The sequence below is a fragment of the Streptomyces sp. NPDC046122 genome (assembly GCF_056429965.1).
This window is the reverse complement of sequence record NZ_JBWKLQ010000017.1, coordinates 25899-118654: the sequence shown is the minus strand read 5'-3', so window position 1 is coordinate 118654 and position 92756 is coordinate 25899. Positions and strand designations below refer to the sequence as shown.

Sequence of the window (92756 nt, the reverse complement as noted above, 5' to 3'; positions counted from 1 at the left end):
TGTCGAAGACCTCGGCGTCAGGACGCTCAAGCTCCTCTGACTGGTCAGTGACGTGGATATCAGACACGGTGGGTCTGCTCCCTCTGTCGAGTGGGACTGGAAGGGGCCCGGACGGCGCTTTCGTCGGCCGACCGTCCGGGCCCCGCTGCGCGTTCAGGCAGCGATTTGGGGTGCGTCGGTGCAGGCCACGCACATGCCGAGTGAGGTCGGGATGCGGTATCCGGCATCGCGCCGGCACTCGGGGCAGACCTGCTGTGCGGCGTTCGCCTTGGCCAGTGCCGCCCACTTCGCGGGGGTCATCGGTCGTACCGGTTTGGCGTGGTCGATGCGGTACAGGTAGGCGACCCGGATCGGGCTCTTGCCCTTGCGCCAGTAGCGGCGCGAGTACCACAGGACCTGTGCGGCGACGTCCTGGCCGCCCGGGCGTAAGCCGCGGGCGCGGAGCTGGCGGCGGGTGGCGTAGTCCTCGGGAGCCATCCGCCAGGGGAAGGTAGGGATGCCGTAGCGGTTGCCGTCCGGGTCGTGGAGACGGCTGGCCATCACGCGGCCGTCGCTTCAGTGCCGCCGCCCTCGGCGCGTTCAGCCTTGAGCGTGTCGCGGAGCATCCGGCCGTTGGCGGACGACGTACGAACCGCCTTACGGATCGCGTCGGCCGTCAGCTCGCTATCCGACCAGTCCGCCGTAGCCTCGCGGGCCTCGCTCAGCAGTTGGTCGGCGGTCCGGGTCGGCCGGGACGTGCGAGCCGACTGCGGTACCCGACCGGTCGCCCGACGCGGTGCGTGCGCCACAGCGGCGACCGCCTTCACCGGAACCGACTCAGTCGGCTCCGCGACCGCTACCGGCTCGCCCGCCTCGACAGCGGCCGGAGTCGGGGCAACCGGCTCGGGGTCCGGCTCCACGTCGGCCGACTGGAGCACGGGCACCTCAGCCATGGCGGGCACCTGTGCGGGGGCCAACCCTTGCAGGTCAGACCCCAACCGATTTGCGGTGACCTCCTGCGTTTCATCCTGGTTTGCGATCTGGCTTGGTCGGTGGTGCAGCACCTTCGCCACGAGGTCGGAGCCGAAGAAGATGGCCCCGACTGGCAGCGAGGTCGCCAGCAGCACGAGCACCCAGTGGGCGGGTGCCCAGTCGGCCAGCCGCAGCCGCCCTCCCCCGACGTGCAAGGCGGGCACCAGCCCGTGCACGTAGTTGAGAACTAGGGAAGCGACCGTGTAACCGGCCAGCACCATCAGCGCGAAGTTCTTGTCCTTGCCGGTGAGCGTCAGGGTGGCGATCAGCGCCAGTGCCATCAGCCCATCGACCACGAACGGGTAGAGCAAGGCGGCGGTTGCGTCGGCGCCGACTGCCTTGGCTACGTCGTGCTGGGCGTTCCACGAGACGCGGAACGCCATGGCGACCACGGCGACCAGAGCGGCTACCAGCAGCTTCTGGGGAGTGGTGAAGCGGTTCATCACGCCACCTCCCAGCCGGTGCCCGAACGGCCCTCGCGGCGGTTGTTGACCGTGTTGCGCATGGGGGTGAGTCCTTCAGCGACGTACCAGCCGCCCCCGGATACCTTCGCCGTGTACATCGCCTCATCCGCCCGGCGCATGAGCGCGGGCAGAGTGCCGGCCAAGTCACCGTCGTTGCGGATGGCGCCGATGGAAGCGCCCAGCTCCACCCGCTTACCGTCGAAGGTGAACGGCTCGCACAGCGTCTCGTGCAGGTCCTCCAGAGCCGACATCAGATCCACGTGGTGCGCGGCCATGACCACGGCGGCGAACTCGTCCCCGCCCAGCCTTGCCGCGCATCCACCCATGCGGATCGCCCAGTCGTTCAGGCGCGCGGCGACAATGACCAGCCCGACATCACCGGCCGCGTGACCGTGGGCGTCGTTCAGGGCCTTGAAGCCGTCGAGGTCGATGACCACCACAGACGTGAGGCCCTTGCGCAGATCGCGCCCGGCGCGGGCCTCGAACGCCTCACGGCGCATCAGGCTCGTCAGCGGATCGCGGCGCGCCTGCTCGATCCGGCGACGCAGCCGCAGGCTGTGCACGGACCATCCGGCCGCGAGCGGCAAGGCGGCGGCCACAGCGGTCAGGGTCTGGCTCATGCCGCCACCTCCCCGGCCTGGGCGGTGCGGCCGGCGGCGCGGGCGGCGCGCAGGAACGGCACCGTGCGGGTCAGCGCGTCGGCGTAGAGCGCGTCCCACGCAGCGATCTCGTCACCGCCCTCGCCCTGGGCGGCCAACTCCGCAATGACCTCCCGGGCCACCGCTTCACGGGCCGCCCGATCCTCGGGCGATTCGGGGGTGAGCGGGCCACGGAACAGGTCACGGTCCAGGCCCAGCGGCAGCTCGTCGAAGCCAAGCGCCAGCTCCTCGAACTCGATCGCATTCAGCACCTGGTGATTGCCGATGTACGTACGCATGGTGATTGCTCTCCTCGAAAGCGAAGGGAGCCGGGGCGGCCTCGGTCTTTGGCGAGAGGCAGCCGCCCCGGCGGGGAGGGAAATACGGGGTGGTTCAGCGGGTGCGCACCCGGCCCGAGACGCTGCGGGCGTCGACCCGCAGCAGGCCCGAACCGCTCACGCTCACGTCCCCGGACACGCTGTGAGCGCGCAGATCGCCCGACGCCCGGCCCTGGGCCCTCACGTCGATGTCGCCGGACGTGGTGGTCAGGTCCGCCTCGGCCCCGGCGTACCCGTAGAGGGTGATGTCGCCGGACACCGAGCGGACCGTCAGCCGCTCGGTCAGGCTGCCCACGGCCACGTCACCGGAGGTGGTGGACGCCTTCAGCTCGCGGGCCCCGTCGATTGCCAGATCACCGGAGACGGACCGGAACTCCATACGTTCGACGTGCCCGTACACCCGGGCGTCGGAGGACATGGAGACCACGGCGAGGTCGGACCCCACCGGAAGCATCACGCGGGCCTCAATCGGGCTCACCGTGACCATGCCCGCGTTGCCGCCTCCGGTGACGACGCGGCTGTTGATGATCGTGACGCCCGTGACCGATCCGTTGACGGTGCCCGCGTGCTGGACGACCCGCCGACCGCTGACGCTCTGCGTCATCACGTTGCCGGGGATCTCGGGGACCTTCACGGCCAGGGCCTGGCCGTCCTGGTTGCTGCGGCTCCCGTTCACCGCGTCAGCGGCCGGCCCCGACTCGTCGTCCGTGCGCAGCACCACGCTGGCGGTGCTGATGTTGCTCAGGACCTGAACGGTGACGCTGCCCATCGGCAGGTCCAGCCCGAGAACGATCGGGCCGGTGGACAGGGAAAGGAAGGTGCGCTCAGTCATTGCTGATCTCCTGTTTCGCGAGGGACGGAGCCGGGCGGTTGCGGTCTTCTTGGCGAGAGGCCAACCGCCCGGCAGGTACGTGCTTGAGCGAGCCGCGCCCCAGAAACCGGGCCACGGCGACCGCTCGTCGAAGACGAGTGGTCATCGCTGCTGGTGTCTCCGACGACGGAGACACCAGCAGCCAAAATCACTCGTTCTCAGCACTCTGTTCAGTTCTCAAGGAGCAAGCCCTCCCAGCCCGTCGGCGAGCGACAACGTCGCCTTCCCGGGGCTTCCGGCTGGTGCAGGCACTACGGGTTTGTGCAGCTCCGCCGGTGCAGGCGGGCATAAAGTGAGAGACAGAAGCACTCCATAAGAGGTCCTGTCCTCAACTCCTCTTGAGGAGTTGCCATGACTATGGCGGACTCGGGAGCGCTCGTCAACTCCTCTTGAGGACTTATGCTGAGACGGTCAACAACCAGGGATGGTGAGCTCCACATGGCGAAGCAATACGAGCGGATCGCAGACGACCTTCGGGCGCGGATCCGTGCAGGTGAGCTCCAGCCTGGGCAGCGTCTGCCTGCCGAGACCTTGCTCGCCAAGGAGTACAAGACGAGTCTGCCGACCATGCGCGATGCGCTTGCGCTCCTGCTCACCGAGGGGCTGATCGACAAGAAGCACGGAGTGGGCAACTTCGTACGGAAGCCGCGCCAGCTCGTACAGCGGGACAACGGCCGGCATCAGTGGGAGAAGGACCGTGCACGGCTGTCGGCACAAGAGCGAATGGAGACGGGGGCCACGGAGCACGACACGGGGCTGACCATCTCGGACCTGGTATTTCGTGCCGACTACCGTGAGACAGAGGCAAGCGAGGGTCTGGCGGAGTGCTTCGGCGTTCCTGTTGGCACTCGTCTACTGGAACGCGTCTACCGCACGCACCACCGAGATGAAGAAGCGCCCTTCAACGTTGCGCACTCCTACCTCGTCTACGACAGGATCGCGAGCAATCCGGATCTGCTCGATCCCTCGAAGGAGCCGTGGCCCGGCGGAACGCAAAACCAGTTGCACACCATCGGCATCGAGCTGGACCGGATCGTGGAGCACGTCACCGCGCGCCCTCCCACCTTTGAAGAGACCGAGGAACTTGGCCTCCAAGGCGGTGTGGCGGTGCTGGTACTGCGTAAGACTTCGATCGATACGGATGATCGCGTAGTGGAGGTATCCGAAGTGACCTTGCCCGGCGACCGTACGGAATTGATCTTTACCACCCCACTGGAAAGGTGGTGACCATGTCCAAGCTCGTCACCGTCATCACGGCAGTTCACGGCCCTGGCGCGCAGTACCTGCCCGATGCCTACAAGTCCCTGCTCGCGCAAGACCTCCCAGAGGGCTGGGAGTGGGAGTGGGTGATCCAGCAGGACGGGGAAACAGACGACGTTTTGCCGTACGTCCCCAATGACCCCCGCGTGAAGTTCGACCAAGGGCGCGCCGGCCGCGCTGCCATGGCGCGCACTATCGGGCTTTCGCGCGCGCAGGGCGACTACGTGAAGGTTCTTGATGCTGACGACATGTTGACCCCAGGCTCTCTCGCGAGAGATCTGATGGCACTGCTCAGCAATCCGGGCGTGAGCTGGGCAACGTCCCGCGTTCTCGACTACTTGCCGGATGGCTCCACGCTCGGGTTCGATCAGGACCCTCCGGAAGGAGTCATCGACCGAGGGGCGGTGCTGGACCACTGGAAGGCTCATGACTACCGCGCACAGGTCCACCCGGCGACGCTGTTCATGCGGAGAGACCTCCTACTTGCACTGGGCGGATGGATGGCTCTTCCGGCCTCGGAAGACACCGGACTATTGCTCGCCCTGAATGCCGTGAGCCGTGGCTGGTTCACGGCTGAGACGGGGTTGCTGTACCGGAAGTGGCCCGGCCAGGTGACGAATCAGGCGGCACACGTGAGCCAGGGTGAGCGCGACGCGAGAATGACCGTCATCGAAGCGCGCGCGTCGGTTTTGGCGAGCCTTGAAGGCTGGCGTTTCTACATGGGCTGATCACGACTCGGCCTCACGCCGAGTGCGCGGGAGGATGAGATCCCGCGCACCGTGATCTTCCCCGTGGAAGTTTCCACTTACCCCGAGGTCGTCACGCGCTGCCTCATGGAAGTTGTTGATCGCCTGAAACGCGGTCTTGTGCAGCTCACGCCACTCATCCAGCGTCCCCACGGTCGTCCCCCTAGCCCGCCAGTCGATGGCGTGGGCCGCAGCGTTCAGCCGGTGGGCTGCGTCAATGACGCCATCCTCCGCGAGCAGCATGACCCGCTCGAAGGCGCGCCCGCGGCTTCCCTCGGCGTCGGCCAGCGCCACAGCTAGGTCTCGTTCGCTTCGGTCCATGCTGCGCATGTCGTTCCTGACCTCGTAGAGGAGCACCGAGGCGTAAATGCAGGTCCGCACCCGGTCGATGTAATCCGCGTAGGCGTCAAGTTTCCGCTCATCCCACCTGGTCAGCATGGTGTACTGCGTTCGCTGACGCTCCATCCGATGGTTCGTGAAATGCGTCGCTAACCCACCCAGCAACACAGCGGCGATAGTGACGAGTTGGCCCAAGATGTCCATCGATCCCCCAGGTACGACACCAGTCCAGCGGAGATCATAGAGGGGATCGCGAAGGCGCTCGGGCCAGACCAGCAAGCGGGTTCCTTCCACGCAGCCTCTCTCGGCTCCGAATCAGGAGCACTCACCATCTGACGGTAAGTCAGTTTCCCAGCTAGGCTCGATGCACCTACTCGTCGTTTGAGGAGTCCGCCATGGGGTCAGGTCTGCGTATGTCGACACCGCCTGAGGGGCGGCCACGGTACGTGGCGGCTTTCTATCGGGCCGACGGGGAGTGGAAAGTCGCCGCCGAAGCACCCTCCCGAGAGCCAGTCGACCGCGCCGCTGCTGAGATGATCGCGACGGTACAAGCTCGCGGGGACGCTCCGCTGGTGGAGATCTGGGGTCCATCGACCGATGGCAACGATTGGGAACACCTCGACTCACGTGCCCCCGGTCCTGGGGCGATCCTCTCCCGCGAGGCACCGGCCGAGGCGCGGCAGCGCAGCGCGCGCGAAGAGCGCCTCTTGGACCGCCGGCACCAGGTGCTGACTTCCGCTCTCGCAGGCGCGGGCGTAGCAATCACCGGACCGGAGGATGCCGCTGCTGTCACCTGCTTGATCGAGGACGCGGATGAGGAGACGATCCGCCGCTTGGCCAGTTGGCTCTCGCAGGCAAACAGGTAGCGCATCCCTCTTGCCCCTCCCTCAGGGCTGCTCCGTCTCAGTTTCCGTCTCATTCATCTCCGTACGTCGGCGTTCAGGGCAGTACGCGCTACACATGTCCTGCGTTCGGAGAACGGCCCTGAACTCAGGTGAACGCTCGCGAATACGGCTCTGACCTGCGCCAACAGACTTGGAAAGCGTGTTGGCGGCCTATCGCGACGGGGTAGCCGGCCCGCCCGGGCCCGAGCGCGGTAGAACTTTCGCTACTTCATCAAGCCCCCCGCACGGCGGGGGTGCACCGCTCCTCGGCGTGGTCAGCCGCCCGGTCTTCGCCAGCGGCCGGCCACGCCAAGCGGCGCTCGGCGTACTCGGGTGATGGATGGGAGACCCTCTGGGGCTGGGGTGGCCGGCTCCCCGGCTGCAAGGCGGCCACGGGCGGCCTTGAGGATGCTGGCCCCGATGCGGGCTATTGCGGGCAAGCTGGGAGCCTGCCCGAATCGCGGCTAGCGTAACGGGCCGTGATCACTCGCTCCACCACAAGTGACTTGCCGCATCGGATCGTACGCACCAGTTGCCGGTGCGCGCCGTGGAACGCGCCTAGGTCTCACGACTTTCGTCAAGCAAAAGAGCTAGCGATGAAGACGCTTCCTCTTCCCTTCCTTCCGTCAAACCAATATAGGCGAGCCCAGCCAGTGCATAATCCCGAATCCAGGTGCTGGTGGTTCCACTCAAGGCTTGGTCGTAGACCTTCTTCGCCTCCTCCAGGCGTTTTGCTTGGCTCAGGATTTGCCCAAGTTCGATCAGTGTGTAATCGGACTCGCCCGGTTCAGATACCGCATGCTCTCGCAGAATGCGTACAGCTTCGTCCACTGCTCCCATGGCTACTAGAGCCCTTGCCCAGCTACCGACCACGTCGGAATGTTTATCTTTAGCGTACGCGTCCTGACAGATTCGTGTGCCGCCTCCTTCGGAAGGCCGAGCATGCAAAAAACATCAACGGCCGGATATATGTACGCCGAAATGGGCTCTATCTCGAAGGCTCGACGAAAGAAGAACGCCGACTTTTCGAGGTCGTGTTCATTTTCGTAATAGCTGCCAAGCGCACAAAGTGCGCGCGCATTATTGGGCGCCATGCGCAACGCCGCCATTAGGAAGAACAGGTACCTAGACTTATTTCCTCTCCTTTCACACTGGAAGGCGAGCCACATTGCTGCTCCAGGAGTCTCGGGGTCATCGTCCTCGATGGCCGCTTCGAGTAGATCGCCATACCTGCCCCTTTCAATCTCCTCAATCCCAACGAGTCGTGCTAGTTCTAAAAGGACAGCCGAGCTGGCGGGGCTTTTGGCCTGCCATGCCTCAAGGAGTGAAACGGCCTCTTTTTTCCCGTGTTCCTTCTCTGTTAGCCGCGCCCTATTAATGACTGCGGCTACATGGGAGTAAATCGCCCCGCTCGGGGCAACGAACCGACTATTTTCTTTTGCTGCGCCTGTCGGAGGGCCTTCGCGGTTCTCTTGTGCGTCCCTCGCCGCAATCCACAGCGCTCTGAACTCTTCCCTGTCGCCCTGTAGCGCAGTCGCGACCAATTCCACTGAGCGCCATGAGGGCAGCTGTTCGCCTCGCAAGGTCTGGCTGACAGTGGTGTGACTCAAGGCTCCGTGTGTGCGCCGAGAAATCTCCCGCGTGCTGGGCTCCCCGCTCAACCGGTGGAGGCGTTGCAGGGCCTTCACGAGACCGACCTGATGATGCATGTCTCTCCTCGCCGCCGTAAGGAATTGGCAAGAACTGTAAGGCACTGTCATGCCGGGCGCAACGGCTGTACGCCTGCGTCATGAATTGGACTCGAACGAATTTCTTACGCCTTCTGCCAGAAGAGCGAGGCATGCTGACCGAGCGTCGATGCACTTGATTTGACGCGAGCGCTTGTGTTCAAAAAACTTTCTGGCGCGTCGGACGGCCCGTGGGCCCAGCCGACCTCTCATGAAAAGGTGTCGAACGGGTGGAGTCTCAAGTTATTCTTTGGCTGCTGGCAGCGTCCGGAGTGCTGACCATTTTCCTTTTTGTGGTACGTGGACTTCTTGAACAGCTTCCAGAGATCTTCGCCGCTTGGCATCGAGCAAAGCGGGCCTACATGAATGGCGATCGCCGCGCCGAAGGGGAGTCGTCTGCTGGCGAAAAAAAGGCCACCCTGCGGGAATGACGTGGCCGCGCTGAAGCGGCTTATGTCACCGCTTTACCAGCCTGATAGGGCAGACCGCCTAGTTGCTGCCTGCTAAACACATCGGCCGGCCCTGCCGACATGCAGGGTAGGCGCGACCGGAGATAGCGTGGAATCACGGCTTGAACGCTACAGCGGACGTGAGGTGCCCCCCATGGTTGACTGTTCTGTTGGCAGGTGGGATCCGAGCGAGAGCGGAGCCGATCGAGTGCACGCAGCTGCACAGCGATCAGGCTCGGCCATCAGAATCGGAATCACTAGCAGGGCCGATCAGCGTGTTCTGACGGTGTTCACCCAGGAATGCGCCCAGAAAGTAGAAGGCCTCCTCGAGTCAACAGGCCAAATGCCCGGCACAGGCGCGCCCGTGCAGAGCTTCGCCAGCGCAGTTGTTGACGAGGAGCGCGACCCAGACAGCCTGTTGATCTCCGGAGAACAGGGGGGCTCCGCGCTCGTGATCGAGGTAGGCCCCGCGATTGACGAACGCCTGCTAGAGGTTCTTTCCCCCGGTGCTGAGGAGAGTGTCAGGAGAGTGCTGCACCGATCATGACCCGAACATTCTGTTAAGGAGCCCGTGTCACCCACCAGCTTGCTCCGTGGGTCTCGCCCCGGCGAGGGCTGTGGGCCATGTATGGGCCACGATTGGGAGTTGAGCTGCCTGGCCGCATATCACTACAGGTCAAAGCGCTGCGGAGGCTAAGGGCGTGACGGTCTTGAAAACCGTCGTGGCAGCGATGTCACCGTGGGTTCAAATCCCACACCCACCGCCCAGCTCAACGTGGTCACAGGTCAGAAGGGGTGTCTCCTACCGAGAGACACCCCTTCTGCGTTCGCCAGGGTTGTGCACGACCGTGCTGATGTCGGCGGGCCGGGCGGTGGGGCGCGCTCACCTCGTTCGGTTCCTCCACGCCGTCCCTAGCATCAAGGCATGACTCTTCCCATCACACCCGGCCTCGGCCGTGCACGTTCCTCACTCCGCGCCTGCGAAGAGCTTCCGGGATGGGAAGTGCTCTACGACGGGGACGTGCACAAGCGGCACGGGTACCTCTACCTGCGGCACAAGGACGTCAACGCCTATGCGATGTTCTGCGCCACCCACAAGCGAGCTCTCTTGCTGAACCACTTCAAGGAAGATGTGGACCTTCGCCAAGCAGGTGACTGGTGTGCCTGGTGCGTTGCTGAACGGGTGGCGTGAGCCTGTGCCGGAAGGAGCCGCCTGAATCCGGGAGTTCGTACGAGCCGTCCGTGTCCATGGGGGCGGGGGTTCACCTGCTGCGGGTGCCGAGGCCCGAGAGGCGGGCCGCGGAGGCGATGGTGGTGCGGGCTTCCCGTTCGGAGAGCCCGGCCTGGACCGCTGCCGCTGCCAGGGCGTCCGCGAGGGAGTCGCCGATTCCGTTCTCGTACGCGCGGCAAGCCGCCCAGAACAGGCGGGTGTTGCGCTGACCCTCGTGCGCCGCCCGTACGAACTGGACCAGCCCGTGACCGCTTCCGCGTCCGTCCGCGGAGTGCCCGTCCGCGGAACGCCCGTGCTGGGCCTGGGCGCGGGCGTGGGGTGCGAGGAGGCGGAGCAGCGCGCCCGGGCACGGGGCCGGCGCGAGGTGGGCGGTGCCGGGCGCGGTGCGGTAGACGCCGTGGGCGGTGAGCGAGCCGGGGCCCACGAGGTACCCGCCGGCGCCCCGGATGTCGATGCCCGGCGCGAGGCGGCTCGCGGAATTGGGGACGGTGACGCCGGGCGGGCCGGTCAGCCAGAGGTGGCGGCCACCGCTCGGGGTCAGTACGACGACGGTCTCCGGGATCGTGAAGAGGTGCCGCAGGGCCAGGTGCGTGAGGGCCGCTGTGGAGTCCGTATCGCCCTTCGTGTCCAGGTCCACGCCGATGAGGTGGTGCGGGGGCCGGCCGCACGCGATGCCGTAACCGGTGGCCCAGGGCGCGGCGGCGAAGAGCGCGCGGACGGCGGCGGGATCGCTCGTGGCGTCGTGAACGCCGTGCCCCGGGCGCCCGCACTCGCCCCGGCACAGGAACGGTTCGTACGTGTGCCGGTGCGGCGAGGGCAGGGCGGGGAGCTTGGTGCGGGACAGGGGGATCACGGGGAGCCCGCGCTCGGCGGCCGACAGCGCGTGCGCGAGGGCCAGGGTGGCGGAGCGCCGGTCGATGGTGGCCATGGTTCTATTTTCGTACGTATGTTCGATGAAGGGAAGGGGGGCGGGCGGAGAGGGGTGTGCGCCCGGAACGCTCCTTCCCTTGGGGCGGCTGCGGTGTGGTGGTACGGAAGGGGGGTCTGGGGCTTTGGGGGCGTGAAGGGTGTTTATCGACATGTCCTCACGCTTGAGGGGGAATGGGGCCGTCATGGGTGGTTCGCCGGGGATTCGGTGGGCAATTCTGATCTCGCGACGTCGTGAACAACGCTGAGGCAGTCGGCCAACTGCCCGGGGATCAGCCGTACTTACCGCTACTGGAGGAATCCGAATGGCAAGCATCCGTACCGCTCGTGTCATCGCAGCCGTCGCCGCCCTGCCCTTCGCGGCCGCCCTTCTCTCGGGGGTCGCCGTCGCGGACAACGGTTCTTTCGCGAACAACGGGTCGAACGCGGCCGTTGCCACCATCAGCGGCAGCGGTGTGGCCGGCCACAACGGAGGCAACTCGACCACCACGCAGCAGGTGGCGACGGGTTCCGGGGCGGCGAACCAGAACAACACGGCGAGCGTCAACGGCTCCGGCTTCACGGCGATCGACCAGGACAACGAGACCATCGCGGTCAACTTCGCGCAGCTCTGGTGAGCCGTGGCGGGACCGGGGTCTGTGTTGCGGGGTGAATGACTGCCTGCGCGACGGCGACGCTTGTCGCCCGTCGCGCAGGCCGTTCCCGTTTCCGGGGTGTCGCCGCTTCTCCCGGCCGCGGGCTGTGGGCGGGCAGGCCGTGCCCCGGGGTCGTGAGCCTTGACAGTGCGGGCAGAGCTGACGGACAGTCAGAAACTGTCGTCGCGTGACACCGCCTGCCCCGGAGGACGCCGCCGTGCACCTAGCTCCCACCGCGCGCCAGCGGCGATTGCGCGCCGAACTCCGTGCGTACTTCCGGGAGGCGGTACGGGGCGCCGACCCGCACGACGCCGGTGCGCAGCGCGCGCTGCTGCGGCGGATCGGCGGTGACGGCATGCTCGGGATCGGCTGGCCCGTCGAGTACGGCGGACAGGGGCGCGGCGCCGACGAGCAGTTCGTCTTCTTCGACGAGGCGTACCGGGCCGGCGCACCGGTCTCCATGGTCACGCTCAACACGGTCGGGCCGACCCTGATGAAGTACGGGACGCCCGCGCAGAAGGAGTTCTTCCTCCCCCGCATCCTGCGCGGCGAGACCGTCTTCGCGATCGGCTACACCGAGCCGTCGGCCGGTACGGACCTCGCCTCCCTCCGCACGCGTGCGGTGCGTGAGGGCGACGAGTGGGTCGTCGACGGCCAGAAGATCTTCACCAGCAACGCCCAGAACGCGGACTGGATCTGGCTCGCCTGCCGTACGGGCCCGGACGCCCCGAAGCACAGGGGCATCTCGATCGTCCTGGTCCCGACGGACGCGCCGGGCTTCTCCTGGACGCCGATCGAGACGGTCGGCGGACTGACCACCACCGCGACGTACTACGACGGCGTACGCGTCCCGGCGGGAAATCTCGTCGGGGCGGAGAACGCCGGCTGGCGACTGATCACCAACCAGCTCAACCACGAACGGGTGGCGCTCGCCGCGATCGGCATGCAGGCCGAGGACTGCTACGACCAGGTGCGGGCGTACGCCGCGACCCCCGACCCGGCGACGGGCGAGAGGCCCGCCGACCGGCCGTGGGTACGGGCCCGGCTGGCCGAGGCGCACGCCAGGCTGGCGGCGGTCCGGCTGCTGAACTGGCGGCTGGTGGGGGACGTGGGGGCGGGGACGCTCGCGCCGGGGGACGCGAGCGGCGTCAAGTTCATGGGCACCGAATCGGCCGTCGCGGTGTACCGCATCTGCCAGGAGATCGCGGGCGCGGCCGGAATGGTGCGGTCCGGCTCCGCGGGGGCCTGGGGGGACGGTGAGCTGGAGCGCATGAACAGGGCCGCGCAGATCAACACCTTCGGGGGCGGTGTGAGCGAGGTGCAGCGCGAGCTCGTGGCGACGATGCGGCTCGGGATGCCGAGGGGGCGGCGATGAGCGCGGGTGCGGGTGAGGATGTGGATGCGGGGGCGGCCGGTGCGGATCCGGCCGGTCTCCGTGGGGCGCTGAAGGAGTTCGAGGGGCGTGCCGCCGTGGTGGCGGGCGTCGGCAAGGACCCCGTCAACGAGCCGATGATCAGGCACTGGTGCGAGGCGATGGGCGACACCGGTGCGGCGTACTCGGGCCCCGGGGCGATCGCCCCGCCGACCATGCTCCAGGCCTGGACGATGGGCGGCCTGTCGGGGCACACGGGCAGGTCACAGGCGTACGACGAACTCCTCGCGCTGCTGGACGCCGCCGGCTGCACGTCGGTGGTGGCGACCGACTGCGAGCAGGAGTACGTGCGCGACCTGCGGCCGGGGGACCGGATCACGTTCGACGCGGTGATCGAGTCGGTCTCGGAGCGGAAGACCACCAAGCTCGGCACGGGGTACTTCGTCACGACGCGGATGGATGTCCGCGCGGACGGGGAGTTGGCCGGGACGCATCGGTTCCGCGTCCTCAAGTACGCGCCGGCCGCGCGGGCCGCACGGGACGGCGGGGGCGGGGGCGAGCGCCCCCGGCCCGTCGTCAACCGGGACAACGCCGGTTTCTGGGACGGGGTCAGCCGGCACAAGCTGCTGATCCAGCGGTGCGGGGGGTGCGGGGCGCTGCGGTTCCCCTGGCTGCCGGGGTGCGGCGACTGCGGCGGGCAGGAGTGGGACACCGTCGAGGCGAGCGGGGAGGGCACGGTGTTCTCGTACGTCGTCCTGCACCATCCGGCGTTTCCCGCCTTCGACCCGCCGTACGCCGTGGGGCTCGTCGAGCTCGCGGAGGGGGTGCGGATGGTCAGCAACGTGGTGGGGGTGCCGCACGGGGAGGTGCGCATCGGGATGCCGGTGCGGGTGGAGTTCCTGCGGGTGGAAGCGGACGTGGTCCTTCCGGTCTTCCGGCCGGTCGGCGACGGCGCTCGTGACGGCGACGGTGCGAGAGGAGGGCTCGTCTGATGGATTTCACACCCACGGAGGAGCAGCGGGCGGCCCGGGACCTGGCCGAGCGGATCTTCACTGACCTGTCGACGCACGACCGCCTGGCAACAGCGGGGACGGGCACGGACGGCGAGCTGTGGAAGGCGCTGTGCGCGGCCGGGCTGGTCGCCGCGGTGGAGGAGACCGGCCTGCTGGGGCTGGTGCTGCTGCTGGAGGAGCAGGGGCGTACTACGGCGCAGGTGCCGTTCGCCGTGACGTGCGTGTACGGGACGCTCGCGGTCACCGCACTGGGCACGCGGGAGCAGCGGGCCCGGCTGCTCCCGGCGATCGGTGACGGCACGGTGGTGGTGGCGGGGGCGTTTCCGTCGACCGGGACGATACGGGCGGACGCGTCCGGTGCGATGAGCGGCGTCGCGGGCATCGTGCCGTGGCTGCGCGATGCCACGCACGTCCTGGTCGCGGACGCGTCACCGGGACGGGCGCTGTGGCTGGTGGACACCGGGGGTGCGGGCGTGACGGTCGAGGCGGTCGAGACCACCGCGCCGTGGGCGGCGGGCCGGCTGACGCTGGAGGGTGCGCGGGGGGAGCGGCTGGGCGGGGACGGCACGCGCCGGGCCCTGCGAAGCCAGTCCCCCGCCCGCCCTTCCCCGAACCGTAGCTCCGCCCCGGCCCCCGGCCCCCAAGCGCCGGACGGGCCGGAAGGAGGCGCCTACGCGTTCGTGCTCGCCGTGGGGCGGGTCGCGTTCGCCGGGCTTCAGGCCGGGGTGTGCGCCGGATCGCTCGCCCGGGCCGTGGCTCACACGTCGCAGCGCGAGCAGTTCGGGCGGCCGTTGTCGGCCAACCAGGGCGTACTGCTGCGGGCCGCCGACGCGTACATGGACACCGAGGCGATACGGGTCACCGCGTACGAGGCCGCCTGGCGCCACGACGAGGGCCTGCCCTTCGCCACCCACGCCCTGACCGCCGCCTGGTGGGCGTCCGAGGCCGGGCAGCGCGTCGTGCACGCCGGGCAGCACCTGCACGGCGGGATGGGCGCGGACCTGGACCACCCCGTCCACCGGCACTTCCTGTGGGGACGGCAGCTCGACTCCTGCCTCGGGGCCGGCAGCGAAGCGCTGGAGGAACTCGGCCACTTGCTCAGCCGGGACGAGCAACCGGAGCAGAGGTGGAAGGAGGAGGGATGAAGGTCGGGGACGAGTTGCCGGTGCTGGAGATCCCGGTCACCCGCACACTGATCGTCGCGGGCGCCGTGGCCTCCCGCGACTACCAGGACGTTCACCACGACGCCGAGGCCGCCCGGGCGAAGGGCTCGCCCGACATCTTCATGAACATCCTGACGACCAACGGGCTCGTCGGCCGGTACGTCACCGACCACTTCGGCCCCGCCGCCCGGCTGCGCGCCGTCAGGATCCGCCTCGGGGCGCCCAACCACCCCGGCGACACCATGGTGCTGACCGGCACCGTCACCGCGGTCGGACCGGACGGCACGGCCGAGGTGCGGATCGTCGGCGCCAACGGGCTCGGCCGTCACGTCACCGGCAGGGTGACCGTCACGGTCGCGGAGCAGGACGCATGAGCGTACGCGGTGCCGACACCCTCGGCGGAAAGGCGGCGATCGCCGGCATCGGGGCGACCGAGTTCTCCAAGGACTCCGGCCGCAGCGAGCTCAAGCTGGCCGTCGAGGCGGTACGGGCCGCCGTCGAGGACGCCGGGCTCACCCCCGCCGACGTCGACGGCATGGTCACCTTCACCATGGACACCAGCCCCGAGATCACCGTCGCCCAGGCGGCCGGCATCGGGGAGCTGTCGTTCTTCTCCCGCGTCCATTACGGCGGCGGCGCGGCCTGCGCCACCGTCCAGCAGGCCGCCCTCGCCGTGGCGAGCGGCGTCGCCGAAGTCGTCGTCTGCTACCGGGCGTTCAACGAACGGTCCGGCCGCCGGTTCGGGTCGGGCGTGCAGCGCCGCGAGCCCTCCGCCGAGGGGGCGGCCCTCGGCTGGAACCTGCCGTTCGGGCTGCTCACCCCCGCGTCCTGGGTCGCCATGGCCGCCCGGCGCTACCTCCACGCGTACGGCCTGACGCCCGACGTGTTCGGCCACGTCGCCGTCACCGACCGCCGTCACGCCGCCCGGAACCCCGCCGCGTACTTCTACGGCAGGCCCATCACCCTCGCCGACCACGCCGCCTCGCGCTGGATCGCCGAACCGCTGCGGCTGCTCGACTGCTGCCAGGAGACGGACGGCGGCCAGGCGGTCGTCGTCACCACGGCCGAGCGGGCCAGGGACCTGCCGCACCCGCCCGCGGTGGTCGTCGCCGCCGCGCAGGGTGCCGGGCGCCGCCAGGAGCAGATGACCAGCTTCTACCGCGACGGTCTGACGGGACTGCCCGAGATGAGCGTGGTCGCCCGGCAGTTGTGGCGCACCTCGGGACTGCGCCCGGCCGACATCGACGTCGGCATCCTGTACGACCACTTCACGCCGTACGTGCTGATGCAGCTGGAGGAGTTCGGGTTCTGCGCTCCCGGCGAGGGCGCCGCGTTCGTCGCCGAGGACGCGCTGCCGCTGAACACGCACGGCGGGCAGCTCGGCGAGGCGTACCTGCACGGCATGAACGGCATCGCGGAGGCGGTCAGACAGTTGCGCGGCACCTCGGTCAACCAGATCCCCGGCGCGGCCAGGTCACTGGTGACGGCGGGCACCGGCGTTCCCACGTCCGGGTTGATCCTCGGCGCGGATGGCTGACTGCGGAGTGTGAAGCGCCTCGGCGCGCCGGGGGACCCGTTCACTCTCCTTCATGTACCCGTACCTAAAGAGGCTCATCGGACATGGACTCGCGCTGGCCGCCGTGATCGGCGTGCTGGCCCTTCCCCAGCGGACCGAGGCGAGGGAGGCCGTCGGGGCGCACCCGGGGCCGCCCGCCCCGCGGACCGAGGCGTCGGCGGCCCGCACCGTGACGTTCCGCGGCCGGGCGTTCGACACCTGCCAGGCCCCGCCGGTCTCGACGATGCGGGCCTGGCGCTCGTCGCCGTACCGCGCCGTCGGCGTGTACATCGGCGGCCGGGGCCGCGCCTGCCCCCGCCAGCACCACCTCAGCAAGCAGTGGGTGGCGGACGTGGACCGGATGGGCTGGCGCGTCCTGCCCGCCTTCGTCGGCTCGCAGTCCCCGTGCGTGCTCGCCAAGAACAAGCGGCACGTGCGGATCGGCCGGGCGCCGTGGCGCCAGGGCAGGAAGGAGGGGCGGCAGGCGGTCCGCGCCGCCAAGGCCCTCGGCATGCTCACGGGCAGCGCGCTCTACCTCGACATGGAGGCGTACGACGAGACGAAGCGGCGCTGCGCACGCACCACGCTCGACTTCGTGCGCGGCTGGAACCGTGAGGTGCGCAAGCACGACTACCTCCCCGGTTTCTACAGCAGCGCCGAGTCCGGCGTGCGGCACATGGAGCAGTCCCGCAAGGCGGGCGTCACCGACCTGCCGTCGGTGATGTGGTTCGCCCGCTGGGACGGCAAGCCGTCGCTGTACGGTGAGCGCGTCCTGGCGAAGTCGGCCTGGGCCCCGCACCGCCGCATCCACCAGTACGCGGGCAACGTCACCGAGAAGCACGGCGGCCGGCGCCTGACCATCGACCGGAACGCGGCCGACGCCCCGGTCGCCCGCATCGGCCGCTGACCGACCGGCCGTACCCACCGCACCGGCCGCTGACCAGCCACCCGTACCACCCGCGTCGGCCACTGACCGGCCACCCGGCACAGCCGCGCCGGCCCCGCCCCTGAGACGCGCCCCCTACCCGCGGCCGGGCGCCCTCCACCCTCAGGAGGTGGGGCCGGGGCCACCCCTACAACCTGAGGCGGACCCCCTTTCGGGACCTGGGGCCGATCCGCGGCGCCCGCCCCGCTCCTAGCGTGGAGCCATGACCACGCCTGTCTGCACCAGCGCGTCCAAGGCGGCGACCACGGGGGTGACCGCGGCGGCGGCTCCGGCGCCCTGCCCGTCGTTCTCCACCTACGTACGCGCCCGGGGACCCGTACTGCTGCGCACCGCCCGCTCGCTCACCGCCAATCCGTGCGACGCGGAGGACCTGCTGCAGACGGCGCTCACCAAGACGTACGTCGCCTGGGACCGCATCCAGGACCACCGGGCCCTCGACGGGTACGTGCGCCGTGCCCTGCTCAACACCCGCACCTCCCAGTGGCGCAAGCGCAAGGTCGACGAGTTCGCCACCGACGAACTGCCCGAGCCCGCTGCCGCCCTCGCCCCCGGCCCGGCGGCCGACCCGGCCGAGCAGCAGGTGCTGCGCGACGCGATGTGGCGCGCGATCACGCGGCTGCCGGACCGCCAGCGCGCGATGGTCGTCCTGCGCTACTACGAGGACCTCAGCGAGGTCCAGACGGCCGAGGTCCTCGGCGTCTCCGTCGGCACGGTCAAGAGCGCCGTCTCGCGCGCGCTCCGCAAGCTCCGGGAGGACCCGGAACTGGCCCCGGTGCGCTGACCGCTCCGAGGGGCGTGCGGATTCGTATCCTCGGAAGTAGTGACATACCGCTTGGTACGTGCGCAGAATCAGGCCATCCTTATTACTGCCGCGTAGCGCCCACCGGGAGGACGCCGTGCTGAGCACCATGCAGGACGTACCACTGACCGTGACCCGCATCCTGAAGCACGGGATGACGATCCACGGTCGCTCACAGGTCACCACATGGACCGGTGAGGAGGAGCCGCAGCGCCGCACCTTCGCCGAGACCGGCGAACGCGCGACACGGCTCGCGAACGCTCTGCGCGACGAGCTCGGCGTCGACGGCGACCAGCGTGTCGCCACGCTGATGTGGAACAACTGCGAACACGTCGAGGCGTACCTCGCGATCCCCTCCATGGGCGCCGTGCTCCACCCGCTCAACCTGCGGCTGCCCCCCGAGCAGCTGGTGTGGATCGTCAACCACGCCGCCGACCGCGTGGTCATCGCCAACGGCTCGCTGCTGCCGCTGCTCGCGCCGCTCCTCCCGCACCTGAAGACCGTCGAGCACGTGGTCGTCTCGGGCCCCGGCGACCGCTCGCTGCTCGACGGCTGCGCGCCGCAGGTGCACGAGTACGAGGAGCTGATCGCGGACCGCCCCACCACGTACGACTGGCCGGAGCTGGACGAACGCGCCGCCGCGGCCATGTGTTACACCTCCGGCACCACCGGCGACCCCAAGGGCGTCGTCTACTCGCACCGCTCCATCTACCTGCACTCCATGCAGGTCAACATGGCCGAGTCGATGGGGCTGAACGACAAGGACACCACCCTCGTGGTCGTCCCCCAGTTCCACGTCATGGCCTGGGGTCTGCCGCACGCCACCTTCATGACCGGCATCAACATGCTCATGCCGGACCGCTTCCTCCAGCCCGCCCCGCTCGCCGAGATGATCGAGCGCGAGAAGCCGACGCACGCGGCCGCCGTCCCCACCATCTGGCAGGGCCTGCTCGCCGAGGTGACCGCCAACCCGCGCGACCTCTCCTCCATGGCGAGCGTCACCATCGGCGGCGCCGCCTGCCCGCCGGCGCTCATGGAGGCGTACGACAAGCTCGGCGTGCGCCTGTGCCACGCCTGGGGCATGACCGAGACCTCCCCGCTCGGCACCATGGCCCACCCGCCCGCGGGGCTCACCCCCGAGGAGGAGTGGCCGTACCGCGTCACGCAGGGCCGCTTCCCGGCCGGTGTCGAGGCGCGCCTGATCGGCCCCGGCGGCGAGACCCTGCCCTGGGACGGCGAGTCGGCCGGTGAGCTGGAGGTGCGCGGCCCCTGGATCGCCGGGTCGTACTACGGCGGCGCGGCCGCTGAGGACTTCAGGCCCGACGACAAGTTCAGCGAGGACGGCTGGCTGAAGACCGGCGACATCGGCGTCATCAGCACCGACGGGTTCCTCACCCTCACCGACCGGGCGAAGGACGTCATCAAGTCGGGCGGGGAGTGGATTTCCAGCGTCGAGCTGGAGAACGCCCTGATGGCCCACCCGGACGTCGCCGAGGCGGCCGTCGTCGCCGTGCCCGACGACAGGTGGAGCGAACGCCCGCTGGCCACGGTGGTCCTGAAGGAGGGCGCGACCGCGGACTACGAGGAGCTGCGGGCGTTCCTCGCCGGGAAGATCGCGAAGTGGCAGTTGCCGGAGCGGTGGGCGCTGATTCCGGCCGTTCCCAAGACGAGCGTCGGCAAGTTCGACAAGAAGGTGATCCGCAAGCAGTACGCGGACGGCGAGCTGGACGTCACGAAGTTCTGACGCCGCTCCTCCCGCTCTCCCAGAACGGCCGAAGGGGCCCCGCAACGACGCGGGGCCCCTTCGGTGCGCTGTGCCGACGCCTCAGTTGGTGCCGATCTTCGCGAGCAGGTCCACGATCCTGCCCTGGACCTCGCCGCTCGTCGAGCGCTCCGCGAGGAACAGGACCGTCTCCCCCGAGGCGAGCCGGTGCAGTTCGCCCGCGTCCAGGCCGGCCGACGTGTAGACGACCAGCGGCGTGCGGTTCAACTGGCCGTTCGCGCGCAGCCAGTCGACGATTCCGGCGCGGCGGCGGCGCACCTGCATCAGGTCCATCACCACCAGGTTCGGCCGCATCTGCGTCGCCAGCGTGACCGCCTCGGTGTCCGTGCCGGCGCGCGCGACCTGCATGCCGCGCCGCTCCAGCGTCGCGGTGAGCGCGAGCGCGATCTCCTCGTGCTCCTCGATCAGCAGGACGCGCGACGGGTGCTGCTCGCTGTCGCGCGGCGCGAGCGCCTTCAGCAGTACGGCGGGATCCGCGCCGTACGCCGCCTCACGCGTCGCCTGTCCCAGCCCGGCCGTCACCAGCACGGGAACCTCGGCGGCCACCGCGGCTTGGCGCAGGGACTGGAGGGCGGTACGGGTGATGGGCCCGGTCAGCGGGTCCACGAACAACGCGGCGGGGAACGCCGCGATCTGCGCGTCGACCTCCTCCCGGGAGTGCACGATCACGGGCCGGTAGCCGCGGTCGCTCAGCGCCTGCTGCGTCGAGACGTCCGGGGCCGGCCACACCAGGAGGCGGCGCGGGTTGTCGAGCGGCTCCGGGGGCAGTTCGTCGTCCACGGGCAGCGGCTGGGGGCGGTTGGCCACCTCCACGGCCCCGTTGGGGCCGTCCAGCGGCTCGGGGCCCTCGCTGCCCTCGTCGGGTGCCCCTATGGCGTACGCCCGCCCCTCGGCCTGGGCCGACAGCCGCTGCTGGAGGGGGCCCTGGCCCTGGGGGTGCGGCCGGGCGCCGGGCTCGCCGGCGTCCTGCGTGGCGGTGCCCTGGGTGGCGGTGCCCTCGGCGGGCGTGGACGGCTCCGCGTCCGGCCGGCCGGCGGCGAGCTTGCGCCGCCGCCCGGAGCCCAGGGTCTGGTTCTGCTGCTGGGCGACCTGCTGCGCGAACGGCATGCCCTGGCCCAGGGTGCGCACGCTGAACGCGCGGCCCTGGGTGGAGTCGGCGGCCGGCGGGGGCGTGTGCGCCTCGGCGGGCAGCGGCTGCGCGGGCGGCAACGGCTGCGCGGCGCGGGGCTGCTGGGGCATGGGCGTGGGTGCGACGCCGTTCGGGCCGACCGCGCCCGCCGTACCGGCGGCGCCGCCTTGGCCGATCGCGGCGCCGGATCCGATGGAGCCGTCCGGTCCGGTCGCGGCGCCGGTACCGAGGGAGCCGCTCTGGTCCATGGCGTCGTGCGGTCCGGCCGCGGCGCTCGGGCCGGGTACGCCGCTGAGGCCGGCCGCGGCCCCGCCGTTTGGTCCGGCCGCGTCGTGACGGGCTGCGGCATGAGAAGCGCCGTGGGGCCCGACGGCACCGCTGGGGCCACCCACGCTGTGCGGACCGCCCGGGTCGGCGGCCACGGGCACACCGTCGGGACCCACAGGGGCGTTGTGACCGACCGGACCGTTGGTGCCGAGGGAGCCGTTCGAGCCGATGGATCCGTCCGGACCGACCGCGCCCATTCCACCGTTGGGGCTCATGGGGCTGTTGTGGCCGGCCGCCGGACCGGTTACGCCGTTGAGCCCGGCCAGACCCGCCGGACCGGTCGCACCGTTGAGCCCGATGGCGCCGTTGGTCCCGCCCGCGCTCTGCGGCCCCGCCGTACCCGTCGTACCCGGCGCACCGCTGAGACCGGTCGCGCCGTTCGGCCCGGCCGCACCCGACGCACCGCCCGCACCCGACGCACCGCCGGTGGCCACCCCGCCGCCGGGGCCCGTCGCACCGGCGCGGCCGGCTCCCGCGCCCCCGTGCCGCGCGGCCTCGGCCGCTTCTGCCTCGTTCTCACCGCTGCTCGTCGGTCCGTCGGCGAAGCCGGGGGCCGGCCATGTCTGGGTCGTGCCCGTCGTGGTCGCGGTCGCTCCGCCGGGGGCGGCCGACCAGTTCGGCGGTACGGAGACTGCGCCGCTGTCGTGCTCGGCGGTCTCCGGAAGTCCTGTCGGCACAGGTCCCGACGTGCCGTGCGCCGCCGCCCACTCCTGCGGGGCGTCGCCGCGCGCCCTCCGCCGACCCGTCGGGGCCGGCGCGGGGTGCGGCTGCGGCGGCGTGTGGTCCGCGTCCGGAGCGGTCCGTACGGCGTCGTGGCGGGCCGGCAGCGAGGCGTCCGCCGTGCCCGCCGCCGGCGGCACGCGGTCGGCGTCGGCCGGCGGCAGCGCGAACGGGCTGCGGGGGGGCGCCTCCGCCCGCTCCTGCGCCGGCGCGAGCGCCCGGCGCGCACGCCGCCCGGAAGGCTGCTGAGGCGCCTCGCCCCCGGCGGACGGCGCCGAAGGCAGCGCGGGAAGCGCGGGCACGTTCTCGTGCGCCCCGCCCTCACCGCGCCGCGCACGCCGACCGGACCCCGGTCCGTCGACGGGCACGCCCTGCGGCGGCACCGTCTCGCCGAGCGCCGCGCGCCCGGTTCCGTGCGCGCCCTCGGAGGCCGTGACGACAGAGCCCTCGGACACGGTGCCCGAAGCCCCGGACGCGGCGGCGGCCGGCAGCGCGGCCCGCAGCTCTCCGCCGCCACCGCCTCCCGCACCGCCCGCCTGGCCTTCGCCGCCCTCGCCGGGGCTCGGCCGCCCGCGCCTGCGCCCCGTACCGCCGGAGCCCGGACCGGACGGGGAACCGGCGGCGGAAGCCGTACCGGCCCCCGCGCCCTCCCCCGCCGCCTGCGCCGGAATCCGTTCCTGCGGCCCCGCGTCGTCCGGCCCGCGCCGCGCCCGGCGCCGCCCGGTGGGCACGGCGCTCGCGGCGGCGTCCGTGCCGGCCTGCTCGCCGGTCGCGGCGCGCTTGACGTCGGCGTCCAGGAAGGCGTCGGTGGACGACCGCCGTGCCCGCCGCCCGCCACCCTCCGTCACAGCCGCCTGCTGCGCCGGCACGGGGGCCGGGTCCGGAGCGGCGGCCTTGCCCTGCGGCGGGGCGACCGCGCCGGAGCCCGCGCCGAGCGGCACCTCCAGTACGTACGCGTTCCCGCCCATGCCCGGCACTTCGTGCGTCTGCAGCACGCCGCCGTGGGCCGCCACGATGCCGCGCACGATCGGCTCGTGCACGGGGTCCCCGCCGGCGTACGGCCCGCGCACCTCGATCCGTACGACCTCACCGCGCTGGGCCGCCGCGACCACGATCGTCGAGTCGGTGTAGCCGCCGCCCGGAGCGGCGGTCGGGGCCTTGCCCGTCGAGTCGATGCCCGCCACGTCGGCGACGAGGTGCGCGAGGGCCGTCGCCAGCCGTCCCGCGTCCACCTCGGCCTCGATCGGCGGCGCGTGCACCGCGAACTGCGCCCGTCCCGGGCCGATGAGCTCGATCGCGCCCTCGACCCCCGCCGCCACGACGCCGTCGAGCAGAACCTTCTGCTTGTCGAGCTGCTCCGTGCCCGCCGCCAGCCGCTGGAAGCCCAGGACATTGTCGACAAGAGTGGTCATACGGGCGTATCCGGCCGCCAGATGGTGCAGAATCTGGTTCGCCTCGGGCCACAGCTGTCCGGCGGGGTCGGAGGCCAGCGTCCCCAGCTCACCGCGCAGTTCCTCCAGCGGCCCGCGCAGCGAGTCGCCCAGTACGGCGGTCAGCTGGGCGTGCCGCCCCGCCATCTCCTCGTACCGCTTGGTCTCGCGGTCGAGCACCTCGGCCTGCTTCTCGACCAGTTCGTCGTACGGGCGGCGGTCGGTGAAGGTCATCACGGCGCCGACCAGCTGGTCGCCGTCCCGCACCGGAGCGGTCGTGAGGTCCACGGCGACCGGCTTGCCGTTCTTCGCCCACAGGACCTGCCCGCGCACCCGGTGCTTGCGCCCGGACTTGAGCGTGTCGGCGAGCGGCGAGTCCTCGTACGGGAAGGGCGTGCCGTCGGCCTTCGAGTGGATCGCGAGGGGGTGCAGCTCCTTGCCGCCGAGGTCGCTCGCGCGGTAACCCAGTATCTGGGCGGCGGCCGGGTTGACCAGGACGACGCGTCCGTCCGTGTCGGTCCCGACGACGCCCTCGGACGCGGCGCGCAGGATCATCTCGGTCTGGCGCTGGGAGCGGGCCAGTTCGGCCTCGGTGTCGACGGTCCCGGAAAGATCGCGCACGACGAGCATCAGCAGCTCGTCACCGGTGTAGCCGGACCGCTCGGTGTGGGAGGCGTAGGCGTCCCGGCCGTCCTCCAGGTTCGCGCTGGTCACCTCGACCGGGAACTCCGTCCCGTCCGTGCGCCGCGCGATCATCCGGGTCGGCTTCGTACGTCCTTGATCGTCCGCGCCGTCCGCCCGCCGCATCGATCCGGGGATCAGTTTGGAGTCGAACGTCGGGAGCAGGTCGAGCAGTCCGCGCCCGACGAGTCCGGTGCCGGGCGACTCGAAGGTCTCCAGGGCGATGGTGTTGGCGTTGACGACGGTGCCGTTGCAGTTGACGAGCAACAGCCCGTCAGGAAGTGCGTCGAGTATCGCTGCGAGGCGAGCAGCGCCTCGGGATGGCCTGCTGCTCACGACGACGGTTCCTCCCTGAACTACTGCACCTTGCCGACAGCCGGCCTCATTTTGCCCCTCGGGCCGCAAGCTGTCACTGGAGGGAGTCTAAAGGCAGGGGACATGCCCGCGACGGCGTATGAGGGGGAGCTCTCACCAAGGTTCTGTGCGCCCGGGCGCACATCGGACGGCGCGACGTACGCCCTGACCAGGCACGAGTGCCCCGCAGCGCCCCCTGGGGCGGACCGGCGCGCGGCGCTCAACGCACGCTGGGAAGCACCGGCTCCATCTGGCGCCAGCGGGAGATTTCGCAGCCATTGCCCTGATTGAACTTCGCGTCCACGCTTCGCCCGTTCCAGGTACCCGTGATCCGCGCGGTGGCCGGCCCGCCGTGCTGGTGGGTGCACATCCGGTCCTGCGCCACGGGTGCGAACGGGTCGCCGTCCTCCCCGGCCAGCTCCTCCAGCCGGTCGCAGGCGGCCTGCGCCTCGGGGTGGGTGCCGCCGGTGGGCCCGCATTTCAGTTCGTACGTCCCGTTGGCGGCCCGGTTGCCGGTCTCGGCCGTCGTCACGGTCAGCCGGTCCTGCGTGTCGTCCGCCGTGTCCTGCGCGCCCCCCAGAACTTCCTGGAGCACCGGGAGCGGGACGGGCGCGGCCCCGGCGTACGCGCCGGGGGCGGCGGCGGACAGCGCGGCGAAGGACGCGGCGGCGGTGAGGGTGAGACGGCGCAGCATGGAGGCTCCTGAGGTTCAAGAGGGGGCAGGGGCGCCCCGCACTCTCTAACGCTCCGCGGCCCCGGGCGTTGCGCAACCGGTAAGGCTTTGCTCTGGGCCCCGCCTGCCTAGTACCGTGGTCAGCGATTGGTGGCATGCCGCAAGGCTGTGTCATCATCTGCACGCACCCACTCGCGCAGGCGAGAGAGTGTGCTGGAGGCGTCGCCTAGTCCGGTCTATGGCGCCGCACTGCTAATGCGGTTTGGGTCTTAAAGCCCATCGAGGGTTCAAATCCCTCCGCCTCCGCGCATGATCACCGAAGCCCCGGTCCACGGACCGGGGCTTCGGTCGTTCAGTGCCCGTCCGGAGGTCGTTTCCGCAGCTCAGCACAGGTGCGGCCAATGGATTTCGCGTCACGGCGCAGGTCATGTAATGTTGTTCTCGCAACGCCGACGGGGCAGAAAAAACCCCGCCGGTGGAACCGGTGGCCAAGGCCGCAGGCAAGCACTCGTAGCTTAACGGATAGAGCATCTGACTACGGATCAGAAGGTTGCAGGTTCGAATCCTGCCGAGTGCACAGCAGACCAGAGGCCCTCAGGAGAAATCCTGAGGGCCTCTGGTGTTTCCCGTACAACGGCGAAGTACGGCACGGAGTGAGCTGCACGTGTGACGGGTGTTCCGCAGCGGGACGTCCCGGAGGCCGGCGCGGCGGGCACGCAGGGCGAACATCCGGGCGAGGGCCGCTCCGCCGACCTCGCGCTACAGTGCCGCCGGGAGGTGCCGATGACGAAGCGCAACGGCAGGTGGTCCGAGTCCGCGCAGGCCGCCGCCGCCACGGCGGTGATCGCAGGGGTGCTCCTGCTGGCGCTGCTGGCCTTTGTCCTCCGCTTCTTCAAGTCCTCACTCTGGTGAACCTGCGGCCCCCCGCTGCCCCTTCGGTCGGGGAGCAGCGAAGGCCGGTGCACAGACCGGAAGCCCCTCGGGATCATCCCGAGGGGCTTCCGGCGTACCGGTGGAATCGGCGGATCTGCCCCCGGGGAGTGTCATCCATGCGGTTGCCCCGGCAGTTCCTCACCGGCCGCCGGGCCGACGAGCAGGCCGCCCAGGCTGACACCGCCGGGAGGGCCGGTTGTCGGTGGGGGCCGTTAGCCTCCGGGTATGGGCTGGCTGTGCGGTGGGCTGCGGTGGACGGCGGGGCGGCCGGCGCTCGCCTGGTACGAAAGCGGGGGCGGGGGAGGCCGGGAGGAGGTCCGGCGCGTCAGCGAGCTCGCGTACGGGGGCGACGTCGGGTTCCGGGTCGCGGGCGCGGAGCGGCGGTGCGTGGGGGCGCGCCGGGGCGGGTGTCCGCTGCGCGCCGCGGTGCCGGGGCGCAGCAGTGGCGGCCGGTGTCCCGAGTGCGCGCGGCTCGACCGGTCGCGGTCGGTGGCGGCGGACACGATGGCCGACGACCCTCGCCCGTACGCCGTCTACCTGGCCTGGTTCGGTCCCGGGATGGTCAAGGTCGGCATCACGGCCGACGAGCGCGGTTCCGCCCGGCTGCTGGAGCAGGGGGCCGTGACGTTCACCTGGCTGGGGCGCGGTCCGCTGATGGCGGCGCGGCGGACCGAGGAGCTGCTGCGGGCGGCGCTGGGGGTCCCCGACCGGATCCCGTACAAGGAGAAGAGGACCGTGCGGGCCGCGTTGCCCCCGCCGGTGGAGCGGGCGCGGGAGATCGAGGAGTGGCACCGGCGGGCCGGGTCGCTGGCGGGGTGGCCGGAGTCCCTGGTGCGGGCGCCGTTCGCAGCGGTGGATCACGCAGGGGCGTACGGGCTCGAAGGGCTGCCGCCGATGACCGGCGTGGTGACCGAACTGGCGCCGGACGGGGTGGTGGCGGGGCGGCTGCTGGCCGCCGCCGGGCCCGACCTGCACCTGGGGACGCGGGACGGCGGAGTGGTGGTCCTGGACACCCGGCTGATGAGCGGCTGGGAGCTGGCCGGCGCGGGGGGCGCGGCGGCGGTCGCCGGAGTGCCGGTGAAAGCCGTGGAACGCGGGGTGCAGGGCGGGCTCTTCTGACGCCGCCGGGACCGGAAGGCAAAGAAATGGATCCCCTTCGGCTCCCGTAGGGCAAGGGGTATGGACGGGAGGCGCGCAGGCGGCGGAGGCTGATCGTCATGGACATCAAGCCGTTCGAAGCCCGCCAACCTCCCTACTACGCCGTCGTCTTCACCTCCGTGAGACGGGAGGAGGCGTCCGGCGGATACGGCGAGGCCGCCGCGCGCATGGACGAGCTCGTCCGGGGGGTGCCCGGTTTTCTCGGCTACGAGTCGGCTCGTACGCCCGATGGGCTCGGGATCACCGTGGGCTACTTCCGCGACGAGGAGGCGATCGCCGAGTGGCAGCGGAACGCCGAGCACCGGGAGGCACAGCGGCAGGGCAGGGAGCGGTGGTACGACAGCTACACCGTGCACGTGGCCAAGGTGGAACGGAGCTACGGCTTTGAGCGCGGCTGACCGACGCGGGACGGACGGGGCGGGCGGGGCGGCCTCGGACGGGATGACGGGCGAGGCGGTGGGCGGCGTGGCGCGGGCGCGGGAGGCGGCGGGCGTGCGGCGCTTCTGGGAGCGGCTCGGCCTGCCCGGGGGCATCGACGTACACACGCACTTCATGCCGGAGCGGGTGCTCAGGAAGGTGTGGGCGTACTTCGACGCCGTCGGGCCCATGACCGGGAGGGAATGGCCGATCACCTACCGGCACGAGGAGGAAGAACGGGTCGCGCTCCTGCGGGAGTTCGGGGTGCTGCGCTTCACTTCGATGCTCTACCCCCACAAGGCGGGCATGGCGGCCTGGCTCAACGAGTGGGCGGCCGGATTCGCGGCGCGTACCCCCGAGTGCCTGCACACGGCGACCTTCTTCCCGGAGGAGGGCGTGACGGCGTACGTGCGGCAGGCGGTGGAGAGCGGCGCCCGGGTGTTCAAGGCGCACCTCCAGGTCGGGGCGTACGACCCCGGCGACGCGCTGCTCGACCCCGTGTGGGGGCTCCTCGCGGAGGCCGGGATCCCGGTCGTCACGCACTGCGGCTCCGGCCCCGCCCCCGGCAAACACACCGGTCCCGAGCCCGTCGGCCGGGTCCTCGCGCGTCATCCGCGGCTGCGGCTCGTCGTGGCGCACATGGGCATGCCCGAGTACGGCGACTTCCTCGCGCTGGCCGAGCGGTACGGGGAGGTGCGGCTGGACACGACCATGGCGTTCACCGACTTCTCCGAGCGCCTCGCGCCCTTCCCCCCGGCCGAACGGGGCCGCCTGGCCGACCTGGGCGACCGGATCCTGCTGGGGTCCGACTTCCCCAGCATTCCGTACGGCTACGGGCACCAGCTGGAGGCCCTGGAGCGGCTGGGCCTGGGCGACGACTGGCTGCGGGCCGTCTGCCACGGGAACGCGCGGCGGCTCTTCGGGTGGTGAGCGGGCGTGAGAGGTCCGGCGGCGGCGATGCCCCGGGCCCGCCGGTTTCTCAGGTGATTCACAGGAACGGGAAAGAGTGCTCTCAGCCGCGTCGCCCAGCCTTGGCCCATGCGTACCGAGATGCTCAGACCCGGCGGCGGGCCCGTCAGGGTGCTCGTGGTGGACGACGAGGCGCCGCTCGCCGAGCTGCTGTCGATGGCGCTGCGCTACGAAGGGTGGGAGGTCCGCAGCGCCGGCGACGGCGCCGGAGCGGTCCGCTGCGCGCGCGAGTTCCGGCCCGACGCCGTCGTACTGGACGTGATGCTGCCGGACATGGACGGTCTCGCCGTGCTCGGTCGGCTGCGCGGTGAACTCCCCGACGTCCCCGTGCTGTTCCTGACGGCCAGGGACGCGGTCGAGGACCGGATCGCGGGCCTCACGGCGGGTGGCGACGACTACGTCACCAAGCCGTTCAGCCTGGAGGAGGTCGTGGCGCGGCTGCGCGGGCTGATCCGGCGCTCCGGGACGGCCGCCGCCGTACGCGACGAGTCGCTGCTGGTGGTCGGGGACCTGACGCTGGACGAGGACAGTCACGAGGTCGCGCGGGCCGGCGAGGGGATCCACCTCACGGCGACCGAGTTCGAGCTGCTGCGCTTCCTGATGCGCAACCCGCGCCGCGTGCTCAGCAAGGCGCAGATCCTGGACCGGGTGTGGAGCTACGACTTCGGCGGCCAGGCCAACGTCGTCGAGCTGTACATCTCGTACCTGCGCCGGAAGATCGACGCCGGCCGCCCTCCCATGATCCACACCCGGCGCGGTGCGGGCTACCTCATCAAGCCGGGCGGGTGAGCGCGCGGTGTCCCCGCGGACGCGCCTGGTCGTGTCGGCCCTCGCGCTGATCGCGGTGGTCGCCTCCCTCATCGGCGCGGTCACCACGTCGCGCTGTACTCGGGCGGCGGACAGGGCGGCCCCGGCGGCGACTCGGCCCTCGCCTCCTGGGTCGAGGACACCTTCACCAAGGTCACCGTCGACGGAACGACGCTCTACGACCTGACCACGCCCCTGACCGACGCGAAATAATTATACGGCGTACAGGACTCTCTTGTACGGTGTACGGGACAAGCCGCGCCCGCCCCCGTACCCGTACAAGGAGACCCGTATGACGGCGACGACCGCCGAGAACCGCCCCACCGCGCAGGGCCATCCGCAGCGCTGGCTGATCCTCGGCGTCATCTGCCTCGCCCAGCTCACCGTGCTGCTCGACAACACCGTCCTCAACGTCGCGATCCCCTCCCTCACCGGGGAACTGGACGCGTCCACCGCCGACATCCAGTGGATGATCAACGCGTACTCCCTGGTGCAGTCCGGTCTCCTGCTCACCGCCGGCAGCGCCGCCGACCGCTACGGCCGCAAGAAGATGCTGATCGCGGGACTCGCGCTCTTCGGCATCGGTTCACTCGTCGCCGGACTCGCGCAGTCCAGCGCCCAGTTGATCGCCGCCCGCGCGGGCATGGGCGTCGGCGGCGCGCTGCTGATCACGACCACCCTCGCCGTCGTCGTGCAGATCTTCGACGACACCGAGCGCGTGAAGGCCATCGGCCTGTGGTCGACGGTCAACTCGCTCGGCTTCGCCGTCGGCCCGCTGATCGGCGGCGTCGTGCTCGACCACTTCTGGTGGGGTGCGATCTTCCTGATCAACATCCCCGTGGCGCTGATCGGCCTGGTCGCCGTCGTCACGCTCGTACCGGAATCCATGAGCAAGCAGGGAGACCGCCCGGACCTGCTCGGCGCGCTGCTGTCCACCGCCGGCATGACCGCCGTCGTGTACGCGATCATCTCCGGACCGGAGCACGGCTGGACCTCCGCGCAGGTACTGGCGTCCGCCACGGCCGGCGTCCTCGTGCTCGGCGCGTTCGCCGTCTGGGAGCTGCGCGTTCCGTACCCGATGCTGGACATGCACTTCTTCCGCGACCAGCGCTTCGTCGGAGCGGTCGCGGGTGCGATCCTCGTCGCGTTCGGGATGGGCGGCTCGCTGTTCCTCCTCACGCAGCACCTCCAGTTCGTGCTCGGGTACGGGCCCCTGGAGGCCGGCCTGCGGACCGCGCCTCTCGCCCTGACCGTCGTGGCGCTCAACCTCACCGGCGTCGGCGCGCGCCTGCTGCCCCGGCTGGGTACGCCCGGAACCATCGCCTCCGGCATGACGCTGCTGTCGGCGGGGCTCGCCGCGATCGCCCTCCTCGGCGGCTCCGGATACGGCGGCATGCTGTTCGGCCTGATCGTCATGGGCGCGGGCATCTCGCTCGCGATGCCCGCCATGGCCAACGCCATCATGGGCGCCATACCGCCGGAGAAGGCGGGCGTCGGCGCGGGGATCAACGGCACCCTGGCCGAGTTCGGCAACGGCCTGGGCGTCGCCGTCCTGGGCGCGGTGCTGAACTCCCGCTTCGCCGCGCTCGTACCGGGAGCGGTCGCCGCGGCATCGCTCCCCGCGGCGCTGGCGGCGGCGGACGGTGCGGGGGAGCGGGCCCGTATCGCGGACGCCTTCGCCTCCGGCGTCGGGACCAGCCAACTGGTCGGCGCCGTCGCGGTGCTCGCCGGCGGACTTCTCGCCGCGGTGCTGCTGCGGCGGGCCGAGCGGGCAGACTCATCCGCACAAGTAGCGGCATAGCATCGGGAGCGGGGGAGCGGACCAGAGCATTCCGGTCCGTCGCCCGCCCCGCCCCGCCGGGAGAAGAGGAGTGTGCGCCATGGTGTCCGCGGCCGACCGCGTCAAGAACCCGGCCCGTAACAGCGTCTGGCTGGAGGAGCGGACATCGCGCACCCGCAGGGCCGACCAGCCGGCCGGTCTCGACCGGGACCGCATCACCGCGGTGTCGGTGCGGCTGCTCGACGCGGAGGGGCTGGCGAAGTTCTCCATGCGCCGGCTCGCCGCCGAGCTCAACGTCACCCCGATGTCCGTCTACTGGTACGTGGACACCAAGGACGACCTGCTCGAACTGGCCCTCGACTCGGTCTTCAGCGAGATCGCGCCGCCGGCGGAGACCGGGGACTGGCGCGACCGGCTGCGCGGACTGGCCACCAGCTACCGCGAATTGCTGGTGCGCCATGTCTGGGTGTCCCCGCTGATCGGCACGTTCCTGAACATCGGGCCGCACTCGCTCGCGTTCTCCCGCGCCGTGCAGAACGTGATGCGCGCGACGGGGCTGCCGCCGCACGGGCAGATGGGGGCGCTGGCCGCGGTCTTCCAGTTCGTGTACGGCTTCGGGACGGTCGAGGGCCATTTCGTCCAGCGGTGCGCGTCGGCGGGCATGAGCCAGGACGAGTACCTCTCCGAGGCGATGGGCGGAATCAGCGCCGCGCCCGACCTGCGGGAGTCGTTCGAGAACGCGCGGAATCTCCTCGAGGCGCGGGGCGGGGAGACGGTCGAGGAGATGCGCGAGCACGACTTCGATTTCGCGCTGGAGACCCTGATCGCGGGGATCGAGGCGATGGCGTCCCGCTGAGTGGCCGGGGCATGCCCACGCATGCTTCGGCGCAGGACAGAAGCGGATAGAGTCTGTCCGTCCTTTGCTCGCAGTCGGGAATGTGCTGCGGAGCTCTCCTGCGCATGGCCGCACCCTCAGCCATGCTCGCCGAAGAGGTTCGTGGTGACCGCGTCCGACATTCCAGAGATTTCATACGATTCTGCCCATCTGGGGCCTTCTGCCTCGTTGGCCGAGTCGCTGGCTGCCGCCGCCGTCGCCCTGCACGAAGCCGAGGGCCGGGCGGAGAAGGCGAAACTCGCGGTGCGGCTGGCCACGGACATTGTGCCCGACGCCGATCACGCGGGCATTTCCCTCGTCGAACGCGCGGGCCGCGTCCGCACCCTCGCCTGGACCGACGAGGTGGTCCGGACCGTCGACGCCGCGACTGCCTGCGGATCGGGCTGCGCCGTGCGCCGGCCGGAGCTGTGGACCAGCCCCGTCGCCCGTATCCACGACATCACCGAGTGCGAGGGCCACGGGGCGGTCCTCGCCGACAGCGGGCTGCGCTCGGTGCTGTTCCTGCGGCTCCGCGGCCACCAGCGGAAGTTCAGCGTGCTGACGCTCTACTCGCGCAAGCCGCGGGCCTTCGACGACGCGTCCGTACGCATCGGACGGCTCTTCTCGGCGCATCTCGGCATCGCCCTGGAGTCCGTCGACGTACAGGAACAGCTCGCCGAGGCCATGCACACCCGGGACGTGATCGGGCAGGCCACCGGCATTCTCATGGGGCGAATGAACATCGACGCGGCGCAGGCGTTCGACCGCCTCGTGCGGGCCTCGCAGAAAGGCAATGTGAAGCTCCGCGACATCGCCTCCCGGATCGTCGAGGTGAGAGCCACCGAATAGCGGCCCCGCGTCGCCGCCGCGTTTGCGGGCACCTGGAATGCATGACGGAGACGGCGCAGGGTGCGGACGGCACCAGCAGAAGGCCGGTCGAAGGCTTCGACCTGGCGTCGATCCAGGACGCGGTCAGCGAGTGGCGCGGCCTGCACACGTTCCTCCAGGACGTCACCGAGCGCGCGGTGAAGGCCATGGACGGCGACGCGGACACCTGCAGCATCACGATGCGCCGCAACGGCCGCCTGGTCACCGCCGCCGCCGACAGCGGCGGCGCGCTCGAACTGGACCTGCTCCAGTACGAGGCCGAGGCCGGCCCCTGCGTCTGCAGCATGGAGAACGGCGAGGAGAACTACGTCCCTGACATGCTCGTGGAGCACCGCTGGGCCCCGTACCCGACCGTCGCCGCCGCGCACGGCGCGCGCTCGGTCCTGGCCACGCCCCTGGCGCTGAACAGCCACTCCGTCGGCGCCCTCAACCTCTACTCGCGCAAGCCGAACGCCTTCGTGGGCCACCTGGAGACCGCACGGCAGCTCTCCGCCCAAGCGGCCGGAGCGGTCGCCGTCGCCGAGCGCATCGAGCAGGAGGCGGAGACGGTGGACGACCTGCGGACCGCGATGCTCTCGCGCTCGGTCATCGACCAGGCGATCGGCATCCTCATCGCCCGCAGGCGCTGCACCCCGGACGCGGCGCTGGCCGTACTGCGCCGCGCCTCCCAGGCCAGGAACGTCAAGCTGCGGGACCTCTGCCACGAGTTGGTGTCCGATCTGGCCGGCGGCCCGCCGTCGCCCGGTTCCTTCACCAAGCGCGGCCGGCAGGAGCCCCCGCCCGACCGGGCCGCCCCCGTCTAGCCACGGGCGGGGCCCCGGCGCGCCCGCGCGCTCAGCCGGCCTGCGGCAGGGTCTCCCCCTGCACCGCCTGTACGTCGAGCTCCACCCGCAGCGTCGCGCCGATCGCCGAGACGCCCGCCTGGACCACCTGGTTGTAGTTCATGGCGAAGTCCTCCCGGCGCAGCTGGGCGGTGGCACGGAAGGCCGCCCGTACGCCGCCCCACGGGTCGGGGCCCGTGCCCAGGTAGCTGAGGTCGAGGTCGACCGGGCGGGCGACGCCGTGCAGCGACAGCTCGCCGTGGACGGTCCACCGGTCCGCCCCCGCCGGGGTCAGGCCCGTACCGCTGTACGTGATCTCGGGGTACCGCTCGACGTCGAGGAAGTCGGGCGACTTGAGGTGCCCGTCCCGCATGCCGTTGCCGGTGTCGATGCTCGCCGCGCCGATCACCGCCTCCACGCGCGACTTCTCCAGGTCCTCGGAGATCTCGACGCGCCCGCCGAATTCGAGGAACCGGCCGCGCACGCTGGACAACCCCAGGTGCTGGGCGACCGCCGCCACCGAGGAGTGCGCGGGGTCCAGCGTCCAGACGCCCGGCGGAGGCAGCTCCACACCGCCCTGGCGGGCCAGGACGACCGTGCCGGCGTCCGCCCGGCCGCTCGCGGTCACGAAGGCCGTGGAAGCGGCGGGCGCGTAACCGGCCGCCGTCACGATCACCGTGCAGGCGCCGGCCGGCAGGGGGGCGTCGGTCCGCACCGCCCCGTCCTCGTCGGCCGCGGCCCGGACGACCTGCGTGCCCGTCATGTCGGTCACGGTCACCACCGCGTGCTGCACGGCCCAGCCGTCCCGGGTCCGTATCTGTGCGCGAAGTCCCATCCCGTTCTCTCTCCTTGGAATACGAGGGGCCCCGGCCGGACCGACAGGCCGTCCCCTGCCTGTCGGCCCCCGCCGGGGCCCGTTTCCGCACCGGCCGCGAGGGGGCGCGCCTCCGCTGGGGACGCGCCCCGGGCGGCCGGGGGCTTTCGTTACTCGCCCGGGTGGGCGAGCTCGATGTCGTGGCCGTCGACGCCGCGGCCCGCGACGGTGAGCGCCCCGGCCACCGGCGGGTAGCCGGTCGCGACGACCGTGTACTCGCCCGCGTCGAGGTCCGCGAAGGCGTACGCCCCGTCGTCCCCGGTGGTGGAGGTGGCGACCACGTTCCCGGCCGCGTCCATCAGCGTCACCCGGGCGTCCGCCAGCGGACGCCGGGCGGCGCCGCCGCGTACCGTGCCCCGGACCAGCGCGCCGGACTGGAGCGCGACCTCGACACGGGTGACGCCCTGGCCGCCGATCTCCACCGGCAGCGCCGCCGGCCGGAAGCCGGCCGCGTTCACCGCGACGGTCACCGTGCCCGGGATCAGCTCGCCGAAGACGAACTCGCCCTGCGCGGCGGACCTGCCCGTCGCCAGCACGTCGCCGCGCACGTCGGTCACGATCACCATGGCGTCCTCGACCGGCAGACCGCCGTCGGCGGCGCGCACGGCGCCGGTCAGCCCGCTCGTACCGGACAGGAGGATGTCGTACGCGACGGGCTCGTCGCCCACGACCACCGTGGACGCCTGCGGCTGGAAGCCGTCGGCGGAGGCGATCAGGACGTACGAACCGGCTGCCGGGGCGTCCAGCGCGTAACGGCCGTCCTGGGCCACCGCGCGGCCGAGCTGGCGCCCGGCGAGCGAGATGAGGGTGACCGCGGCGTGCGGGACGGCCGTTCCCTCGGCGGTGCGGACCGTGCCGTGCAGGGTCCTGCCGGTCGCCGCGGGGGCGGGCGGGGCCTCGGCGGCGGTGTCGGAGGCGGCGGCCACCGCGGGCTGCGCCGTGTCGTCGTTGGACGACTTGAGCGCGACCTCCTTCACGAACAGCACCAGGACCAGACCGACCAGCGCGATGGGCGCGGCGTACAGGAAGAGGTCCGCGATCCCGTCCCCGTACGCGCTCTCCATCACGGTCCGGATCGGCTTCGGCAGCGCGTCCATGTCCGGGATGGTGTTCCCGCCGGCCGCCGCGCCGCCGGGCTTGATGTGGAGGGCGGCCAGGCCGTCCTCGACGTAGTGGGTGATGCGGCTGGAGAGGACCGCGCCGAGCGCGGAGACGCCGACCGCGCCGCCGAGCGAGCGGGTGAAGGTGACCAGCGAGCTGGCCGCGCCGAGCTCGGCGGGCTTCACCTGGTTCTGGGAGGCCAGGACGAGGTTCTGCATCATCATGCCGAGGCCGAGGCCCAGGACCGTCATGTAGACGGCGACCTGCCAGTACTCGGTGTCGTACGTGATGGTGCCCAGCAGGCCGAGGCCCGCGACCAGGCCGACGCCGCCGCCGACCAGGAAGCCCTTCCAGCGGCCCGTCTTGGTGATGATCTGACCGGAGACCGTGGACGAGACGAACAGGCCCGCGATCATCGGGATCGTCATGACGCCCGACATCGTCGGCGACTTGTCCCGGGCGAGCTGGAAGTACTGGCTCAGGAACACGGTCGAGCCGAACATCGCGACGCCGACGAACAGGCTCGCGAGGGACGTGAGCGCGATCGTGCGGTTACGGAAGAAGCGCAGAGGGATCAGGGGCTCCGCGGCCTTCGTCTCGACCACGACGAAGATCAGGCCGAGCAGGAGCGAGCCGCCGACCATGGCGTACGTCTGCCACGAGATCCAGTCGTAGTCGTCGCCCGCCAGGGTCACCCAGATCATCAGCAGTGAGACGGAGGCGGCCAGGAAGAAGGCGCCGAGCCAGTCGATCCTCACCTTGCGGCGGACCACCGGGAGCTTGAGGGTCTTCTGGAGGAGGACCAGGGCGATCGCCGCGAAGGGCACGCCGACGTAGAAGCACCAGCGCCAGCCCAGCCAGTCGGTGTCGGTGATGACGCCGCCGAGCAGCGGACCGCCGACCGTGGCGACCGCGAAGGTCGCGCCGATGTAACCGGCGTACCGGCCGCGCTCACGCGGCGGGATCATCGCGGCGATCACGATCTGCGACAGCGCGACCAGACCGCCGGTGCCGACGCCCTGGAGCACGCGGAAGGCGATGAGCGTGCCGGTGTTCTGCGAGATGCCGGCGAGCGCCGAGCCGATCACGAAGATGACCAGGGCTATCTGGACCAGCAGCTTCTTGCTGAAGAGGTCCGCGAGCTTGCCCCACAGGGGGGTGGTCACGGTCATGGACAGCAGGGCCGCGGTGACGACCCAGGTGTACGCGCTCTGGGTGCCGTCGAGGTCCCTGATGATCTCGGGAAGGGCGTTGGACACGATCGTCGACGACAGCATCGCGACGAACATGCCGAGCAGAAGGCCGGTGAGGGCCTCCATGATCTGCCGGTGGGTCATCGGCGCGCCGTCGGAGGAGTGGTGGTGGGGCCCCTGCTTGGCGTGGCCGCCCCGCACACCGGCCGGTGTGGTCGTAGCCATTGAATTCCTTTGCTTTACGCGGGTGTCGCGGGTGGAACGGGCACTTCTGCGTGGTGCTCGAAGTGGTGGGGGGCCCGGGCCCGGCAGTCACCGAAGCTGCTGCGCAGGCGGGCCAGCATGGTGTTGAGCTGCCCGACCTCGTCGTCGGACCAGTCGGCGAGGGCGCCGGCGAGCGTCTGGGTGTAGCGCTCGGAGAGTTCTTCCAGGAGCGCCCGGCCCGCCGGGTTGAGCCGCAGGATGCGTGAGCGCTTGTCGCACGGGTCGGGGGCCCGGTCGATCCAGCCGCGCTCGGCCACATGGGCCACGTGCCGGCTGGTGACCGACATGTCGACCGCGAGCAGCTCCGCGAGCCGGCTCATCCGCATCTCGCCGTGCCGGTCGAGGACGGTGAGCACGGCGGCCGACCCGGCCGGGCAGTGCGCGGGAAGGACGCGGGCCAGATCACGCTTGACGGCGCCGATGGCACTGAGCTGCCGGGCCAGTTCCTCGAACCGGCTCTGTGCGGCCATGGGCACCTCCGAACATCTTGTTGCTTAGGGCAACCATAGAAGTAGTTGGTTGCTCCAGGCAAACGAATTCGGGCCTGCGGGGGTAAAGGAACCCAAAAGGCTCCGTGAGCGGCGGGTCAAGGACGTCCGCGTGGGCGGTAAAGCCGCAGATCACGCCTGTCGGGGGACCGGGGGTGTGCTGAGGGGGCCCACTTCGCTAGGGTCGTGGCCCATGGCACACAACCCCCATGCTCCCCAAGGCCCCGAGGGTCAGCACGACCCGGCCGGCAGCACCCAGATGTTCCGCGCCTTCGTCGACGAGGGCGAACCGCAGCGACAGCAGCCCGCCGCGGCCGCCGCGCCGGGCGGCCCCAGGACCGGACTGATCGTCGGCGTCGTGGCCGTCGTCGCGATCCTCGCGGCGGTCGCCTGGCTCGCGCTGGCCTGATCACCGCTCCCGGCCGGTCACCTCCAGTCGGCGGTGACGCCCTGGGTCTCGACGCGCATGCCCAGCGGGACCCGCCAGGCGTCCACGCACACGGTGTACGTCTTCGTCACGGCCGCGCCCGCGGCGATCGGCCCGGGCAGCGGCTGGGACGACGTCCTGGTGCCCCAGTCCACGCCGAGCGCGCCGATGATGTGCGTCGCGAAGGTCACGGTGCCCGAACGGACCGCGGAGCCGCCGGTGTTGCGGAACGGCACGGTCACGCGCTCGCACCACCGCTCGTCGCCCGGCGCGAGCAGCGGGTCGCCGACCTTGAGCACGGCCGGCCCGGGGGGCGGCGCGGGGGAGGTCCCTCCGGAGCCGCTTCCCGGCGGTCCCGGCGACCCGGGCGACCCGGTCGCCGGCGGCTTCGCGGGCGCACCGCTTCCGCCGCCGCTGTCGTCTTCGCCCCCGTCGGGCGCGCCCGGTGTCCTCGGGGCGTCCGGCCCGTCCGGGTCCGGTACGTCGTCCTCGCCGGGCGGCTGCCGCGTCGCGGAGCCACCGCCGGGTACGGGCGCGCCCGTACCGCCCGTGTCACCGGCGTCGGGGCCCCGGTCGCCCGCGGGCGGATCCTCGACGCCGCGCTTGCCCTGCCTGCCGCCCGGTGCCCGCTTCCCGTCGAGCGGCACCAGTTCCACCTCGCCCTGCGGCGGTACGGCCCGCCCGGGCGCCCGCTCCGGCCCCGAACCCGCCGCGCCGACCGCCACGTAGCCGTCGTCGCCGCGCCCTCCGCCGCACGTGGTCAAAATTCCGCCCAGGCACAGCACAACCGCCGTGGCGCCCGCGGCGGCGCCTCGGCGGCCGTGTGTCAGACCATGACGTCGCATCGCGCCAGTGTGTCTGACGCGCCGTCAATTGGTAACCCCGCCGATCCCGTCCGCCGGGGTCAGTCGGCGATGAGCCCTTCCCGCAGCTGGGCGAGCGTCCGCGTCAGCAGCCGGGAGACGTGCATCTGGGAGATGCCGACCTCCTCGCCGATCTGGGACTGCGTCATGTTCGCGAAGAACCGCAGCATGATGATCTGGCGCTCGCGCGGCGGCAGTTTGGCCAGCAGCGGCTTCAGCGACTCGCGGTACTCGACGCCTTCCAGCGCCATGTCCTCGTACCCGAGCCGGTCCGCCAGCGACCCTTCGCCGCCGTCGTCCTCCGGGGAGGGCGAGTCGAGCGAACTCGCGGTGTAGGCGTTGCCCACGGCGAGGCCGTCGACGACGTCGTCCTCCGACACCCCGAGCACCGCGGCGAGTTCGGGCACGGTCGGCGACCGGTCGAGCTTCTGCGCGAGGTCGTCGCTCGCCTTCGTCAGTGCGAGCCGCAGCTCCTGGAGGCGGCGGGGGACCCGTACCGACCAACTGGTGTCGCGGAAGAAGCGCTTGATCTCACCGACCACCGTCGGCATCGCGAACGTCGGGAACTCCACGCCCCGTTCGCAGTCGAACCGGTCGATCGCCTTGATCAGGCCGATCGTGCCGACCTGGACGATGTCCTCCATCGGCTCGTTGCGGCTGCGGAAGCGGGCCGCCGCGTACCGGACGAGGGGGAGGTTCAGCTCGATGAGGGTGTCCCGCACGTACACACGGTCGGGGCTGTCCTTGTCGAGGGCGGCAAGCCGCAGGAAGAGGGAGCGGGACAGAGTGCGGGTGTCGATGGCTTCCGGCTGCGACACGAGCGGCGGCGGCTGAGGAGCCGTCACCTGGTCCAGCACGGCGGGCACTTCCTTGGTGAGCACCTTCGAGCTGCCCTGTTCTGCGGACATGCCGGCCCCCTTTCAGTCCTGCGGTCGCTGACGGTAGCGTCGGGGCGCTCCCGTCGGAGGAAGCAGCCTCCACCTGAATACCGGCGGCGGAGCTGCGGCAAACGCGGTTCCAGCAGAATGTCACATGTCGGCAACACGCTGTAGCGCCAAGTCGACAAATCTGCGCAGGAAAGAGGGGGTGTGCGGCTTTTCGGCCATGAGTGGGTACTACCCGATCCGGTTACGCCTCGATCCGATTTGCGGATCTCAGGCGGGCGAAGCTTCTCGCCAGCAGTCGCGACACATGCATCTGCGAGACGCCCAGTTCGGCGCTGATCTGGGACTGCGTCAGATTGTTGTAGTACCGGAGCAGCAGGATCCGTTGCTCGCGCTCGGGCAGTTGTACGAGCAGATGCCGTACGAGGTCGCGGTGCTCGACGCCGGCCAGTGCCGGGTCCTCGTACCCGAGCCGGTCGAGCAGCCCGGGCAGCCCGTCGCCCTCCTGGGCGGCCTCCAGCGAGGTCGCGTGGTAGGAGCGCCCCGCCTCGATGCAGGCCAGCACCTCGTCCTCGGAGATGCGCAGGCGCTCCGCGATCTCGGCGGTCGTGGGGGAGCGCCCGTGGGCCGTCGTGAGGTCCTCGGTGGCCCCGCTGACCTGGACCCACAGCTCGTGCAGCCGCCGGGGTACGTGCACGGTCCTGACGTTGTCGCGGAAGTACCGCTTGATCTCGCCCACGACGGTCGGCATCGCGAACGTCGGGAACTGGACGCCCCGGTCGGGGTCGAACCGGTCGATCGCGTTGATCAGCCCGATCGTGCCGACCTGGACGACGTCCTCCATCGGCTCGTTGCGGCTGCGGAAGCGGGCCGCCGCGTACCGCACCAGCGGCAGGTTCGCCTCGATGAGGGCCCCCCGTACGCGGTTGTGCTCCGGAGTGCCCGGGGCCAGCCCCTTCAGCTCCGTGAAGAGCACCTGCGTGAGGGCCCTGGTGTCCGCCCCACGGCTCTTGGGGGTGCTCACCGGGGGGTCGGGTGCGGTCTCGGGTGGGAGGGGCTGGAGCTGCTGGGGCGGAGCTTGAGGCGCTGTACTGGCCGGCACGGTCACGCCACCCCTTTTCTCGGTCAACCACGACAACTCATCCGTCAAAAGCGGTCATAGCATCACAAGACATGTGCACTGTGTGCAAGCACCGTATAACTCCGTGTTGACGGCAACTCGGGTCTTAAACATGCGAAAACCCCGCACCGGAGCGGTGCGGGGCATGCCGGTGCGGGGGATCAGAACTCGTAGTCGGCGATCACCCACGTGGCGAATTCACGCCACTGCCCGGCGGCCGCCTGGTGGGCGGGGTGCTCGATGTACCGCTTCAGCGCATCGCGGTCCCGGACCGCCGAGTTGATGGCGAAGTCGTACGCGATGGGCCGGTCGGTGATGTTCCAGGCGCACTCCCAGAACTCCAGCTCGGGAACGGCCCCGTCGAGCTCCTGGAAGGCCTTCACGCCGGCGAGGACGCGCGGCTCGTCCCGCTCGACACCCTCGTTGAGCTTGAAGAGGACCAGGTGGCGGATCAAGGGGCACTCCTACTGGATCAGCTGGGTCATGAACTCACCGACGCCGTGAGCGGCACTGGACACGCCCTCGAACCCTATCTGGACGAAATCGGCCGCCCGCTTGGGGGAGGTGATGATCGTGTACAGCACGAAGACGGCGACCACGTAAAGAGCGATCTTCTTCGTTTGCACCATCTGTGCGGCCTCCCCTGACCGGTCCCGTGAGTCGCGTGAGTCTAACCGCACAACGCGAAAGCCCCGACTCGGGGAGTCGGGGCTCTCGTTCTGAGCGGTAGCGGTGGGATTTGAACCCACGGATAGCTTGCACCATCACACGCTTTCGAGGCGTGCTCCTTAGGCCACTCGGACACGCTACCGAGAGAGAGCTTAGCCCACACCGGGCCGTGCTCCGAAATCGGTTGGTCAGCGGTTCCGGAAGAAGGCCGTCAGCCGGTCCGAGCACTCCCTCTCCAGCACGCCCTGGATCACCTCGGGCCGGTGGTTCAGCCTCCGGTCCCGTACGACGTCCCAGAGCGAACCGGCGGCGCCCGCCTTCTCGTCGAGCGCCCCGTAGACCACCCGCTCCACCCGGGACTGCACGATCGCGCCCGCGCACATCGTGCACGGCTCCAGGGTGACGACGAGCGTGCAGCCCGTCAGCCGCCACTCCCCGAGGGCGTGCGCGGCCCTGCGGATGGCCAGCACCTCGGCGTGCGCCGTGGGATCGCCCGTCGCCTCGCGCTCGTTGTGGCCCGCCGCGAGCAGCGAGCCGTCGGGAGCCAGCAGGACGGCGCCGACCGGCACGTCGCCGGCCTCCGCCGCCCGCGCCGCCTCGTCCAGCGCCAGGCGCATGGGCGCCCGCCACCGGTCCCGCACCGGATCGGGTTCGGGTCGTTGTTCCTCAGTCACCGCCGGGCTCACTACTGGACGGTCTCCAGCACGTCGGCCGCGCCCAGCGCGTCGGCGATCTCCGCCAGCGCGTCCGTGCCGAGCGCCAGCAGCTCCTTCTCCGGGAGGCCGAGGTCCGCGAGGACCGCCGGTTCCCCCAGCGGACCCGCCGGTACGGCGCTGCCGTCGTCCGCCCTGATCTCCTCCTCGTCCTTGTCGTCCATGGCCTCGTCCGGTTCCCCGTCCTCGGTGCCGTCGAGGTCGACGAGCTCCTCCAGGACGTCCGGGTCCTCGGGGTCCCGGCCGAGCAGTTCGTCGGTGAGCAGGATCTCCCCGTACGAGGAACGGGCGGCCGCGGCCGCGTCGGAGACATAGATGCGCGGGTCTTCCTCGCCGTCCACCCGGACGAGGCCGAACCATGCGTCTTCCTGCTCGATGAAGACGATCACCGTGTCGTCGTCGACCGCGGCCTCGCGGGCCAGATCGGTCAGGTCGGACAGCGTTTCCACGTCGTCGAGCTCCGTGTCGCTCGCTTTCCACCCGTCTTCGGTGCGCGCGAGCAGTGCGGCGAAGTACACCGTGACTCTCCCACTGGTCTTGAGAAGTGCCGGTTGGAGTTCCTCCCGGCCGGAGGGTGTCGCTGGTCGGGGAGAAACCGATTCGCAGCTCCGGACCCCGCCCACTCGGAATCGTGGCAGAAGAAAGCGTTCCGCGAGAGGTCTTCCGCTCTTGCGTCGTGTACCAGTCCTGCGAGAGGGCCTCTCTACCAGCGGAAGGTGCGCATCCGCATCTGCTGCCGCATCCGGGCCGCCCGGGCCCGGCGCGGCTGCACGCGTTCGCGCAGCGCCTTCGCCTCGTTCAGCTCGCGCAGGAACTGGGCACGCCGCCGCCTGCGGTCGGCCTCGCCCGTGCTCTCCGGCCGCTCCCGGTCGGCCTCCCGCTGCTGATCCTGCTCCCGGTTCCCGTCCGGCATCGGCCACACCATCCCAAGCCCGCGTCTGCCCTCACCCCACCTTCCCTCCGCCCGGCGTGTTGATGCCAGGGTGAGCGGCCCGTACTGCCCGGTTACTGTTGGCCTCATGCGGATCCACGTCGTCGACCACCCGCTGGTGGCGCACAAACTCACCACGCTGCGCGACAAGCGCACCGACTCCCCGACCTTCCGGCGCCTCGCCGACGAGCTGGTCACCCTGCTCGCGTACGAGGCCACCCGGGACGTGCGCACCGAACAGGTCGACGTCGAGACCCCGGTGACGGCGACGACGGGCGTGAAGCTCTCTCACCCCCGGCCTCTGGTCGTACCGATCCTGCGGGCCGGACTCGGCATGCTGGACGGCATGGTGCGGCTGCTGCCGACCGCCGAGGTGGGCTTCCTCGGGATGATCCGCAACGAGGAGACGCTCCAGGCGGAGACGTACGCGACCCGCATGCCGGAGGACCTCTCCGGCCGTCAGGTGTACGTCCTCGACCCGATGCTGGCCACCGGCGGCACTCTGGTCGCGGCGATCCGTGAGCTGATCAAGCGCGGCGCGGACGACGTCACGGCCGTCGTGCTGCTCGCGGCGCCCGAGGGGGTCGAGGTCATGGAGCGCGAGCTGGCCGGCACGCCGGTCACCGTCGTCACCGCCTCGGTCGACGAGCGGCTCAACGAGCACGGCTACATCGTGCCGGGGCTCGGCGACGCGGGCGACCGGATGTACGGCACCGCCGGCTAGCAGACGGCCGTACGCACCGTTCTCAGCACTTCGCGGAGGGCGCGGGCCTGGCCAGGACGGCCAGGGCCTTGTCCGCGTCCTTCTTCGTCGTCAGGCTCTTGAAGCCGGAGCCCAGGATCAGGTCGACGTCGGCGCTCTTGCGGGCGTCGGCCTTCTGCGCGGCGCCCCTGAGCTGCGTACCCAGTACGGGCATGACGCCGGACACCGCCTTGGGCGCGCCGAGCAGTATCCCGGCGCCCTTGACCTTCTTGTCGTACTCCGGCGGCGCGTTGCCGACCTTGCCGATGGTGAAGCCGCGCTTCTTCAGCTCGTCGGCCGTCTCCTTGGCGAGACCGCTGCGCTTGGTCGCGTTGTAGACGTTCACCTTGATCGCGCGCGGCTCGGGCAGGGCGGCGGCCCGGGCGGGTGCGGACGGCGCGGCCGCCCTGTCGCAGCTCTTCACGCGCCCGGCGGCCGAGGTCTTCTTCGTGCCCCCGGTGAAGACGTCGATGAGCTGCAGCGTCCCCCAGCCGGCCAGACCGAGGGCCACGAGGGAGGACACCACCACGAGGATGGTCCTGCGCCGGTTCCGGGGGCGGCGCATGCGCGGGAACTTGTCGCCCGTAATGCGGTACTTTCCGCCCATGCCGGGGGGAGTCAGCATGCTCATGGGCGCAGCGTAGTGCGCACGGGGAGCAATGCCTACTAAATGATCAATGACACCGGGCAGGCCAACCCGTAAGGCCCAGTGGGGACAGCCGTTCGGGTCGTCACATGCCGTCGAGTTCGAGGACGCGCGCGTGCAGCACCTGTCGCTGCTGGAGCGCGGCGCGGACCGCGCGGTGCAGTCCGTCCTCCAGGTACAGGTCGCCCTGCCACTTCACGACGTGGGCGAAGAGGTCGCCGTAGAAGGTCGAGTCCTCGGCCAGCAGGGTCTCGAGGTCCAGTTGGCCCTTGGTCGTCACCAGCTGATCGAGGCGGACCGGGCGCGGTGCGACATCCGCCCACTGCCGGGTGCTTTCCCGGCCGTGGTCGGGATACGGCCGGCCGTTTCCGATGCGCTTGAAGATCACACGGAAAGCCTACCGGTCAAGCGGCTCCGGGCGCAGCCATGAGGACGGGGTGCAAACGTCGTATTCAATGCCGGACCGGGATCAAATCACGAGCGGAACAGCCCACTCCGGTGATGTGGCCGGGTGTGGTGCCCGTGTTCCGCCGCACCGGGCGGGCCGGGTGGGCATTCACCCGTTCGGAGGACACCGCGCCCCCGGCGGTCACTTCACGGGGGACTTCTTCGCCGCCTTCTTGGCCGCCGCCTTGGCCTCCTGCTTGAACGCGCGGACCTTCGTCAGGGACTCCGGGCCCGTGATGTCCGCCGCCGACCGGTACGACCCCTCGTCGCCGTACGCGCCCGCCGCCTCCCGCCAGCCCTCAGGCCGTACGCCGAGCTGCTTGCCCAGCAGAGCCAGGAAGATCTGCGACTTCTGCTTGCCGAAGCCGGGCAGCGCGTTCAGGCGGGCCAGCAGCTCCCGGCCGGTGGCGACGTCGCGCCAGATCGCGGTCGCGTCGCCGCCGTACTCGTCCACCAGGTACTGGCAGAGCTGCTGCACGCGCTTGGCCATCGACCCCGGATAGCGGTGCACGGCCGGCTTGGCCGACAGCAGCTCGACGAAGGCCTCCGGGTCGTACGCGGCGATCTCGTGCGCGTCGAGATCGTCGCCGCCCAGCCGCTGGGCGATCGTGTACGGGCCCGCGAACGCCCACTCCATGGGGATCTGCTGGTCGAGCAGCATGCCGATCAGGTCGGCGAGCGGGCTGCGGCCGAGCAGTTCGTCGGCCTCCGGTTGCTGGGCGAGGCGGATCTCAGGGCTCATCCCCCGATGATCACCCAAACAGGGCCGCGACGCACACGCCCGCCGGGCGGACGGGCGCCCCCCGTTGAATCATCTGAATCAGCGAAGGGCGACTCTCCGGAAGGACCGGCCCATGTCCGACACACCGCCTCCGCCCCCGGGCGACCCCGGGTGGGGCCCCCGCCCGCCGGACGGCGGCCTTCCCCCGCCCGGCCGGGCCGGTTACCCGCGGCCGCCCCGCGAGCGCCGGATCTGGCCCTGGGTGCTCCTCGGCCTGGTCGTCCTCTTCGCCGGCGGCTGCATCGCCGTCATCGCCACGGTGGCCACGGTGGTCGACGACGAGTCGACCCGGACGGTGAAGGTGAGGTACGCCGTGACGGGCGACGCCCGGGACGTCACCGTCACGTACACCATCTGGAAGGACGGGAACGCCTCGTCGGCGACCCTCTCCGACGTGCGGCTCCCGTGGCGCGAGGAGGTGGAGACCACCGGACTGCTGAAGGGCGGCTCGCTGGCCGTCACCACCGGGCCCTCCGGGGGCACGGCCGCCTGCTCCGTGACGGTGGGCGGCGACACGCCCCGGACCGCCAGTGCCACCGGCAGGTTCGCGACCGCGACCTGCGACGACTTCTGACGCCGGCCTCCGGCGCACGGCGACGGACGCCCGGCGGGGACCGCTTCCCGCGCCGCGTCCGGCACGACTGTCAGACCCCCGTGGAACGCTTTACCCCAGTCGGCCGCAGCGGGGTGGGGGTCATGGTCTCGTACGACGATTGCGACACGTGCGGTGTTCCGCACGCCGCGTGGCGCGCGGCGCTGCGCAGGACGCTGTGCGCCCGGTGCGAACGGACCGGCGGGGACCGCGCCGCCCGCGACCCGGTGCTGCTCGGCGAGGTGCTGGCGACGACCGCCGCGCTCCTGATCCCCACCGACGCGGTGCTCGTGCCAGGCCCCCGCACCGCGCTGCCCCTCCGCGAGGACGACGGGGCGCCCTCTTCGTGTCACCGGGTCGCATAGTTCTCCCATATCCGGGATATTCTCTCTGGTATGAGAACTCCACTCGAGGACCGCCTGGCGGAGAGGCTCGCCGCCCTCCGGGTCGAGCACGGCTGGTCGCTGGACGAACTGGCCGGCCGCGCGGGCGTCAGCCGCTCCACGCTCTCGCGCCTGGAACGCGCCGAGATCAGTCCGACGGCGTCCCTGCTGGGGAGCCTGTGCGCCGTCTACGGGCGCACGATGTCGCGCCTGCTCGCGGAGGTGGAGTCCGAGCCGCCGCAGCTCGTCCACGCCGACCGCCAGCTGGTGTGGCGCGACGAGGAGTCCGGGTTCACCCGCCGGTCGGTGTCCCCGCCCCACCCCGGCCTGCGGGCCGAGATCGTCGAGGGCGTCCTGCGCCCGGGCGCGGACATCGCGTACGACGGACCGCCCGTACCGGGCATCGAGCAGCACATCTGGGTGCTGGACGGCGGCCTGGAGATCACCGCGGGCGACCAGGTCCACGACCTGCGCACCGGGGACTGCCTGCGCTTCCGCCTCTGGGGCCCGTCGCGCTTCCGCTGTCCCGGGCCCGCCGGGGCGCGCTACATGGTGGCGGTCGTCCAGCCATGACCCACCCCGCGTCCGAACACCGCGCACGCCCCGCTCCCGAGCACCGCGCAGGCCCCGCTTCCGCGTACGTGATCACCCGCCTGTCCGCCGAAGCGTTCCGCGCCGACGTGCGGAACCTGGCCACCGTGCTCGCGGACGCCGTCGACGACGACGCGTCCGTCGGCTTCCTGGCCCCCTTCGGCCAGGACGAGGCCGCCGCCTGGTGGGCCGCCCAGCAGCCGGCGGTGGACGACGGCGGCCTCTCCGTGTGGGCGGCCCGGGGGCCGAGCGGCACAGTCGGCACTTTCGCCCTGTCCCTGAGCCCCAAGCCCAACAGCCGGCACCGCGCCGAACTGGTCAAGCTCATGGTGCACCGCACCGCCCGGGGCCAGGGCCTGGGCCGCGCACTCCTCGCCACCGCCGAGCGTGAGGCCGCCCGCGCCGGCGCCACGCTCCTGCTGCTCGACACCGAGAGCGCCAGTCCCGCCGAGCGCCTCTACCGCTCCGCCGGCTGGACCCACTACGGCACCGTCCCCGACTACGCGGCCGACCCGACCGGCACGCTCAAGCCCTGCAGCTTCTTCTACAAGCGCCTGGCATGACGAGGATTCGCTCCCGGGAACGGCGCGATGCCAAGTGACCGCCCGCGGGCCTTGCCCGGCCGGTGAGCGGGGCGCACGCTGAACGTATGGCTGCGCAGGACGGCCCGACGCTCATCACCTCCGTACAGCGAGCCTTCCGCCTCTTGGAAGCGGTCGGCGCGCACAGCGGCGGCGCGCCGGCGAAGCAGCTGGCGCGCGAGACGGGCCTGCCGCTGGCCACCACCTACCACCTGCTGCGGACACTGGTCCATGACGGCTACGTGCGGAAGCTCGACGACGGCGGGTTCGTCATCGGGGACCAGCTGGGCGCGCTGCACGCCGGCAGCCGGGGACAGGCGCTGCTCAGCCGTGTCCGGCCCACGCTCGCCGCCCTGCGGGACGAACTGTCGGCCGCCGCGTACCTGACCTTCTACGAGGAGGGCGAGATCCGGGTCGCCGAGATCGTCGACGGGCCCCGGGCGCCGCGGGTCGACCTCTGGGTGGGGTTCGAGGACGCCGGGCACGCCACCGCGCTCGGCAAGTGCGTGCTGCGGGAACTGGACGAGGAGTCCCGCAACGACTACCTCTCCCGGCACTCGCTCGCCGACCTCACGCCCCGGACCATCACCCACCGGGCCGAACTGCTGCGGCGACTCGATGCACCGCTCACCGCCCCGGCCGTCATGGACCTGGAGGAGTACTCCCTCGGCACGGTCTGCGTCGCGGTGCCCGTCTACAGCGGCGACCGCCTCGGCTCGCTCGGCGTCTCCCTGCGGGCGGACCGGCTCTCCCGCGTCGACGAGGTACTGGCGCGTCTGCTGCCCACGGCCGGCCGCGTGACCAGGGGCCTCTCGCTCACTATCTGAAATCCCCGCCCTTGTGGCGCACCGCACAGAGCCTGTTCTCTGGATGAAACGGACATTCAGTCGTATGTGCCGCCACCAGGAAAGGACTGCGGACCACACCATGAGGCAGGCCCGAGACCACGAAGGCGGCCAGGGGCCGACGAGGCCGTTCACGAGGATCCGGGCGGGAGCCACCGCGCGGTACGCCACCGGCACCCCCGTACTCATCGTCTCCGTCGTCGCACTCCTCGGCCTGATGACCGGAGCCGCGCCGATCTGGCTGCCCCTGCTCGCAGCCGGACCCGCGCTGGCCGCCACCACGGGCCGGCCACGGGGAGTCCTGTGCGTCGGGACTCTCGCCGTCGTCCTGGGGGCCGCGCTCGGTTTCCGTGACGGAGTCCCGGGTCGCGAGCTGGCCGTCCAGGTCGCGGCGCTGGTCGCCGTGACGCTGGCGAGTGCCCTGGCCGGCGGTCTGCGGGTGCGCCGCGAGCGGGTCCTCGCGGACGTCCGCTCGGTCGCCGAGGCCGCCCAGCACGCCCTGCTCAAGCCCGTGCCCGCGACGGTCGGCCCGTTCCAGGTGGCCGTCCGCTACAGCGCAGCCGCGGCGGAGGCCCGCATCGGCGGCGACCTGTACGCACTGGTGCCGACTCCGTACGGGGTCAGGCTCATCGTCGGCGACGTACGGGGAAAGGGGCTGCCCGCGGTGGGCACGGCCGCTCTGGTGGTCGGCGTCTTCCGGGAGGCCGCCTACGACGAACCGGACCTCCTCGACGTCGTCGCCAGGATCGAGCGGAGCCTGGCGCGCAATCTGGGCGCCGACGACTTCGTCACGGCCGTGGTCGCCGGCTACCCCGGCGACGGACGCATGGAGGTCGTCAACTGCGGGCACGCCCCGCCGCTGATGGTCCGCGACTCCCGCGTACGGGCCGTCGAGCCGACCCGTCCGGCTCCACCGCTCGGACTGCGGGCCCTCACCGGCGCGACCCCGAGCCTCCAGGTGCTGCCCTTCGCCGACGGCGACCAACTGCTCCTCTACACCGACGGGGTCACCGAGGCCCGCGACCACGACCGTGCCTTCTACCCGCTCGTCGAGCGGGCGGCGGGGCACATGTCGGACGAGCCGTCCCGGACCCTCGCCGCTCTCCACGCCGACCTGCTGGCGCACGTCGGCGGCCGACTCCACGACGACGCGGCGCTGCTCCTGCTCCGGAAACCGGCCCCCACCGTCCCGGCGGCCGCCCCGCCCCGGGCTCCGGCCGGGGAACCGGCGCACCTCCCGGTCGAAGCCCGCTGAGATGCCGCCCCGTCACCGCGCGATCAATTCCAGGATCGCCCGTGGGCTCCAGTGCCCGGCGGCCCCGGGGCAGGCCGCCAGGTAGGCAGCGACGGTGGCCTCGTCCCACGCGCCCGCCTCCAGCAGTCCCGTGGCCAGGTACCGCACGTACGCGGCGGACGGCTTGGTCCACTCGACCTCGTCCACTCCCCACGGGGCGGTGAAGGTGAGCACGGGGACGCCGTCGACGGTGCCGGGACAGACGAGCGTCTCGTAGCGCCCGCCCCCGACCGTCGACCTGCCCTCGCTCAGCGCTTCGCCCAGGTCGAGGTCGACGCCCGGCTCCCGGTACATCTCCTGGGCGGCGATGTCCGAGAACTGCTCGGCCGTGACGAGATGGGCCCGCGCCAGAACCCGTCCGCGCCCCCCGGGATCGAAGAAGGCCCGGCCGCCGCTCCACACCGCGGACTCGGTGGCGAAGTACAGCGCGCCGGCCGGCTCCACCGGGACGGAAGCCGCCGGCGCACGCCGGTCCCTGCAGCCCGGGTACGTCCTGGACGCGCCCGGAGGCCGACCGCCGGCGAGGTAGAACGTCAGCCGGTCCAGATGCGTGTTGGACCCGTACGACAGGTACCAGACCCGCGTCGGCGCAGCGCCTGCGTACGGCGCCCCGTCGACGACCCGTGCCCGAACCATCGCCCTCCCCAAGCCCGGGAACCGCGCGAATGCCGATACCAGCACGTGAACGGCCTGTTCGTCGAGCAACCCGCGCGGGGGCGGAAAACGCAGAAGGCCCGGACCGCGTGAGCGGTCCGGGCCTTCCAGCTGCGGAGGATACGAGATTCGAACTCGTGAGGGGTTGCCCCCAACACGCTTTCCAAGCGTGCGCCCTAGGCCACTAGGCGAATCCTCCGCCGCAAACAATACAAGACGTTGAGGAGTGCTCGCGAACGCGTTCCGGGTGGTCGCCGCCGGGTGGGGGTGCGGGTCGTTTCACGGGGGCCGATCCGCTAGGGTGGGGGCCAGCCCCTCACGTGGCGCTATCTCACCGAACTCCCCCAGGGCCGGAAGGCAGCAAGGGTAAGTGAGCTCTGGCGGGTGCGTGGGGGGCGCTTGCGTTGGGCGGGACCGGTTGTCAGCGGGTCCCGATAACCTCGTATGCGTGTCGTCCCTTGCGCTCTACCGCCGCTACCGTCCCGAGTCGTTCGCCGAGGTCATCGGGCAGGAGCATGTCACTGCCCCGTTGCAGCAGGCCCTGCGTAACAACCGGGTCAACCACGCGTACCTGTTCAGCGGGCCGCGGGGCTGTGGAAAGACGACCAGCGCCCGCATCCTCGCCCGCTGTCTGAACTGCGAGCAGGGCCCCACGCCCAACCCGTGCGGCGTGTGCCAGTCCTGCGTCGACCTGGCCCGCAACGGCCGGGGATCGATCGACGTCATCGAGATCGACGCCGCCTCGCACGGTGGCGTGGACGACGCCCGTGACCTGCGGGAAAAGGCGTTCTTCGGGCCGGCGAGCAGCCGCTACAAGATCTACATCATCGACGAGGCCCACATGGTCACCCCGGCGGGCTTCAACGCCCTGCTGAAGGTGGTCGAGGAGCCGCCGGAGCACCTGAAGTTCATCTTCGCGACGACCGAGCCCGAGAAGGTCATCGGGACCATCCGGTCGCGCACGCACCACTATCCGTTCCGGCTGGTGCCCCCGGGGACGCTGCGCGACTACCTCGGCGAGGTGTGCGGCAAGGAGGGCATCCCGGTCGAGGACGGCGTACTGCCCCTGGTGGTCCGGTCCGGAGCGGGCTCCGTGCGTGACTCCATGTCCGTCATGGATCAGCTGCTCGCCGGCGCGGCCGACGACGGTGTGACATATGCCATGGCCACAGCCCTCCTCGGGTACACGGAGAGCTCACTGCTCGACTCCGTCGTGGACGCCTTCGCGGCCGGTGACGGAGCCGCCGCGTTCGAGATCGTGGACCGGGTGATCGAGGGCGGCAACGACCCCCGCCGCTTCGTGGCCGACCTGCTGGAGCGGCTGCGGGATCTGGTGATCCTCGCCGCCGTGCCCGACGCCCGTGAGAAGGGCCTGATCGACGCGCCCGCCGACGTCGTGGAGCGGATGCAGGCCCAGGCGTCGGTGTTCGGCGCGGCGGAGCTGAGCCGCGCCGCCGACCTGGTGAACACCGGCCTCACCGAGATGCGCGGCGCCACGTCGCCGCGGCTCCAGCTGGAGCTGATCTGCGCCCGGGTGCTGCTGCCCGCCGCCTTCGACGACGAGCGTTCGTTCCAGGCGCGACTCGACCGGCTGGAGCGCGGCGGCGCCGGTGGCGCGTTCACGGCCGCTGCCGCCGCTCCCGGCCCCGCGATGGGATACGTACCGGGCGCCGAGGCGCACGGGGCTCCGCAGGCCGTGCCCGCGCCGGCTCCCGTCATGCCCGCGCCGGTCGCTCCCGCGCCCGCGCCCGCTTCGACGGCCGAGCCGTCCGCCCCCGCCCCCGACGGCGGCCAGCGCCCCGGCGCGTGGCCCGGTTCGGCAGGCCCGGGTGCCGGTGCTGCCGGGACGGGGGACACCGCAGGGCGCCGGCCCGGCGGGTGGCCCACCGCCTCCGCCCCCGGTCAGGGCCGTCCCGAGCCGCAGCCCGCGCCCAGCCAGGCCCCGGCGGCCGCCCCGGCCGCGCCGCCCGCGCCCGCTGTCTCGCAGCCGGCCGCGCAGGGCGCCGTACAGGTGCAGAACATGTGGCCGGGCATCCTGGAGGCCGTCAAGAACCGGCGGCGTTTCACCTGGATCCTGCTGAGTCAGAACGCCCAGGTCAGCGGCTTCGACGGCACCACGCTCCAGATCGCCTTCATCAACGCCGGCGCCCGCGACAACTTCGCGAGCAGCGGCAGCGAGGACGTTCTGAAGCAGGCGCTGGCCGAATCCTTCAACGTGCAGTGGAAGATCGAGTCGATCGTCGACCCGTCCGGCGGCGGGGGAGGCGGCGGCGCCCAGCCCCCCGGCGGAGGCGGCTTCGGCGGCCGGCCCCCGGCCCCGGCCCCCGCACCCCGCCCCGCCCCGCAGGCCCAGCAGGCCGCGCCCCCCGCCGCCCCGCAGCGCCCGGTTTCCGAACCGTCCCCCGCAGGCGGCAGCCCGTATCCGGCGCACCAGGCCCCCGAGCCCGCACCCGCCCCGCCCCCGCCGATGGCGATCGAGGACGACGTACCGCAGGAGGACGACGCGGATCTCGTCGACTCGGCGCTCTCCGGGCACGACCTGATCGTGCGGGAGCTGGGCGCGACGGTCGTCGAGGAGTTCACGAACGAGTAGCCCGGCGGGGGGAGCGCGGCGCGCGGGCTAGGCTGCACACCGTGAAGGTCCTCGTCATCGGCGGCGGCGCCCGCGAACACGCCCTGTGCCGCTCTCTGTCCCTCGATCCCGACGTCACCGCGCTGTACTGCGCCCCCGGCAACGCCGGGATCGCCGAGGTGGCCGAGCTGCACCCCGTCGACGCCCTCGACGGTGCGGCCGTGGCCCGGCTCGCCGGCGAGCTCGGTGCCGGGCTCGTCGTCGTCGGCCCGGAGGCGCCGCTCGTCGCGGGCGTCGCCGACGCCGTGCGCGCGGCCGGCATCCCCTGCTTCGGGCCGTCCAAGGAGGCCGCCCTGCTGGAGGGCTCGAAGGCCTTCGCCAAGGACGTGATGGCCGCGGCGAACGTTCCCACCGCCCGCAGCTACGTCTGCACCACGCCCGAAGAGATCGACACGGCCCTGGACGCCTTCGGCGCGCCGTACGTCGTCAAGGACGACGGCCTCGCCGCCGGCAAGGGCGTCGTCGTGACCGACGACCTCCAGGCGGCCCGTGAGCACGCGCTGGCCTGCGACCGCGTGGTCATCGAGGAGTTCCTCGACGGCCCCGAGGTCTCCCTCTTCGCGATCACCGACGGCGTGACCGTGCTCCCGCTCCAGCCCGCCCAGGACTTCAAGCGCGCGCTCGACGGCGACGAGGGTCCGAACACCGGCGGCATGGGCGCGTACTCCCCGCTCCCGTGGGCCGATCCCAAGCTGGTCGACGAGGTCATGGCGACCGTCCTCCAGCCGACGGTCGACGAGCTGCGCCGCCGCGGCACGCCGTTCTCCGGTCTGCTGTACGCCGGCCTGGCGATCACCTCGCGCGGCGTACGGGTCATCGAGTTCAACGCCCGCTTCGGCGACCCCGAGACCCAGGTGGTCCTGGCCCGCCTGAAGACCCCGCTGGCGAGCGTGCTCCTGCACTCCGCCAACGGCACTCTCGACGTCGAACCGCCGCTGACCTGGCGCGACGACGCGGCCGTGACGGTCGTCATCGCCTCGCACAACTACCCGGAGACACCCCGCACGGGCGACCCGATCGAGGGCCTCGACGAGGTCGCGGCCCAGGATGCGCCCCACGCGTACGTCCTGCACGCCGGGACCCGGCACGAGGGCGACGCGGTCGTGAGCGCGGGCGGTCGCGTGCTGTCCGTCACGGCGACGGGCAAGGACCTCGCCCAGGCCCGGGAGCGGGCGTACGCGGCGGTGTCCCGCATCCGCCTCGACGGCTCGCAGCACCGTACGGACATCGCCGAGAAGGCGGCGTCCGGGGCCTGATCCCACCCGCCGCCACGCCCGACGACGTCAGCAGCTTTCCCCAAAGCCATTCCATCGAGTGACCGCTCGGCCATCCGGCTGACGGCCGCGCCACCCCCAACTAGGGTGCGGCGGAGGCATTCCGGCACTTGGCCCACCGACATTGCGATGTCAGTGGCGGGTGCCACAGTGGGGGAGTGAGCAAAGCCGTCGCAGGGCGAAGGGGGTGACGTCCGGCCGTGTCCGGTACCGGTATGGGTGTGGAGAAGGGCGCGCAGTCCGCGCGTTCCAGGGCTCTCGCCGTGCTGCGCGTCCGCAGCACGGCGCTGGCCGTCGCCCTGCTGCCCGCGGCCGTCGCCGTCGTCCTGTTCGCGGGCGGCGCGACGGGCCACGCGGTCGGCGGGGGCTGGGACGCCGCGCGCTGGGTGACGACCGCCGTCGCGGTCGTGGTCCTGCTGGTGGCAGCCGCCGTGGGGACGGTGATCGCACGGGCCAGACCCGCGACGACACCGACGGTCGAGATCGCCGAGCGCTCCGCGCCGGATCTCTACCGGCTCGTGCGCGACCTGGCGGACCGCCTGGAGGTGCCCGCGCCGTCCGCCATAGCGCTGACGCCCGACTGCGACAGCTGGCTGGAGGACCGCACGCACCCGGCGTCCATACCGGGCGCGGCCCCGGGACGCCGTCGTGTCGCGGCGGCGCCCGTGCTGGTCATCGGGTCCCCGTTCCTCTGGTGGATGCGGGTGGCCGAGCTGCGGGCGGTACTGGCCCCGGTCGTCGCCGGCACGGGACCCTCCGCGCACCCCGACATAGCCGCCGCCCGGCGTTTCGTACGCGGTCTGGACGCCGCGGTGGCCGAGGCGGCCTCGCCGCGGAAGCCGCTGCACCGGTTGCCCCTGCGGTTCGTGGGCTGGATCTCGCGACTCCTCCTGCGCAGCTGCCGCGCGCACGCCGCCGAGATGGAACGCGGCGTCGCCACAGCCGCGTCGGAGCGCGCCCAGACCGTCGACTACGGCCTGCGCATCGTCGCCCAGGAGCAGGTGGGCCTGGCCTACGCCGGCTGGGACCGCCTCCTGACCCGCGTCGCGCTGCCCGCCTGGCGCATGGGCCGCTGGCCCTCCAGCCTCGACGCGGGCGTGGTCTCCGCCCTCACCGAACTCTCCCGCCGCGACCGCCTGGCCGAAGGCTTCACCTCCCGCCTGGGCGAACGCCCGGCGTGCGACCTCCTGGAAGAGCCCGGCTCCGTCGACGAGGCGGCCTCGCTCCTCGCCGCCCGCCTGTTCCACGGCGGCCCCGCCGAGCCGGGCCCGGGCTGGTCGCCGGTGGACTGGCAGCAGTACCCGGAAGAGGTCGTGGACCGCAAGTGGCGGGCGGACGCCGCACGCCTGCACCGGGTCCTGGACACCATCGGCGTACGCCGCGCCACGGCCCCCACGCTCACCCGCGTGATGGACCACCTGTCGGCCGACGGCGCCACCCCCCAGGCGGAGGCCCTCGCCGCCGCCATCCAAGGAGAAGTGGCTCGAGAGGAGGCGGCCGCGCCACCCCCGGCTCCGCTCGCCCCGAACGAGGGCGACCCCTGGAGCACCGACCCGCTCCCGCTCTTCCCCCTCGTACCGCCGAGGACGGGCCGGGACCTGCTGGCCGACCACGTCACCGCCATGGTCTGCTGCGCCGCGGTGGACACGGCCGGAGCCCTCCCGGGCCTGGACTGGCTCGACGGCCCCGCGCTCCTCGTGGACGGCGAGCGCCGCCAGGACCTGGCTCCCCGTGTCCTGACCCTGGTGGAAGACGGCGACGCGGCCCCCCTCCGCTCCTGGCTGGCCTCGGTAGGAGTACGCCCGGAAAAGACAGTCCGCCTGGTCTGACCCACCACCCACCTTCTCCTCGCCCTCCCACACCCGGCACAGAGCCGCCCCAAGCTCCCGCGCACCCAGCCCACCGGTGGCGGGAGGCCCACCACCACCCCGCCACGCCGCCGCGCACCCTCTCGCAGTGGCAGGAGGGGACGTGCCGGGGCGCTCCCCGCAGGGGGTTGAACGCAACCACCCGAACTCGCCCGCAGCAGTGCCCGAACGTTCGACGCCCGAGGAGACGCCCCGGCGCGGCACCGACCGCAGGGCTCCCGAGAGCCCCCCACCGCCCGGCAGCACGGCACGACCAGTACCGCCGGCAACCAGGAGCCCCAGAAGCACCAAGCGCACCCCCAGCCACCCGCCGGCACGCCTTATCACGCCCCCCGCTTACCGGAGCCCCACGTTCCGTTAACGTCAATTCGCGACGAACGGTGACGGAGTGCGTGCGTTATGTGATGTGCTGGGTTCCAGTAGCTGACAAGTGGCGCATCACAGTTGTCTCGGGGGCTAGAGGGAGGGAAGCGGCATGGGGGACGAGTTCATCCGGCGCTGGGAATCGGGCGCCCTCGCGCATGCCGTGTCCGATCCCTTCGGCCAGGGCCCACTGCCCTGGCTGCGCGGCAGCGAGCACTATTTCGGCGACAGCGGCCAGGTCATCCCCTGGTACGCCGAGCCGACCGAGGGCGCGGACCACCGCGACCCCGTCACCGGCGCCAGGCTCCCGCAGCGCCGTTCCGCGTCCACCGGCGGCCCCCGCACCGCCGACGACGTACGCCAGCAGATCAAGGGCTTCGCGTCCCAGGGCGCCGCCGCCCCCGGCGAGGCGATCGACTTCCACATCACCGTCGACCCGCCCCAGCAGTTCTCCGTCGACATCTACCGGATCGGCCACTACGGCGGCGACGGCGCGGCCAAGATCACCACCAGCCCCCGTCTCTCCGGCATCGTCCAGCCGACCCCGCTCGCCGCCGACCGCACGGTCTCCTGCCACCACTGGTGGCTGTCCTGGCGCCTGCAGATCCCGGATTTCTGGAGCATCGGGGCGTACGTCGCGGTCCTGACCACCGCCGACGGCTACCGCTCCCACATCCCCTTCACGGTGCGCGACAGCCACCCGGCGGACCTGCTGCTGCTCCTGCCGGACATCACGTGGCAGGCGTACAACCTCTACCCGGAGGACGGTCGCACCGGCGCGAGCCTGTACCACGCGTGGGACAGCATGGGCCGCCTGCTGGGGGAGGAGGAAGCGGCCACCACGGTCTCCTTCGACCGTCCGTACGCCGGCGCCGGCCTCCCGCTGCACGTGGGCCACGCGTACGACTTCATCCGCTGGGCCGAGCGGTACGGCTACGACCTCGCCTACGCGGACGCCCGCGACCTGCACGCGGGCCGTATCGACCCCACCCGCTACCGGGGCCTGGTGTTCCCGGGCCACGACGAGTACTGGACCGCCCCCATGCGCCGCGCGACCGAGCTGGCGCGCGAGGCGGGCACGTCGCTCGTGTTCCTCTCCGCCAACACGATGTACTGGCAGGTCGAGCTCGCCCCCTCCGCCTCCGGCACACCGGACCGCCTCCTCACCTGCCGAAAACGCCGCGGCCCGGGCAAGCCGGCCCTCTGGCGCGAGGTGGACCGCCCGGAGCAGCAGCTCCTGGGCATCCAGTACGCGGGAAGGGTCCCGGAACCGAGCCCTCTGGTCGTACGGAACGCGGACCACTGGCTCTGGGACTCGACCGGCGCACACGAGAACGACGAGATCGAGGGCCTGGTGGCGGGCGAGGCGGACCGGTACTTCCCCCGTACGGCGCTTCCGGAGCACCGGGGCCGCATCCTGCTGGCCCACTCCCCCTACCGGGACGGCGAAGGCGCGCTCCGCCACCAGGAGACGTCCCTCTACCGGGCGCCCAGCGGGGCTCTGGTCTTCGCCTCGGGCACCTTCGCCTGGTCCCCGGCCCTGGACCGCCCCGGCCATGTGGACCCCCGGATCCAGCGCGCGACGGCCAACCTCCTCGACCGCATCTGCAAACGCGACTGACGCCCGCACCCGCACCCGGCACCACGCACCCGCACCACGCATCGCACCCGCACCACGCACCACGCACCCCGTCACGCAAGCCCCCCCCGAACGCCGGACGCCGGACGCACCCGCACGAGCCACTCACGGCGTCCCCCGACGCCCCCACGCGCCCCCGCCCCCGCGCCCCCGCCCCGCATACGGGAGAATCGGAAGCGTTCCTGGATCAACCTACGCGGAGGAACCGTGTCCGGATTCGTAGAAAAGCCCGAGCCGCTCCAGCTCCCGGGCCTGACCCACCTCCACACGGGCAAGGTGCGTGACCTCTACCAGAACGAGGCGGGCGACCTCGTGATGGTGGCCAGCGACCGCATTTCCGCGTACGACTGGGTGCTGCCCACGGAGATCCCCGACAAGGGCCGGGTCCTGACCCAGCTCTCGCTCTGGTGGTTCGACCAGCTCCGGGATCTCGCCCCGAACCACGTGATCTCGACGGACCTCCCCGCCGGAGCCCCGGACGACTGGGCCGGCCGTACGCTCGTCTGCAAGTCCCTGAAGATGGTCCCGGTCGAGTGCGTGGCCCGCGGCTACCTCACCGGATCGGGCCTCATCGAGTACAACGCGTCCCGCACGGTCTGCGGTCTGGCGCTCCCGGAGGGCCTGTCGGACGGCTCGGAACTCCCGGCTCCGATCTTCACCCCCGCCACCAAGGCGGCCGTGGGCGACCACGACGAGAACGTCAGCTACGAGGAAGTGGCCCGCCAGGTCGGCGCCGAAACGGCCGCCCAGCTGCGCCAGATGACCCTCGCCGTCTACAACCGGGCCCGCGACATCGCCCGTGACCGCGGCATCATCCTCGCCGACACGAAGTTCGAGTTCGGCTTCGACGGCGACGAGCTGATCATCGCCGACGAGGTGCTGACCCCGGACTCCTCCCGCTTCTGGCCGGCCGCCACGTGGGAGCCGGGTCACGCCCAGCCGTCGTACGACAAGCAGTACGTCCGCGACTGGCTGACCTCGCCCGCCTCCGGCTGGGACCGCAAGGCGGAGCTGCCGCCGCCCGCGCTGCCGCAGGAGATCGTCGACGCGACCCGGGCGAAGTACGTGGAGGCGTACGAAATGCTCACCGGCACGAGCTGGTCGTAACCCGACGCGGTCGTACCCCAAGCCCGCCGCACCCAAGCCCGCCGTAACCCGGGCCGGCCGACTCCTCCCGAGCCAGCCGGCCCCGGGCAACCCGGAAGGCCACGAGAGGCACAGGCGCCCAAGCGGCAGGCGGGCCCCCTGGACAACGCAGAAGGCCCCGGTCGCGATGACCGGGGCCTTCTGACTCTGAGCGGACGACCAGGTTCGAACTGGCGACCTCAACCTTGGCAAGGTTGCGCTCTACCAACTGAGCTACGTCCGCATGCACTGCGTTGCCGTGTGCGATGCCAACTATACCCAACCTCGCTCGCGTGCGAGCCGTACCGCCGTATGACGATTCTCCGCACCCAGCTTCGAGGCGGCCGAGGACAGATAGTTGCGCACCGTCCCGGGCGACAGCGCGGCCCGCTCGGCGATCTCCGCGACCGGCGCCCCGTCCGCCGCGAGCTCCAGCACTTCCGCCTCGCGCACGGTCAGCGGCGAGTCCCCCGCGGAGATCGCGTCGGCCGCCAACTCCGGGTCCACGTACCGGTTTCCGTCCCGTACGCTCCGGATCAGCTCGGCCAGCCGCTGCGCGCTGACGGTCTTCGGCACGAACGCCCGCACCCCCGCCGCCAGCGCCCGCTTCAGGTGCCCCGGCCGCCCGTGGCTGGTCACGATCATGCAGCGGCAGCCGGGCAGCTCGGCGCGCAGAGCTGTGGCCACACTCACACCGTCGGCGCCCGGCATCTGCAGATCCAGTACGGCGACGTCCGGGCGGTGCGCCCGCGCCATTGCCAGCGCCTCGGGTCCGGTGGCCGCCTCCGCGACGACGGCGAGATCGTCCTCGAGACCGAGCAGCGCGGCGAGCGCGCCCCTGATCAAGTGCTCGTCGTCGGCGAGCAGCACCCGCACCCGGCCGTCGGGAGAACCGCTCACCGCAGCGCCTCCTGCACCAGGGGCACCTCGGCCGTCAGCCGGAACACGCCGCCCGCGGCCGGTCCCGCGCGCAGCGTCCCCCCGACAGCGTTCAGACGCTCCCGGAGCCCGGCCAGGCCCGAGCCCGGACCGCCTGCGGCCGGCACGCCCCCCGCCCCGTCGTTCTCCACGACCAGTACCGCCTTCCCGTCCCCGGCCGTCAGCCGCACCGTGCAGCTGTGCGCGTCCCCGTGCCGCAGCACATTGGTCGTCGCCTCCCGTACGACCCACCCGAGCGCCGACTGCACACCGGCCGGAAGCTCGTCGCCGAGCCGCGCCCGGTCCACCGCGCAGTCGATGCCCGCCGCGCTCAACACCCCTCGGGCCCCCTCCAGTTCGGCCGCCAGATCCGCCTCGCGATATCCGCGTACGACTTCCCGCACCTCGCGCTGCGACTCCTGCGCGATCCGCTGCACCTCGGCCATCTGGTCGGCCGCCTCCGGCCGGCCGCGCCGGGCGAGCTGCACCGCCAGTTCGCTCTTGAGCGCGATGACGGCGAGATTGCGGCCCATGACATCGTGCATGTCCCGGCCGAACCGCAGCCGCTCCTCGGCGACCGCGAGCCGCGCGGCCACGTCGCGGGCCTGGTCCAGCTCGCGGATGACCGCCATGAACCAGGCCGACGACCGCGTTGTCAGCAGCGACATCAGTCCCACGAAGACCACGACCACCACCGCGGCCACGGCCGACAGCGCGGTTCCCCCTGTGGCGGCCAGAGCCCCGGCGATCAGCGCCGCGACGACCAGCGTCCCGAGCATCAGCCGCCGGACGGTCGACAGCATGAACGTCGACATGGCCGCCGTGAGCAGGGGGTACGGAAGCAGTCCCACCACCGCCGTGCCCTCGTCCGCCACACCGCCGGTCGCCTGAAGGGCCACGACGAACGCCACCGATGCGGCCCCCAGCCCCAGCGCCGTGGCGACCGAGCGCCACGGCGTGGGCGCCCCCTCGACGTAGTGGGCCAGCCCGTGGTGGATGGTGTGCATCGCCACCGCGCACTGGGCCACGCAGAGGGCGACCAGCCCCCGCCCGAGCGCCTCGGCGCCGGGCGCGGAGCTCAGCCCGTCCACCAGCTGCGGGACGACGCCCAGCGACATGAACCACGGCAGCAGGTACAGCAGCACCCGCATGTACAGGTCGAGCTTCCCCGCCTGACTCCGCTTTCCCCAGAACCCCGTCATCCCCGCCCCCGGTCCTTCCGCACCCGACCCCTAGCGCCGCGGCTCCCACCGGAAGTACCGCCGCACAGCGACCACCGACAGTACGGCCCACGCCGCCGCCGTGCCGACGGCCCCCAGCGCCTCGTACGCCCCCAACTGCCCGCTCCAGCCGCCCCGCACGAGTTCCACGGCCGGCGACAGCGGCAGCAGCTCGCAGACGGAAGCGACCCGGTCCGGGAGCAGTTCGAGCGGTACGACGACCCCGGAGCCCACCATCGAGATCAGCATCATCGGCATGATCGTGAGCTGGGCGCCCTCGGCGGACCGCGTGAAGGCGCTCGTCACCGCCGCCGTCGAGGCGGCGACCACGAGTCCCAGCGACACCCCGACCACCACCCACAACGGATCGGCCGGCATGTCCATCCCCAGGACAGCCGCGCCGGCGACCATCAGCACCGCGCACTGCGCCAGCCCGGCCACCAGCGTGGCGGCGGCCGTCCCGGCCAGGATCTCCGCGTCGCCCGGCTCCCCGGTCCGCAGCCGCTTCAGTACGAGCTCCTCGCGCCGCACCACGTAGACCGTGACCAGCGCCGAGTACACCCCGAAGAGCAGCACGAACGCCACGGCCATCGGCATCATCGCCGCGCCCAGCGACAGCCCCGCTTCGGCGAGATCCAGGTCGTCGACGACCGGCTTCATCGCGTACGTCATGGCCACCGGCAGGACCAGCGCCGTCAGGAGCACCGCCTTGTGCCGTACGAGCAGGGTCAGTTCGGCGCGGGTCAGAGCCGTCAGTCGTCCCGCCACAGCCGTACTCATCGCGCAGCCACCTCTTCCCCGTCCCGCTCGTTCTTCTTCGCCTCGCCCGCGATCTTCAGGAACGCCTCCTCCAGCGAGGCCGACCGCACGTCGAGCCCGCGCAGCTCCACTCCGGCGGCGTCCGCCCACGTCAGCAGACCCGTGGCAGCCTGCTGGAGTCGGTCGGTGAACAACCGCGCCGTCCGCCCGGTCAGCACGTGGCCCGTGACGCCCAGCGGACCCAGCGGCGGCAGGTCCCCCAGGTGGTAGCCGTCCGGCAGCTGGAAGGAGATCTGCGACGGGTGCTGCGCCACGACCTCGTCCACCCGCCCCTCCGCCGCGATCCGCCCCTCGTGCAGGATCGCCAGCCGGTCGGCGAGCTCCTCGGCCTCCGCCAGGTAGTGCGTGGTCAGCAGCACGGTGGTCCCCCCGTCGCGCAGCTCCCGCACCAGCTCCCACGTCTCGCGTCGCCCCTCGGCGTCGAGCCCCGTCGTCGGCTCGTCGAGGAAGAGGATCTCGGGCCGTCCGAGCAGCGCCGTGGCCAGGTCCAGCCGCCGCCGTTCCCCGCCGGAGAGCTGCTTGACCCGTACGTTCGCCCGCTTCCCCAGCCCCACCAGGTCGAGTGCCTCGCCCACCGGCCGCGCCCCACTGGTGCAGCCCGCCCACATCCGGACGGTCTCGCGGACGGTCAGTTCGGAGGGGAAGCCGCCCTCCTGGAGCATGACGCCGACCCGGGGACGCACCTTGGCGCGCTCGGTGTACGGGTCGTGCCCGAGCACTCGGACGCTGCCGCCGCTGGGGCGGGCGAGGCCCTCCAGGAGCTCCAGGGTCGAGGTCTTGCCGGCCCCGTTCGTGCCGAGCAGCGCGAAGAGCTCCCCGCGCGCCACGGAGAAGGACAGCGAACGGACGGCTTCGAAGCCGCCGCTGTAGGCGCGCCGCAGCCCCTCGGCGTCGATCACGTACTCATTGCTGGTCATGCCTCAAGGTTTCCGCCGGACCGGGGCGGGCGGCAGTGCGGCGTGTCATCGGCGCGCATGACAAATGTCAGTACGCGCTCGCCGGGCAGCACGACGAAGGCCCCGGTCGCAATGACCGGGGCCTTCGTACTCATGGAGCGGACGACGAGATTCGAACTCGCGACCCTCACCTTGGCAAGGTGATGCTCTACCAACTGAGCCACGTCCGCATGTGGTGCCATCACTGTACCCGATCCACCGAAGTGGTAGGTAAGCGATGTAGAGCGGGTGACAGGAATTGCACACTGCGCCTCCCCCCTGGAAGGGGGGTGTTCTACTACTGAACTACACCCGCACGCTGCTCGGGGACCGGCCCTTCGGCCTTGCCCCTCGGCGTGCTCCAGACTCTAGCCGATCACCGGGGGTGGAACGCAAGTCGGCTGCTCCGGGGCTCCGCCCGCCGCGTCCCCGCCCCCCGGCGGGCCGTCAGGAAGCCTCCGCGAACGCCTCGTAGACCTTCTTCGGGATGCGTCCGCGGGCCGGCACGTCCATCTGGTGCGAGCGCGCCCAGGCACGGACGGCGGCGGGGTCGGGCGCCACGGGGGTGTGGCGGTAGACCTTGCCCGACTTCGAGTGCTTTCGGGCCGCCTCGATGTAGGGCTCCAGCGCCGTGCGCAGTTTCTTTGCATTGGCGGGATTCAGGTCGATCTCGTACGACTTCCCGTCCAGGCCGAAGCTGACCGTTTCCGCTGCTTCCCCTCCGTCGATGTCGTCGGAGAGCGTGACCACTACGCGCTGAGCCACGGATATCGGTCCTTTCCTGCGGCACTACCGCGTCAAACATCGCGTCTGACGTGCGGTGATGCCGGCCTTCCGGCTGTTTTGGAGCAATGCTGTTTTTCTCGCTATTCCTTTGTACAGCGAGAGGCATTGCATGGTGAAGCCCAGTTAATTCCGTCCGCGTGTCTCTCCGCAATCGGAGACGGCCGTTTTTTCGTGGATTTTTCCCGCGGTTGTCGGCGCCGATACCGGAACGTGATCGACGTCAGCGTATATCTACCCGCGTAGAATTTCAGGGCGGGTACGCTGATGGAACCGCCTTCGCACCACACCACCACCGGGAGTGCCAGTGGCACGCGTCGTAGTCGACGTCATGCTCAAGCCCGAGATCCTCGACCCGCAGGGACAGGCGGTGCAGCGCGCACTGCCCCGTCTCGGCTTCGAGGGAATCGCGGACGTCCGTCAGGGAAAGCGTTTCGAGCTCGAGGTCGACGGGCCGGTCGATGACACCGCCCTCGCCCGCATCAACGAGATGGCCGAAACGTTCCTCGCCAACACCGTCATCGAGGACTTCACCGTGAAGGTGGAGGAGTCGAAGTGACCGCTCGTATCGGAGTCGTCACCTTTCCGGGAACGCTCGACGACCAGGACAGCCTCCGGGCCGTCCGGACCGCGGGCGCCGAGCCGGTCTCGCTGTGGCACCGCGACAAGGACCTCAAGCAGGTCGACGCGGTCGTGCTCGCGGGCGGCTTCTCCTACGGCGACTACCTGCGGGCCGGCGCCATCGCCCGCTTCTCGCCGGTGATGGAGACCGTCATCGAGCAGGCGCGGGCGGGCATGCCCGTCCTCGGCATCTGCAACGGATTCCAGATCCTCACCGAGGCGCACCTGCTGCCCGGCGGGATGCTGCAGAACAACCACCTGCACTTCATCTGCCGCGAGCAGAAGCTGCGCGTGGAGACGAGCGGAACGGCCTGGACGGCGGACTACACCGCCGGGCAGGAGATCCACATCCCGCTCAAGAACATGGACGGCCGTTACGTCGCCGAGGAGCGCGTGCTCGACGAGCTGGAGGCCGAGGGCCGTGTCGCGTTCCGCTACCTGGACGTGAACCCCAACGGCTCGCTCCGCGACATCGCCGGCATCACCAACGCCGCCGGCAACGTCGTCGGCCTGATGCCGCACCCGGAGCACGCCGTGGAGCCGCTGGTCGGCACCGGACGCACCGACGGCCTCGGATTCTTCACCTCGATCCTGAAGAAGCTGGTCAACGCATGACTCTCGACACCGTCAAGCACGCCTCAGAGACCCCCGAGGCCGAGCAGCCCTGGAAGGAACTCGGCCTCAAGGAGGACGAGTACGCGCGCATCCGGGAGATCCTCGGCCGCCGCCCGACCGGCGCCGAGCTCGCCATGTACAGCGTCATGTGGTCCGAGCACTGCTCGTACAAGAGCAGCAAGGTCCACCTGAAGCAGTTCGGCGAGAAGGTCCCCGCCAACGACGCGATGCTCGTCGGCATCGGTGAGAACGCGGGCGTCGTCGACGTCGGTCAGGGCTACGCCGTGACCTTCAAGGTCGAGTCGCACAACCACCCGAGCTACATCGAGCCCTACCAGGGCGCGGCCACCGGCGTCGGCGGCATCGTCCGCGACATCCTCGCCATGGGCGCCCGCCCGGTCGCGGTCGTCGACCCGCTGCGCTTCGGCGCGGCCGACCACCCCGACACCCGCCGCGTGCTGCCCGGCGTCGTCGCGGGCATCGGCGGCTACGGCAACTGCCTGGGCCTGCCGAACATCGGCGGCGAGGTCGTCTTCGACGCGTGCTACCAGGGCAACCCGCTGGTCAACGCCGGCTGCATCGGCGTCATGAAGCACGAGGACATCCACCTCGCGAAGGCGAGCGGCCCCGGCAACAAGGTCGTCCTGTACGGCGCCCGCACGGGCGGCGACGGCATCGGCGGCGTGTCGGTGCTGGCCTCGGAGACCTTCGAGTCGACCGGCCCCGCGAAGCGTCCGGCCGTCCAGGTCGGCGACCCGTTCCAGGAGAAGCTCCTCATCGAGTGCACCCTGGAGATCTTCCGCGAGCAGCTCGTCGCGGGCATCCAGGACCTCGGCGGCGCGGGCCTGTCCTGCGCGACCTCCGAGCTGGCCTCGGCCGGTTCGGGCGGCATGCGCGTCGAGCTCGACACCGTTCCGCTGCGCGACTCCTCCCTCTCGCCCGAGGAAATCCTCATGAGCGAGTCGCAGGAGCGCATGTGCGCGATCGTCGAGCCGGACAAGGTCGACCGGTTCATGGAGATCTGCGAGAAGTGGGACGTCATCGCCACCGTGATCGGTGAGGTGACCGACGGCTCGCAGCTGGAGATCTTCTGGCACGGCGAGCAGATCGTCGACGTACCGCCGCGCACCGTGGCCCACGAGGGCCCGGTCTACAACCGGCCGTACGCCCGCCCCGAGTGGCAGGACGCGCTCCAGGCCGACGACGCGAACAAGCTGGCGCGCCCGGCGAACGCGACGGAGCTGCGCGAGCAGGTGATGAAGCTCGTCTCGTCGCCGAACCAGGCGTCGAAGTCGTGGATCACCGACCAGTACGACCGGTTCGTGCAGGGCAACACGGTGCTCGCCATGCCCGAGGACGCCGGCATGGTGCGGATCGACGAGAAGACGAACCTGGGCGTCGCGATGGCGACCGACGGCAACGGCCGGTACGCCAAGCTCGACCCGTACACGGGCGCGCAGCTCGCGCTGGCCGAGTCGTACCGCAACGTCGCCGCGTCCGGCGCCAAGCCGCTCGCGATCTCCGACTGCCTGAACTTCGGCTCGCCCGAGGACCCTGACGTCATGTGGCAGTTCGCGGAGGCCACGCGCGGTCTCGCGGACGGCTGCCTCCAGCTGGGCACCCCGGTGACCGGCGGCAACGTCTCGCTCTACAACCAGACCGGTGAGACGGCGATCCACCCGACGCCGGTCGTCGCCGTGCTCGGCGTGATCGACGACGTGACCCGGCGTACGCCCGTCGCCTTCGCGGAAGAGGGCCAGCTCCTCTACCTGCTCGGCGACACGCACGAGGAACTGGGCGGCTCCGCCTGGTCCCAGGTGATCCACGACCACCTCGGGGGCCTGCCGCCGAAGGTCGACCTGGACCGGGAGAAGCTGCTCGGCGAGATCCTGATCTCCGCCTCGCGCGACGGCATGATCGACGCGGCGCACGACCTGAGCGACGGCGGCCTGATCCAGGCGGTCACCGAGTCCTGCCTGCGCGGCGGGAAGGGCGCGCGACTGGTCGTGCCGGACGCGCTCGACGCGTTCGTGTTCCTCTTCTCCGAGTCGGCGGGCCGGGCGGTCGTGTCCGTGCCGCGCAGTGAGGAGCTCCGCTTCACCGACATGTGCGGCGCGCGCGGTCTGCCCGCGACCCGTATCGGTGTCGTGGACGGCGACGAGATCGAGGTGCAGGGCGAGTTCAGCATCCCGTTGAGCGAGCTGCGCGCCGCCCACGAGGCGACGCTGCCGGGCCTCTTCGCCTGAGCGACTCCCCGAGCGACCAGCTCGGCCCCGGCCGGTCACGGCCGGGGCCGGGCTTTCGCACTTCTGGCCCCTTGGGAGCGGCTCCAGCCCTCCGCGCAACGCAGGCTCCGTGGGGCGACTCCTGTCCCCTGGGCACTCCAGCCCTCAGCCCCCTGAGGCGACTCCAGCCACCAGGGCACTCCGGGTCTCCTGCACGACTCCAGCCCTCTTGGGCAACCCCAGCCCCTCCGGCGTTTGAGGAGCGGGGCCCGGGAGCCGGGGGAGGAGCGGGAGCCTGGCAGGGCCCGGAGGCGGTGCCCCCGCGCTAATCTCGGGCCATGTCATCCGCCGCCCAGAAGCGCCCGCGCCCGCGCCGTTACGACGCGGCCAAGACCCGCGCCGCGGTCCTGGCACAGTTCGGCAACGTACAGGACGCCGTACGCGATCTGACGCCCGCGCAGCTCGCGCTTCCCACCCACCTCGGGGACTGGACGGTCCGGGAGCTGGCCGCACACATCGCCCTGGCGGTCGGCGCCGTCACCCGCTGTCTCGAGCAGCCGGCACCACCCGCGCAGGAGGTCACCCTCCAGCGGTGGCCGTTCGCGACCGCCGCACACGCCGGGCCGATCTCCGACGCCACGAAGGCACTCGCCGCGTCCTCTTCCGACCTCGGCGAGCTGTACGGGCGGACCCGCGACCGCCTCGCCGAACTGCTGCCCGCCGCGCCCGGCGAGCGGCTGCTGGCGACCCGCGTCGGCGCCATGCGCCTCGACGACTACCTCGTCACCCGTACCGTCGAACTGGCCGTCCACACCGACGACTTGAACCACGCAGCCGGCCTCGCCGTCCCGTACGACCGCCAGGCCCTCGCCGCCTGCACCCGCTTGCTCGCCGACGCCCTCGCCGTGAAGGCGCCCGGCGGTGCGGTCGAGGTGCGCGTCCCGCCGTACGCCGTCGTGCAGTGCGTGGAGGGCCCCCGCCACACCCGCGGCACACCGCCCAACGTCGTCGAGACCGACCCGCTCACCTGGATCCGGCTGGCCACGGGGCGTACGACGTGGGACGCGGCCGTCGACGACGCGAAAGTCGGAGCCAGCGGCGAACGGGCCCATCTGGCCGGACTGTTGCCGATCCTCGGATAGCCGCTAATTGATCATGTACTGTTGCCGACGCCCACGCAGGACGTACGCACCGAGGAGGTGAGACCCATTACCGCTGTGTCAGGTCGGGTGCTCTCCTCTCGCGACCGTGCGGTCCACCGGACGTAGGAGCCGGACTCCGGGACCGAGGGAGCGCCCATCGGCGTCCCGAAAGGCTTCCCATGTCCCTTCCCCTGTCGCTCTCCCCCTCCACCGTCGTCACGAGGCTCCGGGCCGCCGGCTGCGTCTTCGCCGAGGACGAGGCGGATCTCCTGCTGTCCACCGCGCGCGACGCCGCCCACCTGTCCGCCATGGTGGACCGCCGTACCGAGGGCCTGCCCCTGGAACACGTGCTGGGCTGGGCGGAGTTCCTCGGCCGCCGCTTCGCCGTGGACCCAGGCGTCTTCGTCCCCCGCCGCCGCACCGAGTTCCTCGTCGAGCAGGCCCTGGCCCTCGCCCCTTCGCGGGCCGTCGTGGCCGACCTGTGCTGCGGGTCGGGCGCGCTCGGCGCGGCGCTGGCCGCGTCGCTGGAGCGGGTGGAGCTGCACGCCGCGGACGTGGACCCCGCCGCCGTGCGCTGTGCCCGGCGCAACGTCACCGCCGTCGGAGGGCTGGTGTACGAGGGCGACCTCTACGCGCCGCTGCCCCGGGCGGCGCTGCGCGGGCGGGTCGACGTACTGCTGGCGAACGTGCCGTACGTACCGACCGGCGAGATAGACCTGCTGCCCCCGGAGGCCCGCAACCACGAGGCGCGCGTCGCGCTCGACGGCGGGGCGGACGGGCTCGACGTCCTGCGGCGGGTCACCGCCGAGGCGGCGCGCTGGCTGGCCCCGGGCGGTCACCTGCTGTTCGAGACGAGCGAGCGCCAGGCGGGGCGGGCCGTCGAGACCGTCGTACGCGGCGGGCTCGTCCCGCGGGTCGTCACCTCCGACGAGCTGTACGCAACGGTGATCATCGGGACGAGGGACCCGGCGGGCGGGTGAGGAACGAGGGGAAGTGGAACCGAAACCCCCAGTGCTTCCGTCACATCGCCATGGATACGTCGCGCACCCGCATCTCCGGCCCCCTCACCGGCGCCGTCACCGTCCTCGCGCTCCTGACCCTGGCCGCCTGCGGCACGGAGTCGGGCTCGGGCGCCGGAGGTGACGGCACCGTGAAGCCGGACATCCAGCTCTCCGGCATCGACTGGACCGTCGACAGCGTGACCGTCGACGGGAAGAAGACGGCGGCGCCGGAGAAGGCCACGGTACGGATCGACGACAAGGGCCGGGCCGAGGGCAACACCGGCTGCAACCGCTTCGGCGCCGATGTGGAGGTCAAGGGCGACACGGTCACCGTGGGGCCCGCCTCGAGCACCGAGATCGGCTGCCCGGAGAACGTCGCCACGTTCGAGCGGCACCTCCAGCGCACGTTCACCGGCGAACTCAAGGCCAGGATCACGGACGACAGGCTGACGCTCACCACGGCCGGGGGCGACTCCATCGCCCTGTCCGAGACGAAGCCCGCGCCCGACGCGCAGCTGCTGGGCACGGAGTGGCTCGTGGAGTCGCTGCGGGACGGCGACACCACGAGCTCGCTGCCCGAGGCGGCGGCGGCCAAGGCCAAGCTGTTCTTCGGCGAGGACGGGTCCGTGGGCGGCAACCTCGGCTGCAACAACGTGTCGGGCAGGGCGAAGGTCTCCGGCTCCACCATCGCCTTCTCCAAGATCGCCACGACCCGGAAGCTCTGCCCGCCGCCGGTGATGGACACCGAGGAGGCGCTGCTCCAGGTCCTGGAGGGCGAGGCGAAGTACGAGATCCGTGAGAACGGCCTGTCCCTCACCGGGGCGGACGGCAAGGGACTGGACGCGATGGCGATCACCAAGTAGCTCTCCGCCGACAGGCCGGACCGAGCCGGGCCGCGCCGGACCGAGCCGGGCCGAGCTGAGCTGAGCCGGACAGAACCGAACCGGGCGGCGCGCGCGGGGCCGCGCCGCCCACGACAGGCGACGGCGGGCGTCGGCCAGCGCCCGGTCACCGGCCGGGGGACGCGCCCCCCGCCACCGGCCCGGGCACCGCAGGCCCGGCCGCCGCCGCCCCCAGGCCGACGGCGACCGTCGCCTCCGCCTCCCCCGCGGTCACCACCTTCACCGACACCTTGCGCGCCGTGTCGGTCAGTTCCGTACCGGCCTTGAGCGCGTCCGCGTCGGCCTCCTTCCCCTCGCCCGGCGTCGGGTCGATCAGCGCCGACCTCGTGTAGTCGTCCCCGGTGACCCGGTAGACGTGGACGCCCCGGAGCGCCCCGTCGAGGGAGCCCGCCCGGGCCCGCAGCTCGACGACGAGCTTGTCCTTGTCGCCGAGCGGGACGCGCAGGGCGCGGACGCCGCTGCCCCCGCCGTGCAGCGGACGCAGCGTGTACGTGCCGGACGCGGTCACATCGGTGAGTTCCTCGCCCGACAGCCACTTGTTGTGCATCATCTCCGCCGCCGTCAGACCGGCCGCCGCCCCGCCGCCGCCCATGACGGACTTGTGGCTGTCGCCGTCCTCCTTGCACCCGGCGCCCAGGTCACCGTCCGGGCAGCGCAGCCGCTTCTGGTGGTGGTAGCCGAGGTTGTGGCCGAACTCGTGGACGAGCGCGTCGATCGAGAAGTGCTGGGACGGCATCCAGGTCTTCCCGCCGCCGACCGTGCCCAGCCCGGCGTACTCGCACTTGGCCTTCTCGTTCGGGAAGACGATCGAGACGTGGTGGTACGAGTTCTCTCCGACGCCCTGCGCCGCCAGCGCCTTCTGCGCCTCGTCCGCGATCCGCCCGTTGTCGCAGGCGGCGGCCATGGGGAGCGTGAGCGGCCCGATGACCTGGTCGGCGCCGGCGGGCCCGAAGGCAGTTCTGCCGCGCGTGATCTCGTCGTAGTACGACGTCAGGGAACCGCTCTTCCCGTAGTAGGCGGCCTCCAGGGCCGGCTCGAGCTTCCCCGCGTCGGTGAACGCGCTGTTGCTGAAGTTGACCATCACGACCTGCACCGTGCGCCGGTCGGCGGCCGTCCCGGCGGCCCCGGCGGCGGGGGCCGCCGCCGACGCCAGCAGGACGCCGCAGGCCAGGGCCGACAGACGGACTCGGGAGGTCGACTGCATGTGGGGGGTTCCTTCCGCCGTGGAACGAAAACAGTGGGGAGGAGATCGTGATCAGGCGCGGCACACGCTAAACCGCGAAATCTCCCCCAACGCCCCTCAGGCCCCGGTTTCGTACGGCAGCAGCCCCGCGTCCGTCCGCTCCCAGGCGGCCCGCAGCTCGGCCAGCCGTCCGGGCTCGGCCGTCGCCCGGTCCGACCGCGTCGGGCTGTACTCCCCGCCGAAGGCGCGCCGGCACAGCTTGTGGTCGTGCGAGGTCACAGGGTCTCCCGTGATGAAGGGCACACCGACCGGGCCCCGCGGCGGCGCGGGTCGGCGCGCGGCCGGGGCCGGATCAGAGGCGGGGAACGGCGCGCGGGGACGCACCGGAGGAGAGAGGTGAACTACGGGGCGCGGCGGGAAGCGCGCCTACGCGCAGCGACAGATGGCGCTCGCGACACGGACCAGGTCGACGTGGCGGCGCTCCACAAGCGTGACTGAAAAGTCACTGAGGGGCTGCATGAGGCGGGAGCCTGACGGAGACACCGCGCACCTGTCAAGCGCCGGTCACGCGCGGCGGGCGGCGGCCCGTATCCCCAATTCGGACCAGTGGTCGATCTCGCCTACACTCGGTGGTGTGCCTCGTGGTGATGGACGACTCAACCACGACCTGCTCCCCGGTGAGAAAGGCCCCCAGGACGCTTGCGGCGTCTTCGGTGTCTGGGCTCCCGGCGAAGAGGTCGCCAAGCTCACCTATTTCGGACTGTATGCCCTGCAGCACCGTGGACAGGAGTCCGCGGGCATCGCAGTGAGCAACGGGTCCCAGATCCTGGTCTTCAAGGACATGGGACTGGTCTCGCAAGTCTTCGACGAAACTTCCCTCGGCTCCCTCCAGGGCCACATCGCGGTCGGTCATGCCCGCTACTCCACCACCGGAGCCTCGGTGTGGGAGAACGCGCAGCCGACCTTCCGTGCCACCGCGCACGGATCGATCGCCCTGGGACACAACGGCAACCTGGTCAACACGGCCAGGCTCGCCGAGATGGTCGCCGACCTCCCCAAGGAGAACGGCCGCGCGACGCAGGTCGCCGCGACCAACGACACCGACCTGGTCACCGCCCTGCTGGCCGGCCAGACGGACGACGACGGCAAGCCCCTCACCATCGAGGAAGCCGCCGCGAAGATCCTTCCCGAGGTCATGGGCGCCTTCTCCCTCGTCTTCATGGACGAGGGCACGCTCTACGCCGCCCGTGACCCGCAGGGCATCCGCCCGCTGGTCCTCGGCCGGCTGGAGCGCGGCTGGGTGGTGGCCTCCGAGTCCGCCGCCCTCGACATCTGCGGCGCCGCGTACGTCCGTGAGGTCGAGCCGGGCGAGATGCTCGCCATCGACGAGAACGGCCTGCGCACCTCCCGATTCGCGGAAGCGAAGCCCAAGGGCTGTGTCTTCGAGTACGTCTACCTGGCGCGCCCGGACACCGACATCGCCGGCCGGAACGTCTACCTCTCCCGTGTCGAGATGGGCCGCCGGCTCGCCAAGGAAGCCCCGGTCGAGGCCGACCTGGTGATAGCGACGCCCGAGTCCGGCACCCCCGCGGCCATCGGGTACGCGGAGGCCAGTGGAATTCCGTACGGCTCGGGCCTCGTCAAGAACGCGTACGTCGGCCGGACCTTCATCCAGCCCTCGCAGACGATCCGCCAGCTCGGCATCCGCCTTAAGCTCAACCCGCTCAAGGAAGTCATCCGCGGCAAGCGCCTGGTGGTCGTCGACGACTCGATCGTCCGCGGCAACACCCAGCGCGCCCTGGTCAAGATGCTCCGCGAGGCCGGCGCCGCCGAGATCCACATCCGGATCTCCTCCCCGCCGGTGAAGTGGCCGTGCTTCTTCGGCATCGACTTCGCGACCCGCGCCGAGCTGATCGCCAACGGCATGACGATCGAAGAGATCGGCACCTCGCTGGGCGCCGACTCGCTCTCGTACATCTCCATCGACGGGATGATCGAGTCGACGACCATTCCCAAGGCGAACCTGTGCCGCGCCTGCTTCGACGGCGAGTACCCGATGGAGCTCCCGGACCCCGAGCTGCTCGGCAAGCAGCTTCTGGAGACCGAGCTCGCGGCCGGCCCGGCGAACGCCGCGGCCGAGGCGCTCCGTCGCCCGTAACGCCCTGTTCAACGACACGAAAGATCCCAAACTCATGTCTGCTGAATCTTCTGGGCGTGCTCCGCACACGGGCGCCGGTGCCAGCTACGCGGCCGCGGGCGTCGACATCGAAGCCGGTGACCGCGCCGTGGAGCTCATGAAGGAGTGGGTGAAGAAGACGCAGCGCGCCGAGGTCACGGGCCTCGGCGGCCTGGGCGGTTTCGCCGGTCTCTTCGACGCCTCCGCCCTCAAGCGCTACGAGCGTCCGGTGCTCGCCTCCGCCACCGACGGCGTCGGCACGAAGGTCGACCTCGCCCGCAAGATGGGCGTGTACGACACGATCGGCCACGACCTCGTCGGCATGGTCGTCGACGACCTGGTCGTCTGCGGCGCCGAGCCGCTGTTCATGACCGACTACATCTGTGTCGGCAAGGTGTACCCCGAGCGTGTCGCGGCCATCGTGAAGGGCATCGCCGAAGGCTGCGTCCTCGCCGGCTGCGCCCTGGTCGGCGGCGAGACGGCCGAGCACCCGGGTCTGCTGGGCGAGGACGACTTCGACGTCGCCGGCGCCGGCACGGGCGTGGTGGAGTACGACCGCCTGCTGGGCGCGGACCGTATCCGCAAGGGTGACGCGGTGATCGCCATGGCGTCCTCCGGACTTCACTCGAACGGGTACTCGCTGGTGCGCCACGTGGTCTTCGACCGCGCCGGCTGGTCCCTCGACCGCGAGGTCGAGGAGTTCGGCCGCACGCTCGGCGAGGAGCTCCTGGAGCCCACCAAGATCTACTCGCTGGACTGCCTGGCACTCACCCGTACCGCCGAGGTGCACGCTTTCAGCCACATCACGGGCGGCGGCCTGGCGAACAACCTGGCCCGCGTGATCCCGGACGGCCTGCACGCCACGGTCGACCGCTCCACCTGGACCCCCGGCGCGGTCTTCGACCTGGTCGGCAAGGCCGGTCAGGTCGAGCAGCTCGAACTGGAGAAGACCCTCAACATGGGTGTCGGCATGATGGCCGTCGTCCCGGCGGAGTCGGTGGACGTGGCCCTGGCGACGCTCGCCGACCGGGGCGTTGACTCCTGGGTCGCCGGAGAGATCACCGAGCGCGGCGACCACGCCACGGGAGCGGCGCTCACGGGTACGTATGCGCGGTAGAAGGGCCGCCCGGTAGTCACCGGTGGCAGCACAGAAACCCGGTCCGGGGGCCGAGGCCCCAGGACCGGGTCACGTGTGTGATGCCTGTTCGAGGTGTACGGACGTCAAGCGCCGCGACGATGGGCCGAAGGACCGGACTCTTCGGTCGAGTCCTCGTCCTCGTCATCGTTGTACTGAGCCGCGTACTGTGCGTACGGGTCGTCTTCCTCGTCGTCGTCCTCGAACGGCTCGCCATTAGGCGGCTGTTGCGAAGTCGTCGAAGCGCCCAGCTCGTTGGCCAGACGCGACAGGTCAGTCCCGCCGCTGCTGTACTTCAGCTGGCGGGCGACCTTAGTCTGCTTGGCCTTTGCCCGGCCGCGCCCCATGGCTCGACCCCCTCGGTGACGGGGCTCGACGGCCCCAGAGTCTTGACACGCGTTCATGGTTCGGAACGGGCTCCCCTTGGAGAGACCGGTCCGTAGGGCATCAACGGTACCTGCTTCCGGGGCCATACGGTACGCCGCCCGCATGCAACGCCTCGGCACAGAACCCGCGAGGAGCCCTGTCCTCGCTGGTCAACTGCGATTTTAACCTCTTCTGGCGGGTCGACCCGCCGACGGGGGTGAGTCATGTCTCCTCATGTCCCACCGTCGGCGGGCCGACCCTCCGCGCGGGTCAGGTCCGGCGCGCCTCGGCCATCCTCTGCTCGGCGATCCGGTCGGCCGCCGCGGCCGGCGGAATCCCATCCGTCTTCGCACGTGCGAATATCGCCAGCGTCGTGTCGAAGATCTTCGCGGCCTGCACCTTGCACCGGTCGAAGTCGAAGCCGCGCAGCTCGTCGGCGACCTGGATCACGCCGCCCGCGTTCACCACGTAGTCGGGCGCGTAGAGGATCCCGCGGTCCGCGAGGTCCTTCTCGACGCCCGGGTGGGCGAGCTGGTTGTTGGCCGCGCCGCACACCACCTTCGCCGTGAGCGCCGCGACGCTCTCGTCGTTCAGCGCGCCGCCGAGTGCGCACGGGGCGTAGATGTCGAGCCCCTCGACGCGGATCAGCGCCTCCGTGTCCGCGACGACGGTGACGTTCGGGTAGCGGTCGGTGACACGGCGTACCGACTCCTCCCGGACGTCGGTGATCACGACCTCGGCGCCGTCCTCCAGGAGGTGCTCGACGAGGTAGTGGCCGACCTTGCCGACCCCCGCGACGCCGATCCTGCGGCCGCGCAGCGTCGGGTCGCCCCACAGGTGCTGGGCCGAGGCCCGCATGCCCTGGAAGACACCGAAGGCGGTCAGCACGGAGGAGTCGCCGGCGCCGCCGTTCTCGGGGGAGCGGCCGGTGGCCCAGCGGGTCTCGCGGGCGACGACGTCCATGTCGGCGACGTACGTGCCGACGTCGCAGGCGGTCACGTAACGGCCGCCGAGGGAGTTCACGAACCGTCCGTACGCGAGGAGCAGTTCCTCGCTCTTGAGCGTCTCGGGGTCACCGATGATCACGGCCTTGCCGCCGCCGTGGTCGAGTCCGGCCATGGCGTTCTTGTACGACATGCCGCGGGCGAGGTTCAGCGCGTCGGCGACGGCCTCTTCCTCGCTCGCGTACGGGTAGAAGCGCGTGCCGCCGAGGGCCGGGCCCAGAGCGGTGGAGTGGATGGCGATGACGGCCTTGAGGCCGCTGGCACGGTCCTGGCACAGCACGACTTGTTCGTGGCCGCCCTGTTCCGATCGGAACAGGGTGTGCAGGACGCCGTCGGTTACGTCGGTCACGGTGGTGACTCCCAAGTACGAGGCGCTTTGCCCTCCTGCGGGTGGGGAGGGCCGGTGGGCAAGAGAGTAAGACCTGGCGGGCCGTGTGCGTACGGCAGTGCCGGGGATCACCCCCTGGCGGAGTACGCATGGGACGATTTGCCTCCGGTTTCCTTCCGGTTCCTTGAGGTTTTTTCCGGTCCGACTGAGGAGCACGAGTGGCCCAGGAGTCCTCGGTGATCGTCCCGTACGCCTCCTACCTGCGGGTGTACGAACCGCTGGCGGCCTTCCCCGAGCCCGAGCGCGACCACTGGACGCGGTACGCGAAGCGCGGGCGGCTGCCCACCGCGCAGGACGAAGTGCGGCGCTCCCTCCGGGACTTGCTGCCCACTCCGCCCGTCCCGGTCCCGGTGCACGAGAGCGGCGACGCGTTCGTGACCGAAGTGGACGGAGTGGTGTGCGTCTGTCCGTGGCGGACGCGGCTGCGCGGGTGGCTGGCGCTGGAGGAGCTGCCCGACCTCTTCCCGGAGCCGCTGCTGGACGCGGCGCTGCCCCCGCTGGTGCGCCGGCAGGCCGCCGCGGACTACGAGCGCTGGCTCGAGCGCAACCCGGACGCCCGTCCGTGGATCAGGAGCGCGGCGTGGCACGTGCCGGTGCGCTGGTTCGCGCTCTTCGCGGGCGAGGAGCGGGAGTACGCGAAGGCCGAGGGCGAGACGGCTTCCGTACTGCGCTACCGGACGCCGATGGCCCAGGCGAGGCGGCGCGTGGCGCGGGCCCTTAAGGCGCTGCGGGAGCATCTGGACGCCGAGGCCGGGGGGCCGCTCGTCGAGGGCCTGGTGGACGTGGGGCGCTGGCTCGAGGAGTTCCACCCGCGGTCGCTGGTCGAACTCGACTACGGCGGCCTGGCGCACGTCCTGCCGCAGGAGCACCTGGCCGGGGACCACTCCGCGGCGGACGTGGCGGAGGGCATCGCGGCGCTGCGGTCCGGGGACGGCGTGGGGGCCGGTGAGGCTTACGGGCGGCTCACGGAGCGGTGGCGGGTGGTGCGCGAGCGCCAGTTCGCGAACTGAGGGCGTACGGGCTGCTCCCGGCGGCCGGGACGTAGGTCCTGATCCGGGCCTTTGCCTCAAGCGTGACGGACAGCACTAAGCGGGCTCTTGCGCCCATCGCCTATCCTCATGCCAAAATAGGACAAGGAGTCCGGCGAGGGCTCCTTCCGTCCGACTAAGGGCGGATTGGCTCGGTAATGCGCGCTATGGGGGGTCTGATGGCTCCTGATCGCTCTGTGACTGATCGTCACTGTGACGTGACTGTCCGCTATGGCATGGTCCATCGGCTTCGTCGCTGATGAACACCTGGGAGGGCAATTCCATCGGTTTGGCCGACGTGGCTGGACGGATGGTGTAGTTGTAGTGCCGAGGACAAGCCGTTCGTCCTATAACCGACTCGGCCCGCGTCCGCCATTTCGGGCAACGCGGGTCAAGGTGCAGAATTTAGAGGAAAGAACCGTGATGGTTCGGTTCTCCCGAGGAGGCCGCTCATGACCGCTCGCACCCCTGACGCCGAGCCGCTGCTGACCCCGGCTGAGGTTGCCACGATGTTCCGCGTGGACCCGAAGACGGTTACGCGCTGGGCCAAGGCAGGCAAGCTCACGTCCATCCGCACGCTTGGTGGACACCGGCGTTACCGCGAGGCTGAGGTCCGCGCACTGCTTGCGGGCATTCCGCAGCAGCGCAGCGAGGCCTGAACAACCGCATAACCCCGCTTTACCGGGCATTCCTCCGGGTCCCCCAACCCGGACGCCCACCTGAGCACCACACGACAGGCGTCTGCCCCAACAGGCGCCACATCCATGCAGGACGGGTGCGTCGTCGATCGCGCTGGACTCCGCCGGGTCCAGCGCGATCTTTTTTGTGCCCGTACACGGGTGCGGCGACCGCTCTGACCTGCGATCCGCCGGCTTTCCGCGGACGGCCAGTCAGCCCCCTCAAGGGGGTGCAATTGCACATATTAAATTGACCCGTTGTAGGGAGGGTGTAAGTCCACCCCTTCCCAAAACCGGTTGGGTGACACCCGTCACACGGCCCAACTCTTGTGCATGCGGGGCCCACCGGCGATAGGGGGTTCAGGCGTCCGGCGGTGCGCTCTCCTCGGCGTCCGCGACCGGCTCGGTCCCGCGGTCCTCTCCGGTCCTCGCCGGCTGCGCCGGTTCCGGCTCCATGGCGAGCCGCAGGAGCCGGTGACAGATGGGACAGTGCCGTGTGATGTGCCGGTAGCCCGTCGAGGCCGCCAGATGGGCACGCAGCAGTGCGCGCGTCTCGTGCCTGGCCGTTGATGCCGCCATGCGTCACCTCCCCGGTGAGGGCCCCCCGTTGCCCTGATGCCTGGGTACCGGTGGCAGATGACGCAGTCAAGACGCAAGAAGGCCCGGATCCTCGGGATCCGGGCCTTCTTGTCACGTCGTATCGTGCGGTCCTGACGGGATTTGAACCCGCGGCCTCCACCTTGACAGGGTGGCGAGCACTCCAAACTGCTCCACAGGACCTTGCTTGCCGCGCTGTACCGCGTTGCGCTGCGAAGACAGACTGTACAGCAGGTCAGGGGGTGCGGGCGAACTCACTCAAGGCGACGGAGGAGTTACGGCGCCGCCGCGTCGATCGCCTTCACGATCCGCTTGTCCGAGACCGGCTGGGCCGTCCCCAGGGCGTGCGCGAAGTAGCTCACCCGCAGCTCCTCGATCATCCAGCGGATGTCCAGCACTTCCTGCGGCACGGGCCTGCCCTTGGGCAGCTGCTCCAGCAGCCAGGCGTACTCGTCCTGCATCTCGTGGACCTTCTCCATGCGCGTGGTGTCGCGCTGGACGGCCGTGGGCATCTGCTGGAGCCTGCGGTCGACCGCGACGAGATAGCGCATCAGATCGGGCAGCCGGCGCAGCCCCGTCCTCGTCACGAACCCGGGCGGCACGAGGAACGCCAGCTGGTCGCGTACGTCGGCGAGGTTGTTCACCAGGGCCAGGCTGTTCGTCGCCTTCAGGCGGCGCTCGCACGCCTGCCAGGCCGCCAGGATCTGCTGGACCTGGTTCACCGTGCGCACGGTCGTGTCCACGAGGTCGGCGCGGACCTTGTCGTACAGCTTCCTGAAGGACTCCTCGTCCCAGGCCGGCCCGCCGTGATCGGCGATCAGCTTGTCGGCGGCGGCAGTGGCGCAGTCGTCGAAGAGTGCCTGGATCGAGCCGTGCGGATTGCGGGAGAGGGCCAGTTTCGCCTGATTGCTGAGCTTGTCGGAGGCGAACTTCGCGGGGTTCACCGGGATGTTGAGCAGGATCAGCCGACGCGTGCCCCGCCACATCGCCTGCTGCTGCTCGGCCTCCGTGTCGAAGAGCCGTACGGCGACGCTCTCACCCTGGTCCACGAGCGCCGGGTACGCCCGGACCGGCTGCCCGGCCCTGCGCGTCTCGAAGACGCGGCTGAGCGTGCCGATGGACCATTCCGTGAGGCCCGTACGTTCGACGGACTCGCCCGCGGGGCCCGCGGTCGCCGCGGCGGCCTGGGAGAGGGCCTGGCGGGCCTTGGGGCGCAGCTTCAGGCGCAGCGCCTCCAGGTCCTTGTCCTCGGCCAGGTTGCGGCGGCGCTCGTCGACGATCCGGAACGTGATCTTCAAGTGGTCCGGGACGCGGGCGAGGTCGAAGTCGTCCGCCTCGACCGGGACGCCGACCATCCGCTTCAGCTCGCGCGCGAGCGTGAGCGGCAGCGGCTCCTGCAGCGGCACGGCGCGGTCCAGGAACTTGCGCGCGTAGTCCGGGGCCGGGACGTAGTGCCGGCGGATCGGCTTCGGCAGAGAGCGGATCAGCTCGGTGACGACCTCCTGGCGCAGGCCCGGGATCTGCCAGTCGAAGCCCTCGGAGGTGACCTGGTTGAGCACCTGGAGCGGGACGTGGACGGTCACGCCGTCCGCGTCCGCGCCCGGCTCGAACTGGTACGTCACCCGGAACTTGAGCTTCCCCTGCCGCCAGGAGTCGGGGTAGTCGTCCTTGGTGACCGCCCCGGCCTTCTCGTTGATGAGCATCTCACGCTCGAAGTCGAGAAGTTCGGGCTCCTCGCGCTTCTTGTGCTTCCACCACGAGTCGAAGTGCGCGCCCGAGACGACGTGTTCGGGGACGCGCCGGTCGTAGAAGTCGAAGAGCGTCTCGTCGTCCACGAGGATGTCGCGGCGGCGGGCCCGGTGCTCCAGCTCCTCGACCTCGGTGAGGAGCTTGCGGTTGTCCGCGTAGAACTTGTGGTGCGTACGCCAGTCGCCCTCGACCAGTGCGTTGCGAATGAAAAGATCGCGGCTGGTCTCCGGGTCGATGCGGCCGTAGTTGACCTTGCGCTGGGCGACGATCGGGACGCCGTACAGCGTCACTCTCTCGTACGCCATCACAGCGGCCTGGTCCTTCTCCCAGTGCGGCTCGCTGTACGTGCGCTTGATCAGGTGCTGGGCGAGCGGCTCGATCCACTCCGGTTCGATCCTCGCGTTGACCCGCGCCCACAGGCGTGACGTTTCGACCAGCTCGGCGGACATGATGAAGCGGGGCTGCTTCTTGAACAGCGCCGAGCCGGGGAAGATCGCGAACTTGGCGTTGCGGGCCCCGAGGTACTCGTTCTTCTCGGTGTCCTTGAGCCCGACGTGGGACAGCAGTCCGGCCAGCAGGGACTGGTGCACGGACAGCTCGGGCGCGTCGTCCTCGTTGACGTGTATGCCCATCTGCTTCGCGACCGACCGCAGCTGGGTGTAGATGTCCTGCCATTCGCGAATGCGCAGAAAGTTCAGATACTCCGACTTGCACATCCGGCGGAAGCTGGAGGAGCCGCGCTCCTTCTGCTGCTCCCGGACGTACCGCCAGAGATTGAGATAGGCGAGGAAGTCGGACGTCTCGTCCTTGAAGCGGGCGTGCTGCTGGTCCGCCTGCTGCTGCTTCTCGGAGGGCCGCTCGCGCGGGTCCTGGATGGAGAGCGCGGAGGCGATCACCATGACCTCGCGTACGCAGCCGTTCTTGTCGGCCTCCAGCACCATGCGGGCCAGGCGGGGATCGACGGGGAGCTGGGCGAGTCTGCGGCCCTGCTCGGTGAGCCGCTTCTTCGGATCCTTTTCGCCGGGGTTCAGCGCGCCGAGCTCCTGGAGGAGCTGGACGCCGTCCCGGATGTTGCGGTGGTCCGGCGGGTCGATGAAGGGGAACTTCTCGATGTCGCCGAGGCCGGCGGCGGTCATCTGGAGGATGACGGACGCGAGGTTCGTGCGCAGGATCTCGGCGTCGGTGAACTCGGGCCGGGTGAGGAAGTCGTCCTCGGAGTAGAGCCGGATGCAGATGCCGTCGGACGTACGGCCGCAACGGCCCTTGCGCTGGTTGGCGCTGGCCTGGCTGATCCGCTCGATCGGCAGACGCTGGACCTTGGTGCGGTGGCTGTAGCGGGAGATGCGGGCGGTGCCCGGATCGATCACGTACTTGATGCCGGGAACGGTGAGCGAGGTCTCCGCGACGTTGGTGGCGAGGACGATCCGGCGGCCGGTGTGGCGCTGGAAGACGCGGTGCTGCTCGGCGTGCGACAGACGGGCGTACAGGGGGAGGACCTCGGTGTGGCGGAGGTTCCTCTTGTTGAGCGCGTCGGCGGTGTCGCGGATCTCCCGCTCGCCGGAGAGGAAGACGAGGATGTCGCCCGGGCCCTCGGCCTGGAGCTCGTCGACCGCGTCCGCGATGGCGGTGATCTGGTCGCGGTCGGAGTCGTCGCCCTCCTCTTCGAGGAGCGGGCGGTAGCGGACCTCGACCGGGTACGTACGGCCGCTGACCTCGACGATGGGCGCGTCGCCGAAGTGGCGGGAGAAGCGCTCGGGGTCGATGGTCGCGGAGGTGATGACGACCTTGAGATCGGGGCGCCTGGGCAGCAGCTGGGCGAGGTAGCCGAGCAGGAAGTCGATGTTGAGCGACCGCTCGTGGGCCTCGTCGATGATGATCGTGTCGTACGCGCGCAGCTCGCGGTCCGTCTGGATCTCGGCGAGCAGGATGCCGTCCGTCATGAGCTTGACGAAGGTCGCGTCCGGATTGACCTGGTCGGTGAACCGGACCTTCCAGCCGACCGCCTCGCCGAGCGGGTTCTTCAGCTCGTCCGCGATGCGTTCGGCGACGGTGCGGGCGGCGATGCGGCGGGGCTGGGTGTGGCCGATCATGCCCTTCACGCCACGGCCGAGCTCCATGCAGATCTTGGGGATCTGCGTCGTCTTGCCGGAGCCGGTCTCGCCCGCGACGATCACGACCTGGTGGTCGCGTATCGCCTCGGCGATGTCGTCCTTGCGCCGGCTGACCGGCAACGACTCCGGATACGTGATCTCGGGCATCCGGGCAGCACGCTGCGCCAGGCGGGCGGCGGACTTCTCCGCCTCGGCGGCGATATCGTCCAGCACGGCCTGGCGGGCCTCGGGCTTGCGGATGCGACGGGCGCCGTCGAGACGGCGGCCGAGCCGGTGGGCGTCGCGCAGCGGCAGCCCTCCGAGCACGGTCTGGAGGTCGGCGAAGGAAGTAGACATACCTGATTCAGGATCTCACCCGCCGGTCGCGACTGGCGAACCGATTTCCGACGGGCGGGGGCGGGGGAGCCTTTACGCTTTACCGGACGTCCCCGGACAGGAGATACCGAGCCGATGCCCCAGGTCAGCCGCCGGCGCCGCAGTGCGGCGACCGTGAGTGGGCTGCTGGGCACCGTGCCGGCCCTGGTGCTGCTGGTGCTTCTGGTGCTGTGTACGGAGGCGGGGGGCATGGTCGCGGCTCCCGATGGACGGCCGGATTCCGCCGCCGGTCCGGTATCGGCCGGCGCCCCCGCCAAGGCTTCGGCGCCGCCCTCGGCTCCCGCTGCGACGTCTGCTCAGACGGCGGCTCATAGGTCCGGATCGGCTGCTGCCGTGGCGGCTCATGGGCCGGGATCCGCTGCTGCCGTGCCGGCTCCGGGGCCGGAATCGGGTCCGGTCGCGGCGGCGCGGGCGTCCGGACCGCCCGCATTCACGGCTCCCGTCGCCGGGCCCGCCGTCCATCCCGCCGCCACTCCCGCTGCGCACCCGGCCGCCGGCTCACCGTCCGGCGACGGCCAGACGCCCGGCTGCCGTGACGGCCGCCGGGGCGCCGGGACCGAGCCCATGGCGCCGCCGCGCCAAGCGGGGGCGTACGAGCTGCCGGCCGGCCTGTACCAGGCCTGGGCCGGCTCCGGTTCCTGGGGCGCGGAGGGCCTGGTCGCGCGGCTCGCGCCCGGCCACCGGCCGCCGCCCCCGACCCCGCCGACGCCGATAGACCTCTCGGTCCTGCGGGTCTAGGCCGCGCCCGCGGCGCCCCTTTGTTCCCCACCCGCCGCCGGCCCGGAACGCCCGGCCCGCCCCCGCCGTCCGCGGGCGCGTCCCGAACGGCGTACGGGCCCGCTCGCGCTGCGCGGGACCGAACGGCCGCTCGAGCCGGCCGGGCCGACCGCCCGGCATCCCTCACTCCCGCCTCCCGCATTCCGTACAGGAGCCCTGAGACACCCGTGACCTCCTCGCCCAAGAAGTCCCCCGGAACCAAGAAGTCCGCCGGCCGAGGCATCGCCGTCGGCGCGGCCGTCGCCGCCGCCGCGGTCCTCCTCGGCGTCGTCTCGTACACCGCCACCAGGCCCGGCGACGCCGGCGACGTGTCCGCCGCCGAGGTCTCCGCCGATCCGCAGGCCGGGGTCTACCCCGAGCTCGCGAAGCTCGCCCGGCGCGACCGTGACGACCCGCTCGCGCAGGGCCGGACCGACGCGCCCGTCGTGCTGATCGAGTACGCCGACTTCAGGTGTGGTTACTGCGGGAAGTTCGCCCGGGACACCGAGCCCGCGCTCGTGAAGAAGTACGTCGAGGACGGCACCCTGCGCATCGAGTGGCGCAACTACCCGATCTTCGGCAAGGAGTCCGACGCGGCGGCGCGCGCCGCCTGGGCGGCCGGCCGGCAGGATCGTTTCTGGCAGTTCCACGCGGCCGCGTACGCCGAGGGCGCCAAGGAGAAGGGCTTCGGCGAGGCGCGGCTCAAGACGCTGGCCGAGGAGGCCGGAGTGAAGGACATCGCCCGCTTCACCCGGGACGCCGGCAGCGAGGCCGCCGCGAAGGCCGTCAAGGCGGACCAGGAGGAGGCGTACGGACTGGGCGCCACCTCCACACCGTCCTTCCTGGTCAACGGCAGGCCGATCGCCGGCGCCCAGCCCGCGGAGACGTTCACGCACGCGATCGAGGCGGCGGCGAAGGCCACGAAGGACGCGAAGGCCGGCCGGTGAGCGCCGACATCGGCTATCTCGCGGCCTTCCTCGGCGGGCTGCTCGCCCTGCTCAGCCCCTGCAGCGCGCTGCTGCTCCCCGCCTTCTTCGCCTACTCGATCGATTCGACGTCCCGGCTGACGGCCAGGACCGGCATCTTCTACGCCGGGCTGGCCACCACCCTCGTGCCGCTGGGCGCTGCCGGCTCGTACGCCGGACGGCTCTTCTACGGGCACCGGGACCAGCTCGTCCTCGCCGGCGGCTGGCTGATCATCGCGCTCGGGGCCGCGCAGATCCTCGGCATGGGCTTCGCGTCCCGCCGCATCGCCGCGCTCTCGGGCAGGATCCGGCCCACGACGGCGGTCTCCGTCTACGCGCTCGGGGCCGTCTACGGCCTCGCGGGCTTCTGCGCGGGCCCCATCCTCGGCAGCGTCCTGACGGTCGCGGCCGTCAGCGGCAGTCCGGTGTACGGCGGACTGCTGCTGGCCGTCTACGCACTGGGCATGGCCGTGCCGCTGTTCCTGCTCGCGCTGCTCTGGGAGCGGTTCGAGCTGGGGAAGCGGCAGTGGCTGCGGGGGCGGGCGTTCACGGTGGGGCGCTTCGAGCTGCACACCACGTCGTTGCTGTCGGGGCTCTTCTTCGTCGCCCTGGGCGCGCTCTTCCTCGTGTTCGACGGGACGACGGCGCTGCCCGGCGTGCTGGACGTGGACGACTCGTTCGCCGTCGAGGAGTGGGTGAGCGGCCTCGGCTCGTCCGTGCCCGACGCGGTGCTGCTGACCGGTGTGGTGGCGGTGGTGGGCGTGGCACTGGTCGTGCGCGCCCGCCGCCGCAGAGTGCCCGAGGAGGGATGACGAAAGGCCCCCGTCCATCGGACGGGGGCCTTCGAAGTGGTGGCTGGGGCCGGGATCGAACCGGCGACCTATCGCTTTTCAGGCGATCGCTCGTACCAACTGAGCTACCCAGCCACTCGGATCTCGCGATCCGCAGCGGTCCTGACGGGATTTGAACCCGCGGCCTCCACCTTGACAGGGTGGCGAGCACTCCAAACTGCTCCACAGGACCAAGCGTGGTGCGAGAACAAGTCTCGCACACGGTTGTGCGTGCCCCCAACGGGATTCGAACCCGTGCTACCGCCTTGAAAGGGCGGCGTCCTGGGCCACTAGACGATGAGGGCTAGAGCCCGCCTGGGCGCTTTGCAGCGCGTCGGGGACGTGAGAAGCATATGGGATGGCGGGACCGTTCGCCAAAACGGTTTACGGGGAGAGTCGGGGAGAGGGGGCGCACGGGGCGGGCAGCGGCCGGGAGGCGGGCTCTTTCGGAGCCCGCCGCCGAGCCGTCCGGGTCACCCGTCCTCCGGCAGACGGCGGCTGACCTCGGCCGTCGTCAGGCCCAGGCCCCCCAGCGTGACCTCGTCCCACGCCTGCAGCCGCTTGGTCGAACGGTCCAGGTAGAGCACCGACGTGCGCACCTTCTCCGGCTCGTCGTTCTGGAGCGCGCGCAGGCCGCCGCCGCCCGTCGAACCCTCGATCTTGAGGCGGGTGCCGTGCTTGAGCACCTGCGTCCGGCGGTTGTGGACGTGCCCCGCCAGGACGAGCGGGACCGTGCCGTCCGTCTCGCGCGCCGCGACCGGGTTGTGCGCCACCGCGATGTCGACCGGCGTGCCGGCGCGCCGCTGGTCGCGCAGGGCCGAGGCGAGGCGTATCCCGGCCATGCGTTCGGCCGGGTCGCCCTGCGCCTCGACCGAGCGGTCCGGGGTGAACTGCGGGTCGCCGGTCCCGGCCACCCGGATTCCCGCCACGGTGACCGCCCGGCCCTCGTCGAGCACATGGACGTTCTTGAGCCCTTCGAGGTAACTCTGGGTGGCGAGCGAGTCGTGGTTGCCCCGGACCCAGACGTACGGCGCTCCCAGGTCGGGGATCGGGTCCAGGAAGCCGTTCTCGGCGGCGCTGCCGTGGTCCATGGTGTCGCCGGAGTCGATGATCAGGTCGATGTCGTACTGCTCGACGAGCGAGCCGATGATGTGCCACGACGCCGGGTTGAGATGGATGTCCGAGACGTGCAGGACGCGCATCGTCGCCGGGTCCGGCTGGTACGTGGGCAGCGTCGAGGTGGCGTCGTACAGCTTCGTGACGTTGGTGACCAGGCGCGCCAGCTCCTTCTGGTAGACGTCGAACTCGCTCACGATGCTGCGCGCGTTGCCGACGACCGAGGGCGCGGAGGACAGCAGCCCGGAGAACTTCGGCTCCAGGACCGACTTCGGGTTCCAGGTGGCGTACGCGCTGACGGCCGACGCCGTCAGCAGGGCCAGCGCCAGGCCGCCCGCCGCGAGGGCGCGGCGCGGGCGCCGGTAGACGGCGAGGCCCAGGGCGGTGGCGCCGGACACGACGGCGACGCAGGAGCGGACGGCCAGCTCGGTGGCGCCGTCGGCGACGTCCCGGGTGACCTCCTCCTGGAGGCCGGAGAGGCGTTCGGGGTGTTCCACGAGGGCCTGGGCGCGGGCCGGGTCGAGCTGGTCGACGTCCACGTCCAGGCGCAGGGGAGCGGTGTGGGTGTCGAGTTCGAGGGCTCCCAGCGGCGAGACGTTGATCTTCGTGCCGCCGGCGGCGGACGCGCGGAGCGTCATGGTCGTGTCCATCGGACCGACCGGAGTACGGACACTGCCGACGATCAGCAGGCCGAGCCACGCGCCGCACAGGACCACGGCGGCGAGGCCGAGCATCCGCGCGTACGGATGCGGGGTCTGTACGAGAGCGCTGGTGGGGGCGGTGTCGCGGGAGCGGTAGTGGTGTCGCAGGCGGGTCAGCGTGGCACGAAAGGAAGCGCGGGCCATTGGTCCCGTATGCCCGTACGGGCCGGTGCCCATGCCGGACGGCCCCCACCCCCACCCCGACGCGCGGAATTACGTGACAATGGCCGGGTGCTGGAGATGACGCGTGAGGAGTTCGAGGAACTGGTCGCCGAGGCGCTGGACAGGATCCCGCCGGAACTGACGCGACTGATGGACAACGTGGCGGTGTTCGTGGAGGACGAGCCGCCGGCGGACCACCCCGACCACGGCCCCGACCTGCTCGGGCTGTACGAGGGAACGCCGCTGACGGACCGTGGCGAGTGGTACGCCGGGGTGCTGCCGGACCGGATCACGATCTACCGGGGGCCGACCCTGCGGATGTGCGAGTCCCGGGAGGACGTCGTCGCCGAGACGGAGATCACCGTCGTCCACGAGGTGGCGCACCACTTCGGGATCGACGACGAGAGGCTGCACGCGCTGGGGTACGGGTGAGCGGAGCCATCGGCCCCGGTGACGCCGTCGACCCCGACGTCGACCTGCGGGTGCCCGCCCAGCGCGCCGAGACCGCCGGGCACGGCAGGCGGCGGGTGCTCGGCGCGGTCTCGGCGGGCGGGGTGCTGGGCGCGCTGGGCCGGTACGGGGCGGCGGTGCTCTGGCCGGGCAGCGTGTGGACGACGCTCGGCGTCAACGTGCTGGGCTGCGCGCTGATCGGCGTGCTGATGGTGCTGGTGGGCGAGCGGGGCCGGGGGCACGCGCTGGCCAGGCCGTTCTTCGGGGTCGGCGTTCTGGGCGGCTTCACGACCTTCTCGACGTACGCCGCCGACGTGGCCCGGCTGCTGGAGCGGGGGGAGGCGCTCACCGCGGCCGCGTACGCCGCCGGGACGCTCGCGGGGGCGCTGGGCGCGGTGTGGGCCGGCGTGACGGTGACGCGGGCCGCCGCGAGCCGCGCCGGGGCCGCCTCGTGACCTGGCTGCTGGTGGCGGTGGGTGCGGCTGTCGGGGCGCCGCTTCGTTACCTGACGGACCGTGCGGTGCAGCAGCGGCACGATTCGGTGTTCCCCTGGGGGACGTTCGCGGTCAACGCGGGGGCGAGCCTGGTGCTGGGGGTGCTGACGGGGGCACTGGTTTCCTCGGGGACGTACGCGCTGCTGGGGACCGGGCTGTGCGGCGCCCTTTCGACCTACTCGACCTTCAGCTACGAGACGCTGCGACTGGCCGAGCGCGGCCGGCAGGCCCTCGCGCTGGCCAATGCGGGCGGTTCGCTCCTGGTGGGGCTCGGCGCGGTCTTCCTGGGGTGCGCGCTCGGGCGGGGCCTGGTGGGGTAGGGCCGGTCCGCGGGGGCGGTTGCGGCCGGCGGGCCGTCGGGGCCCGGCCTCCGGAGCGGGCCCGAAAGTCGTCGGAGACCACGGGCGCCTTCGCCGGGGGCCGTCCGGACGCCTCCGCCGTCAACCTTGCGTGTCCCTTGTGGGCCAAAGGGAGTTGGGCAGGGAAACCCGCCCGCCGTGCCCCGGAGGTGCCGCTCGTGCGCCAGTTGCCCCCGCCTGTCCGATTGGCCCCAGCCAGATTCGCCGCCGCCGTCCTCGCGGTCGCGGCCTCCGCAGGCTGCATGAGCGTGAGCGACGAGGGAGGCAAGCCGGCGCCCTCCCGTTCGGCGGCCGGGCGGGAGGCGGCGGCGGCGGAGCGCGACGGCGGGCAGGCGCAGACGGGGACCGGGATCGGCCGGACGAGCGGGCGGGTCCAGGAGGACCGCGGCGGCGGCAAGAAGGCGAAGGGCGACAAGGCGCGGGACGATCCGTCGAAGAGCCCCGGCGCGTCCCCGGGCGTCTCGGCCTCGCCCTCGAAGAGCCGCGAGGCACCGCCCCGGGGCGGCCGCCCCCGGCCGAAGCCGCCGCGCCCCGGTGTGCCGGCGCCGAGCCACGACACGCCGGCGCCGACGCAGCCCCCGGAGCCGCCCGAGCCGCCCCCGGCCACCGAGCCGCCGCCCCCCGAGCCCTCCGAGACGGAGCCGACCCCGCCGCCGCCCTCGGCGTCGCCGGCGGCGGACACACAGACGGCGGCGATGGGGCACCGGCGTGAACTGGCCCGGGAGCCGGAGGCATCGCCGCAGGTGGGGCCGGTTTAGCGACCCCGGTTTGCCATAAGGGGGGGAGGGTGCGTATGGTTATAGATCGTTTGATCCCATTGCCCGGCGCCGTTGAGTTCTCGTAAAGAACGAGGACCTGGAGCGCCCCGTGGCGCGTACTCTCCCTTACCGTGACTGACCGCACTGAGGCGGTCGAATTTGCGATTGATTTGCGATTTCACGGAGTTTGGGCGCGTGCCGAGACTCCGAGAGGTTTCGCATTTCGTATGTCCATTTCCAGCACTGACCGCACCGCCATGCCCGAGAACGAGACGGTCGTAGAGGCCGCCGACGTCATCGAGGCCGCCGAGGTCGTCACCGAGGCCCCCGTCGAGACCGCCGAGCTCGCCGACATCACCGAGCTCGCCGAGAGCACCGACGCGATCGAGGCCGACGAGGACGCAGAGCCGTCCGTGACCTTCGCCTCTCTGGGCCTGCCGGACGGCATCGTCCGCAAGCTCGCGCAGAACGGCGTCACCGCCCCCTTCCCGATCCAGGCCGCGACCATCCCGGACGCCCTGGCCGGCAAGGACATCCTGGGCCGCGGCCGTACCGGCTCCGGCAAGACGCTCTCCTTCGGTCTGCCCACCCTGGCCACGCTGGCCGGCGGCCACACCGAGAAGAAGAAGCCCCGCGCGATCATCCTGACGCCGACCCGTGAGCTCGCGATGCAGGTCGCGGACGCGCTTCAGCCGTACGGCGACGTACTCGGCCTGAAGATGAAGGTCGTCTGCGGCGGTACGTCCATGAGCAACCAGATCTACGCGCTGGAGCGCGGCGTCGACGTTCTCGTCGCCACCCCGGGCCGTCTGCGCGACCTCCTCAACCGAGGCGCCGCGTCGCTCGAGAACGTCCAGGTCGCCGTCCTCGACGAGGCCGACCAGATGTCCGACCTGGGCTTCCTGCCCGAGGTCACCGAGCTGCTCGACCAGATCCCCGGCGGCGGCCAGCGCATGCTCTTCTCCGCCACCATGGAGAACGAGATCAGCACGCTGGTCAAGCGCTACCTGACGAACCCCGTCACGCACGAGGTCGACAGCGCGCAGGGCAACGTCTCGACCATGACCCACCACGTCCTCGTGGTGAAGCCGAAGGACAAGGCGCCGGTCACGGCCGCGATCGCCGCCCGCAAGGGCCGCACGATCATCTTCGTCCGCACCCAGCTGGGCGCGGACCGCATCGCCGAGCAGCTCCAGGACTCGGGCGTCAAGGCCGACGCGCTGCACGGCGGCATGACGCAGGGCGCCCGTACGCGCGTCCTCGAGGACTTCAAGAAGGGCTACGTCAACGCCCTGGTCGCCACCGACGTCGCCGCTCGCGGCATCCACGTCGACGGCATCGACCTGGTCCTGAACGTGGACCCGGCCGGTGACCACAAGGACTACCTGCACCGCTCGGGCCGTACCGCCCGCGCCGGCAAGTCGGGTGTCGTGGTCTCGCTCTCCCTGCCGCACCAGCGCCGCCAGATCTTCCGCCTGATGGAGGACGCGGGCGTCGACGCCTCGCGTCACATCGTCGGCGGTGCGGGCGCGTTCGAGCCGGAGGTCGCCGAGATCACCGGCGCCCGTTCGCTGACCGAGGTCCAGGCCGACTCCGCGAACAACGCCGCCAAGCAGGCGGAGCGCGAGGCCAAGGAGCTCACCCGTGAGCTGGAGCGCGTCCAGCGCCGTGCGACCGAGCTCCGCGAGGAGGCCGACCGCCTGGTCGCCCGCGCGGCGCGCGAGCGCGGCGAGGACCCGGACGAGGCCGTGGCCGAGGTGGCGAAGGCCGCCGAGGCTGAGCTCGCGGCCGCCGAGGCAGCCGCAGCAGTGCCGGCGCAGGCCCCGGACCGCCGTGACGACCGCGGCAACTACCAGCGCCGTGACGACCGCGGTGGTGACCGTGGTGGCCGTCCGTTCGAGCGTCGTGACGACCGCGGTGGTGACCGTGGTGGCTTCCGTCGTGACGACCGTGGTGGCGAGCGCGGTGGTTTCCAGCGTCGTGACGACCGTCCGGCGGGTGGCGACCGTGGTGGCCGTCCGTTCGAGCGTCGTGACGACCGCGGTGGTGACCGTGGTGGCTTCCGTCGTGACGACCGTGGTGGCGAGCGCGGTGGTTTC

At 71.3% G+C, this 92756-nt stretch carries 93 protein-coding genes, 11 tRNA genes and 1 other RNA gene; 57 read left to right on the top strand and 48 right to left on the bottom strand.

What is annotated here, in order from left to right; all coding sequences use genetic code 11:
- Positions 1 to 153 precede the first annotated feature (153 nt).
- The 5 genes from AC07FK_RS30600 to AC07FK_RS30580 form a co-directional block, all read right to left on the bottom strand.
- Entirely contained in the window at positions 154 to 540 is a 387-nt protein-coding gene (locus AC07FK_RS30600; protein WP_479108182.1) for an RRQRL motif-containing zinc-binding protein, read from the bottom strand.
- Positions 540 to 1454, bottom strand: coding sequence for a DUF2637 domain-containing protein (locus AC07FK_RS30595; protein WP_479108180.1), 915 nt, complete (start codon positions 1452 to 1454; stop codon positions 540 to 542). Before AC07FK_RS30595 ends, AC07FK_RS30600 begins: the two co-directional genes overlap by 1 nt.
- Positions 1454 to 2074 (bottom strand): GGDEF domain-containing protein, encoded by a 621-nt coding sequence (locus tag AC07FK_RS30590; RefSeq protein ID WP_479108179.1) that lies wholly within the window; start codon positions 2072 to 2074, stop codon positions 1454 to 1456. The genes AC07FK_RS30595 and AC07FK_RS30590 overlap by 1 nt, the downstream gene beginning before the upstream one ends.
- Before the next feature lie 17 nt (positions 2075 to 2091).
- Positions 2092 to 2412 (bottom strand): hypothetical protein, encoded by a 321-nt coding sequence (locus AC07FK_RS30585; RefSeq protein ID WP_479108178.1) that lies wholly within the window; start codon positions 2410 to 2412, stop codon positions 2092 to 2094.
- 94 nt (positions 2413 to 2506) lie between these two features.
- Entirely contained in the window at positions 2507 to 3283 is a 777-nt protein-coding gene (locus AC07FK_RS30580) for a DUF4097 family beta strand repeat-containing protein (RefSeq protein ID WP_479108177.1), read from the bottom strand.
- Positions 3284 to 3760: 477 nt separating this feature from the next.
- Between AC07FK_RS30580 and AC07FK_RS30575 the strand changes: the two genes are divergently transcribed.
- Positions 3761 to 4549 carry a GntR family transcriptional regulator gene (locus AC07FK_RS30575; protein ID WP_479108176.1) on the top strand — a complete coding sequence of 263 codons (789 nt, stop codon included), beginning with the start codon at positions 3761 to 3763 and terminating at the stop codon, positions 4547 to 4549.
- 2 nt (positions 4550 to 4551) lie between these two features.
- A complete protein-coding gene (locus AC07FK_RS30570; RefSeq protein WP_479108175.1) occupies positions 4552 to 5310 on the top strand; it encodes a glycosyltransferase family 2 protein in 759 nt (252 codons plus the stop codon).
- Here AC07FK_RS30570 and AC07FK_RS30565 read toward each other — a convergent pair whose 3' ends face one another.
- Positions 5311 to 5946: a hypothetical protein gene (locus tag AC07FK_RS30565; RefSeq protein ID WP_479108174.1), complete on the bottom strand. Its 636-nt coding sequence runs from the start codon at positions 5944 to 5946 to the stop codon at positions 5311 to 5313.
- Positions 5947 to 6239: 293 nt separating this feature from the next.
- Here AC07FK_RS30565 and AC07FK_RS30560 point away from each other — a divergent pair, with 293 nt between their 5' ends.
- On the top strand, positions 6240 to 6533 hold the full coding sequence (locus AC07FK_RS30560; RefSeq protein WP_479108173.1) for a hypothetical protein: 294 nt from the start codon (positions 6240 to 6242) through the stop codon (positions 6531 to 6533).
- Positions 6534 to 7109: 576 nt separating this feature from the next.
- On the opposite strand, the gene AC07FK_RS30555 is transcribed toward AC07FK_RS30560, so the two are convergent.
- Positions 7110 to 7391 carry a hypothetical protein gene (locus AC07FK_RS30555; protein ID WP_479108172.1) on the bottom strand — a complete coding sequence of 94 codons (282 nt, stop codon included), beginning with the start codon at positions 7389 to 7391 and terminating at the stop codon, positions 7110 to 7112.
- A 5-nt stretch (positions 7392 to 7396) separates the two neighbouring features.
- Positions 7397 to 8101 carry a hypothetical protein gene (locus tag AC07FK_RS30550; RefSeq protein ID WP_479108171.1) on the bottom strand — a complete coding sequence of 235 codons (705 nt, stop codon included), beginning with the start codon at positions 8099 to 8101 and terminating at the stop codon, positions 7397 to 7399.
- A gap of 407 nt (positions 8102 to 8508) precedes the next feature.
- Here AC07FK_RS30550 and AC07FK_RS30545 point away from each other — a divergent pair, with 407 nt between their 5' ends.
- Together AC07FK_RS30545 and AC07FK_RS30540 are read left to right on the top strand one after the other, a co-directional pair.
- Positions 8509 to 8709 (top strand): hypothetical protein, encoded by a 201-nt coding sequence (locus AC07FK_RS30545; protein WP_479108170.1) that lies wholly within the window; start codon positions 8509 to 8511, stop codon positions 8707 to 8709.
- A gap of 943 nt (positions 8710 to 9652) precedes the next feature.
- Positions 9653 to 9919: a hypothetical protein gene (locus tag AC07FK_RS30540; protein ID WP_479108169.1), complete on the top strand. Its 267-nt coding sequence runs from the start codon at positions 9653 to 9655 to the stop codon at positions 9917 to 9919.
- 70 nt (positions 9920 to 9989) lie between these two features.
- Here AC07FK_RS30540 and AC07FK_RS30535 read toward each other — a convergent pair whose 3' ends face one another.
- Positions 9990 to 10886, bottom strand: a complete 897-nt coding sequence (locus AC07FK_RS30535; RefSeq protein WP_479108168.1) for a bifunctional DNA primase/polymerase — start codon at positions 10884 to 10886, stop codon at positions 9990 to 9992.
- A gap of 304 nt (positions 10887 to 11190) precedes the next feature.
- On the opposite strand from AC07FK_RS30535, the gene AC07FK_RS30530 reads away from it, so the two are divergent.
- From AC07FK_RS30530 to AC07FK_RS30490, 9 genes are all read left to right on the top strand, one after another.
- The gene (locus AC07FK_RS30530) at positions 11191 to 11502 is read left to right on the top strand and encodes a hypothetical protein (protein ID WP_479108167.1); all 312 of its coding nucleotides are present in this window, start codon (positions 11191 to 11193) and stop codon (positions 11500 to 11502) included.
- Between the two features lie 235 nt (positions 11503 to 11737).
- The gene (locus AC07FK_RS30525) at positions 11738 to 12895 is read left to right on the top strand and encodes an acyl-CoA dehydrogenase family protein (RefSeq protein WP_479108166.1); all 1158 of its coding nucleotides are present in this window, start codon (positions 11738 to 11740) and stop codon (positions 12893 to 12895) included.
- A complete protein-coding gene (locus AC07FK_RS30520) occupies positions 12892 to 13884 on the top strand; it encodes a bifunctional MaoC family dehydratase N-terminal/OB-fold nucleic acid binding domain-containing protein (RefSeq protein ID WP_479108165.1) in 993 nt (330 codons plus the stop codon). Before AC07FK_RS30525 ends, AC07FK_RS30520 begins: the two co-directional genes overlap by 4 nt.
- The gene (locus AC07FK_RS30515; RefSeq protein WP_479108164.1) at positions 13884 to 15050 is read left to right on the top strand and encodes an acyl-CoA dehydrogenase family protein; all 1167 of its coding nucleotides are present in this window, start codon (positions 13884 to 13886) and stop codon (positions 15048 to 15050) included. Before AC07FK_RS30520 ends, AC07FK_RS30515 begins: the two co-directional genes overlap by 1 nt.
- On the top strand, positions 15047 to 15442 hold the full coding sequence (locus AC07FK_RS30510) for a MaoC family dehydratase (RefSeq protein ID WP_479108163.1): 396 nt from the start codon (positions 15047 to 15049) through the stop codon (positions 15440 to 15442). The genes AC07FK_RS30515 and AC07FK_RS30510 overlap by 4 nt, the downstream gene beginning before the upstream one ends.
- Complete coding sequence (locus AC07FK_RS30505) at positions 15439 to 16605, top strand: lipid-transfer protein (protein ID WP_479108162.1); 1167 nt, start codon at positions 15439 to 15441, stop codon at positions 16603 to 16605. Before AC07FK_RS30510 ends, AC07FK_RS30505 begins: the two co-directional genes overlap by 4 nt.
- 52 nt (positions 16606 to 16657) lie before the next feature.
- Entirely contained in the window at positions 16658 to 17530 is an 873-nt protein-coding gene (locus AC07FK_RS30500; RefSeq protein ID WP_479108161.1) for a DUF1906 domain-containing protein, read from the top strand.
- Between the two features lie 241 nt (positions 17531 to 17771).
- Positions 17772 to 18350, top strand: a complete 579-nt coding sequence (locus tag AC07FK_RS30495; protein ID WP_479108159.1) for a SigE family RNA polymerase sigma factor — start codon at positions 17772 to 17774, stop codon at positions 18348 to 18350.
- A gap of 115 nt (positions 18351 to 18465) precedes the next feature.
- Positions 18466 to 20112 carry a long-chain fatty acid--CoA ligase gene (locus AC07FK_RS30490; RefSeq protein ID WP_479108158.1) on the top strand — a complete coding sequence of 549 codons (1647 nt, stop codon included), beginning with the start codon at positions 18466 to 18468 and terminating at the stop codon, positions 20110 to 20112.
- 81 nt (positions 20113 to 20193) lie between these two features.
- On the opposite strand, the gene AC07FK_RS30485 is transcribed toward AC07FK_RS30490, so the two are convergent.
- Complete coding sequence (locus AC07FK_RS30485; RefSeq protein WP_479108157.1) at positions 20194 to 24774, bottom strand: PAS domain-containing protein; 4581 nt, start codon at positions 24772 to 24774, stop codon at positions 20194 to 20196.
- 238 nt (positions 24775 to 25012) lie between these two features.
- Complete coding sequence (locus AC07FK_RS30480; protein WP_479108156.1) at positions 25013 to 25486, bottom strand: SSI family serine proteinase inhibitor; 474 nt, start codon at positions 25484 to 25486, stop codon at positions 25013 to 25015.
- Between the two features lie 194 nt (positions 25487 to 25680).
- Between AC07FK_RS30480 and AC07FK_RS30475 the strand changes: the two genes are divergently transcribed.
- The 11 genes from AC07FK_RS30475 to AC07FK_RS30425 all read left to right on the top strand — a co-directional run bounded on the left by AC07FK_RS30475 (position 25681) and on the right by AC07FK_RS30425 (position 34094).
- Positions 25681 to 25771 (top strand) — tRNA-Ser (locus AC07FK_RS30475).
- A gap of 198 nt (positions 25772 to 25969) precedes the next feature.
- Positions 25970 to 26042 (top strand) — tRNA-Arg (locus AC07FK_RS30470).
- Between the two features lie 89 nt (positions 26043 to 26131).
- The gene (locus tag AC07FK_RS30465) at positions 26132 to 26377 is read left to right on the top strand and encodes a hypothetical protein (protein ID WP_479108155.1); all 246 of its coding nucleotides are present in this window, start codon (positions 26132 to 26134) and stop codon (positions 26375 to 26377) included.
- Positions 26378 to 26623: 246 nt separating this feature from the next.
- Positions 26624 to 27517, top strand: coding sequence for a DUF2797 domain-containing protein (locus AC07FK_RS30460; RefSeq protein ID WP_479108154.1), 894 nt, complete (start codon positions 26624 to 26626; stop codon positions 27515 to 27517).
- A 98-nt stretch (positions 27518 to 27615) separates the two neighbouring features.
- On the top strand, positions 27616 to 27954 hold the full coding sequence (locus AC07FK_RS30455; protein ID WP_479108153.1) for an antibiotic biosynthesis monooxygenase family protein: 339 nt from the start codon (positions 27616 to 27618) through the stop codon (positions 27952 to 27954).
- 43 nt (positions 27955 to 27997) lie between these two features.
- A complete protein-coding gene (locus AC07FK_RS30450) occupies positions 27998 to 28903 on the top strand; it encodes an amidohydrolase family protein (protein ID WP_479108188.1) in 906 nt (301 codons plus the stop codon).
- Positions 28904 to 29011: 108 nt separating this feature from the next.
- On the top strand, positions 29012 to 29731 hold the full coding sequence (locus AC07FK_RS30445) for a response regulator transcription factor (RefSeq protein WP_479108152.1): 720 nt from the start codon (positions 29012 to 29014) through the stop codon (positions 29729 to 29731).
- A gap of 310 nt (positions 29732 to 30041) precedes the next feature.
- Entirely contained in the window at positions 30042 to 31550 is a 1509-nt protein-coding gene (locus tag AC07FK_RS30440) for an MFS transporter (RefSeq protein ID WP_479108151.1), read from the top strand.
- Between the two features lie 79 nt (positions 31551 to 31629).
- On the top strand, positions 31630 to 32385 hold the full coding sequence (locus AC07FK_RS30435; protein WP_479108150.1) for a TetR/AcrR family transcriptional regulator: 756 nt from the start codon (positions 31630 to 31632) through the stop codon (positions 32383 to 32385).
- 207 nt (positions 32386 to 32592) lie between these two features.
- Positions 32593 to 33252: an ANTAR domain-containing protein gene (locus tag AC07FK_RS30430; RefSeq protein ID WP_479108149.1), complete on the top strand. Its 660-nt coding sequence runs from the start codon at positions 32593 to 32595 to the stop codon at positions 33250 to 33252.
- Between the two features lie 41 nt (positions 33253 to 33293).
- Positions 33294 to 34094, top strand: coding sequence for a GAF and ANTAR domain-containing protein (locus tag AC07FK_RS30425; RefSeq protein ID WP_479108148.1), 801 nt, complete (start codon positions 33294 to 33296; stop codon positions 34092 to 34094).
- Between the two features lie 31 nt (positions 34095 to 34125).
- On the opposite strand, the gene AC07FK_RS30420 is transcribed toward AC07FK_RS30425, so the two are convergent.
- From AC07FK_RS30420 to AC07FK_RS30410, 3 genes are all read right to left on the bottom strand, one after another.
- Positions 34126 to 34947, bottom strand: coding sequence for a YceI family protein (locus AC07FK_RS30420; RefSeq protein WP_479108147.1), 822 nt, complete (start codon positions 34945 to 34947; stop codon positions 34126 to 34128).
- Positions 34948 to 35096: 149 nt separating this feature from the next.
- Entirely contained in the window at positions 35097 to 37424 is a 2328-nt protein-coding gene (locus tag AC07FK_RS30415; protein ID WP_479108187.1) for an MFS transporter, read from the bottom strand.
- Positions 37425 to 37519: 95 nt separating this feature from the next.
- On the bottom strand, positions 37520 to 38014 hold the full coding sequence (locus AC07FK_RS30410) for a MarR family winged helix-turn-helix transcriptional regulator (RefSeq protein WP_479108146.1): 495 nt from the start codon (positions 38012 to 38014) through the stop codon (positions 37520 to 37522).
- A 211-nt stretch (positions 38015 to 38225) separates the two neighbouring features.
- Between AC07FK_RS30410 and AC07FK_RS30405 the strand changes: the two genes are divergently transcribed.
- Entirely contained in the window at positions 38226 to 38441 is a 216-nt protein-coding gene (locus AC07FK_RS30405) for a hypothetical protein (RefSeq protein ID WP_479108145.1), read from the top strand.
- Between the two features lie 17 nt (positions 38442 to 38458).
- Here the strand turns inward: AC07FK_RS30405 and AC07FK_RS30400 are convergent, their stop codons facing one another.
- The 9 genes from AC07FK_RS30400 to AC07FK_RS30360 all read right to left on the bottom strand — a co-directional run bounded on the left by AC07FK_RS30400 (position 38459) and on the right by AC07FK_RS30360 (position 43633).
- Positions 38459 to 39304: a hypothetical protein gene (locus AC07FK_RS30400; RefSeq protein ID WP_479108144.1), complete on the bottom strand. Its 846-nt coding sequence runs from the start codon at positions 39302 to 39304 to the stop codon at positions 38459 to 38461.
- Between the two features lie 59 nt (positions 39305 to 39363).
- The gene (locus tag AC07FK_RS30395; protein ID WP_479108143.1) at positions 39364 to 40230 is read right to left on the bottom strand and encodes an RNA polymerase sigma factor SigF; all 867 of its coding nucleotides are present in this window, start codon (positions 40228 to 40230) and stop codon (positions 39364 to 39366) included.
- 220 nt (positions 40231 to 40450) lie between these two features.
- Complete coding sequence (locus tag AC07FK_RS30390) at positions 40451 to 41308, bottom strand: RNA polymerase sigma factor SigF (RefSeq protein ID WP_479108141.1); 858 nt, start codon at positions 41306 to 41308, stop codon at positions 40451 to 40453.
- A 179-nt stretch (positions 41309 to 41487) separates the two neighbouring features.
- Entirely contained in the window at positions 41488 to 41781 is a 294-nt protein-coding gene (locus tag AC07FK_RS30385) for a Dabb family protein (protein WP_479108140.1), read from the bottom strand.
- A 9-nt stretch (positions 41782 to 41790) separates the two neighbouring features.
- Entirely contained in the window at positions 41791 to 41955 is a 165-nt protein-coding gene (locus AC07FK_RS30380) for a hypothetical protein (RefSeq protein ID WP_479108139.1), read from the bottom strand.
- Between the two features lie 95 nt (positions 41956 to 42050).
- Positions 42051 to 42137: transfer RNA gene (locus AC07FK_RS30375), tRNA-Ser, on the bottom strand.
- Positions 42138 to 42183: 46 nt separating this feature from the next.
- Positions 42184 to 42612 carry a tRNA adenosine(34) deaminase TadA gene (gene tadA, locus AC07FK_RS30370; protein ID WP_479108186.1) on the bottom strand — a complete coding sequence of 143 codons (429 nt, stop codon included), beginning with the start codon at positions 42610 to 42612 and terminating at the stop codon, positions 42184 to 42186.
- A 68-nt stretch (positions 42613 to 42680) separates the two neighbouring features.
- Entirely contained in the window at positions 42681 to 43226 is a 546-nt protein-coding gene (locus AC07FK_RS30365) for a tRNA adenosine deaminase-associated protein (protein ID WP_479108138.1), read from the bottom strand.
- 185 nt (positions 43227 to 43411) lie between these two features.
- On the bottom strand, positions 43412 to 43633 hold the full coding sequence (locus tag AC07FK_RS30360) for a hypothetical protein (RefSeq protein WP_479108137.1): 222 nt from the start codon (positions 43631 to 43633) through the stop codon (positions 43412 to 43414).
- A 94-nt stretch (positions 43634 to 43727) separates the two neighbouring features.
- Between AC07FK_RS30360 and upp the strand changes: the two genes are divergently transcribed.
- Positions 43728 to 44363: a uracil phosphoribosyltransferase gene (upp, locus tag AC07FK_RS30355; RefSeq protein WP_479108136.1), complete on the top strand. Its 636-nt coding sequence runs from the start codon at positions 43728 to 43730 to the stop codon at positions 44361 to 44363.
- Positions 44364 to 44385: 22 nt separating this feature from the next.
- Here the strand turns inward: upp and AC07FK_RS30350 are convergent, their stop codons facing one another.
- The 3 genes from AC07FK_RS30350 to AC07FK_RS30340 form a co-directional block, all read right to left on the bottom strand.
- Positions 44386 to 45012 carry a LytR C-terminal domain-containing protein gene (locus AC07FK_RS30350; RefSeq protein ID WP_479108135.1) on the bottom strand — a complete coding sequence of 209 codons (627 nt, stop codon included), beginning with the start codon at positions 45010 to 45012 and terminating at the stop codon, positions 44386 to 44388.
- A gap of 100 nt (positions 45013 to 45112) precedes the next feature.
- The gene (locus AC07FK_RS30345) at positions 45113 to 45415 is read right to left on the bottom strand and encodes a type II toxin-antitoxin system VapB family antitoxin (RefSeq protein WP_453401994.1); all 303 of its coding nucleotides are present in this window, start codon (positions 45413 to 45415) and stop codon (positions 45113 to 45115) included.
- Between the two features lie 201 nt (positions 45416 to 45616).
- Positions 45617 to 46216, bottom strand: coding sequence for an HhH-GPD-type base excision DNA repair protein (locus tag AC07FK_RS30340; protein ID WP_479108134.1), 600 nt, complete (start codon positions 46214 to 46216; stop codon positions 45617 to 45619).
- 112 nt (positions 46217 to 46328) lie between these two features.
- On the opposite strand from AC07FK_RS30340, the gene AC07FK_RS30335 reads away from it, so the two are divergent.
- The 6 genes from AC07FK_RS30335 to AC07FK_RS30310 all read left to right on the top strand — a co-directional run bounded on the left by AC07FK_RS30335 (position 46329) and on the right by AC07FK_RS30310 (position 50502).
- Positions 46329 to 46829 carry a hypothetical protein gene (locus AC07FK_RS30335; RefSeq protein WP_479108133.1) on the top strand — a complete coding sequence of 167 codons (501 nt, stop codon included), beginning with the start codon at positions 46329 to 46331 and terminating at the stop codon, positions 46827 to 46829.
- 122 nt (positions 46830 to 46951) lie between these two features.
- Entirely contained in the window at positions 46952 to 47212 is a 261-nt protein-coding gene (locus tag AC07FK_RS30330; protein ID WP_479108132.1) for a hypothetical protein, read from the top strand.
- Between the two features lie 30 nt (positions 47213 to 47242).
- On the top strand, positions 47243 to 47803 hold the full coding sequence (locus AC07FK_RS30325) for a helix-turn-helix domain-containing protein (protein WP_479108131.1): 561 nt from the start codon (positions 47243 to 47245) through the stop codon (positions 47801 to 47803).
- Positions 47800 to 48384, top strand: a complete 585-nt coding sequence (locus AC07FK_RS30320; RefSeq protein WP_479108130.1) for a GNAT family N-acetyltransferase — start codon at positions 47800 to 47802, stop codon at positions 48382 to 48384. The genes AC07FK_RS30325 and AC07FK_RS30320 overlap by 4 nt, the downstream gene beginning before the upstream one ends.
- Positions 48385 to 48470: 86 nt before the next feature.
- Entirely contained in the window at positions 48471 to 49229 is a 759-nt protein-coding gene (locus AC07FK_RS30315; protein ID WP_479108129.1) for an IclR family transcriptional regulator, read from the top strand.
- Between the two features lie 100 nt (positions 49230 to 49329).
- Positions 49330 to 50502, top strand: coding sequence for a PP2C family protein-serine/threonine phosphatase (locus AC07FK_RS30310; RefSeq protein ID WP_479108128.1), 1173 nt, complete (start codon positions 49330 to 49332; stop codon positions 50500 to 50502).
- 12 nt (positions 50503 to 50514) lie between these two features.
- Here the strand turns inward: AC07FK_RS30310 and AC07FK_RS30305 are convergent, their stop codons facing one another.
- The gene (locus AC07FK_RS30305; protein WP_479108127.1) at positions 50515 to 51177 is read right to left on the bottom strand and encodes a histone deacetylase; all 663 of its coding nucleotides are present in this window, start codon (positions 51175 to 51177) and stop codon (positions 50515 to 50517) included.
- A 132-nt stretch (positions 51178 to 51309) separates the two neighbouring features.
- Positions 51310 to 51394, bottom strand: a tRNA-Ser gene (locus tag AC07FK_RS30300).
- Positions 51395 to 51502: 108 nt separating this feature from the next.
- Between AC07FK_RS30300 and ffs the strand changes: the two genes are divergently transcribed.
- The 6 genes from ffs to AC07FK_RS30270 all read left to right on the top strand — a co-directional run bounded on the left by ffs (position 51503) and on the right by AC07FK_RS30270 (position 60078).
- Positions 51503 to 51601, top strand: an RNA gene (gene ffs / locus AC07FK_RS30295) — signal recognition particle sRNA small type.
- Between the two features lie 42 nt (positions 51602 to 51643).
- On the top strand, positions 51644 to 53788 hold the full coding sequence (locus tag AC07FK_RS30290; RefSeq protein WP_479108126.1) for a DNA polymerase III subunit gamma and tau: 2145 nt from the start codon (positions 51644 to 51646) through the stop codon (positions 53786 to 53788).
- Positions 53789 to 53829: 41 nt separating this feature from the next.
- Positions 53830 to 55083: a phosphoribosylamine--glycine ligase gene (purD, locus tag AC07FK_RS30285; RefSeq protein ID WP_479108125.1), complete on the top strand. Its 1254-nt coding sequence runs from the start codon at positions 53830 to 53832 to the stop codon at positions 55081 to 55083.
- A 218-nt stretch (positions 55084 to 55301) separates the two neighbouring features.
- Positions 55302 to 56930: a M48 family metalloprotease gene (locus tag AC07FK_RS30280; RefSeq protein ID WP_479108124.1), complete on the top strand. Its 1629-nt coding sequence runs from the start codon at positions 55302 to 55304 to the stop codon at positions 56928 to 56930.
- A gap of 514 nt (positions 56931 to 57444) precedes the next feature.
- Positions 57445 to 58953, top strand: coding sequence for a N,N-dimethylformamidase beta subunit family domain-containing protein (locus AC07FK_RS30275; protein ID WP_479108123.1), 1509 nt, complete (start codon positions 57445 to 57447; stop codon positions 58951 to 58953).
- A 225-nt stretch (positions 58954 to 59178) separates the two neighbouring features.
- Positions 59179 to 60078 (top strand): phosphoribosylaminoimidazolesuccinocarboxamide synthase, encoded by a 900-nt coding sequence (locus AC07FK_RS30270; RefSeq protein ID WP_479108122.1) that lies wholly within the window; start codon positions 59179 to 59181, stop codon positions 60076 to 60078.
- 189 nt (positions 60079 to 60267) lie between these two features.
- Here AC07FK_RS30270 and AC07FK_RS30265 read toward each other — a convergent pair.
- The 8 genes from AC07FK_RS30265 to AC07FK_RS30230 form a co-directional block, all read right to left on the bottom strand.
- Positions 60268 to 60340: transfer RNA gene (locus tag AC07FK_RS30265), tRNA-Gly, on the bottom strand.
- A 29-nt stretch (positions 60341 to 60369) separates the two neighbouring features.
- Positions 60370 to 60996, bottom strand: a complete 627-nt coding sequence (locus AC07FK_RS30260) for a response regulator (RefSeq protein ID WP_479108120.1) — start codon at positions 60994 to 60996, stop codon at positions 60370 to 60372.
- Complete coding sequence (locus AC07FK_RS30255) at positions 60993 to 62216, bottom strand: sensor histidine kinase (RefSeq protein ID WP_479108119.1); 1224 nt, start codon at positions 62214 to 62216, stop codon at positions 60993 to 60995. Before AC07FK_RS30255 ends, AC07FK_RS30260 begins: the two co-directional genes overlap by 4 nt.
- A gap of 30 nt (positions 62217 to 62246) precedes the next feature.
- On the bottom strand, positions 62247 to 63014 hold the full coding sequence (locus AC07FK_RS30250; protein ID WP_479108118.1) for an ABC transporter permease: 768 nt from the start codon (positions 63012 to 63014) through the stop codon (positions 62247 to 62249).
- Positions 63011 to 63970: an ABC transporter ATP-binding protein gene (locus AC07FK_RS30245; protein ID WP_479108117.1), complete on the bottom strand. Its 960-nt coding sequence runs from the start codon at positions 63968 to 63970 to the stop codon at positions 63011 to 63013. The genes AC07FK_RS30250 and AC07FK_RS30245 overlap by 4 nt, the downstream gene beginning before the upstream one ends.
- Positions 63971 to 64103: 133 nt before the next feature.
- Positions 64104 to 64179, bottom strand: a tRNA-Gly gene (locus tag AC07FK_RS30240).
- A gap of 53 nt (positions 64180 to 64232) precedes the next feature.
- Positions 64233 to 64304, bottom strand: a tRNA-Gly gene (locus tag AC07FK_RS30235).
- Positions 64305 to 64435: 131 nt separating this feature from the next.
- A complete protein-coding gene (locus AC07FK_RS30230) occupies positions 64436 to 64753 on the bottom strand; it encodes a histone-like nucleoid-structuring protein Lsr2 (protein WP_453402012.1) in 318 nt (105 codons plus the stop codon).
- 325 nt (positions 64754 to 65078) lie between these two features.
- Here AC07FK_RS30230 and purS point away from each other — a divergent pair, with 325 nt between their 5' ends.
- The 6 genes from purS (at position 65079) to AC07FK_RS30200 (ending at position 71238) form a co-directional block, all read left to right on the top strand.
- Positions 65079 to 65330, top strand: a complete 252-nt coding sequence (gene purS, locus AC07FK_RS30225; protein WP_453402013.1) for a phosphoribosylformylglycinamidine synthase subunit PurS — start codon at positions 65079 to 65081, stop codon at positions 65328 to 65330.
- Positions 65327 to 66007 carry a phosphoribosylformylglycinamidine synthase subunit PurQ gene (gene purQ, locus AC07FK_RS30220; RefSeq protein ID WP_479108116.1) on the top strand — a complete coding sequence of 227 codons (681 nt, stop codon included), beginning with the start codon at positions 65327 to 65329 and terminating at the stop codon, positions 66005 to 66007. The genes purS and purQ overlap by 4 nt, the downstream gene beginning before the upstream one ends.
- Complete coding sequence (gene purL / locus AC07FK_RS30215; protein ID WP_479108115.1) at positions 66004 to 68253, top strand: phosphoribosylformylglycinamidine synthase subunit PurL; 2250 nt, start codon at positions 66004 to 66006, stop codon at positions 68251 to 68253. Before purQ ends, purL begins: the two co-directional genes overlap by 4 nt.
- 317 nt (positions 68254 to 68570) lie before the next feature.
- Entirely contained in the window at positions 68571 to 69374 is an 804-nt protein-coding gene (locus tag AC07FK_RS30210) for a maleylpyruvate isomerase family mycothiol-dependent enzyme (protein ID WP_479108114.1), read from the top strand.
- Positions 69375 to 69553: 179 nt separating this feature from the next.
- The gene (locus AC07FK_RS30205; protein ID WP_479108113.1) at positions 69554 to 70354 is read left to right on the top strand and encodes a putative protein N(5)-glutamine methyltransferase; all 801 of its coding nucleotides are present in this window, start codon (positions 69554 to 69556) and stop codon (positions 70352 to 70354) included.
- A 50-nt stretch (positions 70355 to 70404) separates the two neighbouring features.
- Entirely contained in the window at positions 70405 to 71238 is an 834-nt protein-coding gene (locus AC07FK_RS30200) for an META domain-containing protein (protein ID WP_479108112.1), read from the top strand.
- Between the two features lie 145 nt (positions 71239 to 71383).
- Here the strand turns inward: AC07FK_RS30200 and AC07FK_RS30195 are convergent, their stop codons facing one another.
- The 3 genes from AC07FK_RS30195 to AC07FK_RS30185 all read right to left on the bottom strand — a co-directional run bounded on the left by AC07FK_RS30195 (position 71384) and on the right by AC07FK_RS30185 (position 72979).
- Positions 71384 to 72481: a metallopeptidase domain-containing protein gene (locus tag AC07FK_RS30195; protein WP_479108111.1), complete on the bottom strand. Its 1098-nt coding sequence runs from the start codon at positions 72479 to 72481 to the stop codon at positions 71384 to 71386.
- Positions 72482 to 72577: 96 nt separating this feature from the next.
- The gene (locus tag AC07FK_RS30190; RefSeq protein WP_479108189.1) at positions 72578 to 72739 is read right to left on the bottom strand and encodes a hypothetical protein; all 162 of its coding nucleotides are present in this window, start codon (positions 72737 to 72739) and stop codon (positions 72578 to 72580) included.
- 147 nt (positions 72740 to 72886) lie between these two features.
- Entirely contained in the window at positions 72887 to 72979 is a 93-nt protein-coding gene (locus AC07FK_RS30185) for a putative leader peptide (RefSeq protein WP_479108110.1), read from the bottom strand.
- A 115-nt stretch (positions 72980 to 73094) separates the two neighbouring features.
- Between AC07FK_RS30185 and purF the strand changes: the two genes are divergently transcribed.
- The gene (gene purF / locus AC07FK_RS30180) at positions 73095 to 74618 is read left to right on the top strand and encodes an amidophosphoribosyltransferase (protein ID WP_479108109.1); all 1524 of its coding nucleotides are present in this window, start codon (positions 73095 to 73097) and stop codon (positions 74616 to 74618) included.
- Positions 74619 to 74652: 34 nt separating this feature from the next.
- Positions 74653 to 75753 (top strand): phosphoribosylformylglycinamidine cyclo-ligase, encoded by a 1101-nt coding sequence (gene purM / locus AC07FK_RS30175; RefSeq protein WP_479108108.1) that lies wholly within the window; start codon positions 74653 to 74655, stop codon positions 75751 to 75753.
- 104 nt (positions 75754 to 75857) lie between these two features.
- Here purM and AC07FK_RS30170 read toward each other — a convergent pair whose 3' ends face one another.
- Together AC07FK_RS30170 and AC07FK_RS30165 are read right to left on the bottom strand one after the other, a co-directional pair.
- Positions 75858 to 76118, bottom strand: coding sequence for a DUF3073 domain-containing protein (locus tag AC07FK_RS30170; RefSeq protein WP_069928096.1), 261 nt, complete (start codon positions 76116 to 76118; stop codon positions 75858 to 75860).
- 289 nt (positions 76119 to 76407) lie between these two features.
- Positions 76408 to 77490 carry a Leu/Phe/Val dehydrogenase gene (locus AC07FK_RS30165; RefSeq protein WP_479108107.1) on the bottom strand — a complete coding sequence of 361 codons (1083 nt, stop codon included), beginning with the start codon at positions 77488 to 77490 and terminating at the stop codon, positions 76408 to 76410.
- Between the two features lie 197 nt (positions 77491 to 77687).
- Between AC07FK_RS30165 and AC07FK_RS30160 the strand changes: the two genes are divergently transcribed.
- Positions 77688 to 78539 carry a DUF8083 family protein gene (locus AC07FK_RS30160; protein ID WP_479108106.1) on the top strand — a complete coding sequence of 284 codons (852 nt, stop codon included), beginning with the start codon at positions 77688 to 77690 and terminating at the stop codon, positions 78537 to 78539.
- Between the two features lie 470 nt (positions 78540 to 79009).
- Entirely contained in the window at positions 79010 to 79216 is a 207-nt protein-coding gene (gene bldC / locus AC07FK_RS30155) for a developmental transcriptional regulator BldC (RefSeq protein ID WP_003949541.1), read from the top strand.
- A 378-nt stretch (positions 79217 to 79594) separates the two neighbouring features.
- On the opposite strand, the gene AC07FK_RS30150 is transcribed toward bldC, so the two are convergent.
- The 3 genes from AC07FK_RS30150 to hrpA all read right to left on the bottom strand — a co-directional run bounded on the left by AC07FK_RS30150 (position 79595) and on the right by hrpA (position 84027).
- Positions 79595 to 79813, bottom strand: a complete 219-nt coding sequence (locus AC07FK_RS30150) for a DUF6274 family protein (RefSeq protein ID WP_479108105.1) — start codon at positions 79811 to 79813, stop codon at positions 79595 to 79597.
- A 126-nt stretch (positions 79814 to 79939) separates the two neighbouring features.
- A tRNA-Asp gene (locus AC07FK_RS30145) sits at positions 79940 to 80014 on the bottom strand.
- 92 nt (positions 80015 to 80106) lie between these two features.
- A complete protein-coding gene (hrpA, locus tag AC07FK_RS30140; RefSeq protein ID WP_479108104.1) occupies positions 80107 to 84027 on the bottom strand; it encodes an ATP-dependent RNA helicase HrpA in 3921 nt (1306 codons plus the stop codon).
- A gap of 405 nt (positions 84028 to 84432) precedes the next feature.
- On the opposite strand from hrpA, the gene AC07FK_RS30135 reads away from it, so the two are divergent.
- The 3 genes from AC07FK_RS30135 (at position 84433) to AC07FK_RS30125 (ending at position 86599) form a co-directional block, all read left to right on the top strand.
- Positions 84433 to 84804, top strand: coding sequence for a hypothetical protein (locus AC07FK_RS30135; protein WP_479108103.1), 372 nt, complete (start codon positions 84433 to 84435; stop codon positions 84802 to 84804).
- Between the two features lie 206 nt (positions 84805 to 85010).
- Positions 85011 to 85769, top strand: coding sequence for a DsbA family protein (locus AC07FK_RS30130; protein WP_479108102.1), 759 nt, complete (start codon positions 85011 to 85013; stop codon positions 85767 to 85769).
- Positions 85766 to 86599, top strand: coding sequence for a cytochrome c biogenesis CcdA family protein (locus AC07FK_RS30125; RefSeq protein WP_479108101.1), 834 nt, complete (start codon positions 85766 to 85768; stop codon positions 86597 to 86599). Before AC07FK_RS30130 ends, AC07FK_RS30125 begins: the two co-directional genes overlap by 4 nt.
- Positions 86600 to 86636: 37 nt before the next feature.
- Here AC07FK_RS30125 and AC07FK_RS30120 read toward each other — a convergent pair.
- The 4 genes from AC07FK_RS30120 to AC07FK_RS30105 all read right to left on the bottom strand — a co-directional run bounded on the left by AC07FK_RS30120 (position 86637) and on the right by AC07FK_RS30105 (position 88578).
- Positions 86637 to 86713, bottom strand: a tRNA-Phe gene (locus AC07FK_RS30120).
- Positions 86714 to 86735: 22 nt separating this feature from the next.
- Positions 86736 to 86810, bottom strand: a tRNA-Asp gene (locus AC07FK_RS30115).
- A 39-nt stretch (positions 86811 to 86849) separates the two neighbouring features.
- Positions 86850 to 86922, bottom strand: a tRNA-Glu gene (locus AC07FK_RS30110).
- Positions 86923 to 87090: 168 nt separating this feature from the next.
- On the bottom strand, positions 87091 to 88578 hold the full coding sequence (locus AC07FK_RS30105) for a metallophosphoesterase family protein (protein WP_479108100.1): 1488 nt from the start codon (positions 88576 to 88578) through the stop codon (positions 87091 to 87093).
- A gap of 87 nt (positions 88579 to 88665) precedes the next feature.
- Between AC07FK_RS30105 and AC07FK_RS30100 the strand changes: the two genes are divergently transcribed.
- The 5 genes from AC07FK_RS30100 to AC07FK_RS30080 all read left to right on the top strand — a co-directional run.
- The gene (locus AC07FK_RS30100; RefSeq protein ID WP_189716198.1) at positions 88666 to 89028 is read left to right on the top strand and encodes a metallopeptidase family protein; all 363 of its coding nucleotides are present in this window, start codon (positions 88666 to 88668) and stop codon (positions 89026 to 89028) included.
- Positions 89029 to 89072: 44 nt separating this feature from the next.
- Positions 89073 to 89501 carry a fluoride efflux transporter FluC gene (locus AC07FK_RS30095; protein WP_479108185.1) on the top strand — a complete coding sequence of 143 codons (429 nt, stop codon included), beginning with the start codon at positions 89073 to 89075 and terminating at the stop codon, positions 89499 to 89501.
- On the top strand, positions 89498 to 89860 hold the full coding sequence (locus AC07FK_RS30090; protein ID WP_479108099.1) for a fluoride efflux transporter FluC: 363 nt from the start codon (positions 89498 to 89500) through the stop codon (positions 89858 to 89860). The genes AC07FK_RS30095 and AC07FK_RS30090 overlap by 4 nt, the downstream gene beginning before the upstream one ends.
- Before the next feature lie 281 nt (positions 89861 to 90141).
- On the top strand, positions 90142 to 90657 hold the full coding sequence (locus AC07FK_RS30085) for a hypothetical protein (RefSeq protein WP_479108184.1): 516 nt from the start codon (positions 90142 to 90144) through the stop codon (positions 90655 to 90657).
- Positions 90658 to 90884: 227 nt separating this feature from the next.
- Positions 90885 to 92756, top strand: a 1872-nt coding sequence (locus AC07FK_RS30080; protein ID WP_479108098.1) for a DEAD/DEAH box helicase, incomplete at its 3' end; no start/stop codon positions are given.

Coding starts and splice junctions, on each gene's coding strand:
- AC07FK_RS30600 (WP_479108182.1), bottom strand. CDS start 540: ATGGCCAGCCGTCTCCACGACCCGGACGGCAACCGCTACGGCATCCCT.
- AC07FK_RS30595 (WP_479108180.1), bottom strand. CDS start 1,454: ATGAACCGCTTCACCACTCCCCAGAAGCTGCTGGTAGCCGCTCTGGTC.
- AC07FK_RS30585 (WP_479108178.1), bottom strand. CDS start 2,412: ATGCGTACGTACATCGGCAATCACCAGGTGCTGAATGCGATCGAGTTC.
- AC07FK_RS30580 (WP_479108177.1), bottom strand. CDS start 3,283: ATGACTGAGCGCACCTTCCTTTCCCTGTCCACCGGCCCGATCGTTCTC.
- AC07FK_RS30575 (WP_479108176.1), top strand. CDS start 3,761: ATGGCGAAGCAATACGAGCGGATCGCAGACGACCTTCGGGCGCGGATC.
- AC07FK_RS30570 (WP_479108175.1), top strand. CDS start 4,552: ATGTCCAAGCTCGTCACCGTCATCACGGCAGTTCACGGCCCTGGCGCG.
- AC07FK_RS30555 (WP_479108172.1), bottom strand. CDS start 7,391: ATGGGAGCAGTGGACGAAGCTGTACGCATTCTGCGAGAGCATGCGGTA.
- AC07FK_RS30540 (WP_479108169.1), top strand. CDS start 9,653: ATGACTCTTCCCATCACACCCGGCCTCGGCCGTGCACGTTCCTCACTC.
- AC07FK_RS30535 (WP_479108168.1), bottom strand. CDS start 10,886: ATGGCCACCATCGACCGGCGCTCCGCCACCCTGGCCCTCGCGCACGCG.
- AC07FK_RS30530 (WP_479108167.1), top strand. CDS start 11,191: ATGGCAAGCATCCGTACCGCTCGTGTCATCGCAGCCGTCGCCGCCCTG.
- AC07FK_RS30520 (WP_479108165.1), top strand. CDS start 12,892: ATGAGCGCGGGTGCGGGTGAGGATGTGGATGCGGGGGCGGCCGGTGCG.
- AC07FK_RS30515 (WP_479108164.1), top strand. CDS start 13,884: ATGGATTTCACACCCACGGAGGAGCAGCGGGCGGCCCGGGACCTGGCC.
- AC07FK_RS30510 (WP_479108163.1), top strand. CDS start 15,047: ATGAAGGTCGGGGACGAGTTGCCGGTGCTGGAGATCCCGGTCACCCGC.
- AC07FK_RS30505 (WP_479108162.1), top strand. CDS start 15,439: ATGAGCGTACGCGGTGCCGACACCCTCGGCGGAAAGGCGGCGATCGCC.
- AC07FK_RS30500 (WP_479108161.1), top strand. CDS start 16,658: ATGTACCCGTACCTAAAGAGGCTCATCGGACATGGACTCGCGCTGGCC.
- AC07FK_RS30495 (WP_479108159.1), top strand. CDS start 17,772: ATGACCACGCCTGTCTGCACCAGCGCGTCCAAGGCGGCGACCACGGGG.
- AC07FK_RS30480 (WP_479108156.1), bottom strand. CDS start 25,486: ATGCTGCGCCGTCTCACCCTCACCGCCGCCGCGTCCTTCGCCGCGCTG.
- AC07FK_RS30460 (WP_479108154.1), top strand. CDS start 26,624: ATGGGCTGGCTGTGCGGTGGGCTGCGGTGGACGGCGGGGCGGCCGGCG.
- AC07FK_RS30455 (WP_479108153.1), top strand. CDS start 27,616: ATGGACATCAAGCCGTTCGAAGCCCGCCAACCTCCCTACTACGCCGTC.
- AC07FK_RS30450 (WP_479108188.1), top strand. CDS start 27,998: ATGACGGGCGAGGCGGTGGGCGGCGTGGCGCGGGCGCGGGAGGCGGCG.
- AC07FK_RS30445 (WP_479108152.1), top strand. CDS start 29,012: ATGCGTACCGAGATGCTCAGACCCGGCGGCGGGCCCGTCAGGGTGCTC.
- AC07FK_RS30440 (WP_479108151.1), top strand. CDS start 30,042: ATGACGGCGACGACCGCCGAGAACCGCCCCACCGCGCAGGGCCATCCG.
- AC07FK_RS30435 (WP_479108150.1), top strand. CDS start 31,630: ATGGTGTCCGCGGCCGACCGCGTCAAGAACCCGGCCCGTAACAGCGTC.
- AC07FK_RS30425 (WP_479108148.1), top strand. CDS start 33,294: ATGACGGAGACGGCGCAGGGTGCGGACGGCACCAGCAGAAGGCCGGTC.
- AC07FK_RS30420 (WP_479108147.1), bottom strand. CDS start 34,947: ATGGGACTTCGCGCACAGATACGGACCCGGGACGGCTGGGCCGTGCAG.
- AC07FK_RS30415 (WP_479108187.1), bottom strand. CDS start 37,424: ATGACCCACCGGCAGATCATGGAGGCCCTCACCGGCCTTCTGCTCGGC.
- AC07FK_RS30410 (WP_479108146.1), bottom strand. CDS start 38,014: ATGGCCGCACAGAGCCGGTTCGAGGAACTGGCCCGGCAGCTCAGTGCC.
- AC07FK_RS30405 (WP_479108145.1), top strand. CDS start 38,226: ATGGCACACAACCCCCATGCTCCCCAAGGCCCCGAGGGTCAGCACGAC.
- AC07FK_RS30400 (WP_479108144.1), bottom strand. CDS start 39,304: ATGCGACGTCATGGTCTGACACACGGCCGCCGAGGCGCCGCCGCGGGC.
- AC07FK_RS30395 (WP_479108143.1), bottom strand. CDS start 40,230: ATGTCCGCAGAACAGGGCAGCTCGAAGGTGCTCACCAAGGAAGTGCCC.
- AC07FK_RS30380 (WP_479108139.1), bottom strand. CDS start 41,955: ATGGTGCAAACGAAGAAGATCGCTCTTTACGTGGTCGCCGTCTTCGTG.
- tadA (WP_479108186.1), bottom strand. CDS start 42,612: ATGCGCCTGGCGCTGGACGAGGCGGCGCGGGCGGCGGAGGCCGGCGAC.
- AC07FK_RS30360 (WP_479108137.1), bottom strand. CDS start 43,633: ATGGTGTGGCCGATGCCGGACGGGAACCGGGAGCAGGATCAGCAGCGG.
- upp (WP_479108136.1), top strand. CDS start 43,728: ATGCGGATCCACGTCGTCGACCACCCGCTGGTGGCGCACAAACTCACC.
- AC07FK_RS30350 (WP_479108135.1), bottom strand. CDS start 45,012: ATGAGCATGCTGACTCCCCCCGGCATGGGCGGAAAGTACCGCATTACG.
- AC07FK_RS30340 (WP_479108134.1), bottom strand. CDS start 46,216: ATGAGCCCTGAGATCCGCCTCGCCCAGCAACCGGAGGCCGACGAACTG.
- AC07FK_RS30335 (WP_479108133.1), top strand. CDS start 46,329: ATGTCCGACACACCGCCTCCGCCCCCGGGCGACCCCGGGTGGGGCCCC.
- AC07FK_RS30330 (WP_479108132.1), top strand. CDS start 46,952: ATGGTCTCGTACGACGATTGCGACACGTGCGGTGTTCCGCACGCCGCG.
- AC07FK_RS30325 (WP_479108131.1), top strand. CDS start 47,243: ATGAGAACTCCACTCGAGGACCGCCTGGCGGAGAGGCTCGCCGCCCTC.
- AC07FK_RS30320 (WP_479108130.1), top strand. CDS start 47,800: ATGACCCACCCCGCGTCCGAACACCGCGCACGCCCCGCTCCCGAGCAC.
- AC07FK_RS30315 (WP_479108129.1), top strand. CDS start 48,471: ATGGCTGCGCAGGACGGCCCGACGCTCATCACCTCCGTACAGCGAGCC.
- AC07FK_RS30310 (WP_479108128.1), top strand. CDS start 49,330: ATGAGGCAGGCCCGAGACCACGAAGGCGGCCAGGGGCCGACGAGGCCG.
- AC07FK_RS30305 (WP_479108127.1), bottom strand. CDS start 51,177: ATGGTTCGGGCACGGGTCGTCGACGGGGCGCCGTACGCAGGCGCTGCG.
- AC07FK_RS30275 (WP_479108123.1), top strand. CDS start 57,445: ATGGGGGACGAGTTCATCCGGCGCTGGGAATCGGGCGCCCTCGCGCAT.
- AC07FK_RS30255 (WP_479108119.1), bottom strand. CDS start 62,216: ATGACGGGGTTCTGGGGAAAGCGGAGTCAGGCGGGGAAGCTCGACCTG.
- AC07FK_RS30250 (WP_479108118.1), bottom strand. CDS start 63,014: ATGAGTACGGCTGTGGCGGGACGACTGACGGCTCTGACCCGCGCCGAA.
- AC07FK_RS30245 (WP_479108117.1), bottom strand. CDS start 63,970: ATGACCAGCAATGAGTACGTGATCGACGCCGAGGGGCTGCGGCGCGCC.
- purL (WP_479108115.1), top strand. CDS start 66,004: ATGACTCTCGACACCGTCAAGCACGCCTCAGAGACCCCCGAGGCCGAG.
- AC07FK_RS30210 (WP_479108114.1), top strand. CDS start 68,571: ATGTCATCCGCCGCCCAGAAGCGCCCGCGCCCGCGCCGTTACGACGCG.
- AC07FK_RS30205 (WP_479108113.1), top strand. CDS start 69,554: ATGTCCCTTCCCCTGTCGCTCTCCCCCTCCACCGTCGTCACGAGGCTC.
- AC07FK_RS30200 (WP_479108112.1), top strand. CDS start 70,405: ATGGATACGTCGCGCACCCGCATCTCCGGCCCCCTCACCGGCGCCGTC.
- AC07FK_RS30195 (WP_479108111.1), bottom strand. CDS start 72,481: ATGCAGTCGACCTCCCGAGTCCGTCTGTCGGCCCTGGCCTGCGGCGTC.
- AC07FK_RS30185 (WP_479108110.1), bottom strand. CDS start 72,979: ATGCAGCCCCTCAGTGACTTTTCAGTCACGCTTGTGGAGCGCCGCCAC.
- purM (WP_479108108.1), top strand. CDS start 74,653: ATGTCTGCTGAATCTTCTGGGCGTGCTCCGCACACGGGCGCCGGTGCC.
- AC07FK_RS30170 (WP_069928096.1), bottom strand. CDS start 76,118: ATGGGGCGCGGCCGGGCAAAGGCCAAGCAGACTAAGGTCGCCCGCCAG.
- bldC (WP_003949541.1), top strand. CDS start 79,010: ATGACCGCTCGCACCCCTGACGCCGAGCCGCTGCTGACCCCGGCTGAG.
- AC07FK_RS30150 (WP_479108105.1), bottom strand. CDS start 79,813: ATGGCGGCATCAACGGCCAGGCACGAGACGCGCGCACTGCTGCGTGCC.
- hrpA (WP_479108104.1), bottom strand. CDS start 84,027: ATGTCTACTTCCTTCGCCGACCTCCAGACCGTGCTCGGAGGGCTGCCG.
- AC07FK_RS30105 (WP_479108100.1), bottom strand. CDS start 88,578: ATGGCCCGCGCTTCCTTTCGTGCCACGCTGACCCGCCTGCGACACCAC.
- AC07FK_RS30085 (WP_479108184.1), top strand. CDS start 90,142: ATGAGCGTGAGCGACGAGGGAGGCAAGCCGGCGCCCTCCCGTTCGGCG.